Here is a 95,477-nt window from a genome sequence, read left to right as displayed (position 1 = left end):
TTATAATCATTATAGATATCAATGGAATTTAAAAAAGATGACTCCTGTTGGATACAGAAATCATCTTCTTGATGTTGCCTAACTTTTTTCAAAATGTCCTTTACAAAGGGTACAGATTAGAATGCTTTACTCTTTTTTTCTATTCGATAATATACTTGGCAATTGTACATTAACTGCTAACTTATGAATAAATCCAAACACTAATCCAATCCCAATAAATATGTATAAGATTGTAAATATCTTTCCGAAATCAGTTTGCGGACTAAAATTCCCATCACCGACAGTCGTCAACGTGACCACACTAAAATATAAAGCGTCAATAGGACGTAATTCTTCAACTGTACTATAAAAAATCGTACCCGATATTAAAGTCAAAATTGTTAATACGAATAATACTTGAAATTCTTTATCTTTCCACGCTCGTAAACAGGCTCTTAACATTCGCTTTAAAGTTAACAAAAATGAAAGCATTAGATTCTCCCTTCCAAACAAAAATACATTTAGTCAAAGGAAAGTCTATCACCTTTCAGTATAGAAAAAAAGTAGCCCTCTTCTATTTCTAGAAAAGGGCTACTCTATTCGATTCTATCTTATTTAGGTGAAACAAGAATTTTCACTTGTGTTTTATCTTTTACAAGTGCTTCAAATCCTTCTTCAACAACTTGATCGACTGTAATTTTTTTCGTAATTAATTTCTCTGCTTGAATTTGACCAGAGCTAATTAATTTAATAACAGCTGGGAAGATGTGACGGTATCCTAAAATACCAATAACTTCTTTTTCTTTTAATACTAAGTTATTTGGAGTAATTGTTGCGTCTTTTTCCCATACACTAACAATTACAGTTTGTCCTTCGAAGCTTGTACTTTCAATCGCTTGACGTAGTACAACTTCAACACCTGTTACTTCAAAGCTAACATTTACACCTAAACCATTTGTTAAGTTACGAATTTCAGCTAACACATCTTGAGTTGCTGGATTTAATACATAATCCGCACCTGCTAATTTCGCTAACTCTTGACGTTCTTTAGAAAGTTCAACTGCAATAACAGGAGTCGCTCCTGCTGCTTTAGCTGCTTGGATAACAAGAAGTCCAATTGGACCGCAACCAAATACTGCTACAGCTTCCCCTTCTTTTAATTTACTTTGACGTACTGCATGAACTGCTACTGCTGCTGGTTCTACAAGCGCACCTTGTTCATACGTCATTTCATCTGGAATGTGATGAACCATATCTTCTGGTACTACTGTATATTCAGAGAAACCGCCGCCTTCTCCGCCAAGACCGTGGAAAACAAGTTGTTCACAAACATTGTAATGTCCATGTTTACAAGCTTCACATTTACCACAAGAATAAATTGGTTCTACAACAACGCGGTCTCCCACTTTATGAGATGTAACTCCTTCACCAATCTCTATTACCTCACCACTAAACTCATGACCTAAAATAACAGGTGCTTTCACATGTGTTAATGGATGTTCTTCTGTTGGAATAAAAATAGGCCCTGCTAAATATTCATGCAAGTCTGTCCCACAAATACCACACCATTTAACTTTGATTTTCACTGTTCCTGGTTTTACTGTTGGTTCTGGTACTTCTTCTACTCGTACATCACGTTGATTATGCCAAAGTAGTGCTTTCATTTTATACATCCCTCTCTATGTATATACTTAACCTGGTGAAGTTTACAATTCTATTATAATACTTCTATCCATATATTTCAAAAAAACAATCGCATCTCTACTAATTTTTTACAAATAACGTTCAATATTTTGTCACTTTGTACTTTTTTCCACATCTGTTAATTCAATTTCATTGCAGGTGAAATTAGCATTGTGCCATAATAGCATAGGAGAGGTGAATATCGCTTGAAATATTTTATTTACTTTATCGTTATCGTGGCTTTTTTAGATACATTTTCACAATTACCTATTATGAGTACTTTCGCTCAAAGCCTTGGAGGAACCCCTCTTATTATCGGGCTAGTTGTCGGTATGTACTCATTCGCTAATATGATCGGTAATATTATTGCTGGAGCAGCTGTCGATAAATTTGGTGCAAAAAAAATCCTTTATATAAGCATGGGAATTACGAGTTTCATAGTCTTGTTATACACCGTTGTTCAAAGTGGTGAACAACTATTAGTTGTTCGCTTTATGCATGGATTTAGTGATGGCTTTTTAATTCCTGCTGCCTTTACATTTTTATCAAAACAAACAAATGCAAAAAGACAAGGAAAAGCAATGGCTCTATCTGGTGCTGCTGTTGGAACAGCGGCAATCGTAGGACCTGCTTTCAGCGGTATTATGAAAGCAACAGCTGGCGTAGAATGGGTCTTCATTACTATTTCTATTTTAATGGCTCTTGGTACAATCGTATCTCTATTCTTCTTACCAAATAACGTATCAAGAAAAGATACATCAAGAACGCAAATGATGAACAAAGAAGATATGATTGAACTGTTAAAATCAGAACCGTTATTACAAGCATATATTGGTGCTTTCACATTAATGTTTTCACAAGGAATTGTCACTTATATGTTACCAGTAAAAGTTGAGGCATTAGCGCTTAAAGCATCTACAACAGGCATGATGTTAAGTGTATTTGGTATTACTGCTATCCTCTTTTTCTTGCTTCCAACAAATCGTATTTACGATCGATTTAATCGTTCGAAACTAATGCTAATCGGAATTGCAGTTATGGCATTCGCATTATCTTTACTCGGATTATTTGCTACAAAAGGTATGCTCTTTATTGTAATGATGATTTATGGAATTGGATTCGCAATCCTCTTTCCGTCTATTAACGCTTTACTCGTTGAAAATACTACAGACGATAATCGCGGAAAGGCATTCGGATTATTTTATGCCTTCTTCTCATTAGGAGTTGTTGCTGGCTCCTTTACAGTCGGCGCAATCGGAGCATCACCTAGCATCAGCTTCATTATCGGGACAGCATTTTTATTAACATTTGCTGGTATGATTTATGTAAGAAGCAAAGTAAAAAAGACAATGATGGGATAATCCATCGTTGTCTTTTTTAAAATGCATATTGATATAATCCGTAATATAATGGAAGCGTTGGAATAATGCCAATTAATTTAAATATAAAAGGTAATGGCTCATCTCGCTCTTCATATAAACGAAAAACAAAAACTGCAGTTAAAGTCCAAATGACGCTAAACAAGAAGATACATTTCCAAACAATCGAGGTTAATATTTGTATATCAAATACAAAACCAAAGAGCCCTATCGAATAGAACTCTTTTTGCTCAATATATTACTTTTGTGTATAACCAAATAACAATGTAAATAAATTGAGCCGTAAAGGCAATAATACATCTCTTCTTTTAAACAGAAAGTTTATAAATACTGACGATACTTCGACAATTTCCTCGGAAATATTTCCTTTCCTCACATAATTTGATACACTACACATGAATAAACACTTGTATTACATAAAGTGAAACTTTAATCAGTGGGGGGTTGTTCATCCCCACTGATTATTAGTTGAACCAATCGGGCTTTTACGGGCAGTTGATCTCCCACCTAATTTCTTTACTTCCGCTGAATTTTGAGGTGGGGATCTTACTGACCGTTAATGCGGGATAAACTAAAATAATAACTTACTGTACAAATTAAAAAGCACACTCTTCATATGAAGAATGTGCTTTTATGTTATTAACGTTTAATCCAAACAGCGCCTGCCGATTTATCTTCTGCCTGTCCAACAACTTGGAATTTAAGTCCAAGGTTTGGAACTTTTCTTCCTGCGTCTGCAATTTGCTTGTTACTATATACTTTTGAATCATCAAAAGTTGTAACACCTTGTAATCCAGAATAGTTAAACTGACCACGTGTTAATGAATTTACACTCCATGCTGGTGTTTTATCAAATGAAAATGCAGCATCTGCAATTTGCATGCCCGTATTACCGTATGCTGGTTTGCCGTTTAAATTACCAACTAGCGCTTCTGGATGAGAGTCAACAACACCAAGGAATCCTTCACCTGGATGCATCCCAACCCAGTTATCTTTGAAACTATCATCTGCATACCAAACGACAAGACCTGTATTATACACTGGACCTTTTCCTGCTTTTAAACCATTATCTGATCCCGCATAGTTTCTCCACTCTAAGTAGTAATAATGAGCTTTCTTCTCTGTCCCATCAGAAACAACAAAACCATTTAAATTCATTTTAGACTGTCCTTCTGCATCATCAGAAAATACAACTTGTCCATCAACAGTTACATTTACATTGTCCATCGCAAAACCTTTATATGTTACAGCCGGATCTGTAATATAGTCGAATTGTAGTTTCACTTTTTTGCCTTTAAATTGACTTAAATCATATGATTTATCAATCCATTTCCCATCTGTTGTATCTTTATCTCCTTGGACTACTTTTTCTCCAAGTCTATCAATTAATGTTTTCGTTCCATCTTCTGTTACTGCATGTACTTCGACGAAATCGCACTCTGCTTCTAACTCATAATTTGCTTTATAATCGAATTTTGCATTTGTTCCTTTCGTTAAATCAAAGAATGGTGTCTCTAACGTTGTATGCATATCATCGCCTCTTGTACTATAATATGCATGCTTTCCAAACTCCGGTTTAATCGTTTCAACACTTTTACCTGGTAAGTTAACACGTACAACGCCGGGACGATTTGATTTCGTAACACTTTGATCAATATATGTAGGAACTCCCACACCACTCTTAATTTTATCGTAATCTACTTCTAATATTTTTGCCCAGTTGCCACCCATATTCTTTTGTAAGAAGTCTTTATTTTGTGGTGAAAAACTAGTCGGCTCTGTTCCTGCGATTTTCCCTGTCCAACTACCTCCACTCATTAATGACCAAGCTTCGACTGGTGAACCATTTCCAGTATATTTCGTGTCATATTCATCTGGTAATCCAAGATCATGTCCAAATTCATGCGCAAACACACCTACAGCTCCATCTTCTGGTTCAATTGTGTAATCATGTGCTGCTACTTTTCCACCAAAGTAATCTACCTTTGATTTCGTACCTTCAATCGCTACTGGATCTACTGCTAATTTTGAACGATGTGACCAGATCGCATCATCACCTAATTTACCGCCACCAGCTTCTTGACCAACACCAGCATGGATTACCATTAAATGATCAATTACACCGTCAGGTTCGTTTTGATTCCCATCCCCGTTTGTATCATATCTATCAAACTGATCAAACTGAGATAAATCTAGTCCTTTCTCAGCAGCTGCATGCAAAGCTTCTTTCACTAAATCACGTGCACCTTTCGGACCTTTATTATCGTGACCACTGCTACCATCAGCTCCATAATCAGATGCTTTTCCGGGAACTGTTAGCCACTCCGTTACATATCCGTCTGTCGTATAACTACCACCAGACTGCTCTTCATAGTATTGTTTAAACGTTTTTACTTTTGAACCATCAAATAATGTATAAGGCTCCTTACCAAACAACATCTTTTGATAATGTTCTCTACTGAAGTCTTTCGAATACATATAACCTGGTGTTTGATCAATATTATTATGTTTATAATCACTAAATTCAACGAGTAGCACTAATACTTTATCCGATCGAACAGATCCTTTATATGGAGCTTGCTTTGCTTTTGAAGTTGGAACTTGCCCATTCAATTGCTTTTTATTTGGTTCTGGCTTTTGCTCAAGATTAATATTTTTTTCAGTCTTTTTTACATTTTCCTTTTCTTCCATCTTTTTCTCTTTTACTTTTTTTGTGAAATCAGACGTTTCTTGTGAGTGAGCATCTGGAAGAATTTCTTTGTTCGCCTGATCTCCTTGTTTCTTTTCAATATATTGCTCGACAGCCTTTTTCGTCTCTTCTTTAGAAGATGCTGGATTAATTGTTCCTCTTTCTTTCAAAGCTTCCGCTAAACGATCTTCTTGAATTAAATTGTAATCAATTGGCGTTGTAGACACATTCTCTTTCTCTTTTGCTGGCGTTTCTGCATATGCTAACGGCGCACTCATTACAGATGTGCATCCGATAATTGCTGCAATTGCTAATGATGACAACACTTTAAATGGGGCTTTTCTTCTCATTCCATTTCTCTCCTTTTATAAAACTTAAAATTCAGATAAATCGGTGCATTTTTGTCGAAATCTCTGTTTACTACCCTCCCTATATAAAAAGACATAATTCTATAAACATTAAACTTTCTGTTATAGAATCATGCCCTCCAGTTTTCTGGTCAGACCCTCTATCTGTTTATCCCTTGGTTTAACTAATAATCAGTGTGGTGATGAACAAAGCCCCCACTGATTAAAGTTCCACTTTATATCGAAATATGAAAAATAAAGAGTTATGTGATATATATTAAATATCTTATATAACAAATTTAAAAGACAATATGCAAAATTGCATGAAAATTCTTTTAAATAAAAAAGAATCCTAGTCAATTAAACTAGGATTCTTGATTTTCTATTATTTCTCTTGTGTTTTTTCCCAATCAGCTAAGAATTTCTCAATTCCTTGATCTGTTAATGGGTGCTTCACTAATGAAGCAATTACGTTTGCTGGGATTGTTGCAATATGTGCACCGTTTAATGCTGCGTCAGTTACGTGAACACTGTGACGTACAGATGCTGCAATGATTTCTGTTTCGATGCCATGAATCGCAAAGATTTCTGCGATTTGACGAATTAAGTCCATACCGTTATGACCGATATCGTCTAAGCGACCTAAGAATGGTGAAACGTATGTTGCACCAGCACGAGCTGCAAGTAACGCTTGAACTGCTGAGAATACTAATGTAACGTTTGTACGAATTCCTAAGTCAGAGAATGCTTTTACTGCTTTTAAACCTTCTGTTGTCATTGGAACTTTTACAACAACGTTTGGAGCAATTTTCGCTAATTCTTTTCCTTCTTCAATCATTTTATCAGCTTCTAAGCTAATTACTTCTGCACTTACAGGACCTTCTACAACGTTGCAAATTTCACGAATGCGCTCGTGAAAATCTACGCCTTCTTTTGCTACAAGTGATGGATTTGTCGTTACTCCAGCTAATACGCCTAATGCATTTGCCTCTTTAATTTCGTTAATGTTTGCTGTATCAATAAAGAATTTCATTTGTTGTTCTTCCTTCCTAATTTTCATTTTATATTTATTTATTTTTCTTAATAAGCTCTAATTCAATCGGAATAGATTTGTCCACTTTTTTACCTTGTGTTATCTCTTTTGCTGTTTGCATCGCCTTCTCTCCGATTAATTCTGGTTTTTGAGCGACTGTTGCAGCCATACGCCCATCATTAACCGCTTTCACAGCATCTTCTGTTGCATCAAATCCAACAACGACTACATCCGTTTTTCCAGCAGACTTCAATGCTTCAAGTGCACCTAATGCCATCTCGTCGTTATGAGCAAACACGGCTTTAATATCGCTATTTGCTTGCAAAATGTTTTCCATAACAGATAATCCTTTCGCCCTATCAAAATCAGCCGCTTGTTTTGCAACTACTTTTAAAGACTTATCGGCTACGTTATGGAATCCTTTCCCACGTTCACGAGCAGCGGAAGATCCAGGGATTCCTTCTAACTCAGCAACGTTTGCTCCTTCGCCAACTAATTCCCGAATGTAATCACTAGCCATTTGACCACCTTCGATATTGTTAGAAGCAATGTGAGAAACAACCTTACCTGAATTCGCAACGCGGTCTACTGTAATAACAGGAACATTTGCTGCATTTGCCGCACTTACTGCTGAAGCAACAGCATCTGAATCGGTCGGATTAATAACAACTACATCAACACCCTTTTGAATTAAATCTTCAACATCGTTCGTTTGCTTTGCTGCATCATTTTGTGCATCAACAGCAATTAATTCGATGCCACTATCTTTCGCTTTCTTTTCTGCACCCTTTTTCAAAGTTACAAAAAAGGGATTATTTAAAGTTGAAACAGAGAATCCAACTTTAATAGTTTTATTTCGACCTTTATCGCTAGAATCCTTTGCCCATTCTGGCGGTTCCATTGAACAACCAGCAGTAATGACCATAATACATGCAACGAGTATAAGTAACCATTTCTTCATGAACTGTCCCTCCATTACGCTTCTTTTCTGCGATCAATTAATACAGCTAGTAAGATTACAAGTCCTTTTACAACTTGTTGGAAGAAAGAAGATACACCTAATAAATTTAAACCGTTATTTAGTACACCGATAATAAGTACACCGATGAATGTACCAACAATCCATCCTCTTCCCCCAGAAAGACTTGTTCCACCTAATACAACTGCTGCAATTGCATCTAATTCATAAGAAGTACCTGCAGTCGGCTGTGCAGAATCTAATCGTGATGTTAAGACAATACCTGCAAGCGCTGCCAAAATTCCGGAAAGACCGTAAATCATTACTTTAATTCTCGTAACATTAATACCTGATAGTGCTGCTGCTTCTTCATTTCCACCAATTGCAAATGTACGGCGACCAAATGTCGTTTTCTTCAAAATGAAGTACAGTACTGCGAAAGCGATCATCATTGTAACAGCTGGTACCGGAATACCAAGAAAATAACCGCGGCCAAACATTTGGAACATTAAATGATCACCAAGACCAGTGATCGGACGTCCGTCCATATAAACAAGCGTCAACCCACGAAAAATAGTCATTGTTGCCAAAGTTGCAATAAATGGAGCTACTTTTCCTTTCGCAATGATGATACCGTTTACAATTCCCATTGCAAGACCTGCTAATAATCCAACTGCCATTGCAAAGAACGGTTCCATGCCACTTGCCATCATTCCAGCAACAAGTGCACTTGCTAATGCTAAAATAGAACCTACCGATAAGTCAATACCCCCTGTTAAAATTACGAAGGTCATTCCGAATGCAATAAGCGCATTAATCGATACTTGACGCAGTATATTAAATAAATTTGGAATTTCAATAAACGCTGGATTTAAAGCTGTAATTACGACGATAATTAATACTAAACCGATTAAAGAACCGAGTTGTTGTAATACATTCCCCTTCTTAACCATCCTTACTCTCCCCCTGTAGCTAGTGCCATAATAGACTCTTGTGATGCCTCATCTTTCCCTAAAATGCCGCGGACTTTTCCTTCATGAATAACAAGAACTCGATCACTCATCCCTAAAACTTCCGGAAGCTCAGATGATACCATAATAACGGCATCGCCTTGCTCTGTAAGCTTATTCATAATAGAGTAAATTTCTTTTTTCGCTCCAACATCAACACCTCTTGTTGGCTCATCTAAAATGAGTAATTGAGGATGAATGCCTAGCCATTTTGCGATTACAATCTTTTGCTGATTTCCACCAGAAAGAGATTTCACTGCCTGCTCTCCGCTAGATGCTTTCACATTAAGAAGCTTCATCATATCCTCTGTAAACTGTTGTTCTAGCTCATTGCTTAGAACACTTCCCTTTGAAAGACTTTCTAAATTCGGTAAAGCTAAATTTTCTCGAATTGAAAAATCTAACACTAATCCTTCAGACTTTCTATCTTCTGTAATAAAAGCAATTCTTTGTCTAATTGCATCTATTGGACTATCAATCTTTACCTCTTGTCCATTTATAAAAATTTGTCCAGAGTCTAAAGGTTCGTATCCAAATATCGCTTTCATAATATCAGTGCGACCAGCCCCCATCAAACCAGCTACACCAAGGATTTCACCTTTCCTCACTTGAAACGAAACATTTTCAAATTTCCCTTTCTTCGTTCCGTTACGCATTTCAAAAATGATATCACCAATTTGACTATTTCGCTCTGGGTAACGTTCACCAATGCTGCGCCCCACCATCATACTCACTACTTCATCAAATGATGTTTCTGGAATTAATCTCTTTCCCACGTATTCTCCATCACGCAAAATCGTAATAGCATCACATATTGAGAAAATCTCTTCCATACGATGCGAAATGTACACGAATGAAACACCTTCTTTACGTAACTTATTAATTACTGTAAAGAGCGTTTCGATTTCACGATCCGTCAGTGCCGCAGTAGGTTCATCCATAATAATAACGCTCGCGTTTGTCATTAATGCTTTCGCAATTTCGATAATTTGCTGTTGTCCAACCGATAATTCCTCTGCTAACATAGCGCCTCTTACATGCAATCCTAGCTCTGCTAGTTGTTGCTGCGCAATCGCGTTCATTTGTCGAGTGCGTAAAATACCTGTTTTCCCATACATTAACTCTTTACCGAGAAACATATTTTCAGCTACTGTTAAATTCGGCAATATGTTTAGTTCTTGATGTATAAATGCGATGCCGTACTCTTCAGCTTCTTTCGCATTTTTAAAGGTGCGCTCTTGCCCATCAATCGTGATCGTCCCACCATCTTTTTTATATACACCTGTTAAAATCTTCATGAGCGTTGATTTACCCGCTCCATTTTCCCCCATCAATGCATGAACTTCTCCTGTTTCAATCATAAACTGTGCATTCTTCAAAACAGGATTGCCATTGAACGCTTTTGAAATATTTTTCATTTCAATATGCATTCTCATCACTTCCCTTTATTAAAAAATCACGCCTGCATGTAAAATTATATTTGCATAAGGCGTAGCCTCACCTGTACGAATAATCGCCTTCGCTTTCTTTGTATGCTCTTTAAATTGTTCATGAGATACATACTCAAATGCTGGCTCTATTAATTTCTGCTCGATTTCTTTATTTACTTCCGCATTCTTTATAATGACTTCTTCTGCTAACGTCACTTTTTCAATTGCCATATCATCAGCTACAACTTGTAACACCTCTAAAAAACTCGGTTTTCCAATCTCAACAGCTAAATCAATTCGTTTTACTCCATCCGGAATCGGTAACCCGCAATCAGCAATTACAACCATATCTGTATGCCCAAGTGAAGCAAGGACTGCCGCGATTTCACTGTTTAATACACCATGCTTTTTCATCCAACAATCACCTGCACTTCACGTACTCGATCTCTCGTTGGCATACCGCCCTGTGCTCCAAGTTTTGTTACAGAAAGACCACCAGCAATATTCGCGAAACGAATTGCTTTTTGAAGTGTCTCTCCTTCAGAAAGTGCAACTGCTAGCGCACCATTAAATGTATCACCAGCTCCAGTTGTATCCACTACATCAACAGCAATGCTAGGAACATGTACAATCTCTGTTCCATTATGGAAACGGACACCTTTAGAACCTTCTGTCATCAATAATTTATTTGGATACTTCGCCAATAAATCTTCAATTGGTGATGTAAAATCATCTAATACGATGCGGCACTCATGTTCATTTGGCGTAATATAAGTTGCTTTTTCTAAAATATCTTCTGATAAAACTTGTGCTGGCGCTGGATTCAACATAACAGGAATGTTATGTTCCTCACAAATAGCTAATACATATTTTACTGTTTCAAGTGGAATTTCCAGTTGAAGAACAACCATATCCGCTTTTACAAGAAGGTCTTTGGAGCGATCTACCACTGACTTGTTTACAAAAGCATTTGCCCCTTGTACGACAACGATACTGTTATCTTCTTCTGCTAAAACGATATGAGCAATTCCTGTCGTTCTATCTGTAACCGGTACCACATAATCGATAAAAACGCGTTCGTCCTCTAAATTTTTTCTAACTACTGTTCCATAATCATCATTTCCTACGGCTCCAACCATTGCTACATTTGCTCCTAACCTAGCTGCAGCAACTGCTTGGTTTGCCCCTTTCCCTCCTGGGATTGTATGAAACTCTTCACCAATTACTGTTTCTCCTGCTTTCGGCCGTTTCTTTGAAACAGCCACTAAGTCCATTGAAATGCTTCCTACTACTGCAATATTTGGCATCTGTTTCATCTCCTTACTTCGTTGTATTTCGTTCTATAATTTCAATCGGTAAACGATAGTGTTTCTCTTCTAATGTATTTCCTTCCATTTGCTCTAGCAACAACTCTGTTGCAATTTTCCCCATTTCATATATCGGTTGTGCAACTGTTGTAATAGATGGATACATCATTTCCGTTAAAGAAATTCCATCAAATCCGATAATTTGTAAATCATCTGGAATGGCAATCCCCTTTTGAAGTGCAGCCTTTACAATACCAATCGCAATTAAATCATTCCCAGCAACAATACCATCAATATGCGGGTATTCTTCTAATAATTCCATCGCTACACGCTCACTATTTGCTGGATCAAACGTACTCTCTGCAATCATATACGAAAGATTATTTTGCGTAATAACGTCTACAAAACCTTCAAAGCGTTCATTTGCAGTACTCACATCACGTGGACCGCGAATATGTGCAATATGTTTACATCCTTTATCTAGTAACAACTTTGTCGCAGCCTGACTTCCTGCATAGTTATCTGCATATACAGTAGGAATACGCTCATTAAACATACGGTCAATCGCAACAACTGGAACAGATACATTCATGTAATTAACACTATTTTGTGGATTCGTTGCTACAATAAATCCATCTACATTATTTTGTCTAAGCACATCAATATATTGTTTCTCTTTTTCTAAACTTTCATCAGAGTTACAAAGGACAACTGTGTAACCTTGTTTATGTGCTACATCTTCTACGGCACGTGCAACTTCCGGAAAGAATGGATTCACGATATTTGGAACAACTAAGCCAATTAAACGAGACTTTTTATTATACAGTGAACGCGCTACTGTACTAGGCTTATAATCTAACATCTCAATTGCACGCTCTACCTTCTTTAATGTATCTTCGTGAACATATCCATTTTTATTTAAAACTCTGGAAACGGTCGCAACAGATACTCCCGCTAATTTCGCAACGTCTTTGATCGTACTCATTCTCTTTTCTCCTCACTTCATGTAACCGTTTACAGAAAATAATATAACGTATTTCTAAAAATACGTCAATCATTTCTCACTAAAAAGCTTTTAAGGTTATACTCAAAGAAGCACCGCCATAAGGCGATGCTTCTTCATTATGAGTATGATACAGTTTTTTCTTTTTCTTCTACAGCAGGCTCTTCAGCATCTTTTTTACGATCTGATAGTTTAATTTTTTGTAAGAAAATCGTAAAGATGGCACCTACTACGATAAATACTAATCCTGTTAAGAATACAGTATGAAGCGAGTCTACTAAAGAGTTTTTCAAAATAGGTACAATGCTGTTAGCGAACGCTTCTGGCATTTGTTTTAATGCCTCTGGGCTAAATAGCATCGAATATAAACCTTGTGGATCTGTGTGAATCATATCTTTAAATTTCGTTACCATTTGACCCGCTTCTTTCGGGAATGTATCTAATACAGGTACTAAATTCTTTGTTAATGTCGTACCTGAAGTGTTATTCATAATCGACCCTAAAATTGTAATACCAAATGTACCACCGATTTGTCGGAAGAATTGACTTGATGACGTTACGACACCAAGGTCTTTTTTCGGGAAGCTTTCTTGTAACGCTAATGTTAATGTCGGCATTACAAGACCCATTCCTAAACCGATAACCATCATATAAGAAGTAGCTGTAAGCTTCGTTGTGTACATATCCATCGTTGTTAATAACCAGAAACCACCGGCCATAATAAGCATACCTGCGATAATTTGTGGCTTTACACCAACTTTTAATACAAGTTGCCCACCGATAATACTCATCACAATCATTGTAATCATCATTGGAGTCATAATTGTTCCTGATTCAGCAGCGCTTACTCCTACAATACCTTGCATGAAGAATGGTACAAACATAATCGCGCCGAACATTCCAATACTCATAAAGAATCCAATCGCATTCAGTATTGTAAATGTGCGATTTTTAAAGAAGTGCATTGGTAAAATTGGCTCTTCAGCTTTCGTTTCAACGATAACAAAGCTAACGATACCAATTACAGCTAGTGCAAATAAACCGATAATTTGCCAAGAATCCCATGCATAATCTTTTCCGCCAAACGTTAGCGCAAGTAATAAACTTACAACACCGAGAATCATCGTAAAGATTCCAGCGATATCAATTTTAATTGGTCCTGTTTGTTTATGCGATTTTAATCCCATTGCAATAAAGATTGTTGCTAAAATACCAACCGGTAAGTTAATGTAGAATACCCATCTCCAGTTCACTGCATCTACAATCCAACCACCAACTTGTGGTCCAATTACAGAAGCAAGGCCGTATAACGCACCAAAAATACCTTGCCATTTTGCACGTTCTTTCCCCGTGAACATATCTCCAATAATAATCATAGCCATTGGCATCATAATACCGCCACCAAGACCTTGAATACCACGGAAAATAATTAATTCTGTCATACCATTTGCCATACCACATAACGCCGAACCAATCATGAAAATAACTAGCCCTGTTATATATACGTTACGACGACCAAGTAAATCCGCTAATTTACCTGCAATTGGTACAACTGTCGTTGATGTTAACATATAAGCTGTTGTTAACCATGTCATTAAACTTAATCCACCTAGGTCACCGACGATACGTGGCATTGCTGTACCAACAATTGTTCCATCTAATGCAGCAAATAGCATCGCGATAATTAAACCGATTAACAACAACTTTCTATTTTGATTTTCTTGTTGCTCCATGTAATCTCCTCAATTCCTCTTAGTTATTCTCTTTTTTCTCTTGTGTCCCACAAATAATGGTTTCTAACTTCTCAAAGAGACGTAATAAATCTTCTCTTTCTTGCAACTCTAAATGTGAAAAGTATTTTGCAATATGCTCGTTACGAGCTGTCATTGCCTCTTCTACTCTAGATTTCCCCTTTTTCGTTAACTCGATGATGACAACGCGACGGTCATCTTTGTCGTGATAGCGTTCTACAAGTTCTTGATCGATTAGACGATCAATCATCACTGTAATCGCGCTAGGCTTCACATACATCTTTTTCGCTAATGTTGTCGCTCTTGAAGCCCCATAATGATCTAAAATCTTTAAAATATAAAACTGCGGTGGTGTAAGTCCTGTCGCTTGCATTTGTTCTAATAACTCCGTCTGCATTTTCTTTCCAATCGAAAAGGCAAGAGCTTGAATTTTATCGATATGCGTCATATCATTTGGCATGTTATCCACCTCTTATTTAAACAATAAAATATTTAATGTATTTAAATATTAATCCCACGAACAAAATCCGTCAATACTTTTATTCATAAAAACGTTTACATTTTTGTCACAAAGTTGTATAATTTTCGACGAAGTTAATATTGACAGTCACGGAGAAACGGAGTACACGGCTATGAATCATAAAAAAGGAAACTTTTTTATATTTCATGGCCTTTTTATGTTCTCTGTCTTAAAACGCTTCGAATTAATTAGGGGAGGATTTTCATTTTATGTTTTTCACACAATTATTTAAACCTGCGCCCCACGCGGAACGCTTACCAGCTGATCGCGTTGATAGCGAATACCGTAAATTACGTTTACAAGTATTCTTAGGTATCTTCATCGGTTATGCAGGTTACTACTTTGTTCGAAAAAACTTTTCACTAGCAATGCCATACTTAATCGAGCAAGGCTTTAGTAAAGGGGAACTTGGGGTTATCCTTTCAGCAGTTTCTATCGCTTACGGATTAAGTAAATTTCTTATGGGTATCGTATCCGATCGTTGTAATCCTCGCTACTTTTTAGCAGCTGGGCTATTTTTATCAGGTATCATTAATATTATTTTCGGCTCATTTTCTTTCATTACAACGAGCATTATACTTATGTTTGTACTTCAGTTTTTAAATGGATGGGTACAAGGTATGGGATGGCCTCCTTGTGGTCGTACGATGGTTCACTGGTTCTCTATTAGCGAACGTGGTACAAAAATGTCTATTTGGAACGTCGCTCATAATGTTGGCGGAGCGCTTATGCCTTCCCTTGTAACATTAGGCTTATACTTCTTCGCAGATGACTGGAAAAGTATTTTTTACTTCCCAGGTATTCTTTCAATTTTAGTTGGTATTTATGTATTAATTACGATGAAAGATACGCCTCAATCTTGTGGACTACCTTCTATTGAAGAACATACTGGGGAATATCCACCAGATGAAAAAGTAAAAGATCGCGAACGCGAGCTTTCAGTAAAGGAAATTTTGTTTAAATATGTATTAAACAATAAGTTTTTATGGTACATCGCTATTGCGAACGTTTTCGTATATTTCGTACGTTACGGCGTTGTAGACTGGGCTCCTACTTATTTAGTAGAAGAAAAAAGCTTTACTCATAGTAGCTCACGTACTGCTTACGCTCTATATGAATGGGCTGGTATTCCAGGTACACTTCTTTGCGGATGGATGAGTGATAAACTATTTAAAGGACGTCGTGCACCTGCTGGTATTTTATTTATGGTTGGTGTATTTATCGCAGTTCTTGTTTACTGGTTAAACCCTCCTGGTAATCCAATGGTTGATAGTATCGCACTTGTCGCAATTGGATTTTTAATTTACGGACCGGTTATGTTAATTGGTCTACACGCTCTAGATTTAGCACCAAAGAAAGCTGCTGGAACTGCAGCAGGCTTAACTGGATTCTTCGGTTACTTAGGCGGAGCTGCTTTCGCTAGTGCAGCTATGGGCTTTATCGTAGATGCATTCGGATGGGATGGCGGATTCATCTTATTACTCGCATCTTGCGTACTTGCAATGTTCTTCCTTGCTCTTACTTTAAAGACAGGGTCAGTAAAATCAAAACAAGCTTAAATAACATATAACAAGCATAAAAATAGCTCTTAGCATCTACATACATGCTAAGAGCTATTTTTTATTTTCATTGCTGTTCCTACTAATAATAACAACCAATTCCTTCCCTACTCTAATATTAAAAGATTTGATGAAACACCTTTATTAAAACAGCTAACGTAACAGATGCAGCAAATCCCCCTAGACAAATTAAACTTACCCCTTGACTATATGACAAATTTTGAAATGATTTCATTGCTTCCATCCTCCCTATCTCCCCTTTGATACTTTTATTTTACCAATGGGAAAAATTTCATAACATCGATTTCTCTAACAACTAACTTACAAATTTGTAAGTTAACATCTTTTCAACTTATATATCTAGTATTTCCACAAATAAGAGTCATTTATACATAAAAAAGACCTCAGTTATACTAAGGTCTTCGTTACATTCTATTTCATTTTATAATCATCACCGGACATTTCACTCGTTTTGCTATTTTATGACTTACACTTCCAAGCACCATTTCTTGCAATGTATTTAATCCTCTACTTCCAGCGATAACAAGATCTATATCTCCTGTATTTACATATTGAACAATCGTATCTCCAGGATCACCATGTAATATCGTAATTGTATAAGAAATGTTCTCTTTCTTTAATAAACCTTCAATCTCTTTTAATTTATCTTTTCGACTAGCTGATATTGTTTCTAAATCTGTTTGACCTTGTATAATATCTGATTTTGCCGTTCTATTATCTACTACGTACACAACTTCAACATTTGTTTCTTCGCTACATTTCGCAATATATGTTGCATGCTCCGCTGCTCGAAGTGCATGTTCAGAACCGTCACATGCTAATATAATTTGTTTGTACATATGCTGAATCCCCTTTTCGTTATCCTACTCGTATTATATAATAAAGCCCCCTAAAAAGGAGGCTTTTAACTAGCAATTCTTTTATTATAAGTAGCTAAATTTGCAACAAGTTTTGAGCTACGTTCATTTAATCCCTTTATACTCACTTTCACACCACTTTGTTCATACTTCATGATAACTTTATCAATTGATGCCACTGCTGAATCATCCCATACATGCGCATGAGTAAAGTTCATCTCAATTTCTTTCACATCTTCATTAAATGAAAAAGCATTTATAAAATCTGCCGTAGACGCAAAGAAAAGTTGACCGTGAATTTCGTATATTTTCTTATTTTCAATATATAAATGTTTCACGTGAATCTTTGCCATATTGAATGCAAATAATACGGCACTAATTACTGTCCCAATGACTACGCCTAACCCTAAATTGTGGGTAATAAGAACGACTACTACTGTTACGATCATAACGAATGCATTCCCTTTTGGTACTTTATGAATCGTTGTTACAGAGTTCCAATCAAATGTTCCGATCGAAACCATAATCATAACTGCAACTAATGCTGCCATCGGAATATGAACAACATAATCACCTAAAACGAATAGTAATACAATTAAAAACCCGCCCGCTATAAACGTCGATAATCGTCCGCGTCCACCTGATTTAATATTAATAACAGATTGACCAATCATTGCACAACCTGCCATTCCTCCGAAGAAACCAGCAACAACGTTTGCGATCCCTTGTCCGCGTGCCTCTTTATGCTTATTACTTTCCGTATGCGTCATATCATCTAAAACTGAAGCTGTTAATAAAGACTCTAGTAAACCAATGATTGCAAGCATAACTGCATAAGGTAAAATAATCCCTACTGTTTCTAATGTAAATGGCACATCAGGAATACTAAAGAACGGTAATTCTTTCGGTAGGCTTCCCATATCCCCTACTGTTTTCAACTGTAATCCGCTCATAAGTGCAATACTCGTCACAATAATAATTGAAATAAGCGTAGAAGGTACAGCCGTTGTAATACGTGGAAATAAATATATAATTGCAAGTCCTAATACAACGAGTGCATACATTTGCCAAGTTGCATTTTTAAAATGCGGTAATTGCGCTGTAAAAACTAAAATTCCAAGTGAATTTAAAAAACCACTCATAACAGATTTCGGAACAAACTTCATAAATGAGCTCAGTTTGAACACGCCAAAAATAATTTGGACGATACCTGTTAATATTGTTGTAGCAAATAAATATTGCAAACCATGATCTTTAACAAGCGTTACCATTAATAATGCCATTGCACCTGTTGCAGCTGAAATCATTCCAGTTCTTCCGCCAACAAATGAAATGGTAACCGCAATACAAAAGGCTGCGTATAGTCCAACTGTCGGATCCACGCCTGCAATAACAGAGAAGGCTATCGCTTCAGGGATTAATGCTAAAGCAACGACAATTCCTGATAACACGTCCCCTCTCACATTAGAAAACCAGTCATTTTTTATCGTTTGAAACAAAATACCACTCCTCTACTCCTTTATAATTTGATTTTCTCCATAAGAAAATCTAGCCGACTGCACGAAAGCTATTATATAACGAGTAGAAGATTTTTTGCTATGTAAAAGTTTCCTAAAGAAAAAGACGCTACCTCAGTAGCGCCTTTACTCCTTTTATTAATGCCCATCATGCCCTTGACCACTTTCTTGCACAATCTCTAATCTCTCATCTAATATTCCTTGTGTTTCGAATGAAATATCACTCGTACTTCCTAATAAGAAGCCGTGATTATACGGTCCAAGTGTTGGGTCATCTTTAAACTTCGGCTGAATACTTGCAAGGAAGTCATACACTGGTTGTGAAGCTTTTCCTTCCTCTAAAAAGATAACAGGGGCATGTTTACCCATATGTGAAAATGGTGCCCCAGCAACTGCTAAATCTGGTGTTTTGCTTGAAACAAATGATAAACCGTGACCAGGTTTTATGAATCCCCAGCCAAATTTTGTTTTTTCATCTTTAAACTTCGCAAATGCGATAGAATTTTCTGTTGGATTCTCACCGCTAATACGCGTTACTTTCCCATATTTGCTTAACTCTTTTTCTACTTCTTTTGAAACAATTTTTTCTGGTCCTAGTAAATATAGATTTGCTTTATCTTTTCTCATCTTTAATGCCTCTATTGTCGCTTCTGGCACTTTATCCTTTTCTGTATACAGTAGTGGTTCCGGCATATGAGAAATCCAGTTTACAGCGGGTGTTGTATATAAACGTCCTTCTTCTGCAGATGAACCGATAATAACACTATTTGGGTATTTTCCTGTTATATCGGCATACTCCTTATCAACATCTTTCGCAAATATAGCTGGGTCCGTTTCTTTTATTTGTTTTACTTTATAACCTTTTAATTGTTCAAGCGCGCTAGTACCTACATCCCCCATCACCATAATTTGTGTTCCATCTTTCGTTCCAATTGGATTTAATCGTTTTATTTCTTTTAACGTCATTTCCGGTATCTTTTCTTTTTCTATAAATAAAATCGGTCCGTTATTCGGATGATGAATAAGGTCTGCACTCGCAATACCTAATTGCCACTCGCTTGCTGGTACTAAAATAACAGCACCCGGCTGGTTCTCTTTATGGGTTGCTGGCCATATCGTTTGCGAAGTTAACACTGCCATTTGCAGGGGATCATTTGTATTTAACCTCGTCACATTTTTTAAACTTGTCGTTAATAAATCATTCGATGCCCCTTCGTTCATTTCTTTTGGCGCCGTTACCTCCTGATTCATTTTCATTTCCTTTTGCTCTGTTTTCTTCTCTTTTGTAGATTCATGATTTTTATGGTCTGTATTCGTTTGCCCACATGCAGCAAGACCAACTGCTGTAATTATTGTTATCCCAAAAATTCGGGTCATTTTTTTCACTATACCGCCTCCGTATTAATCATTTTTGAGCCAATATGATTACCTAAAATGTAATTTCAACTCCACAATAACAAGCAATTCTGAAGAAATTATGCAGACGCATCATAATCTGCACCATTTCTTCATGATTTTGCATTACACTTTAAGTAACGATTATAAATATGGAGGGCTCTCTATGATTGATATACTGCTCGTAGACGATGAACCGAGAATGCTTGAATTATTAACGCTTTATCTTACCCCAATTGGATATAACTGCGTATGTGCGACTTCAGGAGAAGAAGCTATTTTACATATAGAAAATCGAAACTTTAAATTTGTTTTACTCGATATTATGATGCCAAAGATGGACGGATGGGAAACGTGCAAAAAAATCCGATCTTTTAGTAACATTCCTATTATTATGGTTACAGCTCGTGATCAAACAGTAGATGTCGTTCAAGGATTAAAACTTGGAGCCGATGATTACGTAACGAAACCTTTCCATGAAGAAGAACTTTTCGCAAGAATTGAAGCCGTTTTAAGACGTACAAATGAACATAAACAAATCCAATATCACGGTATTGTATGGGATGAAACAAAACACTTCGTTTCTGTCCATAGTGAAGAACTCCTTCTCACACCAATTGAATTTTCTTTACTCGGATTATTTTTACGCCATGTGAACTACGTATTAAACCGTGATCAGCTCATCGAACGAATTTGGGGATTAAACACAAATACAGAAGATCGCACAGTCGATTCGCATATTCGTAATTTACGTGATAAATTGCGAAAAGCAAATTTCCCTATTGATTATCATTTAAAAACCGTGTATGGAGTAGGTTATCGATGGGTTGATACTGAACAGTAAGGGGCAAAACGATGAAACGAATTTCAATTCAATTCGGATTTTATTTTTTAATTGTTACACTTTTAATTGAAAGTGTTCTCTTTATTTTGCTCTATTATAGTCTCGTAAACACTAGAGTAAATGAAGAAATGACAGCTTTATTAAAGCGAGGAAATAGTCATCGAGATGTACTTGAAAAATATTACGATGAGCAAACCATCTCTCACGTAGCATTAATGGAATCTGAAGCTGAAACAACTGTCGTTATTACAAATACAAATAAAGAAGTGCTAGCTAAATCTAACGAAATAAACACGACTATAAAAAATCACATTAGTAGCATGCAGACTCGAACAGACCATAACGGAGCGATTATAGAAAATCATTGGAAAACATCTAATTATATATGTACAGTTAGTCCTATCATAGTAGCTGGAAAACATGAAGGGTATGTCTATATGTTTCTTGGAACAAAATCCATTGAAAAGTTGGTAAATGGATTAACGAAACAATTCATTATTGCTGGCGCCATCACGTTTCTACTCACAGTCATCACAATTTTCCTATTATCACGTTTATTAACAAAACCATTGTTACACATGAAACATGCAACTGAAAAAATGAGTAAAGGCGATTTGTCCGTTTCATTAACGACTACTCGAAATGATGAAATTGGTGAACTAGCATCATCTATTCAAACGCTCGCAAATGATTTACATTATATGAAAACAGAGCGAAGTGAATTTCTAGCAAGTGTTGCTCACGAATTACGAACACCGTTAACATACGTAAGAGGTTATGCTGACATTGCTTCAAAAGAAAGCACACCCCCAGAGCAACGTTTGCGATATTTATCAATTATAAAAGATGAGTCTGATTACATTACAAACTTAGTTCAAGATTTATTTTCACTTGCACAAATGGAACAACATAACTTTTCTATTCAAGTAAAGGAAGTACATTTACACACCTTCCTAACTCGCATAGCCGAAAAAGTAAATGCCATATATAAAGAAAGATACATTAAAGTTTCTTTCTCTTGTCCTCCTACACTGCTAGTAAACTTAGATGAACAACGATTTGAACAAGTTGTGGTGAACATTTTAAATAACGCTTATAGACATTCAAAAGAACATTCTCATATAAACATTTCTGTTACAGAAGAACATAAAAGTATTTCTATTACAATTGAAGATGAAGGCGAAGGTATTCCTCCTGAAGATCTCCCTCACATTTTCGACCGCTTTTATCGAGTTGATAAAGCGAGATCACGATCTACAGGCGGAACTGGTTTAGGACTATCTATCGTAAAAGAAATTGTAGAACTACACGGCGGAAATATTACTGTAACGAGCGAAATCGATTACGGGTCTTGCTTTATAGTTTCATTACCATCCATAAAGAAACACGACTATCATCAATAGTCGTGTTTTTTTATCACTTTACTTTATAATATAAATTTACAAATTGCCCAAAACGTTTCGTATCCGTTAAAGTTAAATTAATTTCCGGGTTCTTGTCTTGAAATAACGGAACTCCAGAACCTAATATGTGAGGTGTAATCGTAACAACATATTCATCAATTAGATTATTCTTAAAGAACTCTCTTAAGAGACTCCCTCCACCGACCATCCATATTTTAGATCCTTCTTGCTCTTTCAACCTTTTTGTAAACTCCACTACATCTTCATTTACAAACTCCACGTGTTCGTTTGAACCTTTTTCTGAGTTAGAAAAAACATAACATTTTTTATCTAAATACGGGAATGGTTCTATATGCTCTACTACATAATCGTACGTTCTTTTTCCCATAATTATTGTATCAATCGTTTCGTACATTTCTGTATAACCGTTATCTCCCTCCCCTTCGGTTTCCATTAACCACTGTAAATCATCATCTTCTTTCGCAATATATCCATCTAAGCTCGCCGCAATAAATAAAACTATTTCACGTGACATATTTTTTCCTCCTTACATCTCATCTTGATAACATTATGCTGTAAACAATATACTAACAATAAAACACGACAATTTATGTCATGTTTAAAAAGAAAAAAGGTGATACATTTGTCAAAAGCTAAACGCTTATTAGATATTCTTATATTTGCTTCTGCGAAAAAAGCATTTACAGCGCAAGAAATAGCTGATGAATTTAATATTTCTGTTCGTACTGTCCATAGATACATTTTAGATTTAAGTGATATGGGATTACCCATTTACGCTGAACAAGGTCGCAACGGAGGATATAAAGTATTAACGAATAGAGTAATTCCACCTATTTTATTTACCGAAGAAGAAGCAGTCTCCATCTTTTTTGCCTTTCAATCTTTAAGCTACTACAGAGACTTGCCTTTTAACACAGAAATAAATTCCGTTACACATAAACTATATAGCTCCCTACAACATGATGCGAAAGCTAAAGTTGACAAAATACGTTCTTATATCGCCTTTTGGAATCCGAAAAGAACAATTGAGACACCACTTTTAAACGAAGTGTTAACAGCGGCTATTGAAAATAAAAATTTACACTTTCAATACGAATCTAAATCAAGGATCAAAACAAAACACGTTCATCCTATCGGTGTATATGCGCATGATGGTTTATGGTATTTACCTGCTTATGATTTTAATGTAGAAAAAACATTACTGTATCGCGTCGATCGTATTCTTTCTATATTATCAACGGAAGAAAATGAAGATACATTCATGAATTTAGAAGAGTGGTTTGCCTCTAACTCTCACGTAGTACATAATCCTACTCAGTTACATGTTTTACTGTCAACAGAAGGCGTACGCCAATGTAAAAGCGTGCCTTACCTTGAAGAATTCGTTGTAAGAAACGAAAACGGGACAGGATATATACATTCAACAATTGATAAAGGAGAAATCAATTTTATTACCCCTTTATTTTATAGACTCGGAAAAGATGCAAAAGTTTTAGAACCGATAGAATTGATAGATGGTTTACGTATGCGTGCGAAAGAAGTTTTACATATGTATGGAGACGAAAAAAGCTGCTAAATATAAGCAGCTTTTTAATCTAGTTGTTTTTATTATGTTTACGATTGACGAATATCAAACCACCAACGATTTTTCGAATTCATATTTTCAGTGTCACCAATCCCTCTGTAATTGAAAGCATCCAAAAAGATTGAATCTAATTTATCTTCATCTACAAAATAACCTAAATTAACTTTTACCGTTTCTCCTGGTGTGATACTGCCAATATTGTAAAAGCTTTTTCCATCTCCATGAGGCTCTAAATAATCAACTTCGCCTGTCATAATATTTTTTTCTGCGATTCCATCTTTCCCAGCATACTGCCATGCATTTCCTTTATCTTCAAGAACTTTTATAGATGGAGTCATATAGATTTCTTCTGTCGCCTGTTTACCTATATTTTTCACTGTTGTTGTCAGGTAGACAAATTTAGGATGAATTAATTTTGATTCTACTAATTGATCAATTGAATCTTTACCATTTCCAGTTTTATATTTATCCCTTCTATATGGTATCAATTGTCCAGCTTGATCCAAAGCTTGATTCCTGCTTAGTATTCCTAAGCCCATTTCATTAAAGTTCTCTTGTTTAAAATCTTTGATTGAATCAAAGGCTTCAACTTTTTCTATCACATATTCAATTTGACTGTTATCCATAGATATCGTTACTGGAACCTTTTGCCCTATATGAAATAGTCGTTTGCTATCCTTCTTCAAAGGAATTACCTTAGTTGTTTTACTTTCTTGGCTAAAATACTTTTTATCATAATCGCTTATATATGATGACTTTTCTTTTGACGTGGGCTCAAGTGAAATGCTCCCTAGCACATCTATCATTTGTTCTTCGTTTATATCATTTCCAATATAACTTTGTAACATAATTCCTTCTTCCTCAAAATAGAGAAAAATTACTCTATTAAACATTAAATCTTTATTACCATTTTCTCTATGGACAATTACTGCCTTCTTACCATTTATCTCTTTTTCTTCATAATTTTTCGAGTACAGGGTTGGAAAATCTGAATTCCCTCCTACTCTCCAAAGAACGAATGAAAATCCACCCATTGCGTAGTTATCTTTAAAGAAATATTTCATAGCAGAGTCATCAATTGCTTCCATATTTTCTGGTAATTTATCGATTTTCAGCTTATACCACTTATCAGCCTTTTTCGAGTCCTTATTTGTTACTGAAATATTTACTTCATAATTTTGTTTTTGAACGATCATATTATAGACTTTTACTGCTCCAAAAACGGTTGTCGGCATGCCGATCAATAAGCAAGCAGCAGCGATTAACATACGATGTCTTTTACGCTTTTTCTGCGGTTGTCCATCTTTCAGCTTCATTTCCTCCATAAACAATTTCTTTTTGCGCGTATATGTATGTGAAAATTCATGTTGTTCTTCAAGTTTATCAAAATCATCTAAAGCAATTTTTTCAGCAAGTTCATATATTTCTTTGGAGTTCTTTGAATTCGTCATGTTGTATACCTCCTATCATATTTTGGACTCGTTTTCGAGCGCGTTCAAACTGCTTGCGGACATTTGCCTCCGTTATCCCCATAACACTTGAAATTTCTTGATACGTTAAGTTATAGAAGACTTTGTACTTAAACACCTGTCTGTTAGATTCATTTAACTCTTTTAGCAATGCATCAATTTGAAGCTCAGACATTTTACGTTTTTCCCACTCTTCAATATTTTCATCTACTGCCTCTACTGATTCTCTTTCATATTCTTCTAAAAATGTTTCATGTCGTTTATTTTTCCGGTAACTATCAATTGCCTTGTTTTTCGCGACCCTCAAAATGTAACGTTTAAGCTCTTGAGTAGCCAAGTTATGGAGCTTTTCCAAGTTCTTATAAAGAGTAATAAACGTCTCTTGAACTGCATCTTCTGCCTGCTGAATATTATTTAAAATAGAATAAGCTACGTAATAAATTTTTTGTTCGTACAACTCGTATAGCTCTTCCATCTTTTCATAATCGTTGTTTGTAACTTTCATATAATTCCTCCTCTCACTCTATATAACGAATGAGCCATATACTTTGTGACACTACAAAATCTATTTATAAATAAAATTTAATAATAAAATAAACAAAAGCCCAATTTCTCTATTTTAACTGAGAAATTGGGCTTTTTAATATTAGAATTTTCTTGACTGTTTCCCTAGGAATATCCCTCTTACGCCTTTTCAGTAAACAGCATTTGCTCTATCGCTTCGTTTAACAAGTTCTGTGTCTCTTCCAAGTTATGATTCTGCTTTTCTGCTGGTTGTACCATATAAAACTCAGCAAATGAGCGCTCTTTATATCTTGGTACGACATGCATGTGATAATGTGTTAACTCGTTAAATACTCCACCATTTTGACAAACTGTAACTCCGTCAGGTTTATATACTATCTTAATCGCTTTTGCAATAAGCTTAGAAGCATCCATAATGGATTTTGCTACAACGTCATCTAATTCGTCTACTTCTACAACATGCTGCTTTGGCACAATTAAAGTATGTCCTGGGTAGAAAGGCGCATGATCTAAAAAGCAAGTTACATAATCATCTTCATATACTTTATATATTTTTTCCTCTTCGTTTGCTAATTTACAACCTAAACAGTCCACTACACTTTCCCCTCTTTCTAAAAACATAAAAACGTGAGAATACGGCTCTCACGTTTTTATGTTTCACTTTATTAGCTCAATTGTTTCCGTAACCTTTATACTATCTTTTACAGATTGAACAATCGTACAATTTTTCACTGCAAGCTGCAGCGCCTTGTCCAGCTGCTCTTCTGTAATGTTTTCTGCTTTAATTTTATAGTGCAAATGAACACTTTCAACTGGCTTCGATAAAGCTTCACTTCTACCAATTTCAGTTTCGATTGTAAACGTATCATATGTAATACGTTTCTTTTCTAAAATCGTTCGAAAGACAATTGCACTACACCCTGCGATAGAAGAAACGAGTAATTGTAACGGTGAATACCCGTTTTCTTTTCCAATCGCTAATTGATCATACGATAAATCTGCTTCTATATCATCGTGTTTGATTGTTAGTTTCATTTGTTTTTTCCATCTCCACTTTCATCGGTTTCTGCCGTTTCTTACTAATATAATAATATATATAGCAGAAAATGATAAATGGAATACCACAGTATAACGCCATTCTTTGTTCAGGAATAAATGCTAAACTAATAACAACGATACTATTTGTAATTAAAGCTAAAATTGGAACAATTGGGTATAGTGGTGTTCTATACTTTAAGTCCTCTAACTTTCCTCCGCCTTTTATATACTGACTTCTAAAGCGAAGTTGCGATAGAGCAATAATGATCCAACTTGAAACAGCTGATAAACCAGCTATAGATAATAAGTACATGTATACTGTATCTTCTGCAAGGAAACTTGTGAATAAAGAAAGACCTGCTACCGCAATCGTTACGACTAGCGCTGTAATTGGAATACCACGCTTATTTACTTTCTGGAAGGAAGTTGGTGCCATTCCCTCATTTGCAAGTGACCATAGTATACGTGTCGCTGCATATAATCCAGAGTTCGCTACAGATAATAACGCAGTAATAATAACGAAGTTCATAATATCAGCTGCGTATGGAATACCAATTTTATCAAATACGACTACGAATGGACTTTCAATTACGCCTGCTTCTTTCCAAGAAATTAATCCTACTAAAATTGTCATCGTTAAAATGAAGAATAACATAATGCGCCATACTGTATTACGGATCGCACGTGGAATTGTTTTTTCTGGATTTTCACTTTCTCCCGCTGCAATTCCGATTAACTCTGTTCCTTGGAATGAGAAGTTAACTGTAATCATTGTAAGTAGTACGGCAGCTAGTCCATTCGGGAAAAGTCCACCATCGCTTACAAAGTTAGAGAAAAGAGGTGCTGCTTCTTTTCCGTCATATGATATAAATCCTAATAATGCACTACCACCAAGAACGACAAATGCAAGGATTGTAATTACTTTAATACTAGAAAACCAAAATTCTAATTCAGCATAACTTTTTGCCGAAATTGCGTTTGAAGCATATAAAATAACACCGAATACAAGGCACCATACCCAAACATCAACATTTGGAAACCATCTTTTCATCATTAAACCTATTGACGTTAATTCTAGACCCACTGTTACTGCCCAGCCAAGCCAGTATAACCAGCCAATCATAAAGCCCGTTCCTGGTCCAATAAACTTCGTTGCATACTTTTGGAAAGATCCTGAAACCGGCATCGCTACCGTTAACTCTCCAAGACAAAGCATTGTTAAATACATAATAAATCCGCCTACTAAATATGAAAGGATGGCTCCCCCTGGTCCAGCCTGATTAATAGTGTAACCTGAACCTAAGAAAAAACCAGTTCCGATTACACCACCAAGTGCGATCATAAATAAATGTCTACTCTTCATCGTGCGATGTAATTTCTCATTCGTTGGTTGCTGCATCTAAATCCTCCCCCTACCAATACCCCTATATCTTGTTAAAATTTTCTGATAATAAAAATATACACGAAAGCGATTACATTTTCTATATAAAATTAAAACTTTTCTGATAAAATAATATAAAAAATCTAATTATTGCAAGATTTAGATTCTATTTAGAGGAAAATAAGGAGAAACAAGGAAAAAACCCTTACATATATTGTAAGAGTCAACGAAGTTCTAATCTTCTCGATAAAATTGATAAACTATAATTTACGATAAAGTACATACAAGCTACTAATATAAATGTTGGAATCATGTAATTCACATTTTGCCCGCTAATAATTTGAGCATTATGCATAAGCTCAGGGAGTGATATAACAACCGCTAGCGACGTATCCTTCAGCAATGAAATAAATTGACTGACAAGCGGCGGAACCATTCTCCTTAATGCTTGTGGCAAAATAATATGCCAAAGCGCTTGCACATAAGTTAATCCCGAAGATCTTGCGGCTTCAACCTGCCCTTTTTCAATAGACAATAAACCACTTCTAACAATTTCAGATATCATTGCTGCCTCAAATATTGTTAAAGCAACAATTGCAGCTGTTATAATTTCTAATTTCAAGCCTGCTTCTGGAAGTGCAAAATACGTGAAAAATATAATTAACAGTAGTGGTAAGTTTCGAATCACTTCAACTATAACTCCTAATACTTGTGAGACGACAGGTATTTTCGTGTAGCGCAATATACCGATTACACTTCCAATAATAAAACTAAGTACAATTGCTATGAGCGCTACCTCTAATGTTATGAGTAACCCTTTTAATAAAAATAGAATATGATCTCCTGTAATTGCTCCCTTGAAATCCATTTACACCGCCTCCTTTGCCAAGCGTTTTTCTAAATAACGCACTAGCATACTGAGCGGAATTGTTAATATTAAATAAAACATCCCGACAAATATATAAACATCAAACGTAACAAACGTCTTCGTTGAAATTAAATCTCCTTGATACATTAAATCAGCACCAGCAATGATTCCAAGTATTGAAGAGTTTTTAACTAAATTGAGAAACTGGTTTCCTAAAGGGGGAATTACAATTTTCACAGCTTGGGGTAAGACAACATAATACATCGCCTGCACATACGTTAGCCCTGAAGAGCGGGCAGCTTCCATTTGCCCTTTCGCAACTGATAAAATACCAGCGCGAATTACTTCCGCAATAAAAGCTGCCGTATATACCGTAAGCGTAACTGTTCCTGCTACAAAACCATTTAAAGTAATTCCTATTACAGGTAAAGCAAAATAGAATATAAATGCAATTAATACGAGTGGAATATTTCTTACAAACTCCACAAAAGCTGATCCTATCCAATTTAAAATACGAATAGGTGCAATACGCATTACTGCCAAAATTACTCCTAAAATAAAACTGCCTATCAATGCAATTACACTAGACATAACTGTATATTTAAATCCTTCTAAATACATATCAATGTTATTCGTTAATATAGAAAAATCAGGCACATATTCTCCCCTCTTTCTTTACAAGAAGAGGATGAGTACTCTCATCCTCTCACTTTTACTATCTACTTTTCTGGTTTTTGTCCAATCCACTTCTCATATAATTTGTCATACTCCCCGCTTGCTTTCATGTCTTTAATTAAAGTATTAATCTCTTTCGTTAAATCATCTGCCCCTTTTTGCACTGCAATTCCGTATGGTTCATCTGTAAAAATTTTTCCTACTACTTCATAATTAGAATCTTGTTTTGCCATTCCGTAAAGGATCGCATTATCTGTCGTCAACACATCACCTTTACCTGCCTTTAACGCTGTAAATGCCTCACTATAATTTTCAAACTCTAATACAGTCGCTTCTGGTGACTTTTGACGAATGTTATTTGTAGATGTTGATCCTTTTACAGCTAATACTTTAACGCCTTGTTTTATATCATCAACGCTCTTAATATTGCTTCCTTTTTTCACAAGTAACGATTGTCCTGCTTTAAAATATACATCTGAAAAATCCACTTCTTTTTTGCGTTCTTCCGTAATTGTCATTGTTGCAATAATTGCATCAATATCACCATTTTTCAGCATTGGAATACGTGTTTTAGACGTTACTTCTTTCATCTCTAGCTTCTTTTCATCTCCAAGAATCTTTTTCGCAAGTGCCTTCGCGACATCAACATCGAATCCTTCTACCTGCCCTGTTGAAGGATTTTTTAATCCAAATAAATTCGTATCATTCTTTACCCCGACTACTAATTTCCCTCGTTTCTTAATTTGTTCAACAGCCCTGCCTTGCTTCGTATTTGTTTCCTTCGCCTCATCTTTTTTACTTCCACACCCAGCAACGACAAGTACGAATAAACACGAGAATACGATTAACATAAACAACTTTTTCATTTTAAGCATAAAACTCCTCCTTTAATGGTTTAACACTCGGCTTAAAAATAGACGCGCTCTTTCTTGTTCAGGACTCGCAAAGAATTGCGCCGGTGTTGTATCCTCAATGATTTTGCCATCATCCATAAATAAAATCCGATCCGCTACTTCTCGCGCAAATCCCATCTCATGCGTGACAACAACCATTGTCATCCCTTCTTTAGCCAGTGCTTTCATAACATCAAGTACCTCTCCAATCATCTCTGGATCAAGAGCAGACGTAGGCTCATCGAATAGCATAATTTCCGGCTGCATTGCAAGTCCTCTAGCAATTGCCACCCGTTGCTGTTGTCCTCCGGATAATTGATGTGGATATACGTTAGCCTTCTCTGGAATTCCTACTTTCTCTAAATAAAACATTGCTGTTTTCTCTGCTTCTTCTTTGGAAACTTTATTTACTTTAATCGGTGCTAATGTAATATTTTGAAGAACCGTTTTATGTGGATATAAATAAAAATGTTGAAAGACCATCCCAATATTTCGCCGCAATTCATTCATGTCCGTTTTTTTATTGTGTACCTCTGTATTTTGTACAATTAATTCTCCATCTGTAATTGGCTCTAATTGATTTATACACCGAAGCAACGTACTTTTTCCTGATCCTGAAGGCCCGACAACTACTACCACTTCGCCTTTTTTCACTTGCACATTAATATTTTTCAAAACTTGAAAGTTACCATAATATTTATTTACATTACGAAATTCTATCAACATACTCCCCCTTCCCCTAACAATGCATGTACATTCTTTTTATATTCAAAAATAGTCCCAAAAATAACTTTTAGCTTCAATTTGTCCATAAAAAAAAGCAAAGAGTTTCCCCTTTGCTTCTTCATTTCTATTCTGTTAAGATACTTCTTCTTTCTTATCTTTCCCGTATTCATGCTCCCAAAAATCAGCATTTTTAATTCCTAATGGCTGCGGATCGAATACTGGATCTTTTCCTTCTTTTTTCTGTTTTTCATAATCCTTTAATGCGACTAATGCAGGTTTTTGTAATAGTAAAATCGCAATGATATTTACCCATGCCATAATTCCTACACCGATATCACCTAAAGCCCACGCCGTTGCTGCTGTTTTAATACAGCCGTAGAATACAGCTCCTAAAAAAACAAATTTTAGTACCATAGACAACCAAGGACGATCTTTATCTCGATTTAAGTACGCAATATTCGTTTCTGCAATGTAGTAATACGCCATAATTGTTGTAAACGCGAAGAATAATAACGAGATTGCAACGAAACCATTTCCAAATCCAGGGAAAACAGATTCTACCGCCGCCTGTGTATATCCTGGTCCTGGCTGAGCACCATTTAATTTATTAACGATAAAGTTTTTTCCGCTTGCATCAAATACGTTATACATGCCTGTAATAATCATCATAAATGCTGTTGCTGAACAAACAAATAATGTATCAATGTAAACGGAAAATGCTTGCACTAAACCTTGCTTAGCTGGATGTGATACTTCAGCTGCTGCTGCTGCATGTGGTCCAGTTCCTTGCCCTGCTTCATTGGAATAAATACCACGTTTTACTCCCCAAGAAATTGCTAAACCGATAATACCACCGAAAGCAGCTTCTAATGCAAATGCACTTCTTATAATTAACATAAATGCTTCTGGCAATTTTTCAATATTCATAGCAACAATGACGCAAGCTACTAAAATATAGCCTATTGCCATAAACGGTACGACAACTTGCGCTACGTTAACAATTCGCTTCACTCCACCGAAAATAATAAGAGCTAATACGACAACTAATATAGCCCCTGATACGGTAGTATTAATACCAAAAGCCGTTTCTAAACTTACAGCAATACTATTTGCTTGTACACCCGGTAATAAAAGTCCTGTTGCAAGAATTGTCGCTGCAACGAACACTAAAGCATACCATTTAACTCCTAAACCTTTTTCGATGTAATAAGCAGGACCACCTCGGAACTGTCCTTGATGTTTCGTCTTATATATTTGCGCTAATGTCGATTCTACATAAGCAGAACCTGCTCCTAAGAAGGCTACTGCCCACATCCAAAATACAGCCCCTGGTCCACCAAATGCAACCGCTGTTGCTACCCCAGCGATATTCCCTGTCCCAACGCGCCCTGATAAAGAAAGTGCTAACGCCTGAAATGAAGAAACACCAGCCTCTGATTTTTCTCCTTGAAATGTCAGCTTCACCATTTCTCCTACGTGTCTTACTTGTAAAAACTTTGTTCGAATGGAAAAATATAAACCTACTCCTAAACATAAATAAACAAGTGCTGGACTCCAAACAATATTATTTAACCAATTTACGAAAGTTTCCAACATTCCCCCTCCTTCTTTATAAAGAATATTCAGAATATATATAAAATTATAAGTGCATACCGAATCTAGGACAATATTATTTTAATAAAACAAACATATTTTTGTATAAAAAAACAAAGTATACATTTATTTTGTATACTTTGTTTTGAACAAAATGTATTATATATTCACAATTGCTTCTTCGCTTATAATTCTTTCATATAACTCTTCAGATAATTTTTGGAAGTTATCTGGCATATCTTTCCCCTTAAACTTCTTTTGGAGTGTGCCGTATAGACCTATGTCACGTAAACGTAAAAATAGTGGTAACGATTCATACCAACTATCCGCCAGCCTGTGCTCATACTCATATCCTTTTCGTAACACTTGTAACTGTTTACGAGCAAAATCTGTTTTCTCTTCTGCTGTCCACGGTGTAAATAGAACAGAGTAGTATAGAACCATCGCTAAATCATGTATAAAGTAATTATAAGCCGCATCATCAAAATCAAAGATTGTTAGCTCTTTACCATCATAATGAAAATTACCTGGATGAATATCACCGTGCATAAGACCGAACGTTTCTCTTTCAACTGGAAGAGCCTTAATTTCATCCATTAATACCGCTGCAATCTTTTTCACTTGATCATCTTCTAATTCATTAATAATCCCACTTTCGTCTTCTTCCCACGTATCACGATGATTCGTTTTAGGATAGTTCATTGTTAGGCGATGCAGTTGTCCAATCGCTTTTCCCCATGCTTCAAAATAAGCATCTCCCCAATAAGGTGATCCTTCCCCTTTTACTTGCTCGCCTTTTGCATATGTAAATAAAGACGCGAAAAAGAACGTTCCATCCTCTGCTACGATTTCTTCTACGAGATTTCGAGACGTTGAATCAAGAGGTCCTGCTACCTTTGCCCCATTCTCTGCAACATATCGTAAAAAATCTAGTTCAGCCTCTACCTCTTGTTTAGAGCGATGAGAAGAATGTGTTAAACGTAATACGTAATCTTCATCATTATCACCCTTTGCCTTAAAAATATAATTTTCAAAATCTCCAAGTGGCTTTTCTTCTACTGTTACATGAAATTCCCTTGCCGCTCTTGCTAAAATTTCCTTTGTAAAAACACGTTCTACAGCTATTTCCATATATATCCCTCCTATATATCTTCTTAATTCGACACAAACGTGAGAAGTACTGCTATGAAATTGAATAATGCACAAAAGACAATGTAACGTAACTTTCAATTCTCTTCTTAAAAAAATAATCTAAGCATAAATTTCTCACAAAAAGCAAAAATTAACAGAAGTAATTTTATTCTAAAAGAGGTGGAAAGTATGACAGAGAAAAAAGAACAACAAGAGAGTAAAAAACAAAAGCATATGTTTCCATCACTTCCGGAGAACATTAATTACATTGAAAATAAACTTTCTCATTCTGATGATATAAAAAAATTAGATCTCCCTTTTCAAAACGGAAAAGGAACAATCTTATATATTGAATCTTTAGCAGATCCAAATTTAATTCATCAATTAGCTCTTGAACCATTATTAACTCGATCGGATCTGTCCTTAGATAAAGCCTTTTCCACATTAAATATGAAAAAAGAAACGAATTTAAATTATGGAGTACAGGTTTTATTACAAGGTAAATCCTTATATTTTCATGAACATGTCAATAGTTTTTGTATTTTCGAAACAGCTTTATCTTTAAAGAGAGATATAGCAGAGCCTGATAATGAAGGAATTGTGCGCGGTCCACATACTGGTTTTGTAGAGGATCTAGCAACGAATTTAACCTCTATTCGCAAACTCATTAAGAGTCCAAATTTAGTTGTTAAGTACTTTACAATCGGTGAAGAGATGCACACGAAAGTGGCAATTGCTTATATGCAAAATATAGCCAATGACGATCTAGTTGCCGAAGTGAAAAGAAGGTTAGAAAAAATTAAGACAGATGCACTTATGCCTCCAGGATACATACAAGAATTCATAGAGGATACGTCCTTCTCGCCATTTCCGCAGCAATTAAATACAGAGCGTCCAGATAGGACCGCTGCTAATTTAATGGAAGGACGGGTTGCAATTTTATCTGATGGGGACCCAACAGCGCTCATCGTACCTGTTACGTTATTCGCTTTTTATCAATCACCAGATGATTATAATAACCGCTGGATTGTAGGTTCTTTCGTCCGAATGATTCGCTTAGTAAGTTTTTTAATTGCCTTTCTCTTGCCAGCTTTATATATTGCAACTGTCGCTTTTCATCCTGATGTGTTACCGCTCGAACTTGTGTATACAATTAAAGCTTCATTAGAGAAAGTACCGCTTCCTCCTATTTTTGAAGCTCTCTTAATGGAATTAATCTTTGAATTGTTACGCGAAGCTGGTATTCGCTTGCCGAGCCGAGTGGGACAAACAATCGGTATTGTAGGTGGTTTAGTAATTGGTGATGCAATTGTAAAGGCTGGGCTTGTTTCTTACACAATGATTATCGTTGTAGCTTTAACTGCAATTTCATCTTTTCTCGTTCCATCAAATGATATGAGCTCAGCAGTTCGCATTCTTCGTTTTCCATTAATGCTTCTTGCTGCTATATTCGGATATTTAGGAATATCATTCGGTCTCATTATAACTTTTGTTCATTTATGTCAGCTACATTCATTTCATACACCATATCTTTCTCCTGTTGCCCCGATGCGGATAAAAGATATGAAAGATTCTTTCGTAAGACTACCAATTTGGTCATTTTGGGAAAGACCACATGATCCAAAGCCGAAAAAAATGCAACGCCAACATGTAACGAGAGAGGATGAGGACGGTGACAAACACGCAAAGTAAAATTTCACTAGTTCAATTTACCTTTTTCGTTATTCAATGCCAAATCGGAGTGGGCATACTTTCTCTACCGAACCGTCTTCACCTAATAGCAAAAGGTGGTGGATGGATTTCTGCTCTTATCGCTGGTCTGGCAATTCAACTTATTATTTTACTTATGTGGCTTTTCTTAAAACGATTTCCTGATGCAAATATGTATGAAAGTGTTTGTATGCTATTTGGTAATAAGTTTGGAAAACTATTAGGTTTTGCTTATGTTTTTTATTTTACACTTATCGGTATGACGGTTATGTTAAATGCTTGTAATGTCATTAAAGTATGGGTTTTACAAGCAACTCCGTGGTCTGCAATTCTCATATTATGTACAGTAGCTTGTTGTTATGTCGCTTATAATACATTTAAAGTCATCGTACGATTTTATGTCATGGCCTCTATTCTCATTATTCCAATGGCCCTTTTAATTGCCCTAGGGTTTTCCCGAGCTGATTTTTCTTATATTTTCCCACTTACAGAGGCTGGGTGGTGGAATATTATTCAAGCATCGAAAGAAACAATTACAGCCATGTATGGTTTTGAAATTATTCTTATTGCCTTTCCAAAAGTAAACGGGAGTTCTGTGGCAAAACTGAAGGCCATTTCTATCGCTAATGGATTTGTAACACTTTTTTATACTTTTACCGTTTGGATTTGCTTTATCGTATTTAGTCCAAAACAAGTTGAGCTTATTCCAGAGCCAGTTGCTTACTTATTACGCTCCTTGCATATTGGAATTATAGACCGAACGGACCTAATCTTCATACCAATTTGGATGATAACTGTCGCTGCCTCTATTGCTAGTTATTATTGTGCTGCTTCTATCGGCATTGGACACATATTCAACCTTGCTAATCATAAAAAAGCTGTTCCAATCGTTGGTATAATTGCTTTTAGTGTAGCCTTATTTATAGATACACCTGAAGAATTAAAAGTAATTGCAACTTTCACTGATAAGTTCACCTATATTTTCATCGTTGTCCTCCCTCTTTTATTTCTACTTTATTCAGTAATAAGAAAGAAGAAAGGAGAACAATATGTTCCAAAAAAGAGTTAAATTACTTTTTATATTATGTACTAGTTCCCTCCTTTCTGGCTGTTGGGATCAAGAACCATTAAGAGAAGCGAGATTAGCTTATAGTATTGGAGCTGATATTACGGAAGAGAATAAACTCCAGCAAACAATCGAGCTCGTAAAAAGTTCAAGCGGAGAACAATCTTCATTCGAGAATGAAATACATTCAGCAACCGGGCATAACATAAGAGATACAAGCGATTCCCTAAAAAAAAATGTGACTGGAAATATTCGCTATTTTAAATATGGTGTTCAATTACTAGGAACCAAAATTCTAAAAAAAGGGATACTACCCTATTTAGATGTCAGTTTTCGGGATCCAACAAATCCAACTGCTTTAGTAAAGCTTATTGCAGTAGATGGTGAAACGTCCGAGGTACTCGAAAAAAAGAAAGTAGGAAATTTATTAATTGGAGATTTTTTAAAGAAAAAAGTGAAAAGCTTAGAAGATATGAGTGTATTTCCAAAAGAAACTTTAGAAACAGCTGCTACAAAAATGTTAGACCCCGGTAAAGACTTTATACTCCCTTCCATAAAAATAAAAGGAAAAGAAGTAATTACAAACGGGTTAGCTTTATTTAACAATGATAAATTAACTGGGCATTTACCTTTGAAACAATCGGTTTTATTCGTATTATTAACCGGAAAAATGGGAACAAGTGCGCGTATAACCCAAAAGCTTACTAGCGAGAAATCAGAGAAGACATCTGATTATTTAACAATGGAAATTAGCAATCGAAAGTTAAAACGAGACTTAAAAATAACGACAGATAAAAAAGGAAATGTTTATGCTCACATTAAACTACAACTAAAAGTGATAGCGCTTGAAGCTCCAAGAGATAACCTTTATAAAATGGATGAAAGAAAAAAACTAAATAAAGAATTGTCTAAACAGCTTACGAAAGAAGCTAAAAAGATAACTAACAAGCTACAAAAAGCTAACTGTGATGCTTTCGGTATCGGAAGACACCTTATCGCCTATCACCCTGACTTATGGAAGAAAAAAAATTGGAATAAAGATTATGCAAAAGTAAAATTCAAACCTGAGGTAGATGTAAATATTTTGTATAGTGGTGTCTTAAAATAAAAAGGTTGTATGCCGCTCGGGCATACAACCTTTTTATTTCGTATATCGATACACAATTGATTCATATGGTCTTAAGTTAAGTTTTGTAATATCCTTGCTGCAATCTTTATAATTCGACAGTAGTACCTCTTGTTTCATTCCATCTAATTGAACATGAGCTGGTACAGAATACTTTATTTCTTCTCCATAGAAGTTATTGATAACAAGTAATATCTCATCATTTACAGTACGTGTATATGCCCAAATCTTAGGATGATTCTTATCTAAAATAGCATATTCTCCTTCTGTCATAACATCATATGTTTTTCTTAGTTCAATTAGTTTTTTATAATGATAAAATACAGACTCTTTATCGGCTAGTGCCTTCTCTACGTTTATTTCTTTAAAATTTTTAGCCGCTGAAATCCAAGGTGTACTTGTTGTAAACCCGCTATTTATTTCTTCATTCCACTGCATCGGAGTGCGAGAGTTGTCACGAGATTTTTGCTTTAAAATCCCTATAATCTCTTCTTGTGATAGCCCTTCTTTTAGCTTTATATCGTATATATTTAACGATTCCACATCACGATATTGCTCGATGGACTCAAATTTAGGATTCGTCATACCGATTTCTTCCCCCTGATAAATATAAGGCGTTCCTTGCAGCATGTGCATAGCTGTCGCTAACATTTTTGCAGATTCGTTTCGGTACTTTCCATCATCACCAAAGCGTGACACAATGCGAGGCTGGTCATGATTACACCAAAATAACGCATTCCATCCTCCGCCCTTTTGCATTTCAATTTGCCAGTTAGACATAATCTCTTTTAATTTAATGAAATCAAACTCTGCTTTCTTCCACTTATCACCATTCGGATAATCTACTTTTAAATGATGGAAACTAAACGTCATGCTCAGTTCATTGCGCTCAGGATTAGAATATTTAATACAATTATCAATTGTCGTAGAAGACATTTCTCCAACTGTAATTACATCTTTTCCTGCAAAAACATTGCGGTTCATCTCTTGTAAATATTCATGAACACGCGGGCCATCTGTATAATACTTGCGTCCATCACTTGTCGCAATATTACCTTCATCGTTTAAGAAGCATTGGTCTTTTGAAATTAAATTAATGACATCTAATCGGAATCCCGTTACCCCTTTATCCAGCCAAAAGCGCATCATATCATATACTTCTTCACGAAGTTTTTCATTTTCCCAATTCAAATCAGCTTGTGTTTCATCAAATAAATGTAAATAATATTGCTCCGTCTTCTCATCATATTTCCAAGCAGATCCACCAAACTTAGACTGCCAATTATTTTTTTCATCACGCCAAATATAGTAATTACGATATGGACTATTTTTATCTTCCTTCGCTTCTTTAAACCACTTATGTTCAGTCGAACTATGATTTACAACAATATCAAGCATAATCTCAATGTTACGTACTTTCGCTTCTGCTAAAAGTTCTTCAAACTCTTCCATCATTCCGTAAGATGGATCAATGCTGTAGTAATCACTTACATCATATCCATTATCATTTTGTGGTGATTGGTATATCGGTGTTAACCATATATAATCCACTCCGAGTTCTTTTAAATAATCTAGTTTCTCTGTAACCCCTTTTATATCCCCGGTTTCCCTATTGTAATAACTATTAAAGCTCTTCGGATAAATTTGATAGACTACACTTTTATGCCAATCCTTCATGTTTAACTTCCTCCTACTTCTGTTTGACTCTTTTTGCAAATAACCATGTTAAAGTAAATGGGATTACAACTGCGATAATCATTCCGACAATAAACATTGGAATCGATTTCGGAATGATAGAAATAAATGCTGGCAATCCGCCAATTCCGATAGCAGGTGCTAATACACCATTTAATGTAATGAATATCGCTGCCACAGCAGACCCTATAATCGCTGCATAAAACGGGAACTTATTTCGTAAATTCACACCAAACATCGCTGGTTCTGTAATACCGAAGTATGCTGAAATGGCTGATGTTGATGCCATACTTTTATCATTTTGATTTTTAGAAATCCAGAACATCGCAAGTGCCGCACTACCTTGGGCAATGTTAGAAAGAGCAATCATCGGCCAAATAAATGTACCGCCATGTTGTGCAATCAATTGTAAATCAATTGCAATAAACATATGATGCATACCTGTAATTACAAGCGGTGCATATAATGCTCCAAATAATACTGCTCCAACTACTGGTACTGTTTCATATACACCTACTAATCCTACTGTTAATAAATCTCCAATATGACGTGTAACCGGACCGATAATTCCTAATGCTAACACACCTGTCACAACGATTGTTGTAATTGGTACAACTAATAATTGAATTGCATTTGGTACATGTTTCTTTAAGAAAATTTCTACTTTACTTAATACAAATGCTGCTACTAAAACAGGTAAAATTTGTCCTTGATATCCTACCTTCTCAATTTGGAACAGTCCTAGAATATTGAAGTACTCAATCTTTTGCCCCTCTAAACCAGTCGCTGCTTTTCCATAATCCCAAGCGTTTAATAAGGCCGGGTGCACAAGCATTAATCCCATAACAATCCCTAGTATTGGACTACCACCAAAACGCTTCGTTGCTGACCACCCGACAAGTGCTGGTAAGAATACGAATGCTGTATTGGCCATCATATTAATTAAATCCCAAAGCCCGCCTAAGTTTGGATAAACATCTAATAAATTTTTCCCATCAAAAAATAAGTCCTTTGCGCCTAATAGGTTGTTAATACCCATTAGTAAACCAGCTGTTACGATCGCTGGTAATATTGGCATAAATACATCCGAAAATATTTTTACAAACTTTTGAGCTGGATTTAACTTTTGGTTACCTGAATCTTTTACGTCAGCTACAGTCGATTCTTTCATACCCGCAAGCGTTATCAATTCCGCATATACTCGATCTACATCCCCTGGACCAATTACAATTTGAAATATCCCAGCGTTATGAAAAGCTCCTTTCACTAATGAAACAGACTGTAATTTATCATTATCTATTTTACTTTCATCTTTTAAAGCGATACGGAGCCTCGTCACACAGTGCGCAGCTTGTTCAATATTGTCTTTCCCACCAATATACTGCAACACTTCCTCTGCTGTTTTACGATAGTCTTTCCCCATATTCCCGTCCCTCTTTTCTTTTTTTGATACCGTTTACAATTACATATTAACTCGTATATATAAGTTAGTCAACACTCGTATGTACGAGTTTGTGTTTTTTTATAAAAAAAAGAGATGAAACAATATTTTGTTCCACCTCTTTACTTCCTACGTGCCACATCCGAAAAGTGAAAAATATCTAAGCGGTGGCGTGATTCTGTATATTCAAACTGACTTCCATCATACAAATGTGTAAAGTTTTTCACAACGACAACATAGTCTGTTCCATTTAAATCTAAATACTTTCTGTCATCCTCTGTACATGGCTGTACTTCAATTACCCTCTGTGAATAACTAATATGTAGCCCAAGCTCTTTCTCAATGTATTTATAAATTGATGTAGCTGCAATTTCTCTCGTTAAGCCTGGAATATATTCCGATACAAAATGGTTTATATCTAAAATTACTTTTTCTCCATCAATATTTCGTACACGTTTAATATGGTCAATCACTGTTTTTTCTTTCACGTTTAATAACTTTGCTACGTCTTTCGTCGCTTCAATTTTCTCCATTTCTACGACGTCTGTAATACAATGACGCCCTAAACGTTCATTTTCTTCTTGGAAACTTACAATACCACCAAAATTAAATTCAATATTTTTTCGCTTTAAAACAAACACACCTTTTCCGTGAATTTTTTGTACATATCCACGCTCTTGCAGTAAATCTACCGCTTTTCTTACCGTGCCTCGGCTTGCCTCATACTGCTTCATTAATTCTGTTTCTGATGGGATTTTGCATCCCTCTTTTAATTGTTTATTATCAATAGATTTACTGATTTCTGTATAAATTTGTTCATACTTACTCATCATCTACAATAGCCCCTTGTCACCTTATAATTCTATATGTATTATAACATGCTTCACTCTTCTGCCAATCTCTCACTTATTTTCCATTACAAGAAAAATATAGGTAAATATTTAATCTTTAAAACGTATTTTTATAAAATTTTTTATATTTTTCTTTTCATTCAAAAAAACATGTAGTATACTAACTTCAAAATCAGAGGAGAAAGGGAGCAAAGAACTATGCTTACTTATACAACAACTGTAGTTACATTTGCACAAAAACATCATCATCATACGTAACCCTTGAAACCTAGCGGAAAAATTACGCGTAGGTACAAGGGTTATTCCCGTTGTACCTACGCTTTGGCGAAAGAGCCATGTAGGTATTTTTTTATCTACATGGCTCTTTTTTTATTGTCAAAAAGCTAGTGAAAAATGATGTTTAAGCAAAACTTACTACAAAGGAGTTAACAAAAATGGAAACGAAAAAATGGGGATTATGGGTTTTAACAGCATTTGTTATCGGGAATATGGTTGGCGGTGGCGTATTTATGCTTCCAGCAAATTTAGCACAAGTATCAGGTCCAATGGGTTCTACACTCGCATGGAGTATTACAGGCCTTGGCGTATTTATGATTGCACTTGTATTTGGAAATTTAGCGATTCGTAAACCAGAATTAAAAGCTGGACCACAAAGCTATGCTCAAGCAATGTTTCCTTCAAAAAAAGCTGGTAAAGTTGCAGGATATAGTATGGCATGGGGATATTGGGCTGCTAACTGGGCTGCAACAGCATCTGTTATTATTTCCTTCGCTGGATATTTATCAACATTCTTTCCAGTTTTACAAAGTAAGCAAATTCTTTTTTCAATAAACGGATTTTCACTAGAACTCGGAAAAGGGTTAACTTTCCTCGTATGTAGCCTTATGCTGTGGGGAATTCAATATATTCTTTCTCAAAATATTGATCGAGCTGGAAATATGAATCTACTTGCTACCATTGCAAAAATTATCGGATTTACAATGTTTATTGTAATTACATTATTCATTTTCAATGCTTCTAATTTCGGAGACGGTCAAACCTTTATGAATGAAGCAGGACAATCAATCTCATTAGGTGGACAAATCAATTCAGCTGCTATTGCAACACTCTGGGCATTTATCGGTATTGAATCAGCAGTTATGCTTTCTAATCGTGCAAAATCACAGTGCGATGTAAAAAAAGCTACGATTTTCGGATTAATTATCGCTCTTCTTATTTACATGTCAATTACTTTACTTACAATGGGAGCTCTTCCGCAAGATGCTTTAAAAGAGTCTCAAAAACCATTAGTAGACGCATTAAATTTAGCAATTGGAAATAAAGGCGCATATATAATGGCTTTACTCGCTCTTATATCTTTATTTGGATCTACAGTTGGCTGGATCGTTGTTAGTTCAGAAGTACCTTACCAGGCAGCAAAAAATGGACTTTTCCCTAAGTTTTTCGGGAAAACAAATAAAAAAGGTAGTCCTTCAAAATCATTATTGATTACAAATGTAATGACGCAAATTTTCTTATTTTCAACGATTTCTGGTACTGTTTCAGAAGCGTATAGTTTCGCTATCGTCGTAGCAACATTAGCCTATTTAATTCCATACCTTGTTTCTACCTTGTACCAATTAAAATTAGTTATTACAGGAGAAACGTATGATATACTGCCAGGATCTCGAGTAAAAGATGGAATCATTACTACATTGGCGTTGGTATACTCTATTTGGGTTATCAAAACGGGAACTGCTGATTTAAAAACATTCTTCTTAGGAATTGGATTATTCGTATTAGGCCTTATTCTCTATCCAGTACTAATGAAAGACTCACAAAAAACGGATTAAATAAAGAGAAGCTGCTGGCTTCTCTTTTTTATTAAAAATCTGTAATTAACTTTTCTTTTAGCTCTCCTACAGATAAAGGTTTCGCATAATAAAATCCCTGTACATAATCACAGCTCATTGATTGTAACAAACTCTCTTGCTCTACTGTTTCTACTCCTTCAGCAACTACTGCTAAATTTAAACTATGAGCAATTTCGATAACGGATTTTACAATCGTTCGTTCTGGTTGTGCGTGATCATAATGAAATTCACGAATAAAATTACGATCAATTTTTACAATATCCAGTGGTAGTTGTTTTAAATAATATAAGGAAGAATAGCCAGTTCCGAAATCATCCAAAGCAATTAAAACACCCATATTTCTTAATTCTTGTAATGTAGCAATAATATAATCAAAATGGCGGACTGCAATGCTTTCCGTTATTTCTAATATTAAACGGTTCGGAGGAAAACCAGTTCTCTTTAAAATGCTACGTACGGACAAAATAAAACGTTTCTGCATTAATTGTTGTATAGATAAATTCACAGATAACTTTAGTCCTTCTTGATAATTTGGCAATGTTTTAAACAAGCGACATGATTTTTCTAATACCCAGTCTCCTAGCTTTATAATAAGTCCAGACTCTTCAGCTACAGGGATAAATTCGCTTGGTGAAATAGGTCCGTCTTCTGTCATACAACGTACTAGAGCTTCTATACCAGAATATCTCTTCGTTTTCAAATCAATAATAGGCTGCAATGCTACATCTAACTCTTCGTCACGAATTGCCTTTTGCAAAGCAAACTCAACTTTCATTCTACGATTTATTTTCGCACGTAGCTCATCTGTAAAGAAACATGCAGCGTTTCTCCCCTGTTCTTTTGCACTATACATAGCTAAGTCAGAGTTTTTCAATAAAGTTTCCACATCTTGTCCGTCTTGTGGATAAGAACAAAGTCCTAGACTAGCTGAAATGTATACTTCATGGCCTTCCAGCATAAATGGTGCCTGAAAACATGACAACACAGATGTCGCTAACTGACTCATATCATCTTGTCTATGATTTTTTGTTAACAGCACAAATTCGTCGCCACCTAGCCTAGCCAGAACATCTTTCTCTCCTAGTACATAATGCAACCTTGAAGCAACTTCGCTTAAAAGTAAATCCCCTATCATATGACCTAATGTATCATTTACTAATTTAAAACGATCCAAATCAAAGTAAATCATACCAAATTCTTTTTTATCTGCAATCAATTTATTAACGGTCGTTATTAATTGTAAACGGTTAGGCAAACTCGTTAAGGCATCATGATAGGCAAGTTCCCTATAACGACTTTCACTTAGCCGCAATCTATGTTCCGCTTCTTTTCTACTACTAATATCATTTCGAATTGCGATAAACTGGTATGGCTCTCCTTTTTCATTTAAAAATGGAACAATTGTTGTTTTGACCCAATAATATGTACCATCTTTTGCTCGATTCCGAATCTCACCTGTCCATACTTTCCCATTCAAAATACGTTTCCATAATTCTTGAAAAAAGTTTTTTGGATGATGTCCTGAATTTAAAATACGGTGATCTTTTCCAATTAATTCTTCTCTTTTGTATTTAGAGATTTCACAAAATTTATCATTTACATATGTAATAAGACCTTTTCGATCTGTAATTGCAACAATTGAAGACTCATCTAATGCTAACTTTAAATCTCGCAATGAAGAGTCATATAATGCATGACCTCTCTGTTCTAGCATGCGCATCTCTCCTTGCTTCTATCTGACTAAAACACAACCTGTTTCTCTTCATAGAAATAGAGATATTTCATTTTCTAATACTAGCCCATTACATAAATTATCTTTTTAAATAGACCGATTAAAATAACATAATATTATTTGTAATAAAAAGCAATATTATACCGTTCCAATTATAACTAGTAGCTTCTCATCTCCCTAATGATTTCGCGCCTTATTATACTGCAATCTCTTTAAGTGGCTCTATGCAAGCCTTGTTTCCAACTAATACCACTCACATCTGATCTCTTTGTTTTTAATAACGAAATAGAAATTAGACCATACTACATAACTATTCACGAATAATAATATAAAACTCTATATCAATGTATATGTTTTTGAATTACAATAACAAAATATTAACATATTTTCACCTTAATTTTGGAAGTATTTTATAAATAAATACCGTATTAAACTAAAAAAGAGGATAGCCTCTTTTTTAGTTTAATACGAATATGGTATTTGCTGATAACCTGGGTATGGCATTGGATACGTTACAGGGTATGGTGATGGATAAGCTACTGGATATGGAGCTGGATAATATCCTCCACTTGTTGCACCTGTTAATGCACCAGCTGTCAGTCCGCCTAACACTCCTCCTGCAAAGCTTCCAGGGAAAAATCCGCCTCCCCATGAACTACCACCACCCCAGCCCCATCCGCCTCCGTGATGATGATGGTGATCATAGTGATGATGTCCGCCGTTATGATTGTGCCCACCATGATTGTGTCCTCCATGATGATGATTTCGATAATAAAATCCATTATTTTCTATATAATTCATGCTTCTCCGCTCCTTTTCGATTTTTTCATTTTCATATGCGTTAAGAGTGGGATAAAAAATGGGATAGTACACTGTATGTAGGACAAATGCGGAAAGTATAGGTGAAATGTCTATATTTTGTAAAAAAAGCAAAACACCTTATAATAAAGATGTCATATTACATCTTCTATTTAAGAAGTCTATATTGAAAAAAGATTAGGGGAATTATATAGAAATGAAGAAGCCTATCGTTCAATTACTATTAATATTTATAATTGTATCTATCGTTCTGTTCCTATTAAATACATCGTATATTTCGTTATATACATTTGTCGGTGCCCTATGGTCCATCACAATCGTAGGAATTTCATTCGTTATTTTTATAGAAAATAGATCTCCACAAAGTACATTAGCGTGGTTTTTAGTATTAGCACTTCTTCCTATTATAGGTGTGCTTTTATACGCTATTTTCGGGCGCAGCCGCTGGAGAAGAAAAAAACATCTCCATCGTTCAGAAGAACAAAGAAAATTATTCCGTGAAATATTAGAAGGAAGAAGACTAGAGTTATTACTCACAGTCCCACTAAATGAACGTTCCATACATTTAACAGAAGTCATACAAAAATTTGGAGGCGGTCCTGTCGCAGATAGAACAACTACAAAACTTTTAACAAACGGAGATCAAACATTTTCAGAAATTTTGCGAGCTATAGATCAGGCAAAACATCATATACATATTCAATACTACATTTATAAATCTGATGAAATTGGTACAAAAGTTCGAGATGCTTTAATACAAAAAGCAAAAGATGGTGTTATTGTACGTTTCCTTTATGATGGTCTTGGAAGTAATACGTTAAGAAGACGATTTTTGCAACCTATGAAAGAAGCTGGGATTGAAATAGTAGAATTTGACCCTATTTTTTCAGCTTGGTTACTTGAAACGGTCAATTATCGTAACCATCGAAAAATCGTTATTGTAGATGGAAAAATTGGTTTTACCGGAGGACTCAACGTCGGTGATGAATATCTTGGCCGTTCCAAGAAATTTCCTGTTTGGCGTGATAGTCATTTAAAGATAGAAGGAAAAGCATTATATAAATTACAAGCAATCTTTCTAGAAGACTGGCTCTATGCCTCTAGTGGTTTAAATACTTATTCCTGGGATCAATTCATGAATAGACAATACTTCCCAGGTAAAGAGATTTCAAATGCAGAAGGTGCTGTTCAAATCGTAGCAAGTGGACCAAGCTCCGATGATAAAAGTATTCGTAATACATTATTAGCTGTTATGGGCTCTGCAAAAAAATCCATTTGGATCGCTACCCCCTACTTTATTCCAGATCAAGAAACTTTAACATTATTACGCTTAAGTGCAATTGCCGGAATAGATGTACGGATTTTATATCCAGGTAAAAGTGATAGCATCATTAGTGATCAAGCATCTCAATCCTATTTCACTCCGCTTTTAAAAGCTGGTGCTTCTATTTACAGTTATAAAGATGGTTTTATGCATGCAAAAATTGTACTCGTTGATGATACAATTGCAACTATTGGAACAGCGAACATGGATGTACGTAGCTTTGAATTGAATTACGAAATTATTAGCGTACTTTATGAATCAAAAACAGTTCACGATATTAAACGTGATTTTGAAGAAGATTTTAAACATTCAACTGAAATTAAATGGAACTCTTTCCAAAAAAGAAGTATAAAAAAACGCATATTGGAGTCTTTCATGAGGCTCATTTCTCCTTTACTGTAGGCAATCAACTTCATCTTGATTGCTTTTTCTTTTCCCTTTATCCTCCTTCCTTTTCTTTGCATACCATATTAAAACAAGTTATCATAAGATGTATTACTTTATGAAAATAATGTTAGGTGGGAAATACATGTTAGAACAATTTCATATACATGCTGATTTAAAACAACAGCTTTCTACGATTCATGAAAAGAATAAACAAGAAGCTGGTGAAAATGCACATTTAATCGGAACGAAAATATATAAAGCGTCTGATAATAGCATTATTGAAGATGCAATTACAGCACTTCTTCTTGGCAAGAACATTCTATTAAAAGGACCGACTGGTAGTGGTAAAACAGTACTAGCGGAAACTCTTTCTTCTTTATTCCAAAAACCAATGCATAGCATTAACTGCTCTGTCGACTTAGATGTAGAGGGTATTTTAGGATACAACACACTACAAACGAAAGATGGTGCATCTGAAGTTTCATTCGTTAACGGTCCTCTTATGAAAGCAATGAAGAACGGTCACTTCCTATATATTGACGAAATCAATATGGCAAAACCTGAAACTTTACCGCTACTTCACGGCGCATTAGATTACCGTAAAATGATTACAAACCCATTTACACAAGAGGTTGTATTCGGTGATGACGAATACCGTGTAATTGCTGCGATTAACGAAGGTTACGTTGGAACAAGTGAGCTAAATGAAGCATTAAAAAACCGTTTCGTTATTATTGAAGTTCCTTACATTCAAGGTGACACATTAAAAGAACTATTATTAGCAGAATCAAAATTAAATGATGTTGCAACAATTGAAAAGTTTGTTGCATTTGCAAGCGACCTTATGCCTTTAGCTCGCGATGGACGTGTAAGTGAAGAAGCAGCAAGTATTCGTGGTATTATCGACGCATGTGATTTAGGTGTATATATTCCTGTTATGCGAGCGATTGAACGAAGCATAATTGCAAAACTTAATGATGAAACAGAACAAATGACTGTCCGTGAATTAGCAGAAAGTTATTTCTTTGAGGGATAATTTATGAGACAAATTTTTAGTGACAAAAAAATTGATGCGTCGCTGTTTCTACAAATGGAAAATTTAATGTATGCCCTTCTAAAAGAAGACGATGCCTATCTTGAATATGGCTATAAAGCATACTACGACGAAATTGAAAAGAAAGTTGTCATTAGTCACTTTTGGGATGATCGAAAAGAAGAAGATACAGTAATCGGATTAAAAAGCGAAGTGTTCTTAAAAGCACTTGGTAATAAACATTACTCGGACATGACTTTAATTCGTTCTTATGCGATTGAATTGCAAGAATCGCCCCTAAAAAAGTTTTTAACACAATTATTTGTTCTATTAGAAGATTTACGCGTTGAGGAAATCGTAAAGAACTTACGTCCTGGCACGAAGCATGTTTTTAAACGTCGAAAAGAAATGTACCGCAACTATTTCGGCTCTCAAAATGAAATAAACCGCGTTCGTAATTATCACGGTGATCGTCTATTTTGCCTATGCTATCTTTCATTAACGAGCGATAAATATGAAATGTTTAATAATGAATATTTTGAGCAAATTGAAGCGATTTTACATGAAACATTCCAAGCACGTAACACAGAAGATATTATGTATATCGTTGAGAAAATTCGCTATCGCTTAGAGGCGCTTCTTGAAAGTGATATGCTTAACAACTATTTCGGACATGCTCCACTTTACTTATCTGTCCTTGCAGACGAAAAGAACTGTCGCGTCGAAGATTTAGCAAATGATGATACGCAGCTTATAGATGACGATGAAAATAAAAACAAAATGGATGAAAGTTTCTCCACATGGCATCGTGAAAATAAAAATAACGAAAACGAGAACTTTTTACGCTTTGAATTAGAAAGCGGAACAAAAACTAATATGATGGGTGATACTGCCCGTGAATCAGAAGATGGCGACCAAGCACTTGGTTCTGTACAAGGTACTTCACAAAAAAGTACACAATCCAACTTTGATGGCGCTGATACAGAAGAAGCAAGGGCTTCACACGCTTCTAGCCAGCACGACGGTGCATACGGTAAGTATAATGTAGGTGCTTCTCATACATTTAAAGAAGCTCGCAAACCAAACTCAGATGAGAAAAAAGATTACCAAGCTATCAAATCAGTCGTTAATAAAGATGTAAAAGAATTAAAGAAAATTATCGAAAAAACAATTGAAAATAAAACGAATGCGAATAGCGATAAATATTACGGAAGACTTCGTAAGAAATTCCTTCGTATTTATACCGAAAAACAACCGCGTATGTTTTATAAAAAAGGACAAGAGTCACAAGAACTCGATGTTGCATTCCAACTGTTAGTTGACTGTTCTGGTTCTATGTATAACAAAATGGAAGAAACGAAGAAGAGTGTTGTACTATTCCATGAAGCTTTAAAATCTTTAAAAATCCCACACGCTATTAGCGGATTTTGGGAAGATGCCTCTAGCGCTAAACCTGAAGATAAACCAAACGTTATCCATGAAGTTGTAAATTATAAAAACTCAACGTTACCAAACGTTGGTCCAGAAATTATGCAACTTCGTGAAGAAGAAGATAACCGCGACGGATATATTATTCGTATCGTTTCTGAAAAACTTGCCAAAAGACCTGAGAAACATAAATTCTTACTAGTCTTCACAGACGGTGAGCCTTCTGCGCTAGACTATCAACAAGACGGAATTTTAGATACGCATGAAGCTGTTAAACTCGCGCGTAAAAGTGGTATGGAAGTAATCGGTATCTTCATCGAAGAAGGCGAAGCGAAAGAAGCAACTTATCAATTGATGAAAAACATTTATAACCATCACTTCTTAGTTGCAAATCATGCTGAAGATTTACGATTGAAGATTAAACCATTGCTGAAAAAACTATTACTGAAGACGATTGAATAGAAAATAGGAGCCTTGTGGCTCCTATTTTTTCGTTCAATTACTTTGTTTCTGGTTGAAACTTGTACGGAATGGCTACTTCTAATAAAGATTCAAATCCTGCGTCATAGTATGGGAAACGCTCATTCACAATTTTTCGATCCACCCACTCTATTGCAGAAATTTCACCTTCATCTTCCGCAATAAGTTCACCTTTTACTACATTCGCTCGGAATGTAAAAAATAGTGCATGATTCCCTGATTCTTCAAAGAATTTTTCATTGATCGCAACAAGTCCACCTAACGTAGCAGTTAAACCTGTCTCTTCTTTCACTTCTCTTATTAGTGCTTCCTCTAATATTTCACCTTTTTCCACAGCCCCGCCTGGCAATGACCAAACATTTTGTTCTACATTATGTACCATTAATATTTTATCTGTTTCTTCGTCATGTATTAGTGCATATACAACGTCAACTCTTTGCACAAGACTTCTCTCCCTCCCAAAATGATGAAGAGCCGATTCCTAAGAATCGACCCTTCCTATTAATTCATCACTAACCCAGCTGTGAGCTTTTTTTTTAACTTATCCAGCATGTCAGTTGTCATTTTGTCTAAATCGTATTCTGCTTTAAAGCCCCACTCTTTCATTGCTGCAGTTGCGTCAATAGAGTTTGGCCAGCTATCAGCGATTGTTTGACGAGCTGGATCTACTGCATAATCCATTGTAAACGTCGGAATGTGTTTACGAATTGACGCTGCAATTTGCTCTGGCTCGAAGCTCATTGCTGTAATGTTAAATGCATTTCTATGCACTAGCTTACTTGGATCAGCTTCCATTAATGAAATGATTGCTTGTAAAGCATCAGGCATATACATCATGTCCATATATGTTCCTTCAGCAATGTATGAGGTGTATGCACCTTTTTTAATCGCCTCATAATAAATTTCAACTGCATAATCAGTCGTTCCGCCTCCTGGAGGAGCTACGTAAGAAATTAAACCTGGGAAACGGACACCGCGCGTATCTACGCCAAACTTTTGATGATAATAATCACATAGTAATTCTCCTGCTACTTTGTTCACCCCATACATCGTAGTAGGACGCTGAATTGTATCTTGCGGTGTATTATCTTTTGGCGTCGATGGACCGAATGCACCGATAGAACTTGGCGTGAAGAACTTACAGTTTAATTCACGAGCTGCTTCTAATGCATTTACAAGTCCACCCATATTTAAATTCCATGCAAATAACGGATTTTTTTCTGCTGTTGCTGAAAGTAAAGCTGCTAAATGAATAATTGTATCTACTTCATTACGCTTTGCGATATCATGTAGTTTTTGTCCATCTGTTACATCTAACGTTTCAAATGGACCAGATGTTACTACTTCACTATCTGTTTCACGAATATCTGTTGCAATAACATTTGATGCGCCGTATACATCACGAAGTTTCATTACTAATTCAGAACCAATTTGCCCTAAAGAACCGGTTACTAGAATTTTTTTCATTTTCCCCACTCCTCATTTGCAAGCTATTCAAAAGATGTCGTTACTTAAATGATGCCCATTTCTTTTCCTACTTTTTCATACTTACGAATTGCTTCATCTAACATTTCTTTCGTATGAGCTGCTGTAGGCATATTACGAACACGACCTGTTCCTTTAGCTACAGTTGGGAACACGATAGATTTTGCGTATACGCCTTCCTCATTTAGACGTTTACTAAACTCTTGTGTTAACACTTCGTCACCAATAATACAAGGTGTAATTGGCGTTTCACTTTCCCCAATGTTAAAGCCAAGTTCTTTTAATCCTTGTTTCAAGTAGCGGCCATTTTCCCATAAACGATCATGTAGCTCTGTGCTTTCCATTAAAATTTCAATGGATCGCATACATGCAGCTGCATCAGCTGGTGTTAATGCTGTAGAGAATAAGAATGGACGTGAACGAACTTTTAACCAGTCAATTAAGTTTTGTTTCCCTGCTACATATCCACCAATTACCCCAATTGCTTTTGATAATGTACCAATTTGGAAATCAACTTTATCAGATAGACCGAAGTGCTTTACAGTTCCTGCACCTTTTCCAAGTACGCCTGAACCGTGTGCATCGTCTACATATGTCATTAAATCTAATTCTTCTGCAATCTCAACAATTTCTGGTAATTTCGCAACATCTCCGTCCATTGAGAAGACACCGTCTGTAATTACCATTAATTTATTGTAAAGACCTGATTCTTTCGCCGCGATTGCTTTTTGGCGTAAATCTTCCATATCCGAATGTTTATAAACAATAATTTTGGCTTTTGATAGACGACTACCATCAATAATAGAAGCATGGTTTAATTCGTCTGAAAGAATTGCATCATTTTTATCCATAACGGCTGAAATCGCTGCCATATTACAGTTAAATCCTGATTGGTAAGCAATTGCTGCTTCTGTATGTTTAAACTTTGCAATTGTCTCTTCTAATTTAATATGCAAATCTAAAGTACCGTTAATTGTACGAACAGCTCCTGCCCCAACACCGTACTTATGAATTGCACCAATTGCTGCTTCTTGCAAACGGCTATCTGTTGCTAATCCAAGATAGTTGTTTGAAGATAAGTTAATATATTCTTTTCCGCCAATTGTAATGATCGGTCCATTTGAACTCTCAAGCGGATCAATTACGTTATAAAGCCCCTTTGATTTTAAATCCTCGAAATTTTCTTCTAAAAATTTCGCAAGTGTTTTACTAGACATCGTGAAGCCTCCCATCGTTCATGTAAGCGAATTATTGTCTTAATAGTTCCAATAATCCCTCTACTAGCTTAACACGTTTTCAGAATTTATTATAGAAAAATAGTTTAAAGTAACCGCTTACAATTTTAGATTATATATGATTCATTACAATAAATCTATGATTTACTTTTCATATTTGATAGAATTAAAAAAATATTTCGGGAGGTTTCAAACATGGCATTTACAGAATCTGATGTATACAATAACACAGCATTTTTCGAACAATATATGAAACGAAGATACCGAGAAAATAGCCCAAATGAATCCATTGAAAAACCAGTATTCTTTCAGCTCATTGGTCATGTACAAGGAAAACAAATTCTCGATTTAGGCTGTGGTGACGCTAAGTTTGGCGCGGAATTATTAGAAAAGGGATGCCACTCTTACACCGGCATTGAAGGCTCCGAACTTATGTATGAAAAAGCTAAAAAACAACTAGAAAATAAAAATGGATCTGTTCATTTTTTAAACCTCAAAGATTATACCTACCCCTCTTCCACTTTTGATTTAGTAACATCTAGACTCGCCTTACATTATATTGAACATCTTGATACCATTTTTCAAAAAGTGTTTCAAACTTTAAAAACAAATGGCACCTTTACCTTTAGCGTTCAACATCCCGTAATTACTTCTTCGTTTGAAAGCTTACAAACAAGTGGTAAAAGAACGAATTGGCTCGTCGATCATTACTTTAAACTAGGCAAACGGGTTGAACCATGGATTGACCAAGAAGTTATTAAATATCATCGTACAACGGAACAGTATTTCACATTATTACAGCAAGCTGGATTTACCATTACATCATTAAAAGAAGCTACACCAAATTCAACCTATTTTCAAAATGAAGAAGAGTATAAACGTCGCTTACGAATTCCTCTCTTTCTCTTATTTTCTTGTACAAAATAAAAAAAACGATGAATCACTCATCGTTTTTTTATCTCATTGCCTGGGCAACTTCTTTAACTACACGTCTTCCTCTTCCGTGCGGGATACAAAGTGGTGTTCCAAACAACGGATCCGTACTAATTTGACACTCCATTCGGAATACATCACGTACTAGTTTCTCATCTACCACTTCTTCAGGTTTACCTTGTGCATATATTTGTTTATCTTGAATGGCTACAATGTTATCTGCATAGCGGCATGCCAAATTTAGATCATGTAATACCATAACAATTGTTCTTTGTTCTGTTTCATTTAATTCGAATAATAAATCTAGCACTTCAATTTGGTGAGTCATATCTAAGTATGTAGTTGGCTCATCCAGTAAAATAATATCTGTATCTTGTGCAAGTGTCATTGCGATCCAAGCACGTTGACGTTGTCCACCTGAAAGGGCATGCACATCTCGCTCAGCAAATTCTGTCATACCTGTTGCTGCAAGTGCCTTCTGTACCATTTCCTCGTCTTTTTCTGACCATTGCTTCAGCCATGTTTGATATGGATAACGCCCTTGCTTTACAAGTTGTAATACTGTAAGTCCTTCTGGTGCTTGTGGTCCTTGCGGTAAAATCGCCATTTGACGAGCAATTTGCTTCGTTTGCATACTTTGAATTGCTTGATTATCTAACAAAATATCACCATTTGTTGGCTTTAATAATCTGGCTAGTGAACGTAATAAAGTTGATTTCCCGCAACCGTTAGAACCAATAAAAATTGTAATTTCTCCTTTTGGAATTTCTAAGTTCAGCTCATCAATAATAATTGTTTCACCATAAGACAACGTCAAGCGTTTCGTCTCCAATGCTTTTTGCATATTCATCTCCCTTTATGAATTCCGACTTTTATAAAGTAAATAAATAAAATAAGGTGCACCAATTGCTGATGTAAATACCCCTGCTGGAATTTCAAGTGGTGTGAAAATTGTACGCCCTATTAAATCTGCAGCAAGTACTAGAATTGCACCGACAATAGCTGCAACTGGGAGTAATGCACCGTATAAAGAACCAACTAATCTTCGTGAAATATGTGGTGCCATTAAACCGACAAATCCAATCCCTCCGGCAAAAGCTACCGCACCACCAATTAAAGCTGTACTAAGTAATAACATAAATACACGCGACTTTGTTAAAGGAACCCCAAGTCCTACCGCTATATCATCCCCTAGCTCTTGTGCATTTAAATGCCTAGCTGCGATAAATGATATTACTGTTAAAATGAGAACCCAAGGCGCAAGTACCATAACATTTTGCCAAGAAGATCCGTAAACGGTACCTGTAATCCATACATTCGCTTGACTCGCTTGATAAATTGGTGCTAATAACATAAACAAAGTCGTTGCCGCCTTCGTTAATGCCCAAAATCCAACACCAATTAAAACGAGACTAATTGGTGATAATCCATCATTTTTCCATGCAAATAAGTATACAAAAACCGCTACAATCGTTGCTCCTGCAAAAGCTGCGAGCGGCATATAATGAATACTTACCGTTAGTGCATTATTTTTATCACTAAATAGCGCTAAAAATAATACAACTGCGACACTTGCCCCGCCCGTAATCCCGATGATATCAGGAGAAGCAAGTGGATTTCGAACGAGCCCTTGTAAAATACAGCCCGCTACCGCAAGCGCAATTCCTACAAGGATAGCAATTAAAATACGTGGCATACGAAACTTATTTACAACCATGTTAGACATCGCATCGCCATTTCCGGTAATTGCTTGCCATACGTCATAAGGAGCAATTTTCATGTCTCCCATACCTGCGCTCGCAAAGAATAATCCTATTAAAACAACTAGTAAACTTAACAAGACGAGACAAGCTCGTTTATACATTAAAAACGAGAGCTCGCCTTTTCCTATACGAAACGGAATATATTTCTTCATTTGCTAAGCCCTCTCTTACGTGCAATATAAATAAAGAACGGTGCTCCAATAAATGCTGTCATAACTCCCACTGGTACTTCTTGTGGCATAATGACATATCTTGCTGCTATATCAGCCAATATTAGTAGTATTGCACCTAACAATCCGCTATAGGGCACTCTCCATCTGTGGTCAACTCCAACAAGAAATCTAGCAAAATGCGGAGTAATAATTCCAATAAATCCAATTGGGCCAGCAACCGCAACTGAACCACCAGACAACAGTACAATAATAAGTAACACGAACGATTTCATTAAAATTGTTCGTTGTCCAAGTCCTTTCGCGACGTCTTCTCCCATCATCAATGTATTTACTTTCCCTGCCATCATAAGAGATGCAATCCATCCTATTAATAAATACGGGAATACAGATTGTAAAATTTCTAACTTTCTCCCTTGCACAGATCCAGCAAGCCAAAATAATACCTCTTCAAGTGCTTTTTCATTTAACACAAGTAATCCTTGTGTTAATGATGAAAATAACGCACTAATTGCGACCCCTGCTAACGTTAACTTAAGAGGAGTAGTCCCTTCTTTTCCTAAAGAACTAGAAGCAAATACAAGTACAGCTGCAACCGCCGCTCCTAAAAAAGCAATCCATGTGAAAGCTGATAATGATGTCACGGAAAAGATTACAATTGCTACAACTATGAAGAACGCAGCACCTGAATTTAATCCAATAAAATCTGGAGAAGCAAGTGGATTCTTCGTTAAAGTTTGCATAAGACAACCAGCAATGGCTAAACTAGCACCAACACTAGCTGCAATTAACGCCCTAGGCAGACGTACATTTTCAATAATAATATGTTCATTGGAACCGTTAAAATGGAAAAAAGCATCCAATGCTAGTTTCCAACTCGTATTTGTATATCCGAAAATAATACTTCCCCAAATACAAATGACGACTGCAATGATTCCAACAAATAATCCAATCCATTTTGCTCGATTTGTTTTTAATAACATGCAGCGTTTCCCCTTCAATGTATAATGATACGTTGTTAGTGTATTTCAACTTAATTCTCATTGTCAACGGAAATGAGAATTATTTTCACCCATATATATTGACAATTAAAAGATAAAGGCTTAATATCATGCTTGCTATTGAAAAATATTCTCAACATATAGGGGGTACATAATGAATTTCATGCGGAAGAAATCGTTTACAGTATTTGTATTTTTACTAGCATTTTCAATGCTTTTAAGCGCTTGTGGAAAATCAAATAACAAAGAAGAATCTCCAAAAGAAGATACTAAAAAAGAAGTGGTTACTGTAGAACATGCAATGGGTAAAACAGAAGTTCCTGCTAATCCAAAACGTGTAGTTATCTTAACAAATGAAGGAACTGAAGCTTTACTTGAATTAGGTGTGAAACCAGTTGGTGCTGTAAAGTCTTGGACTGGTGACCCATGGTATCCACATATTAAGGATAAAATGAAAGATGTAAAAGTTGTTGGTGATGAAGGACAAGTTAACGTTGAAACAATCGCTTCTTTAAAACCAGACTTAATTATCGGTAACAAAATGCGCCACGAAAAAGTGTACGAACAACTAAAAGCAATTGCACCTACTGTGTTCTCAGAAACATTACGTGGTGAATGGAAAGATAACTTCAAATTTTATGCAAAAGCATTAAATAAAGAAAAAGAAGGTCAAAAAGTTGTAGCTGATTACGAATCACGTATGAAAGATTTAAAAGGCAAACTTGGCGATAAAGTAAATCAAGAAATCTCTATGGTTCGTTTCATGCCTGGTGATGTTCGTATTTATCATGGCGATACATTCTCTGGTGTTATTTTAAAAGAACTTGGATTTAAACGTCCTGGAGATCAAAATAAAGATGATTTTGCAGAGCGTAACGTATCTAAAGAGCGTATTTCTGCTATGGATGGTGACGTATTATTCTACTTCACATTCGATAAAGGAAATGAGAAAAAAGGATCTGAACTAGAAAAAGAATATATAAACGATCCTCTATTTAAAAATTTAAATGCCGTAAAGAATGGTAAAGCATACAAAGTCGACGATGTTATTTGGAATACAGCTGGCGGTGTAATGGCTGCTAACCTATTACTAGATGACATCGAAAAGCGCTTTGTTAAATAATATTTCCTTAACCAGCTCCCTTCTATGGAGCTGGTTATTTTTCAATTCACTTAAATGTCACATTATTTCGTTTTGTATTTTTATTCCCAATATGTTATATTATAAAAGTAAATAGAGTATATTTTCTTTATATCAGAATATTTTTTTAATCTAAACTTTCTGATTAATCACTATTTTATTTTCTTTTAGAATTCAATTATTACATTTGAAAACGCTTATCATCTCGTTTTCAGGGCAAAATACAGTAACGGTTGAAGAAAAATAGAACTTTTTTAGAAATTTTCTTTCTATTTCCATATAATTCTATTGACTTCTAAATATTTTGTAAATTAAAATGATTACATAAATATCCGTTATACAGGATTAGGGGGAAACAAAAATGGATGCAGCTTTAAAATTAGACAAAGCTGGAGAGCAACAATCACCAAAAAAACATCCACCAGGGTTATACTTGTTGTTCTTTACAGAGGCGTGGGAAAGATTTAGTTATTACGGAATGCGTGGCTTATTAGTTCTTTATTTAACAACGAGCTTAGTAAGCGGCGGTTTAGGATTTGATAAAGCAGTTGCAGTTCAAATTTACGGTATTTTCACAATGCTTGTATATTTCACACCTATTATTGGTGGTTGGTTAACTGACCATTTCATTACGAAGCGACATGCCATTACTATTGGTGGTATCATCATGGCAATTGGTAACTTTGTATTATTCTCAATGAACACAAAAACTGGACTTTTCTTAGGATTAGGATTATTAGTTATTGGTAACGGATTCTTCAAACCAAATATTTCGACTTTATTAGGTCAATTATATAGCGAAAATGATTCTCGTCGTGATAGTGCCTTCACTATCTTCTACATGGGGATTAACTTAGGAGCTCTTATCGCTCCATTCATTTGCGGTTACTTCGCAGATTATAGATACGGTTTCTTAACAGCTTGTATCGGTATGATTATTGGGCAGCTTGCCTTTAATTTCTTAGCACCTCGTTACTTAGGGTCTATCGGAACAACTGTTGTAGGTAAACAATCTAAAGAAAAAAATGCAAAAGCAATTGAGAAAAAACCTTTAACAACACAAGAGAAAAAACGTACTGCTGCAATTTTAATTTTAACTTGTTTCGTAGTATTCTTCTGGGCAGGATTTGAGCAAGCTGGTAGTTCTTTAACACTTTACACAGATAAGTTCGTAGATCGTACAATCGGTGGATTTACAATTCCAACACCTTGGTTCCAATCTGTAAACCCACTATTCATTATCTTACTAGCATTACCTGTTTCTGCGTTATGGATTAAGCTTTCAAAAACAAAAAATGGTGATTTGAAAATCCCAACAAAAATGGCATTAGGCATGATTTTACTAGGGATTGGATATTTAGTTCTAACTTTAGCTGTTTTAAAAACTGGTAGCGATGAAGGTAACATTACAATGAAAGCAAATTTACTATTCATTGTATTCACTTACATGTTCCACACAATCGGTGAGTTATTCTTATCACCAATCGGATTATCTATGGTAAGTGCAATCGCTCCTGTTAAATTAGCATCATTATTAATGGGTGTATGGTTAGCTGGTACTGGCTTCGCAAACTTATTAGCAGGACAATTAGCCGCTTTCACTCAATCTTTAGGATATTTAGAAGTATTCGCAAGCATCGGTATTATCGTAATTGTACTGGGATTAGTACTTCTGATGTTCTCTAAGAAAATTGCACATATGATGGAATAAAAAAAAGACGCTTCTAAAATTAGAAGCGTCTTTTTTATTATTTCTCCTCTAAAGCTGTCACGTCCACATGAACGCTCTCACCAGGATTAGATACATCATACACTTGAGCACTCCCCTTCTGCTCATCACAGCTCTCAATCCATACTGGTACGCCCTCATATGTAACGTCAATTCTACTTGAAGAAGATAAGATTTGTTTCACACGTTTCACATCCATACTACTATCCCTCCTTTTGCTTACTACACTCCTTTCTATTTTTTCTTTTCCTTTTAGAATATATTCGGTAAGGCAGCATGTTGATTAATAGTCATTTCTTCCTCACATGCTAATATTTACTCTCTCGCTACCTTTCTGACAAATAAAAAAAGACGTATATTACATACGTCTTTTTCCACAATATTCAAATTTTATGAAAATAATGTTTTTACTACCGCACTTACTTTATCATTATGAATTTGATAATACACTTCTAATCCTCGTCTTTCAAAGCGCACTACTTTATTTTGCTTTAACTTCGTTAAATGTTGTGAAACCGTTGATTGCGGAATTTCTAATACTTCCTGTAGTTGTGTTACATTACATGTTCCTCTTTGCATAAGTTCCATTACTAGACGTAGACGAAGTGGGTGAGCTAACGCTCTTAACATTTGTACATCTTCTTCTGAAATACGACATTCGAATTGATTTTGGCTCATAAAGTTCCCCTCATTTTCGTTTTTATTTGCGTTTTTATGTTCTTTTTATTTATTTATATATCTGTTCTTATATTTCCTGTTACGACATAACTTTATCAACCTATAAAGCCGAAAAATTTTTCCATCTTTATCAGCAAAAATTCAGGAAAAAATCCTTGCTGATTTTGAATATTATACTATATGATATAACGAAAAAGCAAAATAATGGCCTACGAATACTTTGCTTGCAAACGTTGTTTTATCAGGCTTTTTGTTATATTTTCACCTCATTGAAATGCACAGTAACGGTATTGTAAAATACCGTCTATAATTGATAACCTATCGTAATGTAGTTGAACTATAATTAACCTCTTTGTTACGTTAAAAGGAATTTTCAGTAAAAAGAGATGATGTGATATTAAAAATTTGTTTCTAATTTTTTATTCGTATTGCAAGCGGTTGGACTGTTGTGCAAAACTTCCTATTAAATCCACTCAACGTGCCTCCCTCACTAAATCAAACAGGACAGATAAATGCATATATTAAACTTTATACTCGATATAAAAGACAGCATCTAATATACACCAGAGAACATGCCATCTGAATAAGCAAAATAATATGCAAATAGTTTATACAGCACACTTAAATTCATTTGAGTGTGTTTTTTGTCTACTTTATGAACAAAGCTTTTCTTTTAACACTATTATGGAATAATTATACTTTTTTACGTTGACAATAGTGTTGAAGGAGAATATACTAAGCATGTAAGTTGATTGTGAATAGTTTCACAAATAATGTGAATTTCTTCACATATAATAGATAGGAGTTGTCATTATTATGAGTACTTGGACACAAATTTATGACCCATTAAACAATATTTGGTTATCTGCACTAATCGCAGCACTTCCAATCTTTTGTTTCATCATTTGTTTAATGGGATTCAAAATGAAAAGTTACATGGCTGGTCTTTATAGTGTGATCGTCGCTATTATCCTTGCAATATTTGTTTATAAAATGCCAGCAACAGTAGCTGTAGCATCTGCCGGATTCGGTGTTTTATCTGGATTTTATCCAATTTGTACTATCGTTATCGCCGCAATTTTCCTTTACAAATTAACTGTTAAAACAGAGCAATTCAATATTATTCGCGATAGTATTTCAAGCATTACAAATGATCAACGTTTACAAGTATTATTAATCGCTTATTCTTTCGGTGCTTTCTTAGAAGGCGCAGCTGGTCTAGGGGTTCCAGTTGCTATTACAGCTGCACTACTTGTGGGTATGGGCTTTAATCCATTAAAAGCAGCAGGTATTTGTTTAGTAGCTAATATTGCTGGTGGTGCTATGGGTGCTATGGGTATTCCAGTTACAGTGCCAGCACAATTAACTCAACTTGACGCATTAACTATTGGTCGTCAAACTGTTCTTATTTTACCTTTCATTAGTATTATTTTACCTTTCTTACTTGTTTCAATGGTCGATGGAATTAAAGGTATTAAAGAAACTTGGCAAGGTATTCTTGTAAGTGGTGTTTCTTTCGCTATTACTCAATTCGCTGTAACTTACTTCTTAGGTGCAGAACTTACTAATATTTTCGCAGCAGTTGTAAGTATGATTGCTCTTGCATTATTCTTACGTGTTTGGCAACCAAAATCTTCTACTAAAGAAGAAAAACAAGAAACTAAAGTATCACATACATTCAATCAAATTTTATATGCTTGGTCTCCATTCGTATTCTTAACTGCATTTGTAACAATCTTTAACTTAAAACCGATTAAAGCTTTATTTGCTCCAGATGGTCCGTTAGCAAACTTAGTATTTAACATTCAGTTCCCTGGTCTTCATAATGCTGTTATGAAAACTACACCAATTACAAAAGCTGATACACCTTTCGCAGCTGTTTTCAAATTTGATGTATTCTCTTCTACAACTACTGCGATTGTACTAGCAATTATCGTTTCACTTATTGTTTACCGCGTAAAAGGTAAAATGGTTAAAGAATTAATGATTGAAACAATGAAAGAATTAAAAGCTCCAGTATATACAATTTGTAGCGTTATCGCTTTGGCTTACGTAGAGAACTACTCTGGTATGTCATCTACACTTGGACTTGCATTCTCTTCTACTGGTAATGCATTCCCAGTTCTTTCTCCAATCTTAGGATGGATTGGCGTATTCATTACAGGTTCAGTAGTTTCAAGTGGTTCTTTATTCGCACCACTTCAAGCAGTAACAGCAGACCAGTTAAACATCGTTCCTTCTACACTCGTTGCCTTAAACGTAGTAGGTGGTACAATGGCAAAAATGGTTTCACCACAATCTGTAGCAGTTGCTTGTGCCGCAGTTGGACTAGTTGGTAAAGAATCTGCTCTATTTAAAACAGCAATGAAATACAGTTTAATCTTCTTAGCTGTTATTAGCTTACTTCAATTAAACGCTGTATTTAATATCTTTTAAAAATAAAACACCGATCCAAATGGATCGGTGTTTTTCACATTACATTTTTTTATTTTTTAATAAAGAAGCTCCAGCAATTTCAGGGTGAGTCATTTCGAATGGATCTAAAATAATATCCAATTCCTCTTCAGTCAGTACACCATGTTCTAAACATAACTCTCTAACAGATTTTCCTGTTTCAATTGCTTCACGTGCAATACGAGATGCTGCTTCATAACCAATATGAGGATTAACTGCTGTAATAATTCCAACACTTTTCTCAACATATCGCTTCAGCAATTCTTCATTTGCTGTAATTCCTTCAATACAATATTCACGGAATACACGGAATCCATTATTCATAATACTAATAGATTGAATTAAATTAAATACAAGTACAGGCTCCATTACATTTAACTCTAATTGTCCTGCTTCTGATGCTAAGCAAATTGTATGATCGTTTCCGATTACTTGGAATGCGACTTGGTTAATCACTTCTGCCATAACTGGATTTACTTTACCTGGCATAATCGATGAACCTGGCTGACGTGCTGGCAATTGAATTTCAGCTAACCCAACACGTGGTCCAGACGCCATAATACGAAGATCGTTTGCAATTTTAGACATGTTCATCATACATACTTTAAGTGCTGCAGATACTTCTGTGTATGCATCTGTATTTTGCGTTGCATCAACTAAATGCTCTGCACCAACAAGCGGGAATCCACTAAACGTTCTTAAATGTTTTACCACTTGTTCAATATACGTAGGATTTGCATTTAATCCTGTACCAACAGCCGTCGCGCCCATATTCACTTCATATAAATGTTGACGAGACTGTTTAATTCTTTTTATATCACGCGCAAGCACTCGGCTATACGCTTCAAATTCTTGTCCAAGGCGAATTGGAACTGCATCTTGTAAATGTGTGCGTCCCATTTTAATAACGTGATCAAACTCTTTTGCTTTTTTACGAAAAGCAGAATGAAGTTCTTCCATTGTTATAAGAAGCTTTTCTAACATCATAAGAGTTGCAATATGAATCCCTGTTGGAAACGCATCGTTCGTTGATTGGGCCATGTTCACATGAGTGTTTGGGCTAATTTTCGCATACGCACCTTTTTCATATCCCATACGTTCTAACGCTCTATTCGCAATTACTTCATTTGTATTCATATTAATAGAAGTTCCGGCTCCGCCTTGAATAGGATCCACGATAAATTGATCATGAAACTTTCCATCAACAATTTCTTGCGCTGCTTCTGCAATTTCATGTCCAATGTCTTTAGCTAAGTAACCAGTGTCTATATTCGCAAGCGCCGCCGCTTTTTTCACAATTGCCATTGCTGTAATGAGTGATGGATGAATGCGATATCCTGTAATTGGGAAGTTTTCTACGGCACGTAATGTTTGTACACCATAATAAGCTGCACTTGGTACTTCTTTTTCACCTAAAAAATCTTTTTCTATACGTATATCCTTCGTTGCTATCATTTTTATCACCTATACTTTTTCATTCTAAATCCTTATCCAAAAAATCCGCCCTCTAAAAACACGAGTATCATTCAGAAGAATTTTTCAGTATCCACCTTCACTATATAGCACCTTTTTTGAAAGCGCAAACATTTATTTTTCTGTATATCCTTTTTATTAAAGTTTATAGAAAATCATTCTTCTACTTTCCTTATTTCCACTCGTTTAATTTGATGCATATCCTTTTCAAGGACTTTAAAATAAAAACCGTGTTTCTCAATAATATCTCCTTCAGCAACGATTTGTTTTTGTACCATAATCCAGCCACCAATTGTATCTACATCATCAGCAATTAAATGTATGCCAAGCAAATCATTTACTTCACTAATAAGCACTTTTCCCTCTACGATTTTATAACCTTCACTTACATGCTCTATAGGTGGATTCTCATCTTCATCGTATTCATCTCGAATTTCTCCAACAATTTCTTCTAAAATATCTTCTAGTGTAACAATCCCTGCTGTACCACCATATTCATCATACAATACAGCTAATGGAATGTGTTTTCTTTGCATTTGTAATAGTAAATCATGAATCGGAATATTTTCTAGCACTTCAATAACTGGCCTTGTATATGGCATAATCGAGCACTCCTCGTCCCGATTACCATCCATATACCGAATAAATAAATCTTTTACATTAACCATCCCAATAATTTCATCTTTATCTTCACCAAATACAGGATATCTCGTGTACTTTTCTTGCGCGATTACTTTAATATGTGTTTCAAATGGTTCGTCCTCATATAAGCCTACAACTTCCGTACGAGGTACCATAATTTCTTTTGCTACTCTATTATCAAATTCAAAAATATTATTTACATATTTAAATTCCCTTTGGTTAATCTCTCCGCTCTCATAGCTCTCAGATAAGATTAACCTTAATTCTTCTTCTGAATGAGCTACTTCATGTTCAGAAGCTGGATGTAATCCGAATAAACCAGTTACAACCCTCGCTGAACCATTCAAAGCCCAAATAAACGGATACATAACTCGGTAAAAATAAATAAGTGGTTTCGATAACAATAAGCTAACTTGTTCTGCTTTTTGTATAGCAAATGTCTTTGGAGCAAGTTCCCCAATGACAACATGTAAAAATGTAATTACTGCAAAGGCAATAATAAATGAAACTGTACTAGAAATTGCAGGTGAGAATTGCAATTTTAAAAACAACGGTTCGAGTAAATGTTTAATAGTTGGTTCCCCTAACCACCCGAGCCCTAAAGCAGTAATTGTAATACCTAGCTGACAGGCCGATAAATATTCATCTAAATTTGTAGTTACCTTTTTTGCTGCCAGTGCACCTCGTCTTTTTTCACTAACGAGTTGATCAATACGACTGCTACGTACCTTAATAATTGCAAATTCAACAGCCACAAAAAATGCTGTTAACCCAATAAGAAGGACTACCATCAATAATTTTAAAATATCCACATATGCTCTTTAGCTTTCTTAGCTAAAGTTACACCTCCTTTTTAAAAAGAAGTTTCACTTTAGTTTCTTCAATTATTGGACAGCAACTCTATATAAAATCCACCAATTTTCAAACCTCATACAATTCTAAAGGTAAAGCATCAGGGTCTTGGAAAAAGACGAATTTCTTCCCCGTTATTTCATCAATACGGATCGGTTCGGTCTCAACACCACATTGATTTAAATGCTTCATAGCTTCTTCTATATTTGTAACAGCAAATGCTAAATGTCTAAGACCGGCTGCTTCTGGAAAACTTTTGCGCTCAGGTGGATTTGAAAATGAAAATAATTCGATTTGATACTCTTCTCCTACACATAAATCTAATTTATAAGAATCTCGTTCCTTTCTATATACTTCATTCATTTCTTTAAACCCTAATATTCTAGTATAAAAATCCTTTGACGTCTCATAATTCGAACAAATAATTGCAACGTGATGCACTCTACATATATTCATACTCTCTCTATTCCTTTCTTTACCAAAGATGCATATTCTCCCTTGAAATGAAAAACATATATAGCAGAATATCTCTTTTAGGGGGCTTACCATGAAATTCATTACTTTTTTCGTCGGACTAATTGTTGTTTTCTTGCTCGCTTATATCGCTAGCAATAATAAGAAGCATATTAAATTTAAACCAATTTTTATCATGCTCATTATACAGTTAATTTTAACCTATTTACTATTAAATACAGAAATCGGCCTCATACTTATTAGAATCATTTCCAGTTTGTTTACCAAACTACTCGAGTATGCTGCTGATGGAATAAATTTCGTATTTGGTGGACTTGCAAATAAAGGTGAAATGCCATTTTTCCTTAATGTATTATTACCAATCGTCTTTATTTCTGTTTTAATTGGTATATTACAACATTTCAAAATACTACCATTTTTCATTCATTGGATCGGGTACTTTCTTAGTAAAATAAATGGTCTTGGGAAATTAGAATCTTACAACGCTATTGCTTCTGCCATTGTCGGCCAATCCGAAGTTTTCATTACAGTGAAAAAGCAATTAGCTCAAATTCCAAAACACCGTCTTTATACACTTTGTGCCTCTGCTATGTCAACCGTATCTATGTCTATCGTAGGTGCCTATATGACAATGATTGAACCTAAATATGTAGTAACTGCACTCGTTCTCAATTTATTTAGCGGTTTTATTATCGTACTCATCATTAACCCTTACGACGTTAAAGATGACGAAGATATTTTAGAAATCAAAGGTGAAAAACAAAGCTTTTTTGAAATGCTTGGAGAATACATTCTTGATGGTTTTCGTGTAGCCATTGTTGTCGGCGCTATGCTCATCGGGTTCGTCGCATTAATTAGTTGTATTAATGACCTGTTCCTCATTATATTCGGTATTACGTTCCAACAATTAATCGGCTATGTATTTGCACCTATCGCATTCCTTATCGGTGTACCAAGTTCTGAAATTGTCGCAGCTGGCAGTATTATGGCAACAAAGCTTGTAACGAATGAATTTGTCGCAATGATGGACCTTAGTAAAATTTCTAATAGCCTTTCTCCCCGTACAGTTGGTATTATTTCTGTTTTCCTTGTGTCTTTTGCCAATTTTTCTTCCATTGGTATTATTTCAGGTGCGGTAAAAGGACTAAACGAAGAACAAGGAAACGTTGTTGCGAGGTTTGGCCTTAAATTACTATATGGGGCTACTCTCGTTAGTATTTTATCTGCAATTATCGTAAGCATTATGTTGTAATTAGGTAAAATTTTATCATTTTCTTATCCCTATCTTTTGTATACAATAACGAATAGATGTCTTATACAGTGAAACTTTACTCAGAGGGGGCTATCCCCCCTCTGAGTATTAGCCTTCACCAATCGGGCTTTTACGGGCAGTTAACTCCCACCTAACTTCCTTGCATTCGCTGGACTTTGAGGTGGGAGTTTTACTGCCCGTTAATGCGGGATAAATAATCAAGACATCTATTTTTTATACATGTACAATCGCTTTTATTTAGCGTAAAATATTTTTTATGTGTTTGAGTACACTTCTAAATGTATACACTTTGATAGTTTTAAAGGAGAAAAAATGATGAAATCCGACACGAACAACAATACGCGAGCCAAAAAAGGACGCTCAAAGAAAAAACGCCTACTTTGGTTCCTTCTTATTCCATTACTAATTGTAGCACTTGGAGCAGGAGGCTACTCCTTCCATATATACAGTAAAGCAAAGTCCGTCTTAAATAATGCTTATGCTGAACTAGGTCGAGGAGATAAGTCCAGTAAACGTGAAAAAGCTGTTAAACCTATGACCGATAATATTTCTGTACTAATTATGGGTGTTGATGAAAGTGATATTAGGGAAAAAGGTTATGGAAAAGCAACTCGAACAGATGCGTTATTACTTGCAACAATTAATAAAAACGATAAATCCGTTAAACTTGTAAGCATTCCACGTGACTCACGCGTCTACATTAAATCACGTGATAAATACGATAAAATCACACATGCACACGTATTCGGTGGTGTAGACAGCACAATTGATACGGTAGAGAACTTTTTAGATGTTCCAGTTGACTACTATGTAAAATTCAATTTTAAATCATTTATTAAAATTGTTGATTCTCTTGGTGGTATTACTGTAGACGTTCCAGTTGAGTTCACAGAGCAAAATAGTAAAGATGAAGCAGATGCAATTCATCTAAAAAAAGGACGTCAACATTTAAATGGAGAAGAGGCACTGGCACTAGCTAGAACTCGTCACATCGATAGTGATTATATGCGTGGCCAACGACAACAGCTTGTATTAGAGGCCATTGCTGAAAAGGCACTATCTCTTAATTCCATTAATAAAATCGGTGGCCTACTAGACGCTGTCGATAAAGATTTAAAAACCAATTTAACTTTTGATGATATGATGACAATTACAAAAAATTCAATGGATTCAAATTTAAAGATGGAAAAAATGCAAGTAGAAGGTACAGATAAATATATAGGTGGTATTTATTATTACGTTCCAAATGAAAAAAGCGTCGATACTATTTCAACTACCCTTCAAAAACATCTCGGTGTTACGAATAAAAATGAACATAAAAAATTATAATAAAAAGGCTGCTAGATCTTTCTAGACAGCCTTTTTATTATATTTTTCAACATATTTTTCATACACATTGTGACAAGAAGTGACAATTATTACAGCCGTGTAACATTTTTTATGAAAACATTACACATGCAGTGAAAATAATAGTATACTAGTACGTACATAATGTTATTTTCATCATTTTTATACAAAAAATGTAATACATATATTTATACATAAATTTCTGGGGGGAAATAAATGAAGCTAAGTAAAATACTGATTGGTTCTGCAATTGCCGGGGGCATATTACTTTGTGTAGGCGGTGTTGGGGGATATCAATATGTATCCAAATTAAATAATCAATTAGATACTACTGCATTACCAAATACTACATTTGAAGGTATTTCTCTCGATGGAAAAAATAAGAAAGACATTCAAGCAATTATTAATCAAAAGGTAACTGAATTAGATCAAAAATCCCTTACCTACATATTCCAAAACGATAAACAAACTTACACATGGAAAGATTTAGGGGTAAATTATAAAGAGAAAGATATTATTGACAAAATATTCAAAGAACAAGAAGGAAACGTAATGAATCGTTACAAAATGCGTAAGCAAGCTGAAAACGGTGAATTAAAACGGGACTATAAATTAACACCACAATTAAATACAACAGCTTATGAAACCTTTATAAAAGATAAATATAATGAAACATTAAAAAATCCTGTTAATGCAGAATTAAGTATTGAAGGCTCAACAGTAAATGTTAGTCAAAGCCAAAACGGAGAAAAAATTGATAAAGAAAAACTAAACAGTTTAACAAACGAAGCTATTACTACTGGTAAATCAGATGTTACATTACCAGTTACATTCATAAAACCAGAACGTTCTACAGAAGACATACAGAAAATGGGTATTAAAGAAGTCATTGCTGAATATTCTACTCCAATGGCTGGCCGTAACGGAAATCAATCATTTAACGTAAATAAGTCAGCTAATACTTTAAGTGGGGTTATTGTCGCACCTGATGAAACATTTAGTTTTAACGGCCGCGTTGGCGTAACTGATGCTGCACATGGTTATAAATCTGCAGCAGTATATTCACAAGGTAAAGTAATACAAAGTGCAGGCGGAGGAGTTTGCCAAGTCAGTAGTACATTATACAGCGCAGCTTTAAGGGCAGATTTAGGCATTGTTTCTCGAAGCAATCATTCAATGCCGGTAAATTATTTACCACTTGGGCAAGATGCAGCAGTAGCAGATTATGGTCCAGATTTAAAATTTAAAAATAATACAGGCAATCATATTTATATTCAAGCATTTTCAAATGGAGGTAGTATTACTACACGCATTTTCGGTACAAATACTGGTAAAAATGTTGAAGTTTCTTCTCAAGTAATTAGTAGAACTAGTGATAAAATCACAGCAGTTACGTATAAAAAAGTAACACAAAACGGGGAAGTAATATCAAATGGACAAATTTCAAAAAGCGTATATAAAAGCGCTCCAAAAGAATAGATAATATTAACCGAATAACATAAAGAAAAAGGCGTGATTAAATCACGCCTTTTTCTTTTGCAGTAATAGTAAAAAAGTTTCAAGATGGTCTTTCGTTTCTTCTAAAGACCACATACGATTTCCTTGCTTCGCAGCTAATACACACGCCACTTCCCACGCGTTCTTTTTCTTCATATTTATTAATTCATCACGTAATTTCAAAACGATTTCTTCGTCTTCTTGTTCAATAAACTCTTCCATCACGCTTACTATTTCATCCTCATGAATACTTAACGTACAGTACGATTTAAGAAAGTATTGTAATGTCGTATACATAATGTACTCCCCCTTCTTATTTATCAGATGGATAAGAAGTAATAATCTTAAACCCTAATTCCCCTGACTTATCTCTTGCTAAAACAGTAACAGTTTTTACTAACTTGTCTTTTACACTCATATTTTTCTTTATTACCGTTTTTCCAACCGGGAATGAATGAGTTGTATTTAATACGAGACGAGCCTCTTTAGAATTTTTTAACCAATCTTGAATTTCCTTGTCGTGTTGCTTCAAGCTATCTTTTACAGCTTTCGTCGCTGTTTCTTTATCATAGTATGTACTTGCAGCTGACACTTTATCTGTCTTCAAGCGATTCTTCAAATCCTCTTCTGACTTGCCTACATGTCTTTCAATCGTATGACCATTTTTAGGTGGTCCTTCCATTTCATCTAAAATATTATCACTGATTTTTTCTACCGATGTAGCTTGATTCCCTGTCTGTTTCTCTGGCTTTTGTTCTTTTCCTGCACATCCGCTTAAGATCAGCATTAATGCCAATAAACTACTGAAGAAAAGACTGCTTATTCGTTTCATCATATCACCTCTTCCATGATTATTATCTCAACTTCACTAAAAGTCAATTTCACACGAAAAAACATACACATTTTTTAAATTCCTCACCTATTTTGCCATATTATCAACCGATTTTCATAGAATCGCTATTTTCTCCCCTTCTATAAATATACCCCTATATTTTTATGATTATTTCCCGATTTAATCCATCCCTAAAACCACCGTATAAACCCCATATCTAAAGGGTTTATACGGTGGTTTATTAAAAATAAAAATATACCCCTTACTTAATATACCCAATACCCTTATATAGTATATTAACAGTGTTTTATCAACGTTTTCTACATTATGTAAATTTATCCTTGCCTATATAATCGAAATATGGTGTAATGCAAAAAAAGATAAAGGATTTTAAACAATGGCTGAAACGATTCAAAATTTCTTAACAGAATACTATTCAATCGCAATTCCACTTAGTATCTTAATTAACATCATCATTAGTCTTTTAGGTTTTATCCCTAGTATTTTTTTAACCGCCATTAATATACAGCTCTTTGGCGTAACAAATGGTACTGTTATTTCGATCGTAGGCGAAGCATTAGGGGCTATTATCTCGTTTTATATTTACCGCATGGGCCTTCAAAAGTTCACTCACGATAAAGTAAATAAGTATCCAAAGGTAGAGCGTCTTCTTTATGTAGAAGGTAGAGAGGCCTTTCTACTCGTTCTATCGTTTCGATTGATACCTTTCATCCCATCAAGTATCGTGACTTTATTTGCGGCTCTAGGTAAGATGTCATTACTCTCCTTCAGTATTGCCAGCACAATAGGGAAAATACCGGCCTTATTGATTGAAGTATATTCTGCATATCACGTTATAAATGGAACAAATGAAGCAAAGTGGATTGTAACAATCGCAGGCGCTATTGGATTGTTTTATTTGTGGAAAAAATGGAGAAAAAAATAAAGAAGGAGCATAGGCTCCTTCTTTATTTTTGAGGTATTTTATTAATAACTATCTCTTAAAGTCTTAGTTTACACCAACAGCACTATATGATTGCTTAACTGCTGCTACTTCTGCAGAGCTAGCACCATATAAATCCGCTGCAGCTTGTACTAATCCAGCACGCGCTTGACTAAAAGTAGTAGATTGAGTGAAATATTGCGTATTTGCACGGTAATAGATCGCTCCTACTTTATCTTTACCAATGCCATTCACAGTAACACCGTAATGCGTACCACCATTCGCTAATAAATAAGCTGCTTTGTTAATAATACCGCTGTTTGTATGAACGCCACCATTGTCACTAGTACCAGTATAACGCTTAGAGTAGTGGTCTGGATCACCATATTTCGTTGGATCACTCATAGAGCGAAGCGCATCTCCAGCTTTACCAGGCGTATAAATATCTTCACCAATTTCCCAATCTGGGTTACGGTTATCATAATACTCTACTAATGTACCAAAAACATCTGAAATAGCTTCATTTAATGCCCCTGATTCATTTTGATAAATTAAATCTGAGCTATACTCTGTAACAGCATGCGTTAATTCGTGGCCAATTACATCAATTCCACCAGATAATGAAGTGAACGTTACACCATCACCATCTCCGTATACCATTTGTGAGCCGTTCCAGAATGCATTATTATACTTACTTCCGTAATGAACTGTTGATTTTAATGGTGCTCCTGCATCATTAATAGAGTTTCTATTAAATGTAGCTTTATAATAGTCATATGTTTTACCTGCATAGTAATGAGCATCTACTGCCGCTGCATCATACGCTGCATTGAAAACATTATCTGCATCTACCCATAAAGTTCCTGGTAATGTAGTACGATTTTTCGCATCATATGTGAAAATCGTTGCTCCGCGCGTATTATCTTGTAAGTAGTAAGATGAACCAGATAACGTTGTATTAAGTGATTTCGTATCTCCTAATACACCTTTACCAGTTCCTACTTTATTTGTTCCTGTTACAGGTTTTACTACTGCTTTTGCATCCTGTTTAGGAGCCTCTTGCTTAACTGGTGATTTATCTTCATTTGCTACATGATCCAATTTATTATATTTATTTAATACTTTACCGCTGTCTGCTTCAATGAAATAGTAGTAGTTTCCTGGACTTGGATCTAAGAAGTTTAAGTTTACAACGTATGCATATGTTGTTTCTTCGCCATTTTGATATACATATAAGTCCGCTTTTGGTTCTACCTCATATTTTGGCGTTACCCCTAAATCTTGCTGCGCGATTTCAATTGCTTTTGCGCCTTCAATCTTATTTTTATTTTTCAACTTTTCCTTTTTGTCTAAATCAGGTGCAACTGTTCCAGACAATACTTTTAAAGAACCGTCTTTACTTACGTGAGCCACTTGAGTAGAACCCCATACAGGCACTCCTTCGTAAACTTGTTGCATACGTACTACTGTTGAATCAGTTACAGCATCTTTCTTCACTTGTTTCACTTTGAAAGAATCTTGCGCACTCTTTTCCCCTAACTTGTAATCACCTTTTGCTGCGTTTAAGTAATCAAACACAACAGATTCTGCTTTCTTACCAGTCGCTCCAGTTAGATCACCAGAAATAAACTCAGGTGACTGTACTGTCTCATTGTACTTCTTCGTAGAGAGTACATTTTTAGAATCCGCAAATGCAGAGCCTGTCCCTCCAAACGTAGTAACTGCCATTCCTGTCGCTAACACTAACGCTAAACTTTTCTTTTTCATGAACCTTCCCCCTAATAAAATTTTTTTTGAAAAAGAGTAGTTTTATATTAGCATTATGTTTTCACTATTAATATACTAAAAATTCAATTAATTTATTTCTCAAGTTTTGTAGAATTTTGAGGAACAAATATTGAAAAACCCCTTTCCTGTTGGAAAGGGGTTTCTGTTAAGAATTTATTAATTCTACTACTTTTTCTCCTTGACCATAAATATCCGATGTCCAAGCATATTGCGGTTCCAATACCACTAATACAGCTACCAAAGCCAAAGCACCAATAATTATTTTTTTCATATTATTTTCCTCCCTTTTCTTCTAATAAATTAATTGCTAATTTATAGTAGTTATTACTTTCCTTAAATTCTAGTAATTCCTCGTGATATCCTGCTAGTTCTAAATACACCATTTTTAATTCCTTTTTATTTTCTTCGCCTCTAAAAAATGGGATTGCCTCAACTTCTAAAAATCTTTTATAAACATCTTTCGTTTCAAAGTATTTATTCTTAAGCATTGAAAGTATATATAGCATACTTTTATACTTTTCATCCCTCTTGGCAACATCTACCCCTTTATTAATCCAATCTTTCGCTTCTTCAAATTCTTTTAATTCAATACACTGCAAAGCGATCTCATACACTGCATCAATATAATTTAAATCCTCTTCCTTTTTGTACTTTAGGCATTGTAAATAATAATCTTTTGCTTTTGCATACTCTTTTAAGTTATAGTACAAGAAGCCTAAATTATTTAAAGCAATAGCTGTTATACTTTCTTTATCAGCAAAAGAATTTGCTTCCCTCAAAATATTATTATAAATAGATAGTGCTTCATTATATTGTTTTTTTTGTATATAACTCAATGCAATAAGTAACTGGCAATTTATCACATAACGGAATTTATATTCATTCTTAAATCCTTCCATTGCTACATTAGCAAAATGTAAAGTCATATGTTCAACTTCTAATTCATTATAAACAAGAGCCAAATTGAAATATATTCCATTCTCATGATAACCTTGTTCCTTTGCCATTACTTCTGTTCGAGTCAAATACTCCAATGCCTTCTTATATCTATGTTGTAAAAAATAATATAACCCTTTGCTATACGTATATAATAATTTTTGGAATGGTGAATACTTTTTGTACATCTTCTTTAAGCTCTCTAACTCTTTTTCGACAGCAGGAAAATCCCTTTTCATAATTAAATAACGTGTATACAGCAGTTTATAATAATTTATAATTTCAAAATCCAACACATGCTTCATTTCACCTTGCAACTCTTCATATATACGTTCTACTTGTTGCTTGTCCAAATGAACTAGTGCATTCAACCATTCGTCCAGCTTCCCCTTCACATCTTCTTCTACATCTCTCAAATCCGTCACAGCAATTTCTAGTCTTGTGCAGAGCAATTGTAGAATTTCTTCTGATGCTTCAATCTTTCCATTTTCAATCTTACTTAAGTATGAGACAGAACAAATGCCCTGACATAATTCTTCTTGTGTCATTTTTTGCTGTAGCCGTTTATAAAAGACTTGTTTGCCTATTTTTTCTAATGTTTGTTGCATTGTCCTCCTCCATTCTCATTACCCCCATTACTCTAATAATACATAAAATCTGGAGAAATATAAATTGATAAATATAAATTTTCTAAAAAATATGCATAATTTCATTTTTTTCTCTCTTGACTTCACATCAATATCTCTTCTTTGCTACGAATGGTGAAAAATTGGTATACTATAACCAAATTATGGAGGTGTTCTCGCGATGACTCATTATAAAGACGATAGTTATGCCTTACATACAGACCTATATCAAATCAACATGGCTTATACATATTGGAAAGATGGTATTCATAATCGCCGTTCTGTTTTTGATTTATATTTTCGAAAGCTTCCATTTGAGAACGGCTACGCTGTTTTTGCTGGCCTTGAGAAAATTGTAGAGTACATAGAAAATTTCAGTTTCACTGAAAGCGATATCGCTTATTTAGCAGAATTACAATTTGAAGAAGAATTCCTTCATTATTTACAAAATATGAAATTCACTGGGACGATTCGCAGTATGCAAGAAGGGGAAGTTGTATTTAATAACGAGCCTTTATTACGTGTTGATGCACCACTTGGTGAAGCACAAATTATTGAGACTGCCCTCTTAAATATTGTGAATTACCAAACATTAATTGCAACAAAAGCAGCTCGTATGAAACATGCTGCAAGTAATGATGAGCTTTTAGAGTTCGGCACAAGACGTGCCCATGAGTTCGATGCTGCCCTTTGGGGGACGCGTGCTGCCTTTATTGGTGGTTTCTCCTCTACAAGCAACGTTCGTGCTGGGAAACGCTTTGGGATCCCTGTAGCCGGCACACACGCTCACTCTTTCGTTCAAGCATATCGCGATGAATACGTCGCGTTTAAAAAATACGCTGAAACTCATAAAAAGTGCGTCTTTCTCGTTGATACTTATGACACATTGAAATCTGGTGTTCCAAATGCAATTCGTGTTGCAAAAGAATTTGGGGATCGTATTGATTTCTATGGCATACGTCTTGATAGTGGTGATATGGCTTATTTATCGAAAAAGGCACGAAAACTACTAGATGAAGCAGGGTTTACAAATACAAAAATTATCGCTTCTAGCGATTTAGATGAATACACAATTATGCACCTTAAATCTCAAGGAGCAAAAATTGACGTATGGGGCGTTGGGACGAAATTAATTACGTCCTTTGAGCAACCTGCATTAGGAGCTGTTTACAAACTAGTTGCGATTGAGGATACTGACGGAAAATTAAATGATACGATTAAAATTTCATCTAATCCTGAAAAAATTACCACTCCAGGACTGAAACGAATTTATCGTATTATCAATCGAGTTAACGATCATGCAGAAGGCGATTATATTGCATTAGATTCTGAAGAACCTGGAAAAGAAGAGCGCTTAAAAATGTTCCATCCAGTTCACACATATATAAGTAAATTCGTAACAAACTTTGAAGCCCGTGAACTGCATAAAGACATTTTCGTTAACGGTGAAAGAACATATGAACTGCCAAGTATATTAGATATTCAACAATATAACGAGCAGAGTCTCTCTCTATTTTGGGAAGAATATATGCGAACTTTAAATCCTGAAGAATACCCTGTCGATTTAAGCCAAGAGTGCTGGGATCATAAAATGAATTACATTCAAACAGTTCGAGAACAAGTTGAAAAAAACATACAAAAGTAAACAGAGAAGTTTCCCCTTCTCTGTTTTTTCAATACTATATGGATATTTGTAAAAAATATATTAAAATAATAAGACGAATGTATTTTATTTGTAAATTTTAATATCACACTATTTAAAATTAAAATAATATTTGGTATTATTTTATTGAGTCAATTTCAACAAAATCACCAATAAAAAAGAGGACGCGGGTCGCGTCCTCTTTTTTATAAATCTTTCACTCGTAATACACGCATTGCATTTAACACTGCAAGTAGTGTCACACCAACATCTGAGAAAACAGCTTCCCACATTGTTGCAATACCAAAGGCACCAAGTAATAAAACGATCCCTTTTACACCTAAAGCAAAGATAATATTTTGCCACACTATACTTCTTGTACGTTTTGCAATTTTTACAGCTGTCGCAATTTTTGAAGGCTCATCAGTCATAATAACAATGTCTGCCGCTTCAATTGCTGCATCTGATCCTAAACCACCCATCGCAATACCAACGTCTGCACGGGCTAATACTGGTGTATCGTTAATACCGTCACCAACGAAGGCAATTTTTTCTTTTCCGTGTTTCGCTGCATCAATTTTTTCAATCTCTTCTACTTTTTGTTGCGGTAGTAATTCCGCATGAACTTCATCTAAGCCTAATTCTTTACCGACAGCTTCACCAACTGGTTTTGCATCACCAGTTAACATTACTGTCTTTTTAATACCTAGTTCTTTTAACTTTTGAATCGCTTGTTTAGAATCCTCTTTTACCTCATCAGAGATAACAATATAACCTGCATATCTTCCATCTACAGCAACGTGAACTAATGTACCTACTGTTTCTGGTTGCTTAAATTCAATATTTTCTTTTCTCATTAATTTTGCATTACCTGCAAAAATTTCTTTTCCTTGTACTTTTACGACTGTACCGTGACCAGAAATTTCGTTATAATCATCGATTATTTTTTCATCAATTGATTTTCCATATGCCTTTCGAATAGATTGGGCAATTGGATGGTTAGAATATACTTCAGCAAATGCCGCATACTCTAATAACTCTTCACTTGTAGTACCTTCGCTCGGTTCCATTTTTGTAACTTTGAAAACACCTTTTGTTAATGTTCCTGTTTTGTCAAAAACAATATATTTTACATCATTTAAAGCTTCTAAATAGTTACTACCTTTTACTAACACACCACTTTTAGATGCACCACCAATACCTCCAAAGAATCCAAGAGGAATGGATACAACTAACGCACATGGACAAGAGATTACTAAGAACACTAAAGCTCTATAAATCCACTCAGAGAATGTAGCTCCTTCTAAAATAAGTGGTGGAATAAACGCCATGATCGCCGCTGTAATAACTACAACTGGAGTGTAGTAACGTGCAAACTTCGTAATAAAGTTTTCCGTTGGTGCTTTTTTACTGCTTGCATTTTGAACTAAATCTAAAATTTTTGATACAGTGGATTCACCGAATTCTTTTGTAACTTCAATTGTCAACACACCATTTTGGTTCACAAAGCCACTTAATACATCATTTCCAACTTCTACTTCACGTGGTACAGATTCACCTGTTAATGCTGAAGTATCTACCATTGATGTTCCTTCAATTACTTTTCCGTCTAACGGCACCTTCTCACCTGGCTTAACGACAATATAATCGCCAATTTGTACATCTTCTGGTGATACTTGTTTCGTTTCATTTCCAACCTTTACATTCGCATAATCAGGACGAATATCCATTAATGAAGTAATTGATTTTCGGGAGCGGTTTACCGCAATGCTTTGGAATAGTTCTCCTACTTGATAAAATAGCATTACTGCTACAGCTTCTGAGTATTGTTGAATTGCAAAAGCTCCTACAGTTGCAATTGCCATTAAGAAGTTTTCATCAAATACTTGGCCACGAGTTATGTTTCTTACCGCTCTCCAAACGATATCTCCACCTATTAATAAATAAGCAAGGACGAATAACGGAATTGTTACCATTTGTGGTAAGCCCGCTAATGCAGCAATTGCTGTCAAAATTCCGCCGACTACTAATCTCCCTACCATCTTTTTCACATTCGCTTCACCATGATCGTGACTATGTCCGTGGTCATGACCGTTCTTCTCTTCACGAACAACTTTCACATCTGGTTCTAACTTTTGAACGACATTTGTTATATTTGCTACAGTCGCTTCTAGTTCTCTTTTATTCGCAACTTCTACTCGTAATTTCTTCGATACGAAATCAACAGTTGCTTCTGAGACAGCTGGCATTTCCTTCACTTTATTTTCAATTTTCATTGCACAGTTCGCGCAATCTAAACCTTCTAATATAAATACTTCTTTAGCAATTTTATTTTTTTGTTCTTCTTGAACTTTAATATGCGGTTCTAATTTTGTAACGAGTTGTTTTGCTTCCGTAACAACTTCGTTTTCTTTATTTTGTGCTGTTTCTAAGATCATTGTCTTTGTTGCGAAGTTTACAGAACAAGAATTTACTCCTTCTATATTCCCAACACCTTTTTCAATTTTCATTGCACAGTTCGCACAATCTAAACCTTCTAACATCAGTTTCTTTTTCACCAATGCTTCAGCCATCGTTCTCCCTCCTCGCGTTCTTTTTATTCTTCTTCGTTTACGTGTTCAAACGCTTGCTCGAAGATATGAATTACGTGCTGGTCAGCTAACGAATAATAAACAACCTTTCCTTCTTTACGATTCTTCACAAGTTTCGCTTGCTTTAACACACGAAGCTGATGCGAAATAGATGATTGTGTCATTCCTAATAAATAAGCTAAATCACAAACGCACATTTCAGCTTCAAATAGCGCATGTAATATTCTCGTACGTGTACGGTCACCTAATACTTTAAATAGTTCTGCTACTTTACTTAAACTTTCATCAGTTGGAATTGTTTGTTTTACTTGCTCTACAACTTCTTCATGAATTATCGTTTGAGAACATGTCTCTTGTGGTGTTTCTACTTTATTTCCAGCCATTATAGCTCACCTCTTTAATTGAACATATGAACAATCATTCATATATCTTATACTCTTATTATATGAGCACCCACTCATATGTGTCAATGAAATCTGAATTTTTTTTATGAACATTCCGTTCACATTTTAATAAGTCGTATACATATTTTCCGCACTCTCTATATTCTCATACAAAAAAGGATGCACAATTCGCACACCCTTTTTTCATATTCCGACATAAAAATTCAACAAAGTAATATACATTCCCTTTATTTCAACAAAAGAAAAAGCCTTGCGCGCTCCCTAGACGCACAAGGCTTACTATACTTATATCCCTTTTAATTAGCTTGTTCTAAATTATCCTGCGAACTTCCATCGTCTTTTAAATGACTATGTTTTTTCGAATAAACAAAGTATACAACTACTCCGATTGCTAACCAAACACCGAAGTACATCCATGTTTTTAATGGTAGGTTTACCATTAAGAATAGACAACATGCAATTGAAATAATCGGTAAGATCGGTACAAGTGGTACCATAAATCCACGTTGTAATTTCGGATGTGTTTTACGAAGAATAATAACTGACACACCAACCATCGCAAATGTTAACAACGCTCCAATATTCGCTAAATTTGACAATTCTTTTAAATCGATAAATCCAGCAATTAAAGCACTACCAATTCCTGTTAACCAAACTGTAAATGTTGGTGCTTCTGTCTTTTTATTAATTTTCGCGAAAGATTCTGGCAATAAACCGTCACGGCTCATAGCGAAGAATACACGTGTCGTTGCATAAATGTAAGCAAAGATTACTGCCATAATACCAATTACAGCTCCAATTGCGATTATACCAGCTACTTTATCTTGTCCTACAACTTCTAACACATACGCCATCGCTTCCGGTACATCTAGCTCTTTATAAGAAACCATACCCGTCATAACGAGACAAACTACAACATAAATGATTGTACAAATGACCAACGAAGCGATAATACCAATCGGTAGATCACGTTGCGGATTTTTTACCTCTTCAGCAGAAGTTGCTAATGCATCAAATCCTAAGAAAGCAAAGAATACTGCTGCTCCCCCCGCGAAAACTCCACTTAAACCGTACGGTGCAAATGGTATCCAGTTTTCTGGTTTCACGTAGAATACACCAACTGCAATGAATAAAACAACGATACCAATTTTAATTAATACCATTATGTTATTCACACGTTTACTTTCTTTCGTACCTCTTGATAATAACCAAGTTATAACTAATGTAACGATAACTGCTGGTAAATTCACCATACCACCTTGAGACGGAATCGTTAGCAGTGCTTTTGGAATTTCAAGCCCTAATCCACTCACTAAGTTATGGAAGTAACCAGTCCATCCGCCAGCTACTGCGGCAGTCGTTACAACATATACGGATAGTAATGTCCATCCCATTAAATGAGCTACAAACTCACCAATTGTTGCATATGAGTATGTGTACACACTACCTGAAACAGGAAGTGTAGAAGCAACCTCTGCGTAACATAATGCTGCAAATCCACAAACGATGGCTGCAATCATAAATGAAAAAATAACTGCTGGACCAGCATCTCTTGCTGCTACTAATCCAGTTAATACTAGAACTCCTGTACCAATTATCGCACCAATCCCTAGCATTGTTAGGTCAAATGCCCCTAGCGTTTTCGTCAAAGTTTTACTTTTACTTTCCCCTAACAATTGCGTAACGGATTTCTTTTTAAATAGGTTGGCCACGATGTATGCCCCCTTTTGCCAAGAAGAGCTAAGAGATCTTCACTCTTAGCTCTTATCATGTTGTTTTATATATTGTTCGATTTTGTTTTGTATAATGCTTCTATTAGCAAGATACTGTTTCTGCTTCTAATAATTCTTTAGCACCTTTGTACTCTACACCGTGAGCTTCTGCAACTGCTTCAAATGTTACATAGCCATCTAATGTGTTAATACCTTTTAATAATGCAGTGTTGCCTAGGCAAGCTTCTTTGTAGCCTTTGTTAGCAATTTGTACTGCATATGGTACTGTTACGTTTGTTAATGCAAGAGTTGATGTACGTGGAACCGCACCTGGCATGTTTGCAACTGCATAATGAACAACGCCGTGTTTTTCATAAGTTGGGTTATCATGAGTTGTAATACGATCAGTTGTTTCGAAAATACCACCTTGGTCAATCGCGATATCTACAACAACAGAACCTGGTTCCATTGATTTAATCATTTCTTCTGTTACAAGTTTTGGAGCTTTTGCACCTGGGATTAATACTGCACCGATTACAAGATCAGACTCTTTAACAGCTTCTGCAATATTGTAAGGATTAGACATTAAAGTTTTTACTTGGTTTCCGAAAATGTCATCTAATTGACGAAGACGTTCTGCGCTTAAGTCGATGATTGTTACATCCGCACCTAGTCCAACTGCAATTTTAGCAGCATTTGTACCAGCTTGTCCACCACCGATGATTGTTACTTTACCACGTTTAACCCCTGGAACACCTGCAAGTAAGATACCTTTACCGCCTTTGTTCTTCTCAAGGAATTGTGCACCAATTTGTGCAGCCATACGACCAGCTACTTCACTCATAGGTGCAAGTAATGGTAATGAACGATTTTCTAATTGTACTGTTTCATATGCAATAGAAACAACTTTTTTCTCGATTAAAGCTTTTGTTAATTCTGGCTCTGGAGCTAAGTGTAAGTATGTGAATAAGATTAAGCCTTCACTGAAGTGTTTGTATTCGCTTTCAATTGGTTCTTTAACTTTCATAACCATTTCCATGTTCCAAGCTTCTTCAGCTGTATCAACAATTTTTGCTCCCGCTTCCACATACTGAGCGTCTGTGAAACCAGATCCTAAACCTGCACCCTTTTGAATGAATACTTCGTGATTGTTACGAATTAAATGTACAACACCTGCTGGTGTCATTGCCACACGGTTTTCGTTGTTTTTAATTTCTGCTGGTACCCCAATACGCATAATGAAATGCCCCCTTATAATTAACAGAAAAAAGAGATTCTTTTTTCTTTTTGTAATAATTAATAACTTATGTCCTTATTCTAGCATAACTTAAAAGTTATGAAAACGCTAACATAACATTTTTATAAAGTTTATATATTTAGAATAGTGTAAATATATAAAACATTGATTCTATTGGGGGTTTCGTGACATTTCATTATCTATCACTCTATTTTTATTATACCTCTTCAAAATAAACAGCAACCTTTTATTATTTGACAATAATTTAACAATGTAAGAAACCTAAGCGATAACGTATACAGTTATTATTTTACTCAATACTTTAGAGATATATTCTTTTCAAAAAAACAGCTGCTAGCATTTAGCTAGCAGCTGGGTAACTTATAAATAACTTAGAAAATAAATCATCTGTCGTTTCAGTAATTTTATCAAACAGATCACTTTCTTCCGCTTCTTGCTCTTTTAACATCTTAATTGTTTCACGTGCATCTTCAGGGTAATCGGTTATGATACCATCTACGTTCAACTTATAATATGCCTTTAAATTCTCCATATCATTTACTGTCCATACGTAAATTGGTTTGTTTAACTTCCTTGCTTCTTTTACTAACTTCTTATTTAACATATATTCTTCTGCTACGTAAAAGTCAGCCTTCACATTCTTTAAGTTAGCTCTACTTGCATACAATATATACCCTACTTTTATATCTGGATTTGCACGCTTAAACTCTTTAATAAGTGAATAGTGTAACGTTTGAATTACACATTGCTTCTCAAATTCATTATCTTTAATCGTTTTTAAGACTTTGTTTACAAAATCTTTTTCGCCCCCATGAAGCTTCACTTCTATATTAAGTTTGATTTTGCCATTTGCTAGCTTAATGATTTCATCAAGTGTACTTATTTGTCCTGAAAGTCCATCTTGACTAAGGGTAAGCTGCTTTAACTCAGCCATCGTTAAATCTGACACATGCACATTGGCATTTGCGAGACGTTTCAGCTTCAAATCATGTATAACCGCTAGTTCACCTTCTTTCGTTTGCAGTACATCAATTTCAGCATAATCTGCTTTCGCATCAATAGCTCCCTGCACAGCTTCTTTCGTATTCTCTACACCTTTTGAAATATAACCACGATGAGCCATAATAATTGGCTCTTTATATGTGTTTGTAATAAAGGTCACAATGAAGGCAACTACCATTCCCGCAGTAATAATCCCTACAATATATACGCCAATAAATTTCCAACGATGTTTTTGGAAGAAACATTTATCTGCTTTCGTTTTCGAATAATCTAATCCTTCTTCTAATAAAACATCCTCAACCGGTACCTTTTGTAAGTATAATCGCGTAATCGCCATAATATAAAATGGCGTCACGATAAAGCTGAATAAATACAATGTGCTCGTTAAAAATACAGAAATCGTTGATTCAGCTAATAATGCAAATGTTCCTTTCGGGTTTGTAAATTCATAAACACCCCATAGACACAATAAATATATTCCTAAAAACACGACATATACAATTCCAATTGAAATAAAAAACCCTACTAAAAAGAATAGTACTTTAAAAAAGCTTTCCTTTACTAAAGTTGCACTTTTACGTGCTGCCACGCGAAATGGTTTTTGCTCTAAAACAACAATAGGTAGAACGAAAATCCATCGAAGATTCAAATACGCGACTACAGCAAAGAACGTGTAATAACCAACTTGTCCCATCGTTGTCTTAAACAGTTCTCCTGTAATAAAGTTAGGAATTTGAATTTGTGGGATTAATGCCGTTTCATATCCCATATTTAAAAGAGGCAACAATACGACAGCATATAAAATAAATCCTGGTAAGCAATATGTGAAAAGAGTAGGTAAATACGTTACCGTTTTATATAAAATCGGACGTAATTTCACCTTCTGTCTTTTATGAGCGAAATACGAAATAATAATAAGCACCGCAAATTCTGTAAAGATAAGAAACAGTGCTAACAATGATAAAATTACGATTGCTAAGATCCCATAAGGCGTCTTTAAAAACGCTAATAATTCATCATTTGTCGCATTTGCATAACCACCAAAATACAATAACTTATTAAAAATGATTCCAAATAGTGGAACAAACACAATCGCTGCTAATAATTTATAAGCAAGTTGAAAAGTTAATACATTCCAAAAAGCAAATTTAACTGTTTGAAAGGAATGTCCTATTACTCCTGGTATAGATAGTTTTTTACGGTGTTGCATATATTCCTCCACATTCTAAAACGATATTTGAGATGGATTCCATATTTCCAGTTCTAATCCATCTTTTTAATAATAATATATTCCGCTTAACATGAACACTCTTATACATATAATGAAAAAAGTGATGGCTACTTCCCATCACTTTTTCATTTATTCTATTTTTTCTCTAGCCCTTGTCCAAATGCTTTCAAGAAACTAAAACCGAATGTAATAGCTCTATTGATATCTGGATCTTTTAATACTTTAAAGAAATCCATCACTTTTGTTTTTTTACCACTATTTAATTCATCTGTTGCAAATTGCAATCCTGTAACTAAACTGGACGTAATTTGCTTCGTTATTTCTGGGTCAACTGAAGATAACGCTTCTCCTGCCCCCATCATATTGTTGAGTGCATTTTTAACTGGTTCACGATTTAATTGCTCCACAGCGATTTTTGAAACATCTTCCTTCGCAGCAAGTAAACTAATCGCTGCATCTAATATACCAGCCTTCTGCAACTGTGCTAAAAGCTGCATCGTTTCTTCTACTGCTTCACGATTATTAGATAGCTCATTTAGAAGTTCATCTGCTAATTGCTGTTTCTGTTCTTCCTCTGTTACAACTTTCTTTTTAATTATAGTAATTTCTTTCGCCACTATCTCCGCCCCCTAGTCCACAAGTGATACGTATTGTTTTCTTTGCCATTTTTGCTCGATTTCAACACCGTTTTGCGGATTACGCTTTTTATCTCTCGGGTTTGAAGATGGTAACGGACGATTCCCTTTTTCACGTAGTACACGCATCTTTACCATCGTTTGTTTGTACGCTGGTGTACACGTATAAAGATCTGTCGCCGTTCCAGTTAAAATATTGATTGCCTCTTCATTTACCGTTGCATGCATCGGTAAATATAGCTCTTTCCCCGTTACACGATCTGTAACAAGTGCCTGTACTTTAATTTTCCCAAATGGTGATGCTAATTCTACAAGGCCACCATCTTTCACATTGCGCTCTAGGGCAAGTTCAGGCGAGATTTCAACGAACACTTCAGATACTTTAGATAAAATACCAGCCGATTTATTCGTCATATTTCCTTCGTGGAAATGTTCTAACATACGTCCATTATTTAAAAGTAAATCATACTCATCTGGCGCTACAACTGGTGGTACCCATTCATCTAATGATAGACGAGCTAGTTTATCTGGGAAGTTAAATCCATGCACATATAATAGCGGTGTATCGCTACCATCATGGCTACCCCAACATAAACTATTCCATCCTTCTAAACGATCGTATGTTGCCTGAGAATATAAAGGTGCAAGCGATGCGATTTCATCCATGATTTCACTTGGACTTTCATAATTCCAGTCCCCGCCAAGTGCACGAGCTACTTTTTGTAAAATCCACCAGTCTGGTTTTGAATCACCAAGCGGCTTCAATACTTCATATAATCTTTGAATACGGCGCTCTGTATTCGTAAATGTTCCCTCTTTTTCTAAGCTTGGTGCTGCCGGTAAAATAACATCAGCAAAACGAGCTGTTTTCGATAAGAACATATCTTGAACAACAAGGAAATCTAAATTCGCTAAAATATGTTGTACATGGTTGGCATTCGAATCTACTAAAGCCATTTCTTCACCCATAACATACATACCACGCAGTTTTCCTTCATCTGCCGCAAGTAACATTGCAATATTATTTAAGCCTGGTGCTTTCGGAATTGTAGTACCGTATGCTTTTTCAAATTTCGCACGGAGCGCATCATCTGAAACCGCTTGGTAACCCGGAAGCCAGTTTGGTAATGTTGCCATATCACAAGCGCCTTGTACGTTATTATGTCCGCGTAATGGGTATGCTCCTGCACCAGGACGACGATAGTTACCCGTAACAAGCAATAGATTTGAAATTGCTGCTGAAGTTGTACTTCCTCCCGTATTTTGCGTTACACCCATTCCCCAAAGCACACAAGTACCATCTGCTTCATATACCATACGAGCCATTTCTTTCAGATTTTCTTTCGAAATCCCTGTAATTTCTTCTGTATAATCAAGCGTATACTTTTCTACCATTTTGCTATATTCATCAAAATTCTTCACATTTTCAGCTATGAACTTTTTATCGTGCCAATCTTGATCAATAATATATTTCGTAATACCAGCGAGCCATACGTAATCAGTTCCTTGGCGAGGATGAATAAATAAATCCGCACGCTCTGCCATTTCATGTTTACGAAGGTCCGCCACAATTAATTTTTGGTCATGTAATTTATGTGCACGTTTTACACGCGTTGCAAGTACAGGATGTCCTTCTGTTGGATTTGCTCCAACGATAATGACAAGGCCTGCTTCCGCAATATCTTTCACTGTTCCAGCGTCCCCGCCCATACCGACAGTTTTAAATAAACCGTCTGTTGCTGGAGATTGACAATAACGGGAACAGTTGTCTACATTATTCGTTCCATATATTTGACGGGCTAGTTTTTGCATAAGATAATTTTCTTCATTCGTTACTTTCGAAGAAGAAATAAATCCAAATGCATCACTTCCATATTCTGATTTAATATGCTGCATATTGGATGCAACAACTTCAAGAGCCTCTTCCCATGAAGCTTCAACAAACATATCTCCTTGGCGAATTAATGGCTTCGTAATGCGATCTTCACTATTTACAAAATCCCATCCAAATTTGCCTTTTACACATGTGGAAATACCGTTAACCGGCGCATCTGAAACAGGCTGTACTTTCAAAATGTGGCGGTCTTTCGTCCATACTTCAAATGAACAACCTACACCACAAAATGTACAAACTGTTTTTGTTTTATTCACTTTCGTCTTACGCATCGCAGCCTCTACTTCTGAAACTGCTAAAATACTACTATATCCAGGTTCTACATCCTTTACAAAATCAATCATCGGGTCTAACACATCCGGTTTCAATCCTGTCATGAATCCAGCTTCACCCAGCATTGTTTTTTCCATTAACGCATTACATGGACATACTGTTACACACTGCCCACAACTTACACAAGATGAGTCATTTATACTTACACCATTGTCCCATATAACACGTGGACGGTCTAAGCTCCAATCAATCGATATAGTTTCATTCACTTGTAAGTTTTGACATACTTCTACACACTGCCCACAAGCAATACATTGATTTGGATCATATCGATAAAATGGATGTGACATATCCACTTCACACGCACTTACTTTCGGCTCATACGGATATTTCTGTTCCTCAATCCCCATCATATGTACTGTATTGTGGACTTTACAGTTACCATTATTGTTATCACAAACAGTACAATACAATAAATGATTCTCTAATATCCGATCCATTGCCTCAGTCTGTGCCTCTTTTGCACGCTGGGACTGTCTTTCAATATGCATACCATTCTCTAATTTCGTTGAACAAGCACGCATTAACTTCCCATTTACTTCTACAATACACGTATCACAAGTTTGAATTGGATCTACTTCTGGTACATGACAAATTTGAGGATGTTCCAAATTACTCTCGTTAAATAATTGTAGTATCGTCTTTTCACCTGATGCAGAAAATTCTTTACCATCGACGGTTACACGGACTGTCTGTTCTGCCATAGTTTCCCCTCTCCTTACAACCAACTGTACAACACAATTATGAATCCGTTTTCAAAATCGCATTACTGTACATATTTTTGAAACGCTCTACCCAAATACTTTCTTATGAAGTCGATTCTAGATGTTATAAGGTATAACTACGAAAGCTTGAAATTATCACTATTCTACAGTTCTATTATATCGTACATATACAATAATAACCAAAATAATCTGTGATCTTCTTGTTAATAGGTGTTTTTATTTTTTCCATTGTTTTATGATAAATGTGGGAGAGAAATACATATAAAAGGGGAATTTAATATGGGGCCTACGCAAGAGACTTATACAATTGTACGCTATCAATCTGGTACATTTTCAAAACAGCTTGATGAGATTGTTACAGAATCTCCTATTACTATTAAGTTGAATGGTGAAGAATATGTAACAGTCGTATGCACACCAAATTATATTGAAGATATGGTAATTGGTTTTTTAATTTCTGAGGGGATTATTTCTTCCTATAAAGATGTTGAAGAACTATGGGTTCAAAAAGATAGCGGAATTGTCCATGTAAAATCATCAAAAGTGAATCCGCTCTATCAAACTTTATATAATAAACGATACATCACTTCTTGCTGCGGAAAAGGTAGACAAGGTTTTATTTTCGTAAACGACGCAGCAAAAGCAAAAGACTTACATGATATACATGTAAAAATTACTCCTGAAGAATGCTTTTACTTAATGAATACTTTACAACAATCTTCCACTACCTTTCGCCAAACTGGTGGTGTTCACAATACCGCGCTATGTGATCGAAACAATATCCTCCTATCAAGAATGGATATTGGAAGACATAATGCATTAGATAAAATATATGGTCATTGTTTGCGTAACGATATATCGATTAAAGGAAAAATCATCGCATTTAGCGGACGTATTTCATCCGAAATTTTACTCAAAGTTTCAAAAATCGGATGTGAAATTGTTCTATCTAAATCCGCTCCAACAAAACTGGCATTGCAACTTGCCCATGATTTAGGCATTACAGTCGTAGGGTTTATTAGAAATGAATCTTGTAATATTTACACACATCCAAAACGAATTGATGGCTATCAATCCAATGTTTAAAAAATAACTCCTCAATCGAGGAGTTATTTTAGTTATAAAAATGTAACATATTAAACACTTGAATAGTTAACAAAGTTAATATATAATTTCATTACATAATTAAAACAAAACATTGTAGCATATATCTTTTCATTCTTTTACAAATTAAAAGAGAATACTAACAAAACATATACTCAATCTTATAAAAGTAATGGATTTATTTGAAATCCACCAGGGAGGTTACAACTATGGAAATTCGCTTATTAACAACAGAGGACGCAGAAATATATTTAAAAGTTTGTATGGAAGGTTTAACGAAGAATCCGGAAGCTTTTAGTTCTTCTTATGAAGATGTTCTTAAACATGAAAATCCTGTGGCTGCTATGGCTAAACGATTAAGCAATCCGGATAAGTATACTCTAGGTGTCTTCAAAGATAATGATTTAATTGGTATCGCTACTTTAGAAACAAAACCATTTATTAAACAAGAACATAAAGCAAAAATTGGCTCCGTTTTTGTTTCTCCAAAAGCACGTGGTCTCGGAGCAGGACGAGCTCTAATTAAAGCAATTATTGAAAATGCCGATAAATTACATGTAGAACAACTTATGCTCGATGTTGTAGTTGGTAACGATGCAGCAAAAAAATTATATGAGTCATTAGGTTTCCAAACTTACGGCGTACAAGAGCGTTCATTAAAACATAACGGTCAATATTGGGACGAGGAACATATGGTTCTGTTCTTAAATGATTAATACTTCAATATAAGGTGAAACTTTACTCAGTGGGGGAGTTTTCCAAAAGCATCTTTCTTAATAAGAAAGATGCTTTTTCATTACAACAATGTAATCTTCATGTCACCTTTATCGATCGTACCAAACCTTTCCATTCATTATACTAAAAATATAAAGTGAAACTTTACTCAGTGGGGAACTACATCCCACGCTGATCGCATGTACTTGATATGTAGAGGAGAATGTGACATGAAACAAAACAAACGAGCTATGCTTTTAATATTTACTACAGCAATTGTAACTTCTGGATTAGCAATTTTACCTTGGTTTATCATATGAACACTCCCCCACTTAGCAAAGCTTGAAGTGGGGGTTTCTAACGTTTCGACCTAACGGATGATTAACGTCAGGGGAGTTAACACATTAGCGAGCTGTTTCACGCCTAACCCCTCTATCCCATTTGTCCATGCATTTGGGATTACTTTTCGTAAAATGTTAGCCGCAGCATTTACATCTGCATTAATTAAAGTTTTATTTGCTGAACGATATATGCCGCGCTCTATTCGTTTTCCTGAAAAAGTTGTATTTTGGTCATTTTCTCCATACGTTGGAATGAAGTCGTTATCCAGAAAACTTGCTTTCGATGTATATGATTCTTCAGTTACAACAACTTGAATGCCTACAGCATTTGCTTTGTATGTAATCATTTGAATCAGTAAATTATGCGGGATATAACAAAACGATTGGTTATTTCTTTTTCCTATATTCGTTTCTTGTTTCCAACTTTTGTTTTGACCAATAACGATTTTACAAACTTCTTCTTCTTGAGCTAGTTTTACGATGTGGTGACTAACTTTATGGAAGACATCTTTTATTTTCAAGTAACGTTTTTGATGAAGTTTTTCTATCCTTTTAGAAGTAAAAGGTCCTTTATTAGTTTGTTTTCCATTTCTAAGAATACTTGTAAAATGACTCCTCATTTTATTGTAATATTGATTTATGCTTTTGACATGTTTGCCCTTAACAAGGACAGGTTTCATACCTGTGTTTGTTACGATGGTTGCAAGGTTATCAATCCCTAAATCAATACTCATATAACGAGCATTCTCTTCAATCATTTGTTGTTCAGAAGGAACATCAATTACCAATTCCACTACATATTCATTGTATTTTGGAATCACACGAACTTGTTTCAGTTTACCTTCAGTGAAACCTAGTTTCCCAATATTTAATTGCAATTTCGTCTTTGGAAACTTTAAAAATCTACCGTTTTTAATGATGCAATCTTGGTTTGTATACAGAATCTCTTTTTCAGAAGAACGAATATACTTTGGAATCCTAGGCATTCCAGCATATTTGTTTGGATTCTTTTTATAGTCTTTTAAACTAGCAAAAAAAGATTTCCAATTTTGGAACAAACATTTCATGATTGACTGGCTACATTGCGTAGGCAAAGCTCGATAATCATTTTGAATCATAGCCTTAAATAGTGCATCTAGAAAGTTGTAATCTACATAAGGTTTTTCAAAATTAGGTTCTGAAAACAAATTACATTTAATCTCTTTCTGTTCTTCTTTAGGCTTTAAATTCTCTTTTTCCAATTTCTTCTGATAGGCAAGAAGTTGTGTGTCATTCATCTTACCAATATTTTTATGAATATTATCCAGAACTTCTTTTTGCAAAGGCTGCAACTCTTTTTCTTGTGTTAATCCAGTGTACACCTGACGTATATAAAAGTTTGTGGTGTTGTACATGTTCTTAGCATTATGACAACATTCTTGAAAATAAGAATACATACGATGCCCTTTTTTAATCCAAATTTGAAGAGTTTTATAGTTTGATGGATTTTCCTTTGTCATTTTATTCACCCCCTTGTTAAGGATATTATAGCAAAAAAGAACGTATGTTCCCTCTATTTTTTTGAAAATAAAATATTTTTTTCGATTCACCTCACCACCTTCACTTACGGAGTCCTCTCGAAAGGCATAATAGAAATACTCCCCTAACAATGAAAAAAGCTGATTGCTTCTTAAGAAGCAATCAGCTTTTTTTATATTATAAAATCCCCAAAATTTTATTTACGCAACTTATAATAATAACCATAGATACGGCAACGCACATGACAACCGTATTACGATCTTGCTTTTCTTTTTTTGAAATTTCTTCTTTTGGATTCATGTGTATGATCTCCTTTTTAAAAAAAGTGTGAGATAGGAAATTTTTCTTATCCGATGCGAGGTGAATACGAAAACCCTCTCTATCTCACATACACAATAGAATGGAATTGTCATTTTATAAATAAAATGACATGACGTTATGTCGCAACATAGGGTATTTTGTGTCGCTACGTTTTCTATTATAAAAAATAGTTGTGCAAAACTAGTGCATTTTTTATGTCAATTACTCTGAGCGAAAAATAACTCTTCCACTCAATCACATAAAAAGAGTTTTTTATTATTTTCATGTAAACTATATAAGTAGAATGAACAGTTTGGGGTGCACAAGATTATGGTAAAAATTTTATTAGTAGACGATGAAGAACGTATGTTACGATTATTAGATCTGTTCTTAAGCCCTCGCGGCTATTTTTGCATGAAAGCTACCTCTGGCCTTGAAGCACTAAATTTAATCGAACAAAAAGAATTCGATATTATTTTATTAGATGTTATGATGCCAAGTATGGATGGATGGGATACTTGCTATCAAATCCGTCAAATTTCCAACGTTCCTATCATTATGTTAACAGCTCGCAACCAAAACTACGATATGGTGAAAGGCCTCACGATGGGCGCAGATGATTATATTACAAAACCATTTGATGAGCATGTATTAGTCGCACGAATCGAGGCTATATTACGCCGTACAAAAAAAGATGGTTTTGTTAGTTTCAATGGTATTGAGTGGGATAAAACGAAACATACTGTCACAGTTTATGATGAAAAAATCTCGCTAACTCCTATCGAATTTTCGTTACTCGGACTATTTTTGCAAAATACAAACCGAGCTTATAGCCGAGATGATTTAATCGAAAAAATTTGGGGCTATGAAACAGATATCGAATATAGAACAATTGATTCACACATTCGTAATATCCGTGATAAACTACGCAAAAAAGGATTTCCGATTGAAGATTACCTAGAAACGGTCTATAAAGTCGGATATAAATGGAAAAGTGAATAATTACTTCGGTCAGTGGGAAATCGTATACCACTGACTCTTTATTATGGATAAGGTATGGTGAAAAAATGAGTAAACTTTCCCTTAAAATTGGGACATACTTTTTAATATTAGCTTTATGTATTGAAACAATTGCTTTCGTATCTTTTTATAAAAGCCTTTCAAAAATACGTATTGAAGAGGAAACAGATGCTCTTTTAGAGAAAGGTAATCGCTATAGTAAAAAAATTAAAAGCCGCGAGAGACGGGATGAATATTATAAAGAAA

Annotated in this window: 83 protein-coding genes and 2 pseudogenes (1 of these 85 only partly in view); 26 read left to right on the top strand and 59 right to left on the bottom strand. The window is 35.3% G+C overall.

Translation table 11 applies throughout. The features are described 5' to 3' along the window. On the top strand, nucleotides 1-82 hold an 82-nt coding region (locus CGQ22_RS31720; RefSeq protein WP_141106080.1), incomplete at its 5' end, for an IS3 family transposase. A 44-nt stretch (nucleotides 83-126) separates the two neighbouring features. Here CGQ22_RS31720 and CGQ22_RS25730 read toward each other — a convergent pair. After that, entirely contained in the window at nucleotides 127-471 is a 345-nt protein-coding gene (locus CGQ22_RS25730) for a potassium channel family protein (protein WP_000948209.1), read from the bottom strand. A gap of 119 nt (nucleotides 472-590) precedes the next feature. After that, nucleotides 591-1,643 carry a (R,R)-butanediol dehydrogenase gene (gene bdhA / locus CGQ22_RS25725; RefSeq protein ID WP_000645827.1) on the bottom strand — a complete coding sequence of 351 codons (1,053 nt, stop codon included), beginning with the start codon at nucleotides 1,641-1,643 and terminating at the stop codon, nucleotides 591-593. Nucleotides 1,644-1,868: 225 nt separating this feature from the next. Here bdhA and CGQ22_RS25720 point away from each other — a divergent pair, with 225 nt between their 5' ends. Then, complete coding sequence (locus CGQ22_RS25720; protein WP_000873268.1) at nucleotides 1,869-3,023, top strand: MFS transporter; 1,155 nt, start codon at nucleotides 1,869-1,871, stop codon at nucleotides 3,021-3,023. Between the two features lie 16 nt (nucleotides 3,024-3,039). Here the strand turns inward: CGQ22_RS25720 and CGQ22_RS32170 are convergent. From CGQ22_RS32170 to CGQ22_RS25670, 11 genes and pseudogenes are all read right to left on the bottom strand, one after another. Then, nucleotides 3,040-3,252, bottom strand: a pseudogene (locus tag CGQ22_RS32170) (hypothetical protein); the annotation flags it as partial. Between the two features lie 428 nt (nucleotides 3,253-3,680). Next, nucleotides 3,681-6,080: a M6 family metalloprotease immune inhibitor InhA2 gene (inhA2, locus tag CGQ22_RS25715; RefSeq protein ID WP_089149535.1), complete on the bottom strand. Its 2,400-nt coding sequence runs from the start codon at nucleotides 6,078-6,080 to the stop codon at nucleotides 3,681-3,683. 382 nt (nucleotides 6,081-6,462) lie between these two features. Beyond that, complete coding sequence (gene fsa, locus CGQ22_RS25710) at nucleotides 6,463-7,110, bottom strand: fructose-6-phosphate aldolase (protein WP_000667661.1); 648 nt, start codon at nucleotides 7,108-7,110, stop codon at nucleotides 6,463-6,465. 34 nt (nucleotides 7,111-7,144) lie between these two features. After that, nucleotides 7,145-8,071 (bottom strand): ribose ABC transporter substrate-binding protein RbsB, encoded by a 927-nt coding sequence (gene rbsB / locus CGQ22_RS25705; protein WP_000758976.1) that lies wholly within the window; start codon nucleotides 8,069-8,071, stop codon nucleotides 7,145-7,147. A gap of 14 nt (nucleotides 8,072-8,085) precedes the next feature. Continuing rightward, entirely contained in the window at nucleotides 8,086-9,021 is a 936-nt protein-coding gene (locus CGQ22_RS25700) for an ABC transporter permease subunit (protein WP_074593791.1), read from the bottom strand. Nucleotides 9,022-9,023: 2 nt separating this feature from the next. Beyond that, the gene (rbsA, locus tag CGQ22_RS25695; RefSeq protein ID WP_061883779.1) at nucleotides 9,024-10,508 is read right to left on the bottom strand and encodes a ribose ABC transporter ATP-binding protein RbsA; all 1,485 of its coding nucleotides are present in this window, start codon (nucleotides 10,506-10,508) and stop codon (nucleotides 9,024-9,026) included. A gap of 18 nt (nucleotides 10,509-10,526) precedes the next feature. Continuing rightward, on the bottom strand, nucleotides 10,527-10,922 hold the full coding sequence (rbsD, locus tag CGQ22_RS25690) for a D-ribose pyranase (RefSeq protein ID WP_000716135.1): 396 nt from the start codon (nucleotides 10,920-10,922) through the stop codon (nucleotides 10,527-10,529). After that, entirely contained in the window at nucleotides 10,919-11,815 is an 897-nt protein-coding gene (gene rbsK / locus CGQ22_RS25685; protein WP_061883778.1) for a ribokinase, read from the bottom strand. Before rbsK ends, rbsD begins: the two co-directional genes overlap by 4 nt. A gap of 13 nt (nucleotides 11,816-11,828) precedes the next feature. Further along, nucleotides 11,829-12,800, bottom strand: a complete 972-nt coding sequence (gene rbsR / locus CGQ22_RS25680) for a ribose operon transcriptional repressor RbsR (RefSeq protein ID WP_000104057.1) — start codon at nucleotides 12,798-12,800, stop codon at nucleotides 11,829-11,831. A gap of 137 nt (nucleotides 12,801-12,937) precedes the next feature. Then, the gene (locus CGQ22_RS25675) at nucleotides 12,938-14,551 is read right to left on the bottom strand and encodes an MDR family MFS transporter (RefSeq protein WP_000437642.1); all 1,614 of its coding nucleotides are present in this window, start codon (nucleotides 14,549-14,551) and stop codon (nucleotides 12,938-12,940) included. Between the two features lie 19 nt (nucleotides 14,552-14,570). Beyond that, on the bottom strand, nucleotides 14,571-15,029 hold the full coding sequence (locus CGQ22_RS25670; RefSeq protein WP_001132366.1) for a MarR family winged helix-turn-helix transcriptional regulator: 459 nt from the start codon (nucleotides 15,027-15,029) through the stop codon (nucleotides 14,571-14,573). Between the two features lie 269 nt (nucleotides 15,030-15,298). On the opposite strand from CGQ22_RS25670, the gene glpT reads away from it, so the two are divergent. After that, nucleotides 15,299-16,648 (top strand): glycerol-3-phosphate transporter, encoded by a 1,350-nt coding sequence (gene glpT / locus CGQ22_RS25665; RefSeq protein ID WP_000466383.1) that lies wholly within the window; start codon nucleotides 15,299-15,301, stop codon nucleotides 16,646-16,648. A 118-nt stretch (nucleotides 16,649-16,766) separates the two neighbouring features. Here the strand turns inward: glpT and CGQ22_RS25660 are convergent, their stop codons facing one another. From CGQ22_RS25660 to CGQ22_RS25645, 4 genes are all read right to left on the bottom strand, one after another. Next, nucleotides 16,767-16,883 carry a DUF4027 family protein gene (locus CGQ22_RS25660; RefSeq protein WP_000834733.1) on the bottom strand — a complete coding sequence of 39 codons (117 nt, stop codon included), beginning with the start codon at nucleotides 16,881-16,883 and terminating at the stop codon, nucleotides 16,767-16,769. Between the two features lie 202 nt (nucleotides 16,884-17,085). After that, entirely contained in the window at nucleotides 17,086-17,508 is a 423-nt protein-coding gene (locus tag CGQ22_RS25655; RefSeq protein WP_000277998.1) for a universal stress protein, read from the bottom strand. 65 nt (nucleotides 17,509-17,573) lie between these two features. Continuing rightward, complete coding sequence (locus CGQ22_RS25650; RefSeq protein WP_089149534.1) at nucleotides 17,574-19,025, bottom strand: SulP family inorganic anion transporter; 1,452 nt, start codon at nucleotides 19,023-19,025, stop codon at nucleotides 17,574-17,576. Between the two features lie 156 nt (nucleotides 19,026-19,181). Continuing rightward, nucleotides 19,182-20,429: an ArsR family transcriptional regulator gene (locus CGQ22_RS25645; protein ID WP_089149533.1), complete on the bottom strand. Its 1,248-nt coding sequence runs from the start codon at nucleotides 20,427-20,429 to the stop codon at nucleotides 19,182-19,184. 175 nt (nucleotides 20,430-20,604) lie between these two features. Here CGQ22_RS25645 and CGQ22_RS25640 point away from each other — a divergent pair, with 175 nt between their 5' ends. After that, nucleotides 20,605-21,282: a response regulator transcription factor gene (locus tag CGQ22_RS25640; RefSeq protein WP_089149532.1), complete on the top strand. Its 678-nt coding sequence runs from the start codon at nucleotides 20,605-20,607 to the stop codon at nucleotides 21,280-21,282. Between the two features lie 11 nt (nucleotides 21,283-21,293). Further along, nucleotides 21,294-22,685 (top strand): sensor histidine kinase, encoded by a 1,392-nt coding sequence (locus CGQ22_RS25635; RefSeq protein ID WP_089149531.1) that lies wholly within the window; start codon nucleotides 21,294-21,296, stop codon nucleotides 22,683-22,685. Nucleotides 22,686-22,698: 13 nt separating this feature from the next. Here CGQ22_RS25635 and CGQ22_RS25630 read toward each other — a convergent pair whose 3' ends face one another. Then, a complete protein-coding gene (locus CGQ22_RS25630; RefSeq protein WP_000085766.1) occupies nucleotides 22,699-23,220 on the bottom strand; it encodes a dihydrofolate reductase family protein in 522 nt (173 codons plus the stop codon). Between the two features lie 75 nt (nucleotides 23,221-23,295). Between CGQ22_RS25630 and CGQ22_RS25625 the strand changes: the two genes are divergently transcribed. Further along, nucleotides 23,296-24,282: a helix-turn-helix transcriptional regulator gene (locus CGQ22_RS25625; protein ID WP_139032705.1), complete on the top strand. Its 987-nt coding sequence runs from the start codon at nucleotides 23,296-23,298 to the stop codon at nucleotides 24,280-24,282. A gap of 38 nt (nucleotides 24,283-24,320) precedes the next feature. Here the strand turns inward: CGQ22_RS25625 and CGQ22_RS25620 are convergent, their stop codons facing one another. The 11 genes and pseudogenes from CGQ22_RS25620 to CGQ22_RS25565 all read right to left on the bottom strand — a co-directional run bounded on the left by CGQ22_RS25620 (nucleotide 24,321) and on the right by CGQ22_RS25565 (nucleotide 34,590). Further along, nucleotides 24,321-25,742 carry a DUF4367 domain-containing protein gene (locus CGQ22_RS25620; RefSeq protein WP_089149529.1) on the bottom strand — a complete coding sequence of 474 codons (1,422 nt, stop codon included), beginning with the start codon at nucleotides 25,740-25,742 and terminating at the stop codon, nucleotides 24,321-24,323. Continuing rightward, on the bottom strand, nucleotides 25,708-26,265 hold the full coding sequence (locus tag CGQ22_RS25615) for an RNA polymerase sigma factor (protein ID WP_000869264.1): 558 nt from the start codon (nucleotides 26,263-26,265) through the stop codon (nucleotides 25,708-25,710). The genes CGQ22_RS25620 and CGQ22_RS25615 overlap by 35 nt, the downstream gene beginning before the upstream one ends. A 179-nt stretch (nucleotides 26,266-26,444) precedes the next feature. After that, the gene (locus CGQ22_RS25610) at nucleotides 26,445-26,906 is read right to left on the bottom strand and encodes an HIT family protein (RefSeq protein WP_139032704.1); all 462 of its coding nucleotides are present in this window, start codon (nucleotides 26,904-26,906) and stop codon (nucleotides 26,445-26,447) included. 36 nt (nucleotides 26,907-26,942) lie between these two features. Continuing rightward, entirely contained in the window at nucleotides 26,943-27,320 is a 378-nt protein-coding gene (locus CGQ22_RS25605; protein WP_000778819.1) for an OsmC family protein, read from the bottom strand. After that, the gene (locus CGQ22_RS25600) at nucleotides 27,295-28,722 is read right to left on the bottom strand and encodes an amino acid permease (protein WP_001187097.1); all 1,428 of its coding nucleotides are present in this window, start codon (nucleotides 28,720-28,722) and stop codon (nucleotides 27,295-27,297) included. Before CGQ22_RS25600 ends, CGQ22_RS25605 begins: the two co-directional genes overlap by 26 nt. Nucleotides 28,723-28,927: 205 nt before the next feature. After that, nucleotides 28,928-29,572, bottom strand: a complete 645-nt coding sequence (locus CGQ22_RS25595) for an amino acid ABC transporter permease (protein ID WP_000345958.1) — start codon at nucleotides 29,570-29,572, stop codon at nucleotides 28,928-28,930. Continuing rightward, on the bottom strand, nucleotides 29,573-30,229 hold the full coding sequence (locus CGQ22_RS25590) for an amino acid ABC transporter permease (protein ID WP_001112667.1): 657 nt from the start codon (nucleotides 30,227-30,229) through the stop codon (nucleotides 29,573-29,575). A gap of 62 nt (nucleotides 30,230-30,291) precedes the next feature. Next, a complete protein-coding gene (glnH, locus tag CGQ22_RS25585; protein ID WP_089149527.1) occupies nucleotides 30,292-31,122 on the bottom strand; it encodes a glutamine ABC transporter substrate-binding protein GlnH in 831 nt (276 codons plus the stop codon). Nucleotides 31,123-31,134: 12 nt separating this feature from the next. Beyond that, nucleotides 31,135-32,054 (bottom strand): annotated as a pseudogene (locus tag CGQ22_RS25580) (amino acid ABC transporter ATP-binding protein). Next, nucleotides 31,999-33,459 (bottom strand): alanine/glycine:cation symporter family protein, encoded by a 1,461-nt coding sequence (locus CGQ22_RS25570; protein WP_000447398.1) that lies wholly within the window; start codon nucleotides 33,457-33,459, stop codon nucleotides 31,999-32,001. Before CGQ22_RS25570 ends, CGQ22_RS25580 begins: the two are co-directional and overlap by 56 nt. 159 nt (nucleotides 33,460-33,618) lie before the next feature. Continuing rightward, on the bottom strand, nucleotides 33,619-34,590 hold the full coding sequence (locus CGQ22_RS25565; RefSeq protein WP_000401633.1) for a phosphotransferase enzyme family protein: 972 nt from the start codon (nucleotides 34,588-34,590) through the stop codon (nucleotides 33,619-33,621). A 189-nt stretch (nucleotides 34,591-34,779) separates the two neighbouring features. Here CGQ22_RS25565 and gerKA point away from each other — a divergent pair, with 189 nt between their 5' ends. The 3 genes from gerKA to gerKC are packed head-to-tail and all read left to right on the top strand — an operon-like array spanning nucleotide 34,780 to nucleotide 38,474. Further along, a complete protein-coding gene (gene gerKA / locus CGQ22_RS25560) occupies nucleotides 34,780-36,282 on the top strand; it encodes a spore germination protein GerKA (RefSeq protein WP_000136664.1) in 1,503 nt (500 codons plus the stop codon). Then, nucleotides 36,263-37,369: a GerAB/ArcD/ProY family transporter gene (locus CGQ22_RS25555; protein WP_000185767.1), complete on the top strand. Its 1,107-nt coding sequence runs from the start codon at nucleotides 36,263-36,265 to the stop codon at nucleotides 37,367-37,369. Before gerKA ends, CGQ22_RS25555 begins: the two co-directional genes overlap by 20 nt. Beyond that, nucleotides 37,350-38,474 carry a spore germination protein GerKC gene (gene gerKC, locus CGQ22_RS25550; RefSeq protein ID WP_000486845.1) on the top strand — a complete coding sequence of 375 codons (1,125 nt, stop codon included), beginning with the start codon at nucleotides 37,350-37,352 and terminating at the stop codon, nucleotides 38,472-38,474. Before CGQ22_RS25555 ends, gerKC begins: the two co-directional genes overlap by 20 nt. 33 nt (nucleotides 38,475-38,507) lie before the next feature. On the opposite strand, the gene treC is transcribed toward gerKC, so the two are convergent. From treC to treR, 3 genes are all read right to left on the bottom strand, one after another. Then, complete coding sequence (gene treC, locus CGQ22_RS25545; protein WP_089149526.1) at nucleotides 38,508-40,169, bottom strand: alpha,alpha-phosphotrehalase; 1,662 nt, start codon at nucleotides 40,167-40,169, stop codon at nucleotides 38,508-38,510. Between the two features lie 13 nt (nucleotides 40,170-40,182). Beyond that, nucleotides 40,183-41,610 (bottom strand): PTS system trehalose-specific EIIBC component, encoded by a 1,428-nt coding sequence (gene treP, locus CGQ22_RS25540; protein ID WP_000513935.1) that lies wholly within the window; start codon nucleotides 41,608-41,610, stop codon nucleotides 40,183-40,185. A 140-nt stretch (nucleotides 41,611-41,750) separates the two neighbouring features. After that, the gene (gene treR / locus CGQ22_RS25535) at nucleotides 41,751-42,461 is read right to left on the bottom strand and encodes a trehalose operon repressor (RefSeq protein WP_000987236.1); all 711 of its coding nucleotides are present in this window, start codon (nucleotides 42,459-42,461) and stop codon (nucleotides 41,751-41,753) included. 452 nt (nucleotides 42,462-42,913) lie between these two features. Between treR and CGQ22_RS25530 the strand changes: the two genes are divergently transcribed. Beyond that, the gene (locus CGQ22_RS25530; RefSeq protein ID WP_089149525.1) at nucleotides 42,914-44,311 is read left to right on the top strand and encodes an amino acid permease; all 1,398 of its coding nucleotides are present in this window, start codon (nucleotides 42,914-42,916) and stop codon (nucleotides 44,309-44,311) included. 31 nt (nucleotides 44,312-44,342) lie between these two features. Here the strand turns inward: CGQ22_RS25530 and CGQ22_RS25525 are convergent, their stop codons facing one another. Further along, nucleotides 44,343-46,046 carry a putative bifunctional diguanylate cyclase/phosphodiesterase gene (locus tag CGQ22_RS25525; RefSeq protein ID WP_000893344.1) on the bottom strand — a complete coding sequence of 568 codons (1,704 nt, stop codon included), beginning with the start codon at nucleotides 46,044-46,046 and terminating at the stop codon, nucleotides 44,343-44,345. A gap of 480 nt (nucleotides 46,047-46,526) precedes the next feature. Further along, on the bottom strand, nucleotides 46,527-46,865 hold the full coding sequence (locus CGQ22_RS25520) for a hypothetical protein (RefSeq protein ID WP_001106370.1): 339 nt from the start codon (nucleotides 46,863-46,865) through the stop codon (nucleotides 46,527-46,529). 214 nt (nucleotides 46,866-47,079) lie between these two features. On the opposite strand from CGQ22_RS25520, the gene CGQ22_RS25510 reads away from it, so the two are divergent. The 3 genes from CGQ22_RS25510 (at nucleotide 47,080) to CGQ22_RS25500 (ending at nucleotide 51,517) form a co-directional block, all read left to right on the top strand. Continuing rightward, nucleotides 47,080-48,609, top strand: coding sequence for a cardiolipin synthase (locus CGQ22_RS25510; protein ID WP_000743015.1), 1,530 nt, complete (start codon nucleotides 47,080-47,082; stop codon nucleotides 48,607-48,609). Nucleotides 48,610-48,736: 127 nt separating this feature from the next. After that, complete coding sequence (locus CGQ22_RS25505) at nucleotides 48,737-49,630, top strand: ATP-binding protein (RefSeq protein ID WP_000892970.1); 894 nt, start codon at nucleotides 48,737-48,739, stop codon at nucleotides 49,628-49,630. Nucleotides 49,631-49,633: 3 nt separating this feature from the next. Next, complete coding sequence (locus CGQ22_RS25500) at nucleotides 49,634-51,517, top strand: vWA domain-containing protein (RefSeq protein ID WP_001248851.1); 1,884 nt, start codon at nucleotides 49,634-49,636, stop codon at nucleotides 51,515-51,517. A 37-nt stretch (nucleotides 51,518-51,554) separates the two neighbouring features. Here CGQ22_RS25500 and CGQ22_RS25495 read toward each other — a convergent pair whose 3' ends face one another. The 3 genes from CGQ22_RS25495 to CGQ22_RS25485 are packed head-to-tail and all read right to left on the bottom strand — an operon-like array spanning nucleotide 51,555 to nucleotide 54,237. Further along, nucleotides 51,555-51,977 carry an NUDIX hydrolase gene (locus tag CGQ22_RS25495; protein WP_001189943.1) on the bottom strand — a complete coding sequence of 141 codons (423 nt, stop codon included), beginning with the start codon at nucleotides 51,975-51,977 and terminating at the stop codon, nucleotides 51,555-51,557. 59 nt (nucleotides 51,978-52,036) lie between these two features. After that, nucleotides 52,037-53,002 carry an L-threonine 3-dehydrogenase gene (locus CGQ22_RS25490; RefSeq protein ID WP_000723128.1) on the bottom strand — a complete coding sequence of 322 codons (966 nt, stop codon included), beginning with the start codon at nucleotides 53,000-53,002 and terminating at the stop codon, nucleotides 52,037-52,039. Between the two features lie 44 nt (nucleotides 53,003-53,046). Continuing rightward, entirely contained in the window at nucleotides 53,047-54,237 is a 1,191-nt protein-coding gene (locus tag CGQ22_RS25485) for a glycine C-acetyltransferase (protein WP_089149524.1), read from the bottom strand. 213 nt (nucleotides 54,238-54,450) lie between these two features. Between CGQ22_RS25485 and CGQ22_RS25480 the strand changes: the two genes are divergently transcribed. Next, a complete protein-coding gene (locus CGQ22_RS25480) occupies nucleotides 54,451-55,182 on the top strand; it encodes a class I SAM-dependent DNA methyltransferase (RefSeq protein ID WP_089149523.1) in 732 nt (243 codons plus the stop codon). A 28-nt stretch (nucleotides 55,183-55,210) separates the two neighbouring features. Here the strand turns inward: CGQ22_RS25480 and CGQ22_RS25475 are convergent, their stop codons facing one another. The 3 genes from CGQ22_RS25475 to CGQ22_RS25465 are packed head-to-tail and all read right to left on the bottom strand — an operon-like array spanning nucleotide 55,211 to nucleotide 58,104. Further along, entirely contained in the window at nucleotides 55,211-56,032 is an 822-nt protein-coding gene (locus tag CGQ22_RS25475; RefSeq protein WP_001167953.1) for an ABC transporter ATP-binding protein, read from the bottom strand. 12 nt (nucleotides 56,033-56,044) lie between these two features. Next, on the bottom strand, nucleotides 56,045-57,103 hold the full coding sequence (locus CGQ22_RS25470; RefSeq protein WP_000760057.1) for a FecCD family ABC transporter permease: 1,059 nt from the start codon (nucleotides 57,101-57,103) through the stop codon (nucleotides 56,045-56,047). Next, complete coding sequence (locus tag CGQ22_RS25465; protein WP_000925225.1) at nucleotides 57,100-58,104, bottom strand: FecCD family ABC transporter permease; 1,005 nt, start codon at nucleotides 58,102-58,104, stop codon at nucleotides 57,100-57,102. Before CGQ22_RS25465 ends, CGQ22_RS25470 begins: the two co-directional genes overlap by 4 nt. Before the next feature lie 172 nt (nucleotides 58,105-58,276). On the opposite strand from CGQ22_RS25465, the gene CGQ22_RS25460 reads away from it, so the two are divergent. After that, on the top strand, nucleotides 58,277-59,245 hold the full coding sequence (locus tag CGQ22_RS25460; protein WP_001010268.1) for an ABC transporter substrate-binding protein: 969 nt from the start codon (nucleotides 58,277-58,279) through the stop codon (nucleotides 59,243-59,245). 379 nt (nucleotides 59,246-59,624) lie between these two features. Further along, nucleotides 59,625-60,974: a peptide MFS transporter gene (locus CGQ22_RS25455; protein ID WP_000338314.1), complete on the top strand. Its 1,350-nt coding sequence runs from the start codon at nucleotides 59,625-59,627 to the stop codon at nucleotides 60,972-60,974. Between the two features lie 37 nt (nucleotides 60,975-61,011). On the opposite strand, the gene CGQ22_RS25450 is transcribed toward CGQ22_RS25455, so the two are convergent. Together CGQ22_RS25450 and CGQ22_RS25445 are read right to left on the bottom strand one after the other, a co-directional pair. Further along, a complete protein-coding gene (locus CGQ22_RS25450) occupies nucleotides 61,012-61,191 on the bottom strand; it encodes an acid-soluble spore protein H (protein ID WP_000382679.1) in 180 nt (59 codons plus the stop codon). A gap of 191 nt (nucleotides 61,192-61,382) precedes the next feature. After that, nucleotides 61,383-61,670 carry an ArsR/SmtB family transcription factor gene (locus tag CGQ22_RS25445; RefSeq protein ID WP_000081428.1) on the bottom strand — a complete coding sequence of 96 codons (288 nt, stop codon included), beginning with the start codon at nucleotides 61,668-61,670 and terminating at the stop codon, nucleotides 61,383-61,385. 816 nt (nucleotides 61,671-62,486) lie between these two features. Between CGQ22_RS25445 and CGQ22_RS25440 the strand changes: the two genes are divergently transcribed. Beyond that, nucleotides 62,487-64,106 carry an L-lactate permease gene (locus CGQ22_RS25440; RefSeq protein WP_089149522.1) on the top strand — a complete coding sequence of 540 codons (1,620 nt, stop codon included), beginning with the start codon at nucleotides 62,487-62,489 and terminating at the stop codon, nucleotides 64,104-64,106. Between the two features lie 39 nt (nucleotides 64,107-64,145). Here the strand turns inward: CGQ22_RS25440 and aspA are convergent, their stop codons facing one another. From aspA to gloA2, 3 genes are all read right to left on the bottom strand, one after another. Continuing rightward, entirely contained in the window at nucleotides 64,146-65,579 is a 1,434-nt protein-coding gene (gene aspA, locus CGQ22_RS25435; RefSeq protein ID WP_000562133.1) for an aspartate ammonia-lyase, read from the bottom strand. A 173-nt stretch (nucleotides 65,580-65,752) separates the two neighbouring features. After that, complete coding sequence (locus CGQ22_RS25430) at nucleotides 65,753-67,051, bottom strand: hemolysin family protein (RefSeq protein WP_000353331.1); 1,299 nt, start codon at nucleotides 67,049-67,051, stop codon at nucleotides 65,753-65,755. A 109-nt stretch (nucleotides 67,052-67,160) separates the two neighbouring features. Continuing rightward, nucleotides 67,161-67,547: an SMU1112c/YaeR family gloxylase I-like metalloprotein gene (gene gloA2, locus CGQ22_RS25425; protein WP_001017680.1), complete on the bottom strand. Its 387-nt coding sequence runs from the start codon at nucleotides 67,545-67,547 to the stop codon at nucleotides 67,161-67,163. Between the two features lie 91 nt (nucleotides 67,548-67,638). Between gloA2 and CGQ22_RS25420 the strand changes: the two genes are divergently transcribed. The 3 genes from CGQ22_RS25420 (at nucleotide 67,639) to CGQ22_RS25410 (ending at nucleotide 71,664) form a co-directional block, all read left to right on the top strand. Further along, nucleotides 67,639-68,817, top strand: a complete 1,179-nt coding sequence (locus CGQ22_RS25420) for a NupC/NupG family nucleoside CNT transporter (RefSeq protein ID WP_000668864.1) — start codon at nucleotides 67,639-67,641, stop codon at nucleotides 68,815-68,817. Between the two features lie 333 nt (nucleotides 68,818-69,150). Beyond that, the gene (locus tag CGQ22_RS25415) at nucleotides 69,151-70,167 is read left to right on the top strand and encodes an LCP family protein (protein ID WP_002163841.1); all 1,017 of its coding nucleotides are present in this window, start codon (nucleotides 69,151-69,153) and stop codon (nucleotides 70,165-70,167) included. 234 nt (nucleotides 70,168-70,401) lie between these two features. Further along, nucleotides 70,402-71,664: a VanW family protein gene (locus CGQ22_RS25410; RefSeq protein ID WP_089149521.1), complete on the top strand. Its 1,263-nt coding sequence runs from the start codon at nucleotides 70,402-70,404 to the stop codon at nucleotides 71,662-71,664. A 42-nt stretch (nucleotides 71,665-71,706) separates the two neighbouring features. Here CGQ22_RS25410 and CGQ22_RS25405 read toward each other — a convergent pair whose 3' ends face one another. Both CGQ22_RS25405 and CGQ22_RS25400 read right to left on the bottom strand, forming a co-directional pair. Further along, nucleotides 71,707-71,979 carry a hypothetical protein gene (locus CGQ22_RS25405; protein ID WP_000288805.1) on the bottom strand — a complete coding sequence of 91 codons (273 nt, stop codon included), beginning with the start codon at nucleotides 71,977-71,979 and terminating at the stop codon, nucleotides 71,707-71,709. Nucleotides 71,980-71,995: 16 nt separating this feature from the next. Next, the gene (locus CGQ22_RS25400) at nucleotides 71,996-72,514 is read right to left on the bottom strand and encodes an RNase A-like domain-containing lipoprotein (RefSeq protein ID WP_000822689.1); all 519 of its coding nucleotides are present in this window, start codon (nucleotides 72,512-72,514) and stop codon (nucleotides 71,996-71,998) included. Between the two features lie 397 nt (nucleotides 72,515-72,911). On the opposite strand from CGQ22_RS25400, the gene CGQ22_RS25395 reads away from it, so the two are divergent. Further along, the gene (locus CGQ22_RS25395; RefSeq protein ID WP_000852223.1) at nucleotides 72,912-73,460 is read left to right on the top strand and encodes a TVP38/TMEM64 family protein; all 549 of its coding nucleotides are present in this window, start codon (nucleotides 72,912-72,914) and stop codon (nucleotides 73,458-73,460) included. 63 nt (nucleotides 73,461-73,523) lie between these two features. On the opposite strand, the gene CGQ22_RS25390 is transcribed toward CGQ22_RS25395, so the two are convergent. The 3 genes from CGQ22_RS25390 to CGQ22_RS25385 all read right to left on the bottom strand — a co-directional run bounded on the left by CGQ22_RS25390 (nucleotide 73,524) and on the right by CGQ22_RS25385 (nucleotide 76,789). Further along, the gene (locus CGQ22_RS25390; protein ID WP_000730379.1) at nucleotides 73,524-75,224 is read right to left on the bottom strand and encodes a M4 family metallopeptidase; all 1,701 of its coding nucleotides are present in this window, start codon (nucleotides 75,222-75,224) and stop codon (nucleotides 73,524-73,526) included. A gap of 166 nt (nucleotides 75,225-75,390) precedes the next feature. Further along, nucleotides 75,391-75,516, bottom strand: a complete 126-nt coding sequence (locus tag CGQ22_RS31710; protein ID WP_000720172.1) for an NprX family peptide pheromone — start codon at nucleotides 75,514-75,516, stop codon at nucleotides 75,391-75,393. A 1-nt stretch (nucleotide 75,517) separates the two neighbouring features. Beyond that, a complete protein-coding gene (locus CGQ22_RS25385; protein ID WP_089149520.1) occupies nucleotides 75,518-76,789 on the bottom strand; it encodes a helix-turn-helix domain-containing protein in 1,272 nt (423 codons plus the stop codon). 199 nt (nucleotides 76,790-76,988) lie between these two features. On the opposite strand from CGQ22_RS25385, the gene CGQ22_RS25380 reads away from it, so the two are divergent. Then, nucleotides 76,989-78,452: a nicotinate phosphoribosyltransferase gene (locus CGQ22_RS25380; protein WP_000150187.1), complete on the top strand. Its 1,464-nt coding sequence runs from the start codon at nucleotides 76,989-76,991 to the stop codon at nucleotides 78,450-78,452. Nucleotides 78,453-78,655: 203 nt separating this feature from the next. Here the strand turns inward: CGQ22_RS25380 and CGQ22_RS25375 are convergent, their stop codons facing one another. The 7 genes from CGQ22_RS25375 to fdhF form a co-directional block, all read right to left on the bottom strand. Next, entirely contained in the window at nucleotides 78,656-81,022 is a 2,367-nt protein-coding gene (locus tag CGQ22_RS25375) for a heavy metal translocating P-type ATPase (RefSeq protein ID WP_089149519.1), read from the bottom strand. 23 nt (nucleotides 81,023-81,045) lie between these two features. Then, complete coding sequence (locus CGQ22_RS25370) at nucleotides 81,046-81,423, bottom strand: ArsR/SmtB family transcription factor (RefSeq protein WP_000918378.1); 378 nt, start codon at nucleotides 81,421-81,423, stop codon at nucleotides 81,046-81,048. A 317-nt stretch (nucleotides 81,424-81,740) separates the two neighbouring features. After that, nucleotides 81,741-83,156: an amino acid permease gene (locus CGQ22_RS25365; protein ID WP_001284891.1), complete on the bottom strand. Its 1,416-nt coding sequence runs from the start codon at nucleotides 83,154-83,156 to the stop codon at nucleotides 81,741-81,743. A gap of 103 nt (nucleotides 83,157-83,259) precedes the next feature. Next, the gene (gene ald, locus CGQ22_RS25360; RefSeq protein WP_001219744.1) at nucleotides 83,260-84,393 is read right to left on the bottom strand and encodes an alanine dehydrogenase; all 1,134 of its coding nucleotides are present in this window, start codon (nucleotides 84,391-84,393) and stop codon (nucleotides 83,260-83,262) included. A gap of 361 nt (nucleotides 84,394-84,754) precedes the next feature. After that, nucleotides 84,755-86,626 (bottom strand): glycerophosphoryl diester phosphodiesterase membrane domain-containing protein, encoded by a 1,872-nt coding sequence (locus CGQ22_RS25355; RefSeq protein WP_089149518.1) that lies wholly within the window; start codon nucleotides 86,624-86,626, stop codon nucleotides 84,755-84,757. 155 nt (nucleotides 86,627-86,781) lie between these two features. Further along, nucleotides 86,782-87,264 (bottom strand): helical membrane plugin domain-containing protein, encoded by a 483-nt coding sequence (locus tag CGQ22_RS25350; RefSeq protein ID WP_001040507.1) that lies wholly within the window; start codon nucleotides 87,262-87,264, stop codon nucleotides 86,782-86,784. A gap of 12 nt (nucleotides 87,265-87,276) precedes the next feature. Next, nucleotides 87,277-90,213 carry a formate dehydrogenase subunit alpha gene (gene fdhF / locus CGQ22_RS25345; protein ID WP_000840683.1) on the bottom strand — a complete coding sequence of 979 codons (2,937 nt, stop codon included), beginning with the start codon at nucleotides 90,211-90,213 and terminating at the stop codon, nucleotides 87,277-87,279. Nucleotides 90,214-90,513: 300 nt separating this feature from the next. Here fdhF and fdhD point away from each other — a divergent pair, with 300 nt between their 5' ends. Both fdhD and CGQ22_RS25335 read left to right on the top strand, forming a co-directional pair. Continuing rightward, nucleotides 90,514-91,320 carry a formate dehydrogenase accessory sulfurtransferase FdhD gene (gene fdhD, locus CGQ22_RS25340; RefSeq protein ID WP_089149517.1) on the top strand — a complete coding sequence of 269 codons (807 nt, stop codon included), beginning with the start codon at nucleotides 90,514-90,516 and terminating at the stop codon, nucleotides 91,318-91,320. Between the two features lie 227 nt (nucleotides 91,321-91,547). Continuing rightward, nucleotides 91,548-92,054, top strand: coding sequence for a GNAT family N-acetyltransferase (locus CGQ22_RS25335; protein ID WP_000405883.1), 507 nt, complete (start codon nucleotides 91,548-91,550; stop codon nucleotides 92,052-92,054). Nucleotides 92,055-92,422: 368 nt separating this feature from the next. On the opposite strand, the gene CGQ22_RS25330 is transcribed toward CGQ22_RS25335, so the two are convergent. Together CGQ22_RS25330 and CGQ22_RS32635 are read right to left on the bottom strand one after the other, a co-directional pair. Further along, nucleotides 92,423-93,892 (bottom strand): RNA-guided endonuclease InsQ/TnpB family protein, encoded by a 1,470-nt coding sequence (locus CGQ22_RS25330; protein WP_089149516.1) that lies wholly within the window; start codon nucleotides 93,890-93,892, stop codon nucleotides 92,423-92,425. 196 nt (nucleotides 93,893-94,088) lie between these two features. Continuing rightward, nucleotides 94,089-94,211: a hypothetical protein gene (locus tag CGQ22_RS32635; RefSeq protein ID WP_001068392.1), complete on the bottom strand. Its 123-nt coding sequence runs from the start codon at nucleotides 94,209-94,211 to the stop codon at nucleotides 94,089-94,091. Between the two features lie 330 nt (nucleotides 94,212-94,541). Between CGQ22_RS32635 and CGQ22_RS25320 the strand changes: the two genes are divergently transcribed. After that, nucleotides 94,542-95,213 carry a response regulator transcription factor gene (locus CGQ22_RS25320; protein ID WP_000238960.1) on the top strand — a complete coding sequence of 224 codons (672 nt, stop codon included), beginning with the start codon at nucleotides 94,542-94,544 and terminating at the stop codon, nucleotides 95,211-95,213. Nucleotides 95,214-95,278: 65 nt separating this feature from the next. Beyond that, nucleotides 95,279-95,477, top strand: the start of a protein-coding gene (locus CGQ22_RS25315) for a HAMP domain-containing sensor histidine kinase (protein WP_000041021.1). Its footprint extends 1,256 nt past the window's final position; only the first 199 of its 1,455 coding nucleotides appear in the window; its start codon is at nucleotides 95,279-95,281; its stop codon lies beyond the right edge, outside the window.

Source organism: Bacillus sp. M13(2017) (assembly GCF_002218325.1).
Classification (GTDB): Bacteria; Bacillota; Bacilli; order Bacillales; family Bacillaceae_G; genus Bacillus_A; species Bacillus_A thuringiensis_K.
This window is presented reverse-complemented; position numbering and strand designations above follow the sequence as displayed.

Bases quoted from the DNA above. Each gene is read 5' to 3' on its own strand.
- CGQ22_RS25730 (WP_000948209.1), bottom strand. From the start codon at position 471: ATGCTTTCATTTTTGTTAACTTTAAAGCGAATGTTAAGAGCCTGTTTA.
- bdhA (WP_000645827.1), bottom strand. From the start codon at position 1,643: ATGAAAGCACTACTTTGGCATAATCAACGTGATGTACGAGTAGAAGAA.
- inhA2 (WP_089149535.1), bottom strand. From the start codon at position 6,080: ATGAGAAGAAAAGCCCCATTTAAAGTGTTGTCATCATTAGCAATTGCA.
- fsa (WP_000667661.1), bottom strand. From the start codon at position 7,110: ATGAAATTCTTTATTGATACAGCAAACATTAACGAAATTAAAGAGGCA.
- rbsB (WP_000758976.1), bottom strand. From the start codon at position 8,071: ATGAAGAAATGGTTACTTATACTCGTTGCATGTATTATGGTCATTACT.
- CGQ22_RS25700 (WP_074593791.1), bottom strand. From the start codon at position 9,021: ATGGTTAAGAAGGGGAATGTATTACAACAACTCGGTTCTTTAATCGGT.
- rbsA (WP_061883779.1), bottom strand. From the start codon at position 10,508: ATGCATATTGAAATGAAAAATATTTCAAAAGCGTTCAATGGCAATCCT.
- rbsD (WP_000716135.1), bottom strand. From the start codon at position 10,922: ATGAAAAAGCATGGTGTATTAAACAGTGAAATCGCGGCAGTCCTTGCT.
- rbsK (WP_061883778.1), bottom strand. From the start codon at position 11,815: ATGCCAAATATTGCAGTAGTAGGAAGCATTTCAATGGACTTAGTGGCT.
- rbsR (WP_000104057.1), bottom strand. From the start codon at position 12,800: ATGAGTACGATCAAAGACGTTGCGAAATTAGCGGGAGTATCTGTTGCG.
- CGQ22_RS25675 (WP_000437642.1), bottom strand. From the start codon at position 14,551: ATGGAGCAACAAGAAAATCAAAATAGAAAGTTGTTGTTAATCGGTTTA.
- CGQ22_RS25670 (WP_001132366.1), bottom strand. From the start codon at position 15,029: ATGCCAAATGATATGACGCATATCGATAAAATTCAAGCTCTTGCCTTT.
- glpT (WP_000466383.1), top strand. From the start codon at position 15,299: ATGTTTTTCACACAATTATTTAAACCTGCGCCCCACGCGGAACGCTTA.
- CGQ22_RS25660 (WP_000834733.1), bottom strand. From the start codon at position 16,883: ATGAAATCATTTCAAAATTTGTCATATAGTCAAGGGGTAAGTTTAATT.
- CGQ22_RS25655 (WP_000277998.1), bottom strand. From the start codon at position 17,508: ATGTACAAACAAATTATATTAGCATGTGACGGTTCTGAACATGCACTT.
- CGQ22_RS25640 (WP_089149532.1), top strand. From the start codon at position 20,605: ATGATTGATATACTGCTCGTAGACGATGAACCGAGAATGCTTGAATTA.
- CGQ22_RS25635 (WP_089149531.1), top strand. From the start codon at position 21,294: ATGAAACGAATTTCAATTCAATTCGGATTTTATTTTTTAATTGTTACA.
- CGQ22_RS25630 (WP_000085766.1), bottom strand. From the start codon at position 23,220: ATGTCACGTGAAATAGTTTTATTTATTGCGGCGAGCTTAGATGGATAT.
- CGQ22_RS25625 (WP_139032705.1), top strand. From the start codon at position 23,296: ATGTCATGTTTAAAAAGAAAAAAGGTGATACATTTGTCAAAAGCTAAA.
- CGQ22_RS25620 (WP_089149529.1), bottom strand. From the start codon at position 25,742: ATGACGAATTCAAAGAACTCCAAAGAAATATATGAACTTGCTGAAAAA.
- CGQ22_RS25615 (WP_000869264.1), bottom strand. From the start codon at position 26,265: ATGAAAGTTACAAACAACGATTATGAAAAGATGGAAGAGCTATACGAG.
- CGQ22_RS25610 (WP_139032704.1), bottom strand. From the start codon at position 26,906: ATGTTTTTAGAAAGAGGGGAAAGTGTAGTGGACTGTTTAGGTTGTAAA.
- CGQ22_RS25605 (WP_000778819.1), bottom strand. From the start codon at position 27,320: ATGAAACTAACAATCAAACACGATGATATAGAAGCAGATTTATCGTAT.
- CGQ22_RS25600 (WP_001187097.1), bottom strand. From the start codon at position 28,722: ATGCAGCAACCAACGAATGAGAAATTACATCGCACGATGAAGAGTAGA.
- CGQ22_RS25595 (WP_000345958.1), bottom strand. From the start codon at position 29,572: ATGGATTTCAAGGGAGCAATTACAGGAGATCATATTCTATTTTTATTA.
- glnH (WP_089149527.1), bottom strand. From the start codon at position 31,122: ATGCTTAAAATGAAAAAGTTGTTTATGTTAATCGTATTCTCGTGTTTA.
- CGQ22_RS25565 (WP_000401633.1), bottom strand. From the start codon at position 34,590: ATGGAAATAGCTGTAGAACGTGTTTTTACAAAGGAAATTTTAGCAAGA.
- gerKA (WP_000136664.1), top strand. From the start codon at position 34,780: ATGACAGAGAAAAAAGAACAACAAGAGAGTAAAAAACAAAAGCATATG.
- gerKC (WP_000486845.1), top strand. From the start codon at position 37,350: ATGTTCCAAAAAAGAGTTAAATTACTTTTTATATTATGTACTAGTTCC.
- treC (WP_089149526.1), bottom strand. From the start codon at position 40,169: ATGAAGGATTGGCATAAAAGTGTAGTCTATCAAATTTATCCGAAGAGC.
- treP (WP_000513935.1), bottom strand. From the start codon at position 41,610: ATGGGGAAAGACTATCGTAAAACAGCAGAGGAAGTGTTGCAGTATATT.
- treR (WP_000987236.1), bottom strand. From the start codon at position 42,461: ATGATGAGTAAGTATGAACAAATTTATACAGAAATCAGTAAATCTATT.
- CGQ22_RS25530 (WP_089149525.1), top strand. From the start codon at position 42,914: ATGGAAACGAAAAAATGGGGATTATGGGTTTTAACAGCATTTGTTATC.
- CGQ22_RS25525 (WP_000893344.1), bottom strand. From the start codon at position 46,046: ATGCTAGAACAGAGAGGTCATGCATTATATGACTCTTCATTGCGAGAT.
- CGQ22_RS25520 (WP_001106370.1), bottom strand. From the start codon at position 46,865: ATGAATTATATAGAAAATAATGGATTTTATTATCGAAATCATCATCAT.
- CGQ22_RS25510 (WP_000743015.1), top strand. From the start codon at position 47,080: ATGAAGAAGCCTATCGTTCAATTACTATTAATATTTATAATTGTATCT.
- CGQ22_RS25505 (WP_000892970.1), top strand. From the start codon at position 48,737: ATGTTAGAACAATTTCATATACATGCTGATTTAAAACAACAGCTTTCT.
- CGQ22_RS25500 (WP_001248851.1), top strand. From the start codon at position 49,634: ATGAGACAAATTTTTAGTGACAAAAAAATTGATGCGTCGCTGTTTCTA.
- CGQ22_RS25490 (WP_000723128.1), bottom strand. From the start codon at position 53,002: ATGAAAAAAATTCTAGTAACCGGTTCTTTAGGGCAAATTGGTTCTGAA.
- CGQ22_RS25485 (WP_089149524.1), bottom strand. From the start codon at position 54,237: ATGTCTAGTAAAACACTTGCGAAATTTTTAGAAGAAAATTTCGAGGAT.
- CGQ22_RS25480 (WP_089149523.1), top strand. From the start codon at position 54,451: ATGGCATTTACAGAATCTGATGTATACAATAACACAGCATTTTTCGAA.
- CGQ22_RS25475 (WP_001167953.1), bottom strand. From the start codon at position 56,032: ATGCAAAAAGCATTGGAGACGAAACGCTTGACGTTGTCTTATGGTGAA.
- CGQ22_RS25470 (WP_000760057.1), bottom strand. From the start codon at position 57,103: ATGAAGAAATATATTCCGTTTCGTATAGGAAAAGGCGAGCTCTCGTTT.
- CGQ22_RS25465 (WP_000925225.1), bottom strand. From the start codon at position 58,104: ATGTTATTAAAAACAAATCGAGCAAAATGGATTGGATTATTTGTTGGA.
- CGQ22_RS25460 (WP_001010268.1), top strand. From the start codon at position 58,277: ATGAATTTCATGCGGAAGAAATCGTTTACAGTATTTGTATTTTTACTA.
- CGQ22_RS25455 (WP_000338314.1), top strand. From the start codon at position 59,625: ATGGATGCAGCTTTAAAATTAGACAAAGCTGGAGAGCAACAATCACCA.
- CGQ22_RS25450 (WP_000382679.1), bottom strand. From the start codon at position 61,191: ATGGATGTGAAACGTGTGAAACAAATCTTATCTTCTTCAAGTAGAATT.
- CGQ22_RS25445 (WP_000081428.1), bottom strand. From the start codon at position 61,670: ATGAGCCAAAATCAATTCGAATGTCGTATTTCAGAAGAAGATGTACAA.
- CGQ22_RS25440 (WP_089149522.1), top strand. From the start codon at position 62,487: ATGAGTACTTGGACACAAATTTATGACCCATTAAACAATATTTGGTTA.
- aspA (WP_000562133.1), bottom strand. From the start codon at position 65,579: ATGATAGCAACGAAGGATATACGTATAGAAAAAGATTTTTTAGGTGAA.
- gloA2 (WP_001017680.1), bottom strand. From the start codon at position 67,547: ATGAATATATGTAGAGTGCATCACGTTGCAATTATTTGTTCGAATTAT.
- CGQ22_RS25420 (WP_000668864.1), top strand. From the start codon at position 67,639: ATGAAATTCATTACTTTTTTCGTCGGACTAATTGTTGTTTTCTTGCTC.
- CGQ22_RS25415 (WP_002163841.1), top strand. From the start codon at position 69,151: ATGATGAAATCCGACACGAACAACAATACGCGAGCCAAAAAAGGACGC.
- CGQ22_RS25410 (WP_089149521.1), top strand. From the start codon at position 70,402: ATGAAGCTAAGTAAAATACTGATTGGTTCTGCAATTGCCGGGGGCATA.
- CGQ22_RS25405 (WP_000288805.1), bottom strand. From the start codon at position 71,979: ATGTATACGACATTACAATACTTTCTTAAATCGTACTGTACGTTAAGT.
- CGQ22_RS25400 (WP_000822689.1), bottom strand. From the start codon at position 72,514: ATGAAACGAATAAGCAGTCTTTTCTTCAGTAGTTTATTGGCATTAATG.
- CGQ22_RS25395 (WP_000852223.1), top strand. From the start codon at position 72,912: ATGGCTGAAACGATTCAAAATTTCTTAACAGAATACTATTCAATCGCA.
- CGQ22_RS25390 (WP_000730379.1), bottom strand. From the start codon at position 75,224: ATGAAAAAGAAAAGTTTAGCGTTAGTGTTAGCGACAGGAATGGCAGTT.
- CGQ22_RS31710 (WP_000720172.1), bottom strand. From the start codon at position 75,516: ATGAAAAAAATAATTATTGGTGCTTTGGCTTTGGTAGCTGTATTAGTG.
- CGQ22_RS25385 (WP_089149520.1), bottom strand. From the start codon at position 76,789: ATGCAACAAACATTAGAAAAAATAGGCAAACAAGTCTTTTATAAACGG.
- CGQ22_RS25380 (WP_000150187.1), top strand. From the start codon at position 76,989: ATGACTCATTATAAAGACGATAGTTATGCCTTACATACAGACCTATAT.
- CGQ22_RS25375 (WP_089149519.1), bottom strand. From the start codon at position 81,022: ATGGCTGAAGCATTGGTGAAAAAGAAACTGATGTTAGAAGGTTTAGAT.
- CGQ22_RS25370 (WP_000918378.1), bottom strand. From the start codon at position 81,423: ATGGCTGGAAATAAAGTAGAAACACCACAAGAGACATGTTCTCAAACG.
- ald (WP_001219744.1), bottom strand. From the start codon at position 84,393: ATGCGTATTGGGGTACCAGCAGAAATTAAAAACAACGAAAACCGTGTG.
- CGQ22_RS25355 (WP_089149518.1), bottom strand. From the start codon at position 86,626: ATGCAACACCGTAAAAAACTATCTATACCAGGAGTAATAGGACATTCC.
- fdhF (WP_000840683.1), bottom strand. From the start codon at position 90,213: ATGGCAGAACAGACAGTCCGTGTAACCGTCGATGGTAAAGAATTTTCT.
- fdhD (WP_089149517.1), top strand. From the start codon at position 90,514: ATGGGGCCTACGCAAGAGACTTATACAATTGTACGCTATCAATCTGGT.
- CGQ22_RS25335 (WP_000405883.1), top strand. From the start codon at position 91,548: ATGGAAATTCGCTTATTAACAACAGAGGACGCAGAAATATATTTAAAA.
- CGQ22_RS25330 (WP_089149516.1), bottom strand. From the start codon at position 93,892: ATGACAAAGGAAAATCCATCAAACTATAAAACTCTTCAAATTTGGATT.
- CGQ22_RS32635 (WP_001068392.1), bottom strand. From the start codon at position 94,211: ATGAATCCAAAAGAAGAAATTTCAAAAAAAGAAAAGCAAGATCGTAAT.
- CGQ22_RS25320 (WP_000238960.1), top strand. From the start codon at position 94,542: ATGGTAAAAATTTTATTAGTAGACGATGAAGAACGTATGTTACGATTA.